Genomic DNA, 115,343 nt, shown 5'->3' with positions numbered 1-115,343 from the left:
CTATCCCCCCCGTCCATAACTAAAGGAATGCTTTTACTAAATCGAGATGGATCGTCATATTTTGTAGGTATAAAAAAGTTAATGTAAACAATTTTTATTTCTTTTGCTTCTAATCCTACATACTGCACTATATATCTATTTAGCTTTTTGTATATCGATGCATTGCGCTCTTTTACGCACTCCATCGCTAATGATTTTGCCTTTTTAGCTTCCAAGGAAGTGATGATCCTTTGGGTGAATTTTATATCTCCAATAAACTCTTCGATTTTCAGATTAGAATTTTGAAATATATAATCATTGGGGCCTAATGTGATATCTTGAAAAGATTGACACTTTGCATAACAGCCCCAAAAAGACAATAGCAATATGAGACTGAGCAATTTCACTTCAATCTTAATATGCCATTCGCAGCTTTTCATTTCTTTCCTTACGAACCATGTTCTCCGTAATCTCAGTCCCCTCAACATATTTTAGCCCCACAGTTCGCAATTCTTCTCTCTTCACCTCATCTGTAACTCGTCTAGTAATTTCATCTATGCCGAAAAGTTTTAAGAACCATGTCTCTTCTTGATGTTTATACACTTGTTCTTCAAGACTGAAGCTGAAGGCGTTGGCCTTCCCACCAAAAAAATGGCCAGAATGAATAAACTCATGGGCAATTTTTATTTCTGCAGTTGGGCTTCGCTTTCGTAACAGACCATCGTCATCTTTCTCTGCTATTGGGATGTCGTTGTCTGGATCGATATAAATGAGAGTATTTACTCCTTTTCCATTATACAAATTTGGATTATACTTAGTATAATCTATTTCATCGAGACGAACTTCATTTAATCCTTCATGATTTATAATTAATTTAGCTGTATGCTTAGTATCTGCAATCAGCCGTCTGACTAGTTCATATCCATTCTTTGTATTTTCTGCTGTTCTCTTTCCAAGTTGCAAATTACCCTTCGAATCAATCGATACTTTTGCCCCTGCCAAGGAGCTTAGATGTTTAATCGCTGTATCTACTTCCGCTTTTTCCTTATTTACAATTTGTAAAATGTGCCCAGTCGGATCCTTATACTTAATCGGATTCCCAGCCACATAAGAAAATCTATTCCATCCTTGTGTACTGCGTGCCCCGTCTATTACACTATCGGCACTTGTAAACCGAGCAATCTGTGGATCATAATACCTTGCATTATAAAAATAGAAATTAGTCTCTCTATCCAACTCTTGTGAATTATACTTCGGAGCAAAATCCAGATTTCCTCTTTGGACAAGAGTCTCTCCATATGGCTCGTACTGCATACGACTCAGAGTATGGGCACCTTCATCTAGTACATGGGCTACCGAATCTACTTGGTCCGTTAAGAAATAAGCGGTAGTACCTTCTTCATTGAGAGCTGCAATTCTCACTCCGTTTAGATAAACGTTATTAATAGAGCTTAGGATATTTGTGTCTTCGGAATATTCTAATCCATAGAATTTGCTTGGATATAGGATCTCTTGGGTTTTGAAAGAAGCTCCGCTTGGAACGAGTGCTTTCTTGCGGACTCGGAAGCCTCCTTCGTCATACCAGTAATTACCGATAGCGTTGCTGAGTGCGTCTTGGACTTGAGTGATTCTATTCTGAGAATCAATAGTAATCGTTTTAGTGAGATCTTTGAAATTATCTCTCTGATAGGTCATATTTCCGACAGCATCATAATTCATGACGAGTCGGTTGTTACCACTTTGAGTAGAATCTATATGAGTGACTTGGTGGTTCGAATATTGGTAATTCCACTCATCGATGACGGTATTATCGTTAAAGTTATGATTCCGTTTAGCGAGTAAGTTTCCATTCTTCGCATAAGCAAAACTTTGGCGGAATGTTTTTGTATAATTGTCTGCGGATTCTTGGTATTGTCCGTCTGCGGCGACAAGCCTACTTAAACCGTCGTAGCTATAGTTATATGCAGTTGTATATTCAGAGGAATTATTTGTAATCCCTGTAATATTATTTTGGCTATTGAATGCATACACTGCATCTTGTAAGGTTTTGGTAGTCCCATCCACATCACCTACGGAGTTGATCCGAACTAACCTCTGCTTAACATCATACGTATAGTTGGTTTGGACGCCGTTTCCGAGTCCAAATCCTAAAGTTTGCCCAAATTCGTTATAGGCAATGTTCTCAACGATGGTTTTGCTGCAAGATCCAGGAAGAATTCCATTCGTATTCACTTGGACTGAAATTCCTGTAATATAACCGGCGGTTCCATAAGTATAGCAAGCCTTCATTCTTGTGTGGCTTACAGGATGTTCCGGATAATCTATAGAAGTAACTCTACCTAATAGATCATATTTATAATCCGTAATATAAGGTCCGTCTGCTAAAGCGATGGTAAGATTCTTAATATTTCTCGTTTCTTTTTTAGTACGCCCTAATTTATCGTAACTGAAAGTTTTGATTTGGGCGGAGTCTTCTACTCTTACCAACTTACCGAGAGCGTTTTCGCTTCCAGAGCCACTATCATAATCAAAATGGACGGTCCCTTCTGGAATATCTTTCGTGATCATTCTTCCAAGAGAATCATATGTGAAACTAGTAGTTATTCCTCTTGCATCGACAGTTTGGGTAGTATCTCCAAACGCATTATAAGAAGCAGTACTGACGCCGAAATCAGGATCGCTGTTCTTTTTCAATCTTCCGAATGCATCATACAACCAATAGGCTTGGTTTTTTCCGGAGGTATCTTTTGCGTTGATCCCGCTCGGGTCACAGGACAAAGCTCCTCCGTCGTTCAGGTCGGACTTTTTCACTAACTTTCCAGCAAGATCGAAACAGAAACCGATCTTTGCATTGGTTCCATCAGAGCCAAAATCTTCTATATAAAGGACTTGGCCCCTTCCGTCTTTTATTGTCCTTTTACTTGTTCCACCACTATGTGTTTCCACAATTTCAAATGGGTCGTTGTAAGTATTCGTTAATGTAGTAGCTTCTGTTTCCCCTTCTGCGATAGGTAAAATGGCTTTTTTGGTCCTGCCGATTGCGTCGTATTCGAAATAGGTAGGGTTTCTTTCTTGAGTAACTACAGTAAACGTTTCTAATTCACTCGCGTTTGCCCAATCCGGTTGCCCCATGCGAGATACCTGTCCATTCCCATTATAGGTAATCTTTCCAGAATGAACATATTGTCCGCTGGATGCAGTTTTTACTGTCTGGACAACACGTCCCATTCCGTCTTTGTAAGATCTAGTTGCGAAATCAGGATCCCCATTGCCCGAAGGAAAGACAGTTTTGGCGCTTAAAGGGAAATCGGCGGAATAGGAATAGTTTGCTAAAGTTTTAATACCTGAATCTGTATCTGCGCTAGATTCTACAAGTCTTCCATAATCATCATAATCGAAGTATGCTTTGTTTCCGTTTGGATCGGTAGAATCATCTGGAGAACCAAATGCTTTTCCATAATTTGTGGTGTATCTGGTTTTAAGCTGAAGAGAACCACCAAAATTGGTTTTCTCTTTTATGAATTGATGAAGTTGATCATCGTACGCGTAGGAAATCCCACGAGCAGAACTTGCGCTTACATTTTTCTCTTCTGTTCTATTTCCATAAGTATCATATTCATACTCTACAATGCTTGCCGTAACAGCTGGGAGTCCACTCCCGGTATATGTTACGGAGTTTCGGATTAAATTCCCCTGAGAATCATAAGTAAGATTACTTGTGGTTTCATGAGAAGAACCGGATAAGGAAACAGCTTTCTTAGGTCTAGTTTGGTTCGTCGTAGAGTCCGTTTCGAAATCTGTTACAGAAGTAAATGTCTGAGAAACATGGGCAGAATCCGCGTAATGATCCGTATTTACATCCGTCTTTTTTGTTAAATTATATCCATTAAAAATTACGGAACTTTCGGATGTCGTAGTCGGCGTTCCACTGATGTAATTCTGAGTCTTGTTTAAGCGAGCTAAATAGCTGATCTTACCGGCTACAGTTTCTATTTGTTGGATTTCATAACTTTTCTTCGAGTAACCGTAATCTTGGTTATCCGAACCTATAATATGAACTTCCTTCTCTGCTCCACCTAAAGCACGATTGTGCATAAAATTAGAATAAGGTTGGCTAAAATAAGAATGTACAGTTCTCGAATGAGTTGCATCTGTTAGTGTAAATTCGGTAAATCCGAAAGCATCTGTTTCTTTTTTGCCATTGATGAATGCGGAGAATGATACCCCGTTCTTATAAGAATACTCTTTGGGGATTTTATTCCCAAGTCCGTCATCTAACGTGATCTTAGTACAAACTCTGTAATTAATGGAAAGATCCGGAATATTATCTCCTCCATTATTATCAAACTTTGTCGAATTATCGTATTCTAAAGTATAAGTTCCGCCGATCCCGTTCTTGATCTCTTCCACTACATCAGGAACACTTCCCGTTGACATCGCAAAATACCAACTGGATTCTTTGAGGTGTATAATACCTATATCTGTAAGTCCATCTCCATTATAATCTCCTTGGATCCAATCAAAAGGATATACCTTACTTATTAGATCAGGGCGAGTCAGAGATAAATTAAAAATAGGAGAAGCAACGGAAACGATCTTATTTTGAGATAGATCGAAAATCTTATTTTCTCCATCGGAAATCACAATCGGATTTCCTCGATGATCAAATTGGTTAGAAAACCCTACAAGCCCAGGACTATAAGTAGTGCGAGTAAAGGAGAAAGTGGAAGTAATTTTTATTTTGGAAAATACGATAGTGGAAACATCAGTTGGATCTTCGAATACTATAGAATTACCAACTGTTTCCGGATATAGAGCATATTGAATTCCTGCAGGATTTATTTTATTATAAACTGCTAAAGTAACAGGAAGGTTTACAGTTCCAGGTATAAGTTTAAAGGAAATGGAAGAAGTTCCTATTGTTCCCAAATACCATTTGTGAGTCGTATTTCTACGATCTACAATCAAGATCTGAGCCTTTCCACTTCCAATAAAGTCTCCCGAGAAAATACTAAAATTGTTTCGGTTACTTCTATTTGGAGAATCTCCTGCCACTTGAAAGAGATTTGGAAAATAAGCATCAGATAAATCGGTAGTTGTAGCTACAGATAAATACTTAGTTGATGTTCCATTTGGACCTGTTAGGAAAAATCTTTGAGCTGAATTGCTTGTTTGATCATTTAGAACTAATAAGGACTTTGCACTTGTTGAATCGAAATTATCAATCGCATATCCGCTGGAATTTATATCAAAATTAACTACCTGAGAATCCGAAACACTTGCAAAATCAGTTCTTTTAAATGCAGTTCCACTGTCTTGGGTCACTACAAAAAACTTACTAGTAGTTCCAAACTCTCCAAAGAATAAAACTTCATCTCTTGAATTTACAGTATATCGATCCGGTTTTCCGTTGTTAATAGTCAAGATTCCATTGGTTTCCGGATTAAAGCCGGTAAGAACAGATTCCGTGAATGTAGAACCCTTCTTAAAATCAAAGACTCCTGTTTTTCTATCATATAACAAAAGTTCTAAGGAAGAAGAACAATCGTTTTGAGTAAAACATCCTGCATACGGAATCTCTCCTTTTCCTGGATTCAAATTTCCGTCATATTGATAATCTAATAAGATTGTCTTTGATTCCGAAGCAGCGGAGAAGACACCAAATCCTTGAGTTAACTTTACTTCTTCCAAAGGAAGAGGAGTTTGCATAACTCTTTCTTGGTCTGGACCGTAGCTCATATCGCTATAGATTTTGTAACGGAATCCTTCTAATGTGGCTTCTCCAATCCAAAACTTCCCGTCACTAGCCGAGAAAAAACCTATATCGGTTCGCCCGTCTCCGTTAAAGTCTCCTTGCAGCCAGCGAGTAATCGTTTTGAATTGAGGAGCCTTAGACCAAATTTTAAAATTAATCGTTTGATTTTGAGTCGCTCCTAATACCCATTCGCCTGAGGAACGATCGAATAATAAAAAGTCAGAAGTTCCGTCTCCGTTAAAGTCACCGCTAAACTCGTCATTAGAGAATAAAGTTTGTTCAGGAGCTGTGAACGTTTTGTAAAGCACCCAATTTGTCTTGAAATAGACCGGATCTGCTTTATCTGGATTTCTTAGATTTTCTCCAACGAACCACTTTCCAGTTCTAGCATCATAGAGGGAAATATCTGTAAGTCCGTCTGAGTTATAGTCGCCGATTAAGAATTTAACCTTACTTCTATCCTTTCCTTCCGAACTAGTATCATTTGTACTCGCGCTATCTAGATTGCCATTTGGAGAATAATCTCCCCTGAAAACATTTTGGAATTTCTTTCCTATTTTTAGGAATTCGAAATTACCTCCCTTGTTTAACATCAGGGTCCAAAGACCAGTAGGTTCGTCAAAGAGCAGGGAATCGGAAAGACCATTCCCATCATAATCACCAGGAAACCATTCCATGCGGAATATATCCGGGATCCCACTCATCAATCTTCCATAATTACGGAATTGGAATACTTGCCCGTTATGCTCTGCAACAATAAGATCTCTTGTTTCCGGAAGATAAAAAGCGATATCAGATCTTCCGTCTCCGTTAAAGTCTCCACTTACGTTTCCCTTAAAAAAACGGATCTTAGAAGGACTATCGTAATTCTTATAACGATTTGCGTAGGTTTTAAAATTATATCCGCCTTCTTTTCTCCCTTCTGCTGCTTTCCAATTCCCAGTTTGCGGGTTAAAAAATACGACATCGGAAATTGCGTCCCCGTTAAAATCCCCTTCAAAGTATTGAGTGGACTCAGGTTGTAGTTCTGGTTCACTTGACGCTTGGTTTGCAATATTTTGCCAAACTAATACTCTCGAAGCAGAGCTATATTTGAATTCCGGTTTAGTCGTATGACGATCCGATTCTACAGTTTTAAGAATAGGTCTCCCGGAATCGAAAGATGTATTATATATAAGCGAATAAGTCCAAAGTTTACCACCTGTCCAACCAACTTCTATCTTATCTAAAAGTCGATCCATGACCATAGTAAAGCCAGGCGCTTTACTAACATAAGAATCTCCTCTGGCCTTCGTAATAAAACGCACATACTGTTTAGCAGGGACTCCGCTTCTACTATTCCCAGTATATTTTATTTCCTGAATATATAAATTCCGCTTTTCAGAGTATTGCGAAGTGTCATAAACCACTTCCATATAGTTGCCGTTTCTATCCTCCATTTTAGAAAGATACCAGCTATATGTTTTAGAAATTTGGCTCGGATCATAAATTCGTTTAGAAGAAATATCTCCGTAGATAGTTTTAGTTCCAGAAGAATCTAAAACTTCCCAAGTTCCACCTGTTTCTATATTCGTTAATTTTAATAATGTAAAATCTTCTTCTGTAATCTCCGGTCTATAAATTCCGTTTTCATTAGAAGTAGATCCCGAAACTTTAATAAGTCTTTTTCCATTCCAATTAAATATATCTCTAGAGTCATAAAACAAAGCACCAAATTCTGGAGTCCTTGTAATTGCCCCAAGTCCAATATTCCAACCCATTCCAGCCCATCCATCCCCTCCAGTAGAAGAATAAGATAATGCCAAACTTGGTTGGATTCCTGCTCTTCCTGGTGGGATTTGAATCGGATAATTTAAAGAAACCGCTCCAAAATGGTTTGCTTCAGGAGGAGCTATGAAAGCAGCTCCAGATAAAGCATCCGCTTTAGTCGCTGGATCATCAATCGCTTGGCTATAGTTAGTTGAAATTGAAAAGAGATCACTTCCTTCAGGGGCTGGCGCTGATCCTGGAGAAGGAAGTGATATACCTTGAGAAAATGTACCGAAAAGACCAATTAATTGAGAGAAAGGATTACTCCCTCCCCCAACACAAGAAGTAAGAAAAAAGAATGTGAAAAGTAGGAGCGTTCCAATTTTCTTTTTCCGATTTTTCTTAATCCCCAAAAGACCTATTGTAAAAGATAAAGTACGCTTACGTTCAACTTGTATATCTGTATACAAAAGTCCCTGAGATTTCATGGTAAATTAATCCTTCGTTTCGGTATCATTGATCACAAAAGAGGAGATCTTTTGAAAAAAGACCTCCTCTAATTCTAAATCTATTAGAATAGGATTTTACCTTTGACTGTGTAATCTCTTTCAATGAGCGGAGCTACAAAGAAGTTGTTCAACCCGTATTGGATAGAACCTGGGCTTGCTAGATTGAATGAATATGATCGAAACTTCGCCCAATTCTCAGTTAAACCTATATCGGGGGAAAGCCAGATTGCTAAAGCATTCCCACTGTAAACTTGAACAATTGGCCCAGTTTGGTTACCAGCGTTAGTTGTGCTTAGGAAAAATTCTCCGCTTCCGACAAGGTCGAAGGAGCTAATATTTGCCACTCTCCCTCGGACCGTCCGGAGTGAAGCCTCATCATGCTCCCAAACAGTAACAACATTATTTCCGTTAATCTCTATAGATCCGATCAATTTAGAAGTTGCTGTGGTAGAAGAATCCATAAGCAGAGTAGCCGCAGTGGTTAAAGCTCCGGAAGCAAAGGAGGCCCGATTCAATTTTACCCGATTCCCAGCCAGATAAGTAATGATTCCTGTATCTCCGGAAGCCGCCATTTTGAAGTTACCAATGGTTTGCCCTGTTGAAAGAGTAACCCTTGAGCCAACCAGAGCTCCGGTAGTGGCGTTATAACATTTTAAATACAGTGATGTATCAGCAAAGCTATAGGCAATGAAAGCGTTTCCATTCGAAGCTTTTACGCTAATCTTCTTTGCTCCAAGTGATCCGTTATCAACCGGAACGAGTGATCCCTTAGTGGCTGTATTCATTTGGTAAGTCATCGTATGAATTCTCGTTCCTTCATTATTTCCGGTCGTTACGGAAGCAATGACCGCGGAATCACCTGTCGCGTCAGCTGCAACTTGCATTCTACCGTATGAACCATTAATCGTATATGAATAAAGAGTAGAAGCGGTGTTTACGTTTGTACCATCACTATTCTGGTATAATTTCCCTCCGACAACATGTAATCCACAACTTGCTCCACAATCAGAGTTACTTGCATTCCAAACTACAAGTGATCGAGTATCACTCACAGCTAAATCGATATTTAAATTGTTTTCATTAAACTCTGTTGTGGCATAGCTGCGAGTTGTCACAAGATTTTCTGTTCCAATCGCCAACTTTGTATTCATATCCCAAAAACGAATATAAATTTGGTTACTATTTTCCCAGGCAATCGTAGCTTTTCCATTCTTAACTTTCGCCACAAAGTCTTGGGCTATTGGTTGCGTATTCAGAGTCAATTCAGAACCAACTAAGCCACCGGTAGACACGGTAAAGAAACGACCTTTTAGAACTGTTCCTTGTTTCCAGATTATAAACCCGTTATCACCTTCCACCAAAGTAACAGGATTAGTTAAGGTCACCGGAGAGCCAGGATTCATAAAAACGGTATCTCCTGTTCCAACAGGTTCAAATCTGTAAAGACGAGAGGTATTCGTCACCTTGGAAGGTAGTCCACTAGCAAGAAAACCTGCAAAATTTCCTCCATCCGACCAAGAGTTCCAAGTAGTGGCTCCCTTATTATAACTGCCCATCCAGTTAATCGCATTATAATCTACTGGCAATCCTAAGCATCCATATGGATGAAAAAGATTAGTAGAACAAGATAGCGAACTACTAGTGACCAAAGGAACAAATTGATCCGTTGTATAGGAAGTTGGGGTTGTTGCATATTGTGCATTCCAATCAGCCACAAAATTATTATCAATTGCCAATTGAATTTCAGGTGCAGAAAGCGAGCCTGGAATATAGACAGTCGTCGTCCTCACAGCAGCCATTGCTACAGCATTGGAAATTGGAACCGTTAAGAACCCATTTGCATCCGGGCCGGTTGCCGGATTGCTTACCGTATATCCGGTGTTATCCCCTTCAATATAGATGGTGTCCCCTTGTTGGATATTTCCGAATGCTTTTGCGATTATCAAACTAGTATCACCAACTTTTGCTGGCACTGCTAATTCTGACCGAAGCTTACGCACATTCTGGTAACCCAAAGGCCATACAGTATTTCTATACGCACTATTGTAAGATGGGCGCATAAATACCTTTAGAGGAGTTTTAGTAATATCGTAAAGAGGGTGGGTAGATGGTAATTGTATACATCTCACAAAAACTTGGTTTTGATAATCCGGGTAACTTCCACAATCTTGTATTTTATCGGTGTTCCCGGGAGTTAAATCCTTTACGATATGAAACCAATCCGTTCTAAGTCCTGAAAACCCGAAACTAATCTCAAAGTCGGTAGCCTCTTCCATAGAGAAACGTTTTGTAGATACAGTCGGACTATATCGAAAATCTGTAAAATATTGAAAATTTCCGGACAAAGCAGGAGATCCGAAAGAAGGATTCAAGAACTGGGTTTTTTTCAAAGAGAGTGTAAGTTCAATTCTTTCTCCGAAGGAAGCTTCTCCTAGATAGATTGAATTTATATCAGGATCGTAAGGACTATTTCCGAGAATCGCCTTGTCCCATTTTGTATTCATCGAAAAGACTTCACCGTTTTCGAGTGGATTCTTTCCGAATGCTTCCATTTGAGCGAGGTAATCGGCGATGGAGTAATATGCTATATCAAAGTAATCTCCTGCCCATATTTTCGAATTTGCCCCTTGTAATACAACTGCACCAATAGGCTCTGTAGGATCGAAAATAATTTTATTGCTACCGTTCTTAACATAAGCAGTCGGATCATAATATTTCCCTTTAGAAAATACTACCCATATCCCAGCATTAGCCTTTTCTGTATCAGACCATTGACTGAGTGGCTTTTGTATACATGCTGTTCTTTGCTGGCCATCCGAACCAATTTTGGTCGAATAATCACAAGGAATAGTCGAAACCTTACCTGCTACAGACTTGACGGTTCGAATAAATACTTTGGAGTCACCGAGCTTTGGAGCTATTTCGGAGAAATCTAAAACATAATTGTCGAAGATGATCTCCATGTTTGAACCATTTACCGGCTGAGCACAATTTAAACGTTTCGTAGCATTTTCGAAGGTGATCCCAGGCGATAAATAACTGATATTTGTAGTGGCACATGGGTCGGAAGATCCTCCCGTAGCTTCAAAAGCAGCAATTCGATACATTTCTCGAATTCCCTGTCCAAAGATTTTTAATAGCGCTGTCCTACTTTTAGCATTTTCTTCGATTATTTTCAAATTAGAACCAGTGAAATTCAATAGACTAGAAGCATAATTTGAATTTGGAACATGCGACATTTCATAATCTACAATGAATATTTTTGGATTGTATCCGGCAGTGATTGCTTGTTCGATTTCAACTCGATTTAAGCCCGTCAATTCTACTACATAAGGACCAAATTCTGATCCTCCATAAACTGAAACTTCAAAAAGACTAAAATCATCATTCCTTAATCGAAAACTTTCAACGGGAATCAAGTCACCCGCCGCATTTTCGAACATCAGAGAGCAAAGAATATTTGTTAATTTAACGGGCATATTTACGGATTCATTCGTAATATATAATGCAGCACGCACGTAACCGGCATTCGGTTTAATAGTGGTAGAGGTAGAAGTCTTTTGCCTCTTATCAGTTCTATAATTTCTGGAATTTTTACCAGTGGAGTCTGATTTTAAACTAGAAGCATCTCGATCTATATTGTTTTTAAAAGGACGAGTAGCCCATTTTGTAACCGTTTGGCCAAGCGCTCCTTGCCAACTATTAGAATTCGTTTGTCCATAATTCAACCCGGAACCTGCAGTAGCAGCTTGAGCCGGTGATCCTCCAATATTAAATCCACTGGAATTACTACTGCCTCCCGATATGGAGTAGGAATCCTGGAATTGAACCGTTCTTAGATTGATTTCTTTTTGGTGAATTTTTTCCGTTCCGATGTTTTTCGTATTTTCAATATCATCTGCATGAATCTCACTTACTACATCACTTACTTCACCTGATGTTTCATTCAAAATCTCGATCTTCATCGTGACAGGAGGGGCAACTTTTGCATTAATTTCCGGATAATCTGCTACCCAAACATTTGTAGTCGTTTCGTTTGAGTTTAATATACCATCTCCATCGAAGTCGTTAACGATCGTTGTTCCTGTTGAATCAATCGCTCCGCTAAAGGCGGAAACAGGGATTTTCGCACCTAGTGGTTGATTGAATAAATTATTCACTGGAGTAACAGTCCCGCCGTTACCTACCGGAACTCCTCCCTTATCCACCACTAAAGGGACCTTCTCTGCAACCAACCATGTAGCCTTTTTAAGATCCACATCTCCGTTGCCAAAGCCCCAGTCGCTTAAACAGCTTACAAAAAAAAGTATAGCTGAAGCTAGAATAACTTTTCTAACAACAATCCTAACGATCAAATCGAACATCGAACGAACCTCCGGTTTCCCATCACTTAAGAGAACCAAATCCAAAATACAAAACATCCCGGACAAATTTTTCGACGTGACTCGACTTTTTTGACTGAGTTCAAATTTTTACTCACAGTTTTGCCAGATTCGTCGCCGAATCAAAACACAACTTGGGTGTTTGAAGGACGTTTCGAAAAAGTTCCCATTTTTGTCCAATTTTTTGCGGTGAACTGAAAAAAAATTTGGGAAACGTTTAGAAAACAGGCAGTTATTAAGCAAAAATGAAACTAACGAAAAAAAATTTGGGAACTTTTTGTCCCAACTGGGATAACGTGGAAAAATTAGAACGTATCCCCTAACGGATATTTTATATTATCCTAATATGGGATATTTAATTCATAAACTTTAGCGAAAAATAGTAACTTTATATTTTCATAATGTTAAAATTCAAATTTTTGGAAATTAATTATTAATAAAATACGTACTTTGACCGTAGATAGTTCGGAGATCAAATTATAAAATCATCCTTCTTCTCTTGGTAGCGATCAAGAAGAGGATCTTTACCTAACCTTCCATGCCCATATGCAAATCATTCCTTGTTGCATAGAGCTATCCCATCTAGGCAAAGGGCATTCTTTCGGAAATCCAAAAGTCAATTCACACATTCTCATCAATAAACTGATTTTTTTATGAAGAATTACTAACGAAGTCCTATCGTTTGAAATTATATTAATTATTAATAATATATAATAAATCGCAATTCTCCTGAATCACCAGTCCACCCCAAAAAATGAGACATATCTCTTCCTCGCAAACCGTTCGAAACCAAATCATTCTCCTGCTATAACTTGCGAACAAATGTTCAACAAAAACGAACACTGTTTCAAGGCCTTATATTCTAATGAATTTTCCTTGTCGGGAATCCGGGTAGAATCCATCTTTTACCAGAACAATCGTTCTACTTTCAACGGATCGAATTCTACCTATACGATCCGCAAGTTCAAAATTCGTTATCTGAGGACATAAGAGGGATCCAAATGGCAAAACAATTCGAAGGCAAAGTTGCATTAGTTACGGGAGCTGCATCTCCAAGAGGTTTAGGCCGCGCTATCGCCAATACTATCGCAAGAGATGGTGGAGATGTAGTCGTAGTAGACTTAAATAAGGAACATATCGAGCAGGCCGCGGCTGATATCGCTAAAGAATTCGGCGTTAAAACCTTAGGTATTCCGGTAAATGTTACTAAGCCGGAAGACTGCGAGGCTGCTATCAATGCTGTTAAAGAGAAATTCGGTAAATTAGATTTCTTAGTAAACAACGCAGGAGTTTTGAAGGACAATCTTTTTATCAGAATGAGCGAGCAAGAGTTTGATTTCGTGATGGATGTGAACGCGAAAGGTGTGTTCTTGATGACCAAGTACGCTTCTAAACTTCTTTTAAAAGCTCCTTCAGGTAGAATTGTAAACATCTCTTCTCTTTCCGGTCTTTCTGGCCAACCTGGACAAGCAAACTATTCTTCTTCAAAAGCTGCTGTGATCGCTCTTACTAAAGTTGCTGCCAGAGAATTTTCAGGTAGGAACGTTTTAGTAAATGCAGTTTGCCCTGGTTATGTGCAGACAGACATGACTGCTTCTCTTCCAGAAGAAGTTCAGAAAAAACTTACCGATCCTATGTTCATTCCTTTGAAGAGACCGGGAACTCAACAAGAGATCGCTAACGCGGTAGAATTCTTCCTTTCTGATAAAGCATCTTATATCACCGGAGTTTTCTTGAGAGTAGACGGCGGCGCCGGCATCGGAATGTAAGGAGTAATTCATGAGAGAAGTAGCAATCATCGGGGCCTATGAAACGGTCCACGGTAATCATAAAGATAGAACTCTTCGTGATCTAGTCACAGAAGCAGGTAACGGAGCCATCAAGGATTCCGGTATAGACAGAAAGGAGATCCAAGCCGTTTATGTAGGAAACTATGCTGGAAATGAGTTTAACGCTCAAAACACCATGGGTTCTTATGCAGCCAACTTACTTGGATTAGGCGATCGTCCTGCAATTCGCACTGAAGGAGCTTGCGCTTCCGGCGGGATCGCAATGAGACAAGGTGTTCTAGCTGTTGCATCCGGTCTATATGATACCGTCTTAGTTCTAGGCGTTGAAAAAATGAACGGATTAGATCCGGAAACTACTATGGAGATCGTGGCAAGAGGCCAAGACCAGGATGTGGAAGGCGGTTATTGTATTTCCGGTCCCTCCGGTTTTGCTTTAAACGCCATCCGTCATATGCATGAGTTCGGCACCACTAAAGAAATGTTGGCAACCGTTGCCGAAAAAAACTATTTCCATGGTAGCCTAAATCCATTTGCTCATAAACAAAAAGAGATTTCCTTCAATAATATTATGAGAGCAAGAATGGTAACTACTCCATTCGGTTTTCATGATGTATCTTTGGTTACCGATGCTTCTGCGGCAGTTGTGATCACTACCAAAGAAAAAGCAAAATCTGTTCGCGAGGACTATGTTGTGGTAAAAGGCTCCGGAATAGGCGGAGATTACTTCAATGTTGCTCTTAAAAAAGATTCAGTAAGCTTCCCCGCATCTGTTCAAGCTGCGACTGAAGCCTTTAAAATGGCAGGCGTGGAAAGAAAGGATATCGATGTTTTAGAATGCCATGACTGTTTCACGATCACTGAGATCATCAATATTGAAGATCTTGGCTTTGTGGAAAAAGGAAAAGGCGGTCAATTTACCAAAGACGGTCATACTCGATTGGGCGGAAAACTTCCTGTAAACACTTCAGGCGGTTTAAAAGCAAAAGGCCATCCGGTAGGTGCTACTGGTGTAGGTCAGGTTGTGGAGATGACTTTTCAACTCAGAGATCAATCTGAAAAACGCCAAGTCGCAAATGCTCGTACTGCTTTGACTCATGTTTTAGGCGGCCCGGGTGCAGTAAGTATCGTGCATATTTTGCAGAGGGGAGAATAATGGCTGAGATTATGGAAGCTCATTCTTTAACCGGAAAAAAATGTAAGTCCTGCGGATTCGAAGCTACTGATCCTGTAGTTTCCTGTACGAACTGTGGATCGGAAGAAGTAGAAGTTAAAACTTTTTCAGGTAAAGGAAAAGTATACACTTACACAGTAGTTCACGTTGGTTTCGGACATTTAGCTCCAAAAGCGCCTTACGTTCTTGCAGTCATCGAGCTGGAAGAAGGTGCTAAAACCATGAGTATTATCGAAGGAGAATACCAAGGCAAACCGGTCACCGAATCTATCGCGATCGATATGCCTGTTCTTTTTGATAGAACAGAAACTTCTACGGGATTTATTTTTAAACCCGCTTGATCTAAAAAAGAAGCGGGGTGGGACTTACCCCGCTTTGTTTTACAAAAAACCAATAAGCCCGATTGTTTTCCATTCTTAGAAATCGATATTAAGAATCAGCTCCGGCTGGTTTGACAAAAATCAATTTTGGGGCCTTCTCCACTTTATCCGAAAACTTTCTGCGGATTTTCTCCCGACAATATCGTGACAAAAAGTTCTTTGCTTTCTCTTTCTAAATAAGAAAGTTGGAATCAATATAAAGGAGTAATCCATGAAAACTCGGGCAATCCTGATTTCCCTTTTTGTTTCCATTCTCTCCCTCACCTTTCTATTGAACTGCGGAGATAAAGAAAAACCGAAAGAAGAAGCTGCACCTGTAGCAAGCGCAGCAACTTTAAGTCCGGAGGTAGAAGAAGGTAAAAAACTTTTTCTTGAAAACGGATGTAACGCATGTCACGGTGATACCGGTGCTGGAGATGGAGCTGCTGCGGCTAGCTTGAATCCAAAACCTAGAAATTACAAGGCACCTGCAAACGAATGGAAAAACGGTCCTACGGAAGCTGGCATTCTGAAAACTTTGAATAACGGAATTCCAAGCAATCCTGTGATGACTTCCTACAAATTCTTAGGCGACGAAAAACTGAAAAAAATCGCTAAGTACGTAATCTACCTGAACCAAAATTAATCCCCATTCTTCGGGAGTCCGAAAGGACTCCCATCTTGATTTTTTCCCACTTTTCTTCTGGAAGTTTTCCACCCCCATTTCAACCTAGCTTTGTGAGCCAATCCTCTTCTTTACCACATTGCGACAGTTGCGGAACGGACAGAAAATCCCCTCTTTCCAGAGAGGTGAAAACCTACGGTAACTGGGCCTGGTTTTTGATCCTTTTCGGGATTTCTTCCAAACCTACTACTGTTTCTTTTCAATGTTCCCAATGCGGCCAGATTTTCGACAGACTTTCTCCAGAGGAGCTAGAGCACTACGTTTAATCGGAGGATGTTCCCCGAGTAGCCGGTTTTCCCCAGGAAACGGGATTGACTGTCTTCGGGAGGGAAGGTCTTTTGTGCTAAATAAGGCAGATGTCTGACGAATTCAAAATAAACGTGGATCTTGAACCCAATGTTCCGGTGATCCATATCTCGGGAGAAATTACCTCCGAGGCGGATGACGAAATTTTAGGGAAATACCAATCCATACCTGAGCAACGTAGAAGCAGGGTAATTTTGAATTTTCATGGAACGTCTTACATCAATTCGGCGGGGCTTGCGACCTTGATCAGTTTGATCACCAAAGCAAGTGAATCTTCTTCCAAAATTGAATTTGCCGGCTTAAACGATCATTTCAGAAAAGTAATGGATATCGTTGGTCTTACGGATTTCGTTTTAATCCATAATACTCTACAAGAAGCTCTCAGTTAAGGGATCAGTCCCTTCTTCTTAAAATCTTCCACAACCAATTCCAGATCTTCAGGTGTGTCGACGCTCAACGCTGCGCCACTTGCTATATACACTCCAATAGAATGCCCTGCTTCCATTGCTCTTAATTGTTCGAGTGATTCCGATTCTTCTAATGCGCTAGGGGGAAGTTCTGGATATCCAAGTAAGAAGTCTCTATCGTATCCGTAGATCCCAAGATGTCTATAAGCCGGGACAGTTTTTTTAAATTGGCTAGGGATGGCAGAGCGAGAGAAGTAGAGCGCCTTTCCGTTTTTGTCGATGACCACTTTGACCCTATTCGGATCTGAAATTTCTTTTTCTTCCAATAGAACCGCTGCTGTGCTCATCGCCCAATCCGGTCTTTCCAGTTTGAGTTTTGCCACTCCGTCGATAAGCTCGGATTCGATCCCAGGTTCATCGCCTTGGATATTGATAATAATTCCGGAGTCCGGGTATTTGAGTGATACTTCTCTGATCCTATCCGTTCCGGATGGATGGCCAGGAGAAGTCATTACCGCCTTACCACCATTATCCGAAACTATTTTCAGGATCCTTTCGTCGTCAGTAGCGACCACCACTTCGTGGAGAAGAGAAGACTTTAGAGAATTCTTATATGTCCAAGCGATCATAGGAAGGTCCCCGATCTTGGCCAATGGTTTGCCGGGAAATCGGGAACTTCCGTATCTTGCGGGTATGACCCCAAGGATTTTCGGTTTGGTCATCAGTTGACGATAAATTCTGTGAAGTAAACTTCTTGGATCTTTCCGTCGGAGAGAATATGGTTGATCTGAGCTTTAATTTCTTCTCTCAGATCCAACTGATCTTCGACATCAATTAGATCGTCCTTGGTCTTTCTTCCTATAATTAGGTTTACCAAGTCTCTCATCTGAGCGATCCTTTCCGCAAGTTCCGCAGTGATCTTTGCGTCGTCCCTTGCCACTCCGAAAGATAATTTCATCTTTACGAAGTGAGTTTCTCCCTTGTCCGCAGTATTGATCCTAAACTCTTCCTGGAATTGGAAAGTCATCAACGGTGGAGGAGGTTTTACCAAAGCCACGTTTTTCATTTCGCGGAAAGTGCTAGTCGCTGCTTGTTTCGCAACAAACATGGAAACAAGTACAACTATGATAATTCCGAATACAGCACCGGCAATATAGATCAGCCATTTGATGAGCGGAGACGAGCCGGCGCCGGCATCCGCCGCGGGTAAACCGCCTTCTTCCTCGTCTATTTCGGGATCGCCCATGGGTATTCTCCTTTTACTCTTCTATAATCCACTTTCAGTGGAAGATTCCGAACCCGGAACTCGGCTTTTCGGTAGGCCGAAGTTAGATTCGTATTCGCTTCGTTTGGTGGATTTTTCCGTTAAAATTACGATATCAATTCTTCTATTGAATGCTTTTGCTTCCGGAGTTCCTTGGTTCTCCACAACCAACGGTCGATAAGATCCGAAACTCACAGCTTGAAACCAACTCGGATCCAACTTTCCTACTCCCACTACATAATCCGTGGAGTTGATCGCTCTTGCTCCAGCAAGGTCCCAGTTGTTTAAATAAGTTCTTTCTTCCCTGTTGGGATTGGCGCCGGGAAGTACTGCATCAGCGTCGCAGTGACCTTCTACCCTTACGAATCTTTCTAATCCTTTGATAAGTCCGCTGGCCTTTTTTAATGTGCTCTTGATCGGTTCCTGCAAAATTGCGGAACCTGGATTAAAATAATCGGCTCCCACTAAGCTGATCACAAGACCTCTTTCGTCTTCAGTTACTCGCACTTTCCCTGCTTCTATCTCAGGTTTGAATAATTCCGTGGCGGTTTTCTTAGATTTAGAAAGCGCCTTTCCTGTAGTCATGGAAGGAAGACTTTCTATATTCATTCCCATCTCTTCCAATTTTCCTTTGGAAAGAGTTTGGCCGCCGTCAAAAAACCCGGTAGTAGTCTTAAACGCGGATAGAATGATCTGCATTTCTATCGCGTTCGTTTTACCTGTACGATATAACATAATGAAGAAGCAAAGAAGAAGCGTAACCATGTCTCCATAAGTAAGCATATACTCTGGAATATTTTGGATACATTCAGGACATTTCTGTTTTGCCATATTCTTCTACCGAAATAATTCTTAATCGTTTTCGTCTTTTAATACGCCGCGTTCGCCAGGTGGCAGATAACTTGCGAGCTTATCCTTCACGATACGAGGGTTGTCTCCCGATTGGATGGAGAGTGTACCTTCTATCATGATCTGTCTTACTAATAGTTCGTCTTCGGATTTACGCATGAGTTTTTTCATGATCGGGATCGCGATCATGTTCGCTCCCATGGATCCGTACAATGTGGTGATCAACGCAGCAGCCATCCCTGTTCCGATCGCACTCGCGTCTCCGGATCCAAGGTTCTTCAACATCTGAACCAGTCCGATCAGAGTTCCGATCATCCCGAACGCGGGAGCAAGCGCTCCCCAGTTTTCCCACCAGGCTTTTCCGGCACTATGTCTGGAAGCGATATTAGTCATTTCGGTTTCCATAATATTCCGAACAAGCTCAGGATCTGTTCCGTCCACAACAAGGGTAATTCCCTTTCTTAAAAATTCTTCCGGAAGTTCGTTCACGTCGTCTTCCAACGCGAGTAGACCTTCTCTTCTTGCTTTCTCCGAGAAGGAAACTAAAGTTTTTATGAGTCCGATGAGGTCGCTTTTTTCTTCTCTAAAAGCCTTACGAGTTACTTTTCCCAATTCCAGAGTATTTTGCCAAGGAACCGCCATTACGGTACAAGCGGTTGCTCCACCGAATGTGATCAAAATGGAAGGTATATCCACGATATCGATCGGATTCAGACCGGCGGAAAGGATCCCGAATGCGAATACTACGACTGCAGAGCCGAAGCCTATGATTGTAGCTATATCCATTGCAGTTTAATCTACCTTCTTAAATTGATCCGGCGCGGAACCTAAAGGAAACACCAGCACTCGTTTCTTGAACTCCAAAATTTTTTCGATTACTTCCGGGATACTTTCCTGGACCACATATTTTCTATCATTAGACAAAGTGATCGTTGTATCCGGATTGGCTTCGATACATTCAATATGAGAGGCGTTCAGAACGAATTCAGTTCCTTTTAATCTATGCAAAGTAATCAAACGCCCCTCCTTTTTCCAGAGTTCTTGTTTATAGTCTCGACCGTCTTTTGGATTTGGATGATGAATTTTTCCTCTGTAAAACGGTTTACCGAGGCCTGAAAGTCCTTAGATTTCCATTCTTTTCGGTCGGATTGCTCTAAGGCGGAGTTCAATGCCTCCACTGTTTGCTCTCGGAAGAATAGCCCCGTCTTTCCGGAGACCACTGTTTCCAATGCCCCACCCTTTCCATACGCCAGAACAGGTGTACAATAGCCTTGAGCTTCTACAGGTGCGATCCCGAAATCTTCCATTCCGGGAAAAATGAATGTCTTTGCCTTGGCCATATACTCTTGCACTTCATTCCTTGGCCGATGAGGTAAGATCTCCACATTAGGTGGAAGTTCTTTTACAAGTTTCTTATATTCTTGGCCGCTTCCTAAAATTTTCAGAGGTCTTCCATTTTTTCTATATGCCTCTATTGCCAAGTCGATACGCTTATATGGTGCGAATGCGGAAACGATCAGGTCGAAGTTTTCCTTCTTCCCCGCCTGAACCCTAAAACCTTTAGGCAAACAAGGAGGATATACTACCTTGGAGTCTCTTCTATAGTATTTTTGGATCCTTCTGGAAACGAACTCCGAGTTGCATAAGAAAGAATCTACTCTGTTAGAAGAAACAGAATCCCAGTTGCGAAGATAATTGGAAACAAGTTGGAATGCGAAAAATTTCAAACCGCTTCTTGCAGGAAAATAATCATAATACAAATCCCATACATATCTCATAGGAGAATGTACATAGCTAATATGGATCGCATCAGGATCAGGGATCACACCTTTTGCAACACAATGAGAAGAAGATACGATCAGATCATATCCTCTTAGATCCAAGGACTCGATCGCAGTGGGGAATAATGGAAGATACCAACGGTACTTGGATTTGAAAGGAAGACTATCTGTAAACGCGGTTACGATCTTTCTATTTTCGATCCTTTCATTTAACTTTCCTTTTTCGTAAAAAAGGGTAAATAGATCGGCGTCCGGAAATACTTTTAGGATGGAATCGAGTACGATCTCTCCTCCTCTCATTCCATTCAGCCAATCATGGATCACTGCGACTTTCATAGATACTAGGATCGGCAAGGTAGCTTAGTTTGTCCCCGCCTTTTCGAAGGTGCTTCTAGCTTAGTTATAGGGAATCGCCACCGGAGTTATAGTTTGTTCAAATAGAAATCGCTGGAAATCCCACCGATGATGGTGGTCCTACGATACAAATTGATGGAGAAAGGGATAGGGGCGCTTCTTTCTATCTTGCGATACCCTTCCACATATCTTCTGGCATCGTCTCCTAAAATTCTCATGTCTGTCAATGTCTCGGCCAGATTGTCGTAAGTATCCGGATCGTTGATGAACCTAGGAACCGAACCGTTACTACTTTTGAGTTTATAGGAGATCTCTTCTAAGTTGCCAAACGTCAAATTAATATCTTCTTTATTCTCTCGGATCACACCTGTGGACGCTGCAAAAAAATCATCATAGTATCTGGCAGAAGGAGCAAAATCAGGACGAAAACCCTCCTCCTCTTTGTACGTAGGTTTGAAGAAAACCCGTTTTGAATCTTCTTCCGCATTTCCTGGATTGATATCGATGGTTCTCCCAGAAAGAACGGTAGCAGTCCTAAAACTGATATCATAGTTTGAATACAATGTGATAGGCTCGGCCAATCGAATCGTGATCTCTACTGCCTTGGTCCTGTTCTTGTCTAAAAATCTTTTGTCTGGAACTTCTTCTATCCCAACCACATCCACATCTCTTACGATCCCTCTCGCCAATCCTAAAATGCTGACTGGAGTTCCGGGACGTATACCTTGGGACTTTGGATAATAGATTTTTAAAGTATAAGGATAGTCTTCTTGAGAGCCGGATCTTTCGATCACGGATTGGTATAAGAGTACGAAAAAAGCACAAAAGAAAACGAAACCTAGATGAATGGGAGAAGGGATCGGGAATTTCATACTTTCTTCTATTAGAAACTTCGGCTTTCCATTCAGATCAACTAAATCCCGACCAAATCAAAAATAGATGGGCGAATTTTTAGAGAATTTCCCGATAATTCTAAGGGAAAGGAAGAAAAAAGGCCCTCGAAACGGCTATGAGACATAATATAATTGACTTTTTGAAAGAATCCGTTCAAAAAAGAACGAGTTGGTGGCTTCTGGCCTTCCTCTTTCTATTGGCGAGCACTCTAGGCTGGGGATTTAGGAGGGGGACCCTTCCCCAGGAGTTGAATAAACTCATACTGACAGGACACGAAACTCTTAGAACGGAAGAAATAGTTCAGATCATGGGTATCCAACCGGGAACCTCTTTCGAAAATTACGACCTCGGCCAAATGGAACACCGACTTACCTCACACCCCAGGATCAAATCCGCTCACTTGGAAAAAAAAACGGACGACCAATTGCTGGTAGAGATCACCGAAAGAAAACCAAATTATCTTGTGAACTCCGACGGTCATCTTTTCGAAATAGATTCCGAACTTAAGATACTTTCCATGGATGATGTTCGAAGCCAAGGACTCACCGTTCTTTCCGGGACATTCCCAAGAGAAAAAGGAGAAGTAGTCGGAGCTGCATTCAAGGATCTTCACACTTCTGTGGAGAATGCATTTCGTTCTTATCCTGCATTAAAGTCCAGGATCTCCGAAGTGTCCTTGCATGAAGATGGAGAAATTTTTGTCTACGCAGACACTCCTCTTCCAGTCCGTGTGCAGATCGGGACCTTATTCCAAACGGAACAGGTCAGAAAGTTATACGCAGTATTAGCATATCTTGAAAAAGAAAAAGTCCGCCCCAAACTCGTGGACATACGAGGAGAAGACGCGGTCTACCATTAAGAATATGGAATCTTCTGAAAGAATCATAGTCTCTCTGGATCTAGGATCAGCACTTACAAAAGTGGTGGTAGGACGTCCTATCTCCGAATATGAAACTGAAATTATCGGGACAGGAATGTTTCCTTCTTCCGGGATCAAAAACGGTTCCATCATCAATATAGAAGCTACCACTCGTTCCATCATTGAAGCAGTGAGTGAAGCGGAACTCATGTGCGGTCAAGAGATCGGTTATGTTGTGGTAAATGTTACCGGCAAATCGGTTCGTGCGGACAATTCCAAGGGAGTGGTTGCCATAACGAATAGAGATAGAGTGGTAACAGAGCCGGATATAGTTAGAGTGATAGAAGCTGCGCAAGCAGTTCGAGTCCCTGCGGACCAAGAAATTTTACATGTTCTTTCCAAAGAATTTTCCGTGGACGATCAAACTTCTATCAAGGACCCGATCGGAATGACCGGCGTTCGTCTAGAGGCAGAAGTTCATATTGTCACGGCAGGTCTAACAGCACTTCATAATTTAGAAAAATGTATTGAAGCAGCCGGTTTGGCAGAAGAGACAAGAGTCCTTTCTAGTTTGGCTTCTTCCGATGCAGTTTTAACTTCCGGAGAGAAGGATCTAGGAACTGCTGTCCTGGACATCGGTGCAGGCATCTGCGATCTGATCGTTTATGTGGATGGAGGGATCGCTTATTCTTCCGTGATCCCATTCGGCGGGTACAATGTTACTTCCGATCTTTCTATCGGTTTAAAAACTACGATAGAGACCGCAGAACTTGTGAAAAAAAGATACGGTCATTGTTCTTTAGAAGAAATCGATCCAACTGAAACAGTGGAGATCCCACCCATTAGCGGAAGACCCGCTCGAGCTGTCCTGAGAGAAGAACTAGTTCATGTAATAGAACCTCGTATGAGGGAAATTTTCGAGATGGTGGATGTGGAACTAGTCAAGTCAGGAAAAAAATCCTTCTTAGCCGGAGGAGTCATCCTCACAGGAGGAGGAAGCCTTTTAGAAGGGATCGAAAGTCTTGCAGAAGATGTATTTCGTCTAACGGTAACTCGCGCGAGACCAGCTGGACTTTCCGGACTTTCAGATAGAGTATCTTCTCCTGAATTCGCTACCGCAGTTGGACTTATCAAATACGCCTCCAGATTAGGGGACATGGAAAGAAAATCCCAGGACAGAAGCGAGACTTGGGGTAAAAAAATTCGGAGATGGATAGAGGAAAACCTCTAAGGGAGTGATACATGTTACGTTTCGAAGAAGAAGAAAGATCAAACCCTGCAGTTATTAAAGTTTTAGGAATAGGCGGCGGCGGAATGAACGCAGTCGCTAGAATGGCAAATTCCAGCCTGAAAGGTGTGGAATATGTCATCATGAATACCGACGAACAGGTATTAAAACGTTCCGAAATAGAAAGTAAGATCGCATTAGGTTCCAAGACGACAAGAGGAATGGGTGCAGGAGGAGATCCTGAACTAGGTGCAAGAGCCGCAGAAGAGGATAGAGAAAAGATCTCATCCGTGATCCAAGGTGCGGACATGGTTTTTGTAACTGCGGGAATGGGAGGCGGAACCGGAACGGGTGCAGCACCTATCGTTGCAAAAATCGCAAAAGAGCAGAAATGCTTAGTAGTCGGAGTGGTCACAATTCCTTTTTCTTTCGAAGGAAAAAGAAGAATGGAGCTCGCCAAAAGAGGTGTAGAACAACTTCGCTCTTACGTAGATACATTAATTTTAGTTAATAATGAATCCATTTTCCAAGTGGTAGAAAGAGATACTCCGATCGACCAAGCATTTAGAGTGATAGATGATATTCTTTTAAATGCAGTGAGAGGAATCAGCGATATCGTTAATAATCCCGGTATCATCAATGTGGACTTTGCAGATGTAAAGGCGATCATGAGGGATACAGGCGATGCGGTCATGGGAGTGGGAGAAGGTTACGGAGAAAACAAAGTCTCCCAAGCGGTTAATTTTGCGATCGATAACGCTCTATTGGATTCTCGCTCTATCGCAGGAGCAACTTCTCTTTTGATCAACGTTACAGGAGGGACTGATCTTACGATTTCCGATTGGAACGAAGTATCCCAGATCATCACTTCCCAAGTAGATCCTAACGCAAATATCATCATCGGTTTAACCGAGGATGCGGATCTGGAAAAAAGAATTCGTATCACCGTGATCGCGACCGGGTTCAATAAAAGAGCGACCGGTATCGGATCCGTTCCTAAATTGCAATCCCAACCTCAAAGGAAAGTAGTAGGACTTCCTGAAATGGAAGAGCCTCGTCAGACTTTCAAAACGGAACCGGAAAGGATCAGCAACGATCCGGAAGCATACAGGGCACTTAAGTCCAAAAATCCTTCCGGAAACATGAAAGAAGATTATGATATTCCGGCTTTCTTAAGAAGAGGAGAAAAAGGAAGAGGGTAATTTACTTTTCTTCGGTCGCCTCTTCCTCTATCGGAGGAGGCGCCATCAATTCTTTCAGCTCTTTTAGATAATCATCTTCCGGGCCTCCCAAACGGATTGCCTCATCGTAAAACTGAATCGCCTTTTGGTAATCCCCTTCCGAAAAATAATATGTAGCTAAATTCGCCTTAGCCGCCCAAGATTTTCCTTTTGCTTTTAGGTCCGCTTTTTCCCAAGCAGCTTTAGCTCTCTGGAAATTCGGATTTTCTCCGGCGATCTCTTCGTAACCTTCTAAAAGAAGCGCTTCTACTTCCGGATTTTCATCTTCAGTAAAAATAGAAATATCTTCCGATTCAACTTTTGGAGAAAGTCTCCTTTGTATTTCAGAAATAGACTCATCTAAAGCTGTGGAAAGAGAAGGGAGTATACTAGGACAGCTAACGTCACCTACTCCATTGAAAATGATAGAAGGTTTGCTAATGACAACCTTCAGAGTCTCTCCTGAATCAATCCGGATCAGATTGGCTTCTATAGGAATATAAACTTTTCGCACACCGGTGGGTTTTACTATAGGATCGTTTACGAGAGAAGAGGCAGCTCTGCTCAATTGTCTGTCCCTATCCTTTCCTGCGGCGGCTACCCTAAGAACAGCCATCCCAAGAGCAAGATAATCCATTTTGCTTTCCACATAACATTGGGACTCGGGTTGTTTGACGGAAACGTATAAAATTGCATCCGCATCCAATAGTGCTCCGATCTTCTTTCTGTTCTTTTGTATTCCTTCGAAAGAAAGTTCTTTTTCTTCCAGAATATCCGCTCTGTCTTTTAGATCCAAAATCTTAAAATAAGAATCTTTTGAAAAACTTTCATAAATTTTTCCGGGGACCATTAATATGAAAGAACGATTACTTTCGTGGCCCCATATTTCGGAATTCATAGGCTCTAACGTAAATGCAACTGTCCTTACCCCATTTAAGAATTGTTTTAAGTCCCTTCCCTCTTTTGTAGAAGGATACTTAGGATATTCTACGGTTACGGATTGGCAGGTTATAAAAACCAAAAGCAAACAAAATAGAAAGACTGACGTAAACCGCATATCGGATCGGACCCTTTCTGAGTAAATTTTAGATCCCGTTTTTCACGGTTTCTTTCGTGGGATTCGCAGGTAGGAGTTCCAACAAAATCAAATGAGGTCTTGCACCGAATCGGATCCTTGGCGCCACATGACCTTCTGCCCCTAAACCTCTACTAACTATAATATCAGTATTTTCGTAAGAGTTCAATCCCCCGGCTGCAATATGACGAGGGACCCTAGAGAGAGTTAAAATTGGACCAAAAAAAGGAACCTGGACTTGTCCACCATGAGTATGTCCCGCTAAGATCAAATCCACTTTTTCATTCGGTTGGTGCAAAACAGAATCAGGATAATGACTGATCAGAATGGAATAAATATCCTCAGGGATCTCCCTTCTCAAATTCCAGATCAAAGTTTTGTTCCTATAATCAGGTAAACCTAATCCGATCAAACCGATCTTATTTTTTCCAATCTGGATGACCTTTGATTTTCGATCCCAAAGAACTGAACCAGTTTTAGAAGAAAAATCAGTATAGCGCAATATATGATCCACATCACCTGTAACAAAAAAGAATCCATTATTACTTTTGAATTCTTTCAAATAAGAAGTTACGATCGGATATAAGGAAGCATGATTCATCACGTCTCCGGTAAATAAGATCAGGTCCGGTTGGAAACGATTTGCTTCTTCCCTAACTTCTAGATGTAGATCTCTTATATCATCGGTTTGTAGATCGGAGATATGCACGATCTTGATGGGAGAAAGTATCTTATCCGATCGGATCTGGATATGTTCTACATCCAGAAAATTCGGCTCCCAAACCTCCGAGTAAAATTTGATACAAAGCAAGAAGATAGAAAGGAACAAGAAAGAAATTCTCTTGGAAAATAGAAAATGAACTAATCCTAATATAGGAAATGCAATTGTAAGAACGGTCCAAGCGATCCTAACACGAATAAAAGAACTCACATCCAAAATCAAAGGCACAGCGCACGCAAGAACCAGATAGATCAGAGTGAGAATTAAAATTCTTTTATAAAAAGAAAGATCCCATTCCTTAGAAAAGATAAACTTTCTCTTATCCAGCAAGAATACAAAAAGAAATAAAGTAAAAGTAATAATTACTATAACATCTATTATGAAATTGGATTTAGAATACGCATTCAAATAAAAATTCATATTTGAACCTTCTTCCTTCCATTCCAAAATTCAGCGACAATAGCACTCAACAAATACATTACGGTTCCGTACATAAGCACAGTAAGCAATGTCTCACTTTGTTTGATATGCAGTTCAGCAAGAAGTAGAGCCAAAGATAAACTTCTGATCGCAGAAACCATGGACAAGGAAGCTCTAACTTCTTGTGTGGAATTGAACATAAAGATGCCAGGGAGAAAAGAAAATCCTACCGCCACAGCGGCACAGGTCCAAGTAATCCAACCTAGACTCAGTGCATATTCTCCATACTGAAAGATCAAAAGTAAGATCGCTAAGACCAAACAGAAAGTGCTGAATCTTTCCACCCAAGGAGCAATTGGATCGAAAATTTTAGGGAAGAAGTATTTACTCAGAAGTCCGAGCAGTAAAGGTAGACCTTGCAAAAATGTCCCGATCAAAAAAAGTTTTAGGAACAGATCGAAATTAAATCCGGAACCGCCTTGGTAGATAGAAAAGATCAAAGGAGTAAGAATAGTATTCGCACCGTTCAATAATGCGATCAACATTCCGCCCAATGCTGGATTTCCTTTTGCTCTTAATACGAACAAACCACCTGAAGCTCCTCCGGGCGAAGCTGCACAAAGAAAAATTGCAGCAAATGCAAGCTCGGATACACCTAAAAATTTTCCTGCAAAGAATACAGATGCAGGAAGAATCCCGAAATTCCAAAAGAATGCAAATACTAAGATCGGAACAAATTTGGACCAAGAGCCCAATTCCTTTTTTTCTATCCTGAGTCCCAAACCGAACATGGAGGAAAGGGACAAAAGAATGAGTACGATCCGTATTAACATTTTCTAATTTTGAGAAAGATTTTTTTTAAGGAAACTTCTCTCCTTAATCGTTTGTGAGATAAAACTGGAGATCGCAAAGAAAAAAGCGAATCCTAAGAAAAAGTAAGGAGCGATAGAGACCCGCTCTTCCGAAATATTATTCTGCACCAGCATTCCATAGAAAACCACTACGAACAATGCGGCAGGAACGGTGAGAACGGAACCTAAGTTGATGAACAATTTATACTTAATAGATCCATTCTCCTCCTCCTTAGCATAACCGAAAGACCATAACCAGTTCCGATGTTTTGCTACTTGAGAAGCATTCTGGAAAAGAAGTTTATCCCCTTCCTTCTGAACGGCATATCCTGCCTTTCCGAATTGAGAAGAAGCAGAGTTTAGATCCGACTTCAATTCTCCTGATAAAATAGCAGGGAAGAAGGAGCCGAAATTTTTCTTGGAAAAAGTTTCCTTTTGTTTTCTATCCCATAGAGCTATAACGAATACAAGAATGAAAATCAAGATAGGAAGTAAGTTTAAAAGTATAGTGATCATCTTTGTTTTATGCCGCTGTTAAAATAATCGGTCCAAGCTCTGTGACAACAACTGAATGTTCGAACTGAGCGGTAAAAGAACCGTCAGGAGTTTTCAAGGTCCATCCATCCGATCCTTCTACAAAGTCTTCTGCTCCAGTCGAAACAAAAGTTTCGACTGCGATGACCTGTCCCGATTTTAGAATCCGCTTATCTCTTGGTTCGTAATAATTACAAATATCGAATGGTTCTTCATGAAGAGATTTACCGACTCCATGTCCGCATAAGGTACGGATCACTTTGTATCCATTCTTCTTAGCCGTATTCTCTATTGCCTTGCCGATAGAATTCAGTTTTTGTCCTGTTCTTACACCTGAAAGGGCAAGCTTCAACGCTTCGGAGGAAACATCTAAAAGTTTGCCTAAACCTTTATCGTCTTTTCCAACGATGAGGGTAAAACCGGTGTCGGCAAAATATCCATTTAACTCCAAAGAAACATCTAGATTCAGAAGGTCACCTTCTTTCAAAATACGGTCGTTTGGAATTCCATGAGCAATCTCAGTATTCAAGCTGATACAAGTATAGCCCGGGAATTTATACATGAGTTGTGGAGCGCTTCTCGCCCCAAATTTTGAAAAATAAGAATGAGCGATACAGTCCAGTTCTTTGGTGCTGATCCCAGGCTTAGCAGCTTCTCTCATCTTGACCAAAGTTTCAGCAGTGATCTTGCCTATCCTTTGTAATGCTTTCAGATCTTCTTGGTTACGGACCGTCATAAATATTAGTTCTACAGAAAGAAATTAGGTGGCAAACGATAAATGTAGGAATTCCAACAAGAACCGAAAGAATCTCAAAGTTTCTGCTTCACTTCCCGGAAAGTATAAAGAAGTTCAGAAGCAATCTGATCGCAGGTTTGCAAATATTTCTCCAAAGGATTTTCGGAATCGTCCGCAGACTTCGGATCTTCAAAAGGAAGAGAAATCCTTGCTTCCGCTCCTGGAACATAGGGACAAGACTCGTCCGCTTGGGAACAAACCAAAACCGCTATGAACTCGGAGGTGGGATTAGGTGCATCTTGGAATTTTTTAGAATAAGCGATCATAGCAGGAGCTCCATCCGCCCACCAAATAGAGTATTTAGGATTACGAGGAGGTCCTTGGTTTTCAAAACGAAATCCGCAGTTCTCCAAAGCATTCACCGCATTCGGATGTAACTCGGTGATACTTGTTCCTCCCGAGAAAGATTTAATCCCAGGAAAATCAAAATAATGAGGAATACTCGCAGCAAATGCCTGAGCGATCTGGCTCCTTCTCGAATTATGAGTACATATAAAAACTAAATTCGCTTTTTGTTTGGTCTCAAAAGATTGGAGAATACTTTCCGCCAAAGAAGAAAGCACCGCCTTTCTTTCCTTAGAGATCTTATCGATCAAAGAAAGTTTTGAATCCAAATATGTTTTTAAAGGTTGGAATAAAGGAGACATTCAGGGAAGTTTAAGTTCCTTTTTCCAAGGAGCAAGCTAGATTTTTTAGGCTTTGACAGATTTCAGATTCTCAAGGATCTATTGCGAAATCGAAAAGGGACTCATAATGTTGTTAAAGAAGAAAAAAATGGATTTGGAAACAAATATACGAAAGGCAAGCGAGCTGCATAATTATATTAGCCGAAAAATTAAAGATCATAAAGCTCTTTATTCAAAGAGCGGTTATGAAAGAGATTTGATGGTTCTTGATAAAATGAAACGTGGGTTTCTATCTAAAGATATTAGCTCTTTAACTTGGCTGAAAGATGAGTCGAAAGGAATCGCAGACACTTTAGGTTCGCATGTTGAAGAACCAAATTTCTTGAATAAGATTTATGATTTATTAACCATACTCGATCAGATTTTAGTTGAAATCAAAAAACCTAATTTTCAAAAAACAGTTCTTATTACCGGAGGGTCTTCCGGGATCGGCAAAGAACTTTCTATCTTATTATACAAACAAGGTTATCAAGTATTAGTAGTCAGTATTTCCAAGGAAGAATTAAAACTTCTTCATAAAGAATGCAAAGAGATAAATCCTTCCGGAAAATTAGAAACCTTAGAAGCAGATCTAACTCAAACGGAAAGTATTTCTAAAATCCTAAAATGGATCTCCAAATTAAATTTGGAAGTGGGTGTGTTAGTCAATAACGCAGGATTCGGACTTTGGGGAAAATCCTGGGAGCTTTCTTCCGAAAAAGTGGATTCTATGCTTTTACTCAATATAGGTGCAGTTACGAGACTTTCTAACGAATTTTCTAAAAGGATGATCGAACGTAAGCATGGCTTTATATTGAATGTTGCATCCACAGCTTCTTTGCAGCCTCTCTCTTATATGGCAGCATATGCAGCAAGTAAATCTTATGTGGTTAGTTTTTCAGAAGCGTTGGCCGCGGAACTTGCTCCTTATGGGGTCAAGCTTGGGATCTTGTATCCAGGAACGACTAAGACAAATTTTCTTTCCGTCGCTGGGATCCATAAAGAAAACAAAAAAGGATCCTTAGGAAATCTTGCTTATTCCATCGCAATGGATCCTAAAGATGTAGCTAAGGTCGCATTCAATGCGATCCAAAACGAAACCAAAAGATCGGTTCCGGGATTTATGAATAAGGCGCATTATTATTCTACTAAAATATTTCCTTCTTGGATCGTAAAAAGGATAGCGGATCGGATCTTTAAAAAAGAATAAACTATACTTTTACATTCACGCCGTAAAATTCAAGAGCATTCGAATATAATACTTTTTGCAACAACTCACCTTCGAATGTATCCGTTACCAGATGCAGATCTTGCTCAGTAAAAGGAGCAGGAGAACGGGTAGATGGAAGATCCGTACCAAACATCAATGCATCCGGATTGATCTCTGCAATTTCCACCAAGGCGGATCTTATATCCATATTGGTCCTGCCGAATCCTGTGGCCTTTACTCTAACTCCCTTTTCTACCAATCTTAAAATGGTAGAAAATCCTTCCTTAGATAGTCCTAAATGGTCTATGGAAACCTTGGGCAGAGACAATAACACTTCTTCCAAAAATTCGTCTACCTCTTTGGCATCGATATAGAGTTCCACATGCCAACCTGCTATATCATAAACCCTGGCACCCAATTCTTTTATTTTAGAGATTTCCTCGGAGCCTCCCCTTCTTACGTTAAACCTTACAGCTCTCACTCCCGATTTATGAAGATCCAAAATTTCGGAGTCTTTAGTATTTGCGGGGAGCTGGGTCACACCTACATAATTTTTTCCTAATACGGAGAGGGCATCCAACAAGTAAGTCTGATCGAAAACCTGGAAGGAACCGGAAACAACAGCGCCTCCTTTGATCCGAAGCCAATCCGCTTGTTTATTATAATCCGAGACCGTAAATGGTTCCGGCAAAAAGCCGTGATTGGGCACCAAAGGAAATCTTGGATCGATAATATGGAAATGAGAATCGAAGATCCGCATTTTTGTAGTATAACATTTACAGAATATGAGTCAAGAGATTGTAGCTAAGAAATTTATTTCCCGAAAAGGCCTAAGAGCCTTATTCGGCTTTATAACGAAGCACTCTGGTTCCTGCAAAAAGATCGTGCAATGCGGTCCTTTTGTGAGAAAAGAAGATATAAACCACTGAAATCCCATAATATAAAATGGAATCCCAGAAGGTGAAATTGTCCAAAGGATTCCATTTGTTCAAGATCCTATGAACACCGGCCAAAGGTAAACCTTCCATTTCAGCCTGGTGTTCCAGAAATATTCTGGAATCGTAGACGGCGCTCATAATAGTTACTAATGATAATGCAAGCTCGGGCAAGATCCTAATAAAAGACCGGCCCCATCCCAAACACCTTTTTCCCGAATCGATAACAATTATCCCGGCGAAAGCCTTACCAAGGGTCCTTCCGAATAACGCATGCATTACGAATCTGTACCCTACATAAAGTAGAGAATGTAAGGCAGTATAGAAGGGGAACACCTCGTATACCATCTTATTGTGATAATAAAAAACCATGATCTGAGGAAGCAAAACAGGGCATAGGATCAAAAAATCCAGAAACTGAGCGTAAACTCTTCTGCTCAAACTCGCATATGCAAAATGTTTTTCTTCAATATTAACTTTCTCGAATATACTCTTCATTTGCCAATAATTATAGGATATTTCTAAAATGAAAAACGAACCATCTTAGTTCTTTGCCGCTTTCGCAGAGATAGAATCCGTCTTTATGAGTTACAACAGAAGGGTCTTTGGAAATTTCCGCCCAAAATCCTTTGGGACAAGGTTCCCACCAGTCTGGTTTACAATTTCCTTGATCGAAATTTTCAGGCCATTCGCTAGGATAAGAATCGAATCTATGGTTCAAGCCGGGATGATTTTTGAATCGTTCCAAAATTGTTTTTCTAAACTCGGCCCCTTCTACCTTATATTTAGAGAAAACCACCCAAGATTCTCTAAACCCGCAACGTTTGATAAAGTAATCCGATACACCATTTGGGACACCAAGGATGCCGAACTTCTCCGCCTGTGCCCTTGTTAGGCCCTTAAATTCAAAACGGTCCGTAAAAACCGGAACCTCCGAGCCATTCCGAAAGAAAAAATATAGAAAGATCCCTAAAACGATAAGAATAACTGCGATACCGCACGTTAGTAAAATCTTGAAAGGAAAATATTTCGCCATTTTTTCGCCGGGATCGGATCGGCCGAATCTTAACGGTAGAATATGGAAACCAAAAGTAAGGAATCAAGGAGAATTTAGAAAAGCATATTTGTGTATTCCTTCCGATGTAAACCTCTCAGTATATCGGAATAAAATCTGGAATCTCTCTTATCCTTCTTATCCAAGAACTCAGATTCGGAAAATCGGAAAGAGGAAAATGACCTTCTTCCGCCACATGTGTATATGCAAAGAGAGAAATATCCGCGATGCTAGGTTGTTTGGAGCCGAAGAACTGATTTTTACTAAGATGATCATCCATGATCCTTAGTGCATCCAATCCTTTGATATGATTTCCAGGGATTTTAGGATCATCCTTTTTATTTTGGAAATGGATCAACCAACGATTCACAGCGATATAAGGTTCATGGCTATATTGTTCGAAGAACATCCATTGTAATACCCTCGACTGGGCCAAAAGATCGGCAGGGAAAAAGGGAGTTTCCTTTGCTAAGAAGTATAAGATCGCGTTGGATTCCGAGAGAAATTCTCCTGAATCCAATTCTAAAAGAGGAACTTTACCTACGGGGTTTTTAACAAGAAATTCCTGGGTCTTGGTTTCACCTTTTCTAGTATCAGTCTCAATCCATTCATAAGGAATTTTCAAAAGATGCAATAACAGTTTAATTTTATAACAATTCCCGGAAACGGAAGTACCGTAAACTTTCATTCTTGGTTGCCTAAATAATTCAAGATCTAACGAACCTAAACGTTAGGTAAAGATCCGCAATGAAAAAAATTATTTAGGGACTTCTAACAACTCTAAGGTACGTTTCAGACTTTCTCTTCCTCCCCAAGCAGTATCCACAAGAACTACACCTTCTTCCGTTTCAACGATAAGCCCGTTAGAAGGAAAATACGCGTCTTTTAAAAGTTTATAAGACGTATGCACATAAATATTTTTTCCAATCACGGAGACCTGGATCTCAGGCTCTTTCCCATAAATGGCAATTGAAAATGAAAATAATAAAAAGATAATATATTTCATTTTAGATTTTTAGCTAAAACCTGGCCGTCGTCTTTCCATTGCCCTTCATAAATCAGATTTCCTTCCGAATCGGTTAATTTACCAAGACCGTTCCTCTTATTCAATTTCCATTCGCCTTCGTAAACAGTCCCGTCGGCGTATTTATAAATTCCTATCCCTTCTTTATTTCCTCGATCCCAATCACCGTCGTAAGACTCCACACCGCCAAGCACGAGTTTTCCTTTACCGTGAGCTAAACCGTTCTGGAAACTACCATCATAACGATACGATCCGGAAAGGACCTTGGTCCCGATCCCGTTCTTACAATCGCCGGAAACACAACTCGGAGAAAAAAAATAATACGCGAAAAATAAGACAACAGGGAGCAAAAGGATAGGATAAAAGTTTTTGTTCATTGCCTTGTCAGAAACCAACTTGAGCTCAAAGACTCCATATTATGGAAAAATAAATGAGTCACTTCCAATCTGCTATTCAGATTTGGAAAATTCTTTGAAGTTCCTTTTACGAACTATGGAGTTCAATCTTTTTAGTAATCTTTTCAGATCGTCTTCTCCCATAGCTTCCGTAACTGCGGCTTGAGCTTCTTCCCAAATCGGATAAGCGATCCTTAAAGCTTCCAAACCTTTTTGAGTTAAGATCACCTTTCTGGCTCTTTTATTCTCGGAAGGGACATCTGCAACGTAACCTAACTCTTGCAAAGGAGTCAAGTTGCGGATCAAAGTAGTTCTATCTAAAACGAGAAGATCGGCTAATTCTGCAAGGCCGAGACCGTCAGTTGCGCCAAGAGTATGCAATAAACTGAATCTTTGAGAAGTAAGCCCCGCCTTCTCCAATTCTCTATCATAAAATTGAGTGACTGCCCTAGACGCCCTGCGCAGATTAAAATTCACACAACTTAAACCTGCGCTAAGCATATCCGCTTTACTCGGAAATTTTTCGGACTTCCGAGTCATAGTGTTTTGAGACTTCTTGGACATAGGATCAAAAAGACTATCAGTCTTGGGAATATTTTCCCTCCGATACTTGTTTTCGCAACTGTTTTACCCTATCTTCGAAAGAGCCTTCTTCCAAACCTGGCTCATCAAATATAAAACTACCTAAAAAGGACATCATCTCCTGGTCATGACGAACAGGACGTCCCTTTTGCAGATCAATAAAAGAAAACTGAGCTCTCAAAACAGCTTTCAGACGAGATCCTTCCTTATCTAAAAGTAAGTACTCATTATGGATCGTTGCAGGGGTCAGTTTGATCAAACGAGTCACAATTTTCACAACATCGTTCTGTTTGACCGGCTCCAAATACTGGGTCTCCACTTTACTCACCACCCAGGATTTGCCCGAACTAGATCCGTATTCATAGAAATCGAAATTAGCAGTTTCTCTCAACTGCTCCGAACGAGCCTCCAAAAAGTAATCCATATACCTTGCATTATTCAAATGACCAAAAGGATCACAATCTTGGAAACGTATCCTGGCAAAACTATGGGGGGAAAGCACCGGTTTATCTATCGTCAATTCCATACCGAATCTCCTAAGAGAAATAATGTGCACTTACATATATGTAATTACACATGTGTAACTACAGGAATTAGACTCCTCCGAATCTCGGTCAAGATAAAAAATCCCTTTTTCGTGCTGTTGGAATTCCTACATGGGTTTTAAAACGATCCCCCACCCTCCTTCGGGATTGGGGGGAGTGGCTCGTGGGAGAGCTGTCATTCGCCTATCATAGAATTTCATTTTGGGCAAACGAATTTTACCTCTCCCTTTGTTGGAATTCCTACAAAGAATTATCAATCAATCTCAAAGATCACTCCAACTTAGAAGGCAAAAGATCTAACAATTCAGACCAGCGTTTTTTGTCTTCCTGCCCTATCTTCCCTCTTCTATCATACCGAATATTGTAAATTCCGAATTCCCCTCGATACAATTTAGAAACTTGAGAAGAAGCGGACTGTTTTCCACAACCTGAATGTTCCCAAGAATAAGAAATTTTTCCTGATCTTTCCGATTCTAGATCCCAAAGAACATTTGCACATTCCTTCTTCTTACCCGACTCTAATAAAGAATAAATTTCGGAAGGAGAAGAGGCCCTCACTTTATAAACATGAATGGAAAGCATTTCATTCCAAAACAATAGAGACTCCGACTTTGGGACGTACTGCAATAATGCTTGGTCCATTCTATCCACATCGGAGACTAACCTCCAGTCTCTTCCATCCAAACGAATGGTCTCACCTTCTGCATCTAAAGAAAGATCCTTTCTAAACTGTCTCTTATCAGACTCATGGATGGTAATTTCAGTTTGCAAATGAGTGATCTGTTCATTATCGTTTCTTAATGCGATCCGGATCCATTTATGAGTTGTCCCTATCTTTCGGATCCAATCCTTGTTTTCGGAAACTTCTACTTTAAATTTTAAAAGAACGGATCCTGCGGGAAGTGCCTTAGCCTGTTGGAATAACAAAACATCGGACGAATTTTCATTTAATTCAAATCCCTCTAAGCCTACTAGAGCCGGATTTTTTACCATCCCTTTCAGGAAGATCTCTATCTTTTTAGGTTCCGTTTTGTAAAAGACCTTCTCTATCTTAAACCAATCGTTCTCGGTTTTCTTTTTGCGGACCATATCCGGAAAACAAAAAGTGAAGATAAATATGCAAAAAAGAAAAATTACTTTTTTAGAATGCGAATTCTTGTTAAAAAGACCCAAATTCAGCTCGCAACAAATCTTTTTCGAATAGAAACAAGATGCGCGAATAGCACAGAAGGAACTATAAAAGAAGGCAGCCATACGTACGGAAATTGGAACACTGCAGTGTTCGGTCTGTCAAAAGATAATTTTTGGAAAGGTCCAGGTGCAGATAAGATCCCCAAGACCACTATATTCAATAAAGATAAAAGGCCTACTATATTCCAAAATAGAATCCAATTTTTAGAAGATGTCGGTTTATTTAAAATGAAATAGGCAGCAATCGGCGCAGTCAGTCCGATCAGAATGTCGAAATTCCAGCCTGCAAACGTCATACTGATTGGGACCCAACCGTACATTGCCAACCAGTACAAAACTAGTTCCACTGGTATCCTTGCCAAATGTAAGTAGGTTAAATTCTCCCCCGGGATCTGGCCCATCCAAGCTCTACTAGAAGGAAATACAAAAAGTAAAACCAAGAACAAGATCGGTGGAACCACCATACACAAAAATCTGGGAGGAAAGGAATCAGTGACTAGATAAAATCCGGTCCCACTTAAAATCCCTTGTAATACAAGCCAGAGCGCTAATGCCAAAAGAATCAGAGAAGAACCAATCCAATTTTTTCTAGAGCCTAAGACCAGAGAGAAAAAATATCCTAAAATAGCAAATACAGTAGAACCGAAAACTATTGGAACAAGTGGTGGGAGATGTGCCGACATTACAATCTCCAAAAGGAGGCCCAAATCATTGGAATTTCATAAAATAAGGCAATCATTTTCCTTGAAATTCTATTCAATTCTTCGTCATCCTTTTTCACCTAAGCGCCGTATTTTGTTGGAATTCCTACAAGATTCCCTTCTAATACTAGGATAGAACTAGTTTTTCCAGGATAAACCATGGCCTTCCAGAATTTCCCTTTTTCGATCTCTCGATCTAAACTTTTTCAATTTTTTGCAATCTTACTCATCTCTGTTTCTTTAATCGGAATACTTGCTGAACCCAAAAAGGGAGTCCATGAAGACGTTTTCGAATACAAGGTAAAAAAGAATGATACCTTATCCAAGATCGCAAAGGAATTCCTTCAAGACCCGAGGAACTGGAAAGAATTATTAAAATATAATGAAATTCCAAACCCTTCTTTGATTAGAGAAGGCACTACACTTTTGATCCCGGGCTTTTTAAGAAAGGATACCATCTCTGCAACCGGAGAAATTATAAAACCAAATGCTGGTCCTGTGGCAGTCGCTGATTTCCAAAAAGGACAGGTACAATTCTCCAGAGATTTTACTCCGACCGGACTTCCTGCAAGTTGGTCCAAACTTTCCAAAGACCAGTTATTGAACATGGACGATTGGGTCCAAACAGGACAAGGCTCTTCTTCTAAGATCATATTCACTAAAAATGGAACCGTTGTAGAGCTAAGAGAGAAGACTTTAACTAGGATTGTAAAAACAACTTCAGAGTCCATTTCAGAATACAAACTCAACAAGGACGGAGGAATTCTTGAACTCAAGTCAGGATATTTGGAAGCTAAGGTTCCTCCTAAAAAACCGGGAGATGAAACCCGCAAATTTATGGTCGTCACCCCCACAGCAGTGGTGGGAGTGAGAGGAACTGAATTATATGTAAGTGCTCCCGATCCTGAAAACACTACAGTAGGATGTTACAAAGGAGAATTAGAAGTTTCCGCAGAAGGAAAAACAGTGGCGGTCCCTGCAGGATTCGGAACTACTGTGGTAAAAGGACAAGCTCCTTCCAAACCGGAGAAACTTCCCGAAAAGGTTGAGTTAGAGTGAGAATTCTGGACCGGAATATTATAAAATTTAAATTTTCATTTTTATTATCTTTCCTGCTTCTACTTTCGGGAGAGGCATTTTCTGAACAACAAAGAGTTAGCCTTCGCTGGAAGCCCAGCCAAGGCGCTGAAAGTTATTTATTAGAACTTTCCGAAGACCGAGATTTTCTAAGAGTTCATCATTTTTATAAGACCAAAAACTTCCGTTACGAATTCAATTCGCAAGATTCCAAATTTTTTGTGCGTGTGGTCGGGATCAATATGGACGGAGTAAGAGGAGTTTCTTCTCCTGTAATTTCTTTGGCGGATAAATTTGCTGCAGCTCCTAAGGTTAAAGTAGAGAGGCCTTCTACAGTAGTCGCTTCTTCCGAAGAGTTGAGGATCTCACTGGGTGATCCTCAGACTAGCGGACCTTCTTCCAACTCCAATTCTCCTGGCTCTCCGAATTCACAAAAGCAAGTCCCTATCTCCACATATTATAGAGTGAATGGAGGAGAATGGCAGAAATACGAAGGGTCCATCTCTCTTTCTCAAGAAGGTTGGAACGAGGTTGAATTTTACTCCGAAGATATATTAGGAAATAAAGAAACACCTAAAAAGACAAAGTATCTAAAAGACACCACTGCACCCCAAGTCCGTCTAATAGGAGAAAAGAAGGGACAGTCAGGCCTGATAGAGATCAAATCCGGAGCAGAACTTACATTACAAGTTACTGAAGAAGGTGCCGGAATGGACGAGATCACGATCAACCTTGCCGCAAGAGATGGAAGTGGAGCAGAAGTGAATCTGACTCTTTCGGGAGAAGAAGCCAAGAAGCCGATCAAAATTTCTTCCTCAGGTATTGATGGGCTTTCTATTCTTCGTTGGGAAGCAAACGACAAAGCAGGAAATTATATCCAGTCGGAGATCCCATTATTAATAGATGCAAAACATCCTACATGTGTATTTGCTCCTACCGAAGGTAAGCTAAGAGAGGATGGGATCTATTATTTAAAGGAAAACGGGCTTATAGCAATACGATGCGAAGACCCAGGCACAGGATCAGGACTTTCCAAATTGGAATATAAGATCGGTAATGGTCCTATTCAACCGTATCAAAATCCGATAGGATTCAACTCCGGAGTTCACTCAGTAACGGTTTATACATCCGATAGAGCCGGAAACCAAGCAGAGTTCAAGATCAAAGTAAATGCATTAAAGCCGGATTGGCAAAAGACCGGATCCGAACTCCAAGAAAAATAGTTTATTAGATTTGTATAAAGAAGAAGGGATCCGTAATTTTCAACGGATCCCCTTTGGCGTTTAATTTTCTGTGCTTGGTGAAGCGGAAGAACTTGCAGGCTTGGCTGCTGGAGCAGGAGAACTCGGCTTATTATCCACTTTTTGAATCTTAGTTTCAGGAGGAGTGGTATCTACTATGAAAGCGATCTTTTTCACTTCACTCTCATTACCTACGGAATCCACCGACTTAGCTTCGATCGTATGATTTCCTTGTGCTTCGACGGAAACAGGATCAGCGTACGATTTCCATTCTCCCGAATCTATTTTGTAAAAGATCTGCTTAATTCCGGACAACGTATCGGAAGCTTTGATGGTGAATGCATTCCCGCTTTTTACGAAAATTCTGTCTTTTACGGTTACAAGAGCTGAACCGAAAAGTTCCACTAACGGTTTTTCTTGGTCTACTGTTACCGCCAAAACGGAATCAGTGGAAGTATTTCCAGACTTATCAGTTGCAGAAAACTTAATAGTATTCACTCCTGCTTTTTCCAATTGGATCGGTTTGCCATCGTACACTTTTAGTTCTGAACCATTGATAGAGATCTTGATATCTTGAACGCCGGCCATATTGTCCTGAGCGGTGATAGAATAAGTCAAATTTTTTGTAGCATAGTTCGTATTCTCATGAACTACAAGTGCGGCGCTCGGAGTGATCTTGGTAGAAGGAGGAGTATTATCCACAAGCACGTTAAAATGTTTTTCAGGTTCTTTGTTTCCCGCCTTATCCACAGCTCTATAAGTGATCTTAGTCAGACCTTCTCTTACCAATGTGATAGAAGAAACATATTTAGTATAGTCTCCAGATCCGATCTTATATTCTATATAATCCACCGTGGATCCTTCGTCCTTGGAGTTAAACTCAAAGGACGATTGCGAGTTGATGTATAGATCCGGTTTTTCTCCGGAAGAGGATTCTCTTTCCGTTGTGGACGGCTTAGTAGTTTCCGCCTTAGGTGTGGTAGATTTCGGAGGAGCAGTTGTGCCTGGCGAAGTTTGAGCGAAAATAGCGCTGGAGACTAGCAAAGTTGCTAGAAGGACCCATAAGGGATTGCGATTCATTCTTTTCTCCAATGGAAAATTAGTGTTATCACTGTTTGACGACAAAAAATCCACAGAATCTTCTCATTCTTCATGAGAAATTCGAAAAAATTCAGAGTAAGTTTCGTCAGCTTCCAGGAAGAACGATCTGCTATTTCTTTTCTATTTTAGAAAAGGACCCAGCCTTCCAAAATTTATAAACTGGCAAGGAACTGCCCAAAACAGGCAATAACATCAAAATAGCATAGGCTCTGGAAAATAAACTCGCAGGCTCATCCTCGACCACATTCGTAGTATTATACAAATTGAGGTCGGAAACGATCACTACACATAAATCGTGATTTTGTAATGTAGAATATACGAAATAAACGGGGATATAGGCGATATAAAAATACAAACAGATCAAAAATGGAAAGGCTACAAGCGCCTGTCCTACCAAACCTCCGGAAGGAGTCCCAAACCATACTAAAGAAAGGCATAATATAGAAACTGCGAAAGAAGCCTGAGAAAATAAGAGAAAAATACTATCATCGCCTTGGGTGCAGGTCCCCGCTTCTGCCAGAACAATACAAATTGGAATGAGTAAGAATAGAAGGTCCCCAAGCCAGAATAGGATTTTTTTGAGTATATTCATTTATTTTGACAAAAATTCCTTTAGAGCAATCGCGTTATTATATTCCAAATTTTTGGAAGAATACAAAAAGGTGATCACTTTTTCATCCAAGGAAGTTTTTAATTTTCCTAATCCTTCCGGATTGGATTTTAATTCTGCCCAATATCTTTTTTTGAATTCGGCCCAATGGTCAGGATCATGACCGTACCATTTTCTGAGTTCGTTACTGGGAGAGACCTCTTTTAACCAAAGATCGATTTTACTTGATTCCTTGCTGATCCCTCTGGGCCAAAGACGGTCCACTAAAATCCTTTTTCCATCCTCTTTGGAAGGAGCTTCGTACACTCTTTTAATCTTTATCTGCATCGAATTACATTATAAGATAAAATCTTTCGGCTCTCTTCTTGGACTATAATAGTGGTAATCACTTTTGCCCAAACGAACCAACATTTGGATCTTTTCTCCGGGTTTTAAAGAAGATTCAAATTCTTTTCTAATAGGATCCATTTCAGGATATTCTTGTAAAATCTGACTCATTGGATGAAGAGAAAATCCGCTTTTAGTCGCAGCCAAATGTAAACGAAGATAATCCCTTCCAGCTTGGACCCAATCGATAATTTCGTTATGATCCGTTTTTAAAAATATAAATCCTTTTGAACTTTCTACCTGAGAAGCAAACATATCCATTCCTGCTTTTTTATTTTCAGGCGAATGCCAACTTTCGATTCCAGGTTTTAAGAAAAAATTTCGAGCAAAAAAATATTTTAAACCGGAAACTCCAGTTGCTCTGAGAGAAAGTCCATCTTTGAATTTTCCGATCTCTTCGTCGTTGTAACGAAACCAAATCCTGGATTCTTCGTACGTATTATAAGTGTCGGTTTCCATCTGCATCGCAGCGACCAATTGTTTTCTTAACTCTTCCGATCCGGCTTTGGGAACAAATTTCAGTTCCGAATACAAAACTGCAGAGTCTTTTCGGATCTTCTCAAAATCTTCTTTGCTGAGATCTTCTCCTTCATAAATACTCCTTCTAGTTACTCTGTCCGAAATAAACTCAGACAAAGGGTTCCGGACTAGATCTTCTTGTTTGATCAAAACAATTTTAGCGATGGGTTTTTTACCGATGTCTGCAACCGAATATTTTCCTTCCGGAAAAAGAGAAACCTCTGTAGAATATCCTAAGACTTGAATTCCTAAACTTAAGTTTTCCAGAAAGGTCCCTTGGCCGATATGGATCTGTCTATAAGTTGGATCTGTATCTTTTAATAAACGTTTTTCATCCACATACAGAAGTGCAGAATGATCATCGATAATTTTGAATTTCCAAGGTTGGACATTATGAGGGTTCGGAGCTGTGATACCGATACGGATCGCTTTCAGGATCGGAGAAATATTTTCGGTAAGAAATTCAGGATCAAATGGACTCTTCCTTTCGTAATCGTATCTATCCTTGGAAGAACCTTTGCAATATTGTAAAACTTGAGAAGTTGAGAGAAAGACACCGAAACTGACGCCGTATTTCAAAAATGTTTTTCGACTGATGGAAACCATGGCCGAAAAATCTAAGGGAAATTAAGTCCTAGTCAATCCAATTCGAAGGAGTTATTCCCAATAATTTATCATCAATTCTTTGGACCAATCCGGTTGAGTGATCCCGGACATAGGCAAGAACTCCCTCATTACGGGTTTAATATCCACAACCGGAGTTCCGTCAATGGCATCCAAATATTTTACCAAAAGTTTTTTGCCGTCTCTTCTCAGAAGTTCTACGATCGTAGAACCAATATGGTTCGGGCGATTTTTCTTTCTTTGGGCAAAGATCCCAACCTTGGGCCACCTTTTATTTTCTCTGGGATGTTCACTGCCTAACACAGGATCCGATCCGACAGATTTATGAAAGATATAGATGATCTCCAAATGCGAGAATGTATCGATCCCATCTAATGACTCAGCGGGAATATTATCTTCTAACTCGATCTCGGAAACGATTTCCGCCCAGTAATCATCCTGGACTTCTGATCTTGAGTTCGAGACCTTTGCGATCGGCCGAATCGTAAATTCCATAAAAGCCTCTTTCATCCGATAAGATGTCTTAAGAGACGAATTAAAATACGGTTAGGCAAGAAATTAATAAGCGAAGTCGTTCAAAATATTGGGAGAAAACGGAAATTGAAAATAATATAGAACAACGTCATTCTTGCTCCATTCCGGGTTTTGCTCTTAGGAATCTTTTCAAATTCTCTAAGTCATCTTCTGCAAATGGAATGGTGATCGGCAGTGCCCCCGAATAGAGTCTAACTGCAAAATATTTAGAATTCAATATTTCCGATTCTTGCTCTTTTGTTAATAAAAATGTCCCTGTGAGTTCCTTATGTGTGCGACTACTTGTATTCATAGATGTTTTCGTTTCTGTAGATTGATTTTTACCGAAAGAACTAGTAGAACTGGAAAGTCCTGAAGAATTACTTTTTGTAGTAGTGGTAGTAGTCACATCGGTGTTGTAAGTAGTTATAGCCTGAGCATCCAAATTTCCTAAAACCAATGTCGAATCTTTAGTTCCGATTCGAACGAATCCGCTTCTTTCCAACGGATAACTATTTGCATCAGCGATAACTCTAAATCTTGCTACTGTCGAATTTGTTTTTGTTTCACCAATTTCTCTAGAAAAATCGAAAATAGTCTCATATCTTACCCAAGTGTCCCCGATCCCCTCTTTAGATATTTGTCTCATCTTCATAGTGACAACATGAGATTTTTTAAAATCATCTTTTATGATGATGACTTTTCCGTAAGTGCTACAACCACCGAGGATCGCGAATAAAAGTAATAAAGATAATTTTCTAAACAATTGTTTCTCCAAAAAAGTATGTAATAGGATTTTGCAAATCGAAACGCCGCGCTCTCTATTCCTTTTTCTCCATTCCTGGTCGAGCAAGTAGAAAGTTTTTTAGATAGTTAGAATTTTTCTCATCGAAAGAGAATGTCAAAGGGTAAGATCCCATATATAATCGAATACTAAAAGGTTTACCCTCTAAAATTGCCTGTTCATCTTCCCTTTTTAGTAAAAACATTCCGGTCTGTTCTTTGGCGGTATGAGTATGGACAGAAGTTCTGGTTTGGGTATTTGTCCCGCCAGATTGTTGTACTTTAGTAAAATCTACGAATCCTCCTTTCGCATTCATGATCGCATTTGCATTCGCAGATCCCGTATTCGCAGAATTGACAGAAGTTGTCGTAGTAACAGAAGTATTCGTGATCAACTGACTATCAGAGTTGCCGATCACAAGTGAGCTAATCTTCTCCCCTATTTTTAAAAAGCCGGTCTTTGCAATAGGAGCATCTCCGGTCTCCCCATGATAGGAGAATCTAACAGAAGTAGGGACCACCTTATTATCCGGCCCGATTTCTCTCGTAAGATCAAAATAGAAGTAATACTTTAAAGACGTCGGTGCACCGAAATAATCCAAATAAGGCTCATTTGATAAAAGTAACAGCTTCATCTTTACGATATGAGTATTCTTAAAATCGTCTTTAATAATATTTACATGCCCGAAACGAAAAGTCAGACAACCTTCTAAAAGAAAGATCAAAACAAGCGACCAAGCCAAACTCGAAATCCTAAACAAATTCACACTCCCGTACCAATATTGATACACATATTAAACTTATCCCCTCGTCAAGAGAAACCGGCCAGCTTTCCCAAACGAAACCAAACCCTCGCTATTTCATTGACAGGGGATCGGTACCGAGATCCACTCTAATTGTGGACCGAAATCGTATCGCATTAGCAGTCACCTTTGTAGTCACCATTCTTTCCTTGTTCGTAGGGCTTATTAATTTAGTCTCCAACGTCTCTTCTTCCAAACTCACGAGAGTTGATGCAGGTTCCGGATTCGGGACCGATAGATTGGGAGCAGCCCTAATTAAAATAGAAGGAGAGATCCACTCCGGACATTCCAGCTATGATTCCGCTGGAGCCCAAACCATATTAGAACAACTTAGATCGATAGAAGACGATACTAATATCGTAGGTATCTTAGTGGAGATCAACTCACCAGGCGGATCCGTCGGCGCTTCTCAAGAGATCTATAAAGAACTAATGTATCTCCGAAAAGAGAAAAACAAAAAGGTTGTGGTATCTATGAAGGATATCGCAGCTTCCGGCGGATATTATATAGCTTCTGCAGCGGATAAAATTTTCGCGTTAGGCGGAACTTTGACCGGTTCCATCGGAGTGATCGCGATCGCGCCGAATATAAAAGGGCTTTTAGAAAGATACGGAGTAAAGGTCCGCACTTTCAAAGAGGGAAAATATAAGGATTCCCTTTCTCTTTTCAGGGACAATACCCCGGAAGAAGACGCTATGATCCAAAAGATGCTCTCCGATACGTACGAAGAGTTTATAGAAGATGTAGCTAAAGGAAGAAACCAGACCGTAAAATTCGTAGAGGCGTTAGCAGAAGGACGGATCTACTCCGGACAAGACGCATTCCGAAACAAACTCGTGGACGATATAGGCGGCAGAAGAGAAGCCTTGGCGGAACTTTCTAAACTTTGCAATTATGACGGGACTCTTCCATTATTCGAAGAAGAAGTAAATCCTTGGGACAGATTCTTCCAACTTATGCAAGCAAAGTCTGGAGGATTCTTCGGCGGAGAAAAAGCCCTTCTTCAGGAACTCAAACGTTCTCCTGTTTTAGTTTTATACCCTCAATCTATGGCATGGTAATCATCCTGTGTTGAAAGAATTATTCAGTAGATTTATTGATCTTTTAGATGCTGTACTATTTGAGCCGTTTCGAGTGGAAAATGTAATTTCTTCTTGGGGAACTTACCCGCTCAAAGTAGTCGGAGCATTAGTTCTGCTACTTGCCTCAGCCAGCGCAGGAGCAGGTTATGTTTTTATCACTCCTCCATTTACTGGCAGAAGTTTTGGGCAATTCCTGATTGCTGCATTAACTCATTTATTATTCTTCATGCTTCTACCGTATGCGATTGCATTCATCGTGGATGGATTGGCTCAGTCCAGTGGGAAGAAGGGAAATGCGAATATCACTCTCAGATTCGTGAATCTTTCTCTTTCTATTTTTATTTCCAATGCTGCTTGGGCTATCCTTCTGGCTCAACTTGGAGTAAAAGGTGGATTCGGAGTGGTAACCCTATACTCGATCCATTACGGATTGTTTATGGCGGTATTAGTCCGAGGGACTTCTTATATTTACGATCTGAAGTTTAAGGATTCCTTTCGTATCAATATTTTTACCTTCATCGTGACATTCTTCCTACCATTGGCGATGTATTCTGCGGTGATCACATCGTTTAATCCTTCTCTTCCGTAAATTATATAATATGAATATTCTAATCACCAACGACGACGGGATCTCTTCCAACGGGATCCTTGCATTGGAAAAAGTTTTAGGAAAAGAACATAATACTTATTTGGTCGCTCCTCTAAAAGAACGTTCTGCAACTTCCATGGCGCTGAGCATACACGATTCTTTGAGAGTTGAAAGAGTGAACGAGAACCATTATATAGTAGACGGATTCCCAGTAGACTGCGTGAACATAGGACTTCATGGAAACATCTTCCCAAAAATAGATTTGGTGCTCTCCGGAATCAACCGAGGAGTGAATATGGGACATGACGTGCATTATTCCGGAACGGTAGGTGCCGCAAGACATGGCGCCATCCATAATAGAAAAAGTGTAGCAGTCAGTTCCGGAAACTTGGGCAAAGACTACGATTATATTAAAGAAGCCGAATTGATCCACGAAATCCTAAACTCATGGGTGGATGAATTTATCTCTGGAATTGTTTATAATATTAATATTCCGGAAAAATTCGAAAACTCGTTATCTTCTATAGAAGTAGCTAAGTTGGGCAGAAGGACCTATGTGGACACTTATGAATCCAAGCCGATCATAGGCGGAATCTCCGACTTCTTCTTAGGAGGCTCTGACCTAGGACATGTTCCTGAAGAAGGTACTGATTTCGATATATTCTTCCGTGGAAAAATACCGATCACTCCTTTGAGTTTGGATCAAACTTCTTCGCTTGAATTGGAAGAATTTAGAAAAAGGATCCGGGTCAAATCGAAGTAAATGGAAAAGAAAACTCCGAGAAAAATCCCAGCCAAACGTAGGATTTTCACTGAAATCCTAAAAGAGAATTATACGATCGCACTCACGTTGATCGATCGGGAAATGTCCGAGACCGGGAAAGATCCGGAACTACTTTATAATTTCGCAATATGTTGTTCTAGGACCGGAAATCACAAAAAATGTGTCTCCGTCATCGAAGACCTATTGGAAGAATTCCCTAAATTCTCCGAAAGAGACAACGCTTTCAGAATGATGATCTATTCTTTGATCCGGACCGGAGATTATAAAACCGCTCTGGCAAAAACGGAAGAGCGTCTCAAACTTTCACTGGATGATATCATCCTTCTTTCCCTAAAAGCATCCGCCTTGGAAAAATCCGGGGACACGAAAGCCGCAATCGAGACTCACCTGAGAATTTTGCGACTGAGACCTGAGCAAAAAAACAGCCTAAATTCGGTGGCATATCTGCTTTTAGAGGGCAAAGAGCCGAATCCGGAAGAGCTCAAACTGGCAATGGAAAATATCAAACGGGCTCTGCAATTGGATCCGGAAAATCCCGCCTATTTGGATTCCTTCGGAGTTTTGCTCAGCAAATTGGGAAAACCGGAAGAAGCCAGAAAGGCCTTCGAAAAAGCCATTACAAAAGCTCCGACCGAAGATATCATTTTGGAGCACCTGAAAAAACTGTCTCAAACAAATAGACAAGCGACTTGACATGGCGCCCTTCCACGAAATCATGGACTTCGATCCGGGATGTAGCGCAGTGGTAGCGCATCTGTTTTGGGTACAGAGGGTCGCAGGTTCAACTCCTGTCATCCCGAATCCCTCTTTTACAAAACAAAAGACTCGGTAGCTCAGTTGGATAGAGCAACTGCCTTCTAAGCAGTGGGTCGGGGGTTCGAATCCCTCTCGGGTCACCAAATATGGTGGACGTAGCTCAGTTGGTAGAGCTCCAGATTGTGGTTCTGGCTGTCGCGGGTTCAAGCCCCGTCGTTCACCCCAATTTTCTTCTAATCCTTAAAAATCAATGTAACTTAATATACGATAGGGCTTGAAGCGAATACTTGAAAGCGTTCATAGCGACCCGTAGGGAGCGTAAATGAACGCGACCGAGACACAGGATGTGTCGAGGAAAGCATGAGACGCCGTGGAGCCAAGTCGAACAGGATGCGAGACTGCGTAACGGCAAGCCCGTCGTTCACCCCAATTTTCTCCCTGCCTTTAAAAATCAAATCGGCTCCAAAATTTTGCTAACGAGCAAAAAACAATACGATCGCAGCTATCGTAATATCCGCAAAAATATGCACTAACACCGGATAATAAATTCCCTTACTCAAAATTCGGATAAGCCCAGTCATTAAACCGTAGATCCCGGCAAGTCCGACTCCCACCCAGCCTCTAGGAAATCCATGCAGATGTAAAATTCCAAAACTGAAAGCTTGGAAAATGAGTGCTCCAAAAATAGAACATCTGGCCGCCAATAACGACTCGAATAAAATCCCTCTGTATAAAAACTCTTCTGCAATCGCATTCAAAATCGCAAAGCCGATCCCAGCCGCAATGAGTATGGGAACTTCGCCCTTTGGAAAATTCTCTTTGATATCGCTTATATCTGGCTTCAGAAGATAAAACCAAAGAAACAAAGCGATACTTGCAGATAGAACAAACAGAACAGAGAGTCCTAAAACCTGTTTGGAAGCTTCTCCTTTAGCCAACCAACGTAATAACCCGGCCCTTCTAATTTTTGAAAAATACAGAAAGTAAAAAATTAAAGCCACGATCAGCGTGCCTGGCCAAAGATTTTTGGAAAAAGGAATTATATTAATAAAAGATAATGCAACTAACGGAACATTCAGGTAGAATAAGGATTTCCACTTAAATTGAGACCCGATTAACAAGAAAAGAAGAAGTAAAATTGGAACTAAAAATAAGGCCCTGACTTCTTCAAAAACTGCTGTACTAAAGACCAAGATGGACAAATAGATAAGAAAGCTTTCCCAGGCACTGGATTTATATTCTGGTAAATCGATTCTGCCGGTTTCTAAAAAGTTCATATCGACACCGGAAAAACTTATTCGAAGAGTTGAATATCCGCAATACAAGAATCCGGGCCAACACTTTGAAAAGTACCCTGCACAGCCCAGATCCAAATCCCACTCGGATATTCTTTTTGAAGGACAGAACCTGCGTCCTTCTTTAGTAAAACAGTAGCAGTTTCCGATTTGGAAAAATCCAAATCGATCGAACCGTATTCTGTGTCATTAGGAAGTCTGGACTCCTTATCCACATTGATCGCTTCTCTTTCTAGAATTTTGAGAGAAAGAAGAGGAGTGTTTTTAGAACAAGCGATTACTTTTAGCCCCTTCCAGTTGGTCGGAACATAAACTCCTGACTTCAGACGATGAGAAAGTCTTAACTCCAAGTCAAAATCCATTTTCATGGAAGAAGGTCTCAACTTTCTCCACTCCGTATTCAAATTTCCGTCCGCCAGATAAGGCGCCTGAGAAGAGCGGTCTACTAGATAAGAGTCAGTGAAATCAAAACGTAAAAAAGGAGGTTCGGATTTATAGGATTCCAACTTGGAATTCGTTGTAGAATATAGATAATAATTGGAAAAAACCAGTCCGGCAACAAAAACGGCTGCCCAAATTTTTGAAACGGCGTTCAATTTTAAAAAATCCACTGCATCCAAAGATGCCGATTTCCTAACTCGGGATCAAGAAGGATTTCCTTTCTTCTTGTCGAAAGAAAACCGATTTCGAATTATGATCTCGGAAAGAAATTTCAGAAAAAGGCGGTTCGCGAAATGCTTATTGGAATTACCGGCGGCACGGGACTCATAGGATCCATGTTAGCGATCCGCTTAAAGGCAGAAGGACATAGAGTCCGCATCTTCAGCCGAAGCGGAAAATTGCCGCCCAGACTCCAAAGAATTTCAGAATGGGACGTTCGGATTGGATCTCTTCCGACCAGAGCGGATCTAGAAGGAGTTAACGTTCTAATCAATCTAGCAGGAGAACCTATCGCAGGAGTTCGCTGGACCCCTGAATACAAACAAAGGATCCGTTCTTCTCGCGTAGACTTCACTCGGGATTTAGTCGCAAGACTCACCTCTTTAGGCGACTTCGCACCTAAAGCATTATTCAATTCTTCCGCGATCGGGATCTACGGATCTTATGATACAGGGACCCCACCCTTTGACGAAGACAGTCCGGCAGCAGACGACGAGTTAGGCAGCCTTTGTAAAGATTGGGAAGAAGAAGCTTTAGAAGCGGAAAAAGCAGGAATCAGAACCGTTCTATTAAGAACGGGAGTCGTACTAACCACCGAAGGCGGAGCGCTCGCCACGATGTTGCCTGCATTCAAATTATTCGCAGGCGGACCGATCGGAAGCGGAAACCAAATCCTCTCCTGGATCCATATCGAAGACCAACTTTCTGCAATTATGTTCCTAATCAGAAAAGAAGAAGCAAGAGGAGCATTCAACCTAGTATCACCTGAACCTCTCTCCAATGAGCAGTTCAGTAAGACCCTGGCAAAAACTCTAGGACGACCTTCGTTCACAAGAATGCCCTCGTTCGCGCTTTCACTTGCACTCGGCGAAGGTGCCATCGTAGCAACGCATGGCCAAAGAGTGGTTCCAAAAAGACTCCAGGAGCTGGGTTATAAATTCAGATACCCGAATCTGGAAGCAGCTCTTCGAAATTTATTAGGTTAACCCACGCTACGCGCGGACTAGAAAGTTTTTCGAAAAATTCTCCAAACCTCCAAAAACGGATTGTCCGATTCGATTTAGAATGGGTCTAATCTTCGTATGGAAAACACAATGCCTGGTTCATTCAACGAACTTCTCAAAACACATGATAAACCTATCCTAGTAGATTTCTGGGCCGAATGGTGCGGTCCTTGTAAAATGGTAGCTCCTGAGCTGGAAAAATTCGCTCAAGCTCACCAAGGACAGGTTACCGTAGTAAAAGTCAATATAGACGAAAAACCTGAATTGGCTCAACAATACGGAGTTCAGTCTATTCCGACTCTAATGTTATTCAAAGGCGGAGAGATCGCTGAAAAAGTGGTGGGAGCAATTCCACAGGCACATATGGAGAAAGTTTTTGCCCCTAAACTGGCTTAACTTTTTACGCGCGATCTGGGCGACTCTTTCGCTTCGCTCAGAACGCGCTACTTCGTACTGCGTATCGCTGTCGTGGTGAAGATCACCAGTTTACAATCTCATCTACTTCTTCTTGATCCAAACGGAAAGAATCGTAATCTCCAGAAGTTTTAGGAAGAGTCCTAAACAAGAAGGCACCGAAACCTTTTGCAAAAGAATCGAATCTGGATCTTTTAGAACCGGATTCTCTATCAAAAACAGCCTGCTCCAAAAACTCGGAAAGAACAAGAGCACCATAAGCCTGATCGGAAAGATCCACTCTATAAGTTTCCTTCCATTCTCTCGGCTTTTCTTCAATGCTCTTATTCCAGTCTAACAGAAGATCTTCTCCTAACTGAGAGATCGCTTTTAGTTCGGGATATTTTTTAGCAGAGTCAAAATTCTTCTTTAATTCCGAAACGAAAGAATCTCTAATCTTTGCACGATTCATCGCACCAAGTGCATGGTCTGTGATGATCAAGTGAGTTCCTTCCCAGGTCTCGTTGATGATACAATCATTATGAAGTCTCGGTAAACAAGTGTAATCGCCGATGATCCCCGAACCACCCAATGCCATAATCGCTCTATGAGTGATCTGAGAGGATAGAGAAGAAGATCTATACTTCATCAGAGGAGTAGAGATCTGTTCGGCCAAAATCCCTTTTTGGGTCCAATCGATCCCACGGAAAATCGGCATTACCAAAGCTGCATACAAGATCCTCATTTCCGCAAGTTCTCTAGAATATGCAGGAAAATCCTGGATCTTCTTTCCGTAAGCTGTCCTGTATCTGGAATATTCTCTAGCTTCCATGAACGCTCTTCTTGACATCCCAGAAGCGGCAAGACCCACATGAACGCGAGAAGTCCTGATCACGTAACGGATGAGGTTTGCAATTCCATGTGCCGGTCTTCCTAAGGCCTCGGCTTCTAGATCCTCGTATACGATCTCTACGGTGAGTTTTCCTTTAGAACCTATAATATCTTTTTTTCTTAATATATGATGACCGTTCAGTTCTCCATTGTCTTTGATCCTTGGGACCAGGAACAATCCTACCGTTTCGGTATCTTCTATCTTAGCTGTTGTGACCCAAAGGTCTCCCGGGTTTGAGCAGAACCATTTTTCTCCGTTCAGGATCCATTTCCCATTCTCACCCTTACGTGCGATCGTACGGTTGGCGCCTACGTTGCTTCCTCCCACTCTTTCGGTCACATATTGTCCCGCCATGAAATGAGAGAAGGAACCCTTTCCTGCCACCAGAGGAAGATATTTCTTTTTTTGTTCTTCTGTTCCGATACCTTGCAGAACTCGGATCATACCTTCAGTCATTGCCAAAGGACAAGTCACTCCGCCCTCTCCATTCTGGTTGGCAAGATAGGTCAAAGCTTGTCTATGAAGATCCGTAAAGGGAAATTTCCATTCATCATGAAAATCTAAATTAACAATTCCGTAATCGTAGGAGATCTTTCTGGAAAGTTTTTGTTCGTGGGAATAAACGATCTGGTCTATACGATTTCCTGTGCGATCGTATTTGACCACTTCTCCGTATTTACCTTCCTTATGAGAAGCCTCGGTGAGTTCGTCTAAAATTCCTCCGACCAATTCTCCATAACCTTTGAGATGGTCCAACATCGCTTTTTTATGATCAGGTTTGTAATCGGAAGAGTATCTTTCTATTACTCTTTGAAGGATCTTGTCCTCTTCGTAAAAGTTTTTACCTCTATTCCCTTTATAACTGGTTAAGTCGTAAGAAGATAAACCTGGGTTTTCGGCTAAACGTAATGGATGATTCATATAATTCTCTAATAATAATCTTACTCAAAACTATATTAGGGTAAATCATACGAACTGCGACTATTTTTTAAATTTTCTAATATGAGTAATATTTGTTAAACGTCGTTCGTTTTAGATAGATTGGATCGGTTTAAATCTACCTTTTTCCAATACATATTTTTTTTTGTTCAATTCGATCGTTTGGCCTTCGTTCAACTCCATCAGGTTTTCTAAATCTTCTTCTATCGTATGAACAGATCCTTTTGTATTTCTAGCTAAATCCAGATATTCCGTATTAATCCCTGCAAAAGAGCCACATAATACAACCCTTACCGGCTTTTGAATCTGGCTCATCAAAGAATAGTCTCTCATCGTAGAAAAATTATCCGCAATTAGGATCAGCTCCTTACACTCGGGACAGACCGCCTGCGCTTTGATCAAAGCCTCGATATCATTTTCAGGACCATCGCCTCCGTATCCTCCGCTGATCGTCGCTTTCGCTAATTTTTCTAGTTCCTCATACGATTTCAATTTCTGGAAGTATATCCCTCCGGTCTTTCCGACTAGTTTCTTCTCATTAGGAGTAAGGTCTCCGTCGTTGAAAAAAACGAAAGATTTCTCGTTCTTCTTAAGAGTCTGCAATTTGAAATAAAGGAATAATTGCTGGGTATAAGGAAACATACTTCCGGTAAGATCTCCTACGATCGCTCCGTCCCATTCCTTTTTTCTTTCCAAGACTTTCGAAACGATCTCATCTTTCTGGAATCGTTGAGGAGGTCCAGATTCGGCAACGCAAGATTCAGAACGACTTTCGGCTGAACTTCCAGGTTTCTTTCCGAATAGGATATCCTTTTCCTTCTTCCATGTTTCTTCCGAAGGTTTTGGTCTATAGTGTATTGCGAAGCCGTGAAATTTATCCGAAGTATTTTCCTTTTCTCCGCAAGAATCGTATTTTGTTTCCTTCCATTCTACTAACAAGTTCTTATCAAGTTTAGGAAATATTCTCAATAACTCCTTTTTTCTTTCCTTATCCAATCTTAGTTGATCATACTGAGAAGTTTTACATATGGAATGAATATACGTAACCGTTATGAAGGTTCCTTCCTTGACTTCAGTCGGAATCTTTATGTTTTTAGTTTTGGATTTCATAAAATCCATTGAGAGTAGGAATTGTTCCTCGTTTTCCCTTCTTAAGATTGGCGAAGCTTCTCTCTTTACCAAAACTTTCGCCGGTTTCGAAGGCGAACTTTCCGGTTCTATACACGGAGATGCAGATTGAGCGTATAGAACAATGTAGGAAGAAAAGAAGAGTAAAACGGCTAAGTATTTCATTCGAAAAACCCCTATTATAAGAGTTATTCCGAAATCATAAAATTAAGACATAAGGGCGATCCGATTTAAGAATAAATAAAATCGGTAGATGGAAAAAAATCCGTAAAAAGAGTAATCTCGTGTTTCTCCGAGATTGCAAACCCTTAATATTCTAAAACCAAACCTTCATAAGGTGCAATCTCGAAGACCACAGGAATTTCCATCTTCTCCGGCTTTCTATGAGTGGAGATGAGTATCTGAGCGGTACGGTTCGCATTTGCTACGATCTTTTTGGATTCGTTCTCAAAGTTCAAAATGATCAGACATTTTTTCTTTTCGAACTCTCTAGTATATTGCAGAACACCTGGAGGAGAATCGTAATCCAGGGCAAGAGTCCCTTTTTTCAAGATCTCGTTCCCTTTTCTGAGCCATATTAGCTTTTTATAAAAATTTAATAAACTGTCGATGGATCTGGACTGGGTTTCTACGTTTACTGATTCGTATCTGGAAAAAACAGGAAGCCAAGGTTCTCCATTGCTGAATCCTCCGTTCACATCTCCGGACCAACACATAGGAAGTCTGCAGTTGTCACGGCTTGGATAAACAGGCCAGTATCTGATACCTACTGGATCTTGGATCCGATTTTTTGGGACTCTTTCGTCCATCATTCCCAGCTCTTCACCATAATATAAGAATGGAGTTCCTCTTAGGGTCAAAAGCATTAGAGCAGCTATCTTTGCTCTAGCGGTTGTCTCTCTCCCTTTGGAATATCTGGTGATATGTCTGCGGAAATCATGATTACTTAATGTATAATTCGGCCAGCCCTTGTCTCGGAGATACTTCTCCCATTCTTTGATCACGTCCCTGAATTTTTCCGCTTTCCAAGGAGTGTAAAAGAAAGCAAAGTTAAACGCCAGATGAAGTTCGTCACCTTTCGTACCGTAATAAGAAGCTGGAAGTGCGCTTGTGCCTGGGGGCTCCATCATCACTTCACCTACGGACATTCTATCTCCATATGAATCCAAAAGTTTTCGGAGATCTTTTAAGATATCATGCATCTCAGGACGATCACGATCATATATATGATTTTGTTGATCGAATGGTCTAGCGATCCATCTTTTGCGAGGGTTACTTCTTAACTCGGAATCTTTAACGAATAGATTCACTACATCTAAACGGAAACCATCCACTCCTAGATCCAGCCAATTTTTGACCATGGAGAAGATCGCTTTTTTAACTTCTGGATTTCTCCAGTTCAAGTCCGGTTGTTCCGCTAAGAAAGAATGATAATAATACTGACCAGTGGTTTTATCTAAGGTCCACGCTCTTCCCCCGAAAGTTCCCATCCAATTATTTGGAGGTTTTCCGTCGATTGGATCCTTCCAAATATACCAATCTCTTTTAGGATTGTCTTTGGAAGATTTAGATTCTAAAAACCAAGGATGTTGGTGAGAAGTATGATTTGCAACCAGGTCCATAATGATCCTGATCTTACGTTTATGAGCTTCTTTTAATAAACGTTTGAATGTATCCAAGTTACCGAATACTGGATCGATACTTTCGTAATCCGATATATCGTATCCGAAATCATACATAGGAGAAGGATAAATAGGAGAAAGCCAAATGGCATCAATGCCGAGAGAGTTCGGAGTCCCGTCATTCAAATAATCTAGTTTTTGAATGATACCTTCTAGGTCACCGATGCCGTCCCCGTTCGTATCTTTAAAACTTCTGGGATAGATCTGGTAAACAACAGCGTTCTTCCACCAGTCCGCATCTATCTTTTTACCGCGACGAGGAGTGTTAGGCTTTTTGATCAGCTTAACAGATGTCGCAGTTTCTTTTTTTCTTTTAGAAGTGACTGTGGAACGACTACCCGAATCCATACTGGGGACCATTTTTAAAAAACGAGTTCGCCTGTCATCCTTTCCACCGGCTGGATTCTTAAGATCTTATCTTCCAGGGATTTTAACAATTCTGCATCTTTGACCTGTTCCCCGTCCTTTGTCTGGAGATAGAATGAGTCATAAGCATAATCCGCAGATGTTGAGACCCTTAAATGAGAAACTTTTAAACCAAAATCGAATACTTTTCTCAAGATCCGATACACTAAACCGACCATATCAGGCATACGGACTTCCATGATGGTTGTATCAGTAACATCTTCGTTAGAAAAACGAACGGAACGATTGATAATACTCTCAGGTATCGTCTTACGTGGATTCCATTCAGTTCTTTCGAAAGCGATACTGTCTCTTTGTAATTCTCCGGAAGCCATTAATCTGAGTTTGCCTTCCATTCTGGAAAGTTTTTCAGAAGAAATGTTACCGCTGCCTTGAGGATCCGTTACTTGAAGAATATGGATCTGGAATTCTTCGAAAGTGTAACTCTGCATTCCAACCAGGCTCAAACCTTCGGAGGAAACAGAACAACATAGATCCAATAAGATCTCAGGAACATTGCGGCTTACTACTTCGACCGTTACGAAAGCAGGGTCTTGTTCCAGATCCAGGAGCAGATCAGAGTTACCATCTTGACTGAGAGAAGTAATCAATTTAAAATATTTTAATATTTTCCGATTGGATACGGTTTTTAAGAAACTTTCCGGGATCACCGAATATGCAAAAGAAGCGATCGTTTTAGAAATTTTAGAATCCTGTCCTTCTTTTTCAGTTAGATAAGCGACCAAGTCTTTCGCAAGAGCGATCCTCTCCTCTTCTCCATGAGGGCCTTCGGAATCTGCTCGATTGGTTTGGAAGAAGTTTATAGAGTTCTTATAAAGTACGTTTAAGATTGCCTTCTTCCAGTTAGTAAGAACGTTTGCACCCACAGACTTGGTATCTATGATAGTCAGAATATATAAAAGTTTGAGTCTGTCAGGATTAGAAACTGTTCTCGCAAAGTTACGTATCAGTCTCTTATCCGAAATATCTCTCTTGGAAGAAAGTTCCGACATCAGGATATGTTTTTCCACTAGAAAACGGAATAGATCCGTATCCTCTTCCGACAACCCCAAACGAGATCCGACAGAAACTGCGAGTTCCGCTCCGTATTCTGAATGGTCCCCTTCTTTTACTTTTCCGGCATCATGAAGAAGAATCGCCAAAGCCAAAATTTCAGTCTTATCACATTCTCCGTAAACTTCTGAGATCTCTCTGTCTTCGAACTCTCCTTTATCTAAACGATCCAATTCATGTAGGATCAAAAGAGTGTGTTCATCAACAGTGAACTCATGATGATAACTGAACAAAGGAAAATTCGTACATGCGCCGAACTCCGGCAGAAGTGCTCCGAGCACCTGGCATTCATGCATTAATTTTAATATTCTTCCTCTATCCTTTTTGTTCTGAAGAATGCGGATAAATTCCCCGTTCACTTCCGCAGAATATCTGAAATCATCGTCCAAAAAGTGAGAAGCGAATCTGATCTCGCTCAATAATCCACCGGAAACCTCGAAGCCTGTTTCTTGGAGCATCCTGAAAGTAAGTAATATGTCTTTGTATAGCGTATGAGGATCCGCGAAAAGATTTCCTTCGCTAGGAGAAAAGATCGTATTTCCTATCTTTAAGAATCGAATTCCTTCGTAGTCGAAATTTTGGGCTTCTCCCTTTTTCTGGGCCGCCAATAAAGAATCCAAATAAATACGAACGATAAAAAATATATTCTTCTGATGACTATAGAGAGTATTCATGAACTTCTCTATAGTTTGCATATCTTCCTTTTTGCCGAAGCCTAGATACTCCGCCACTTCTGGTTGAAGATTCAGATCCAAACGATCGTGCTTTCTTCCCGTAAGAATATGGAGCGCTGTCCTGACTCGGATCAGAAAATCGTAAGCTTCTTCCAAGGCCTGGACTTCTCCATTTTGGAAAAATGGAAGAACTGCCAGTCCACCTAAGGAACGGATAGGGCTTCTGGATTTTTCGGTCCAATATAGATATTGGATATCTCTCAAACCGCAGAGATCCGTTTTTAGATTCGGTTCCGAAAGAAGGATAGGTCTTCCTTCTCTTAGGAACCTTTCCGAAAGTTGATCTTCTTTCGCTTGGTTGTATCTGGTCGCAAACTTAGGAGGAAGTTTTGCTAAAAATTCTTCTTGGTATTTTTTGAATAATTCCTTAGAGCCTGTCAGGAACCGACTGTCCAAGACGGCATGAAAGCTGGACATATCATCCAGATAACGAAAGGATTCCTTGATGGTTCTGCAAGTATGTCCTACTTCTTTTCCGGAATCGTAAAGATATGTATTAATGGAAGAAATGATCTCAGCGAGTTTTGAATCAGGAACTCCATTATGTAAATATAATATATCTACATCGGAATGAGGGGCCATCTCCATACGACCGTATCCGCCTAGAGCGATTACTGCTACTTCTTCTCCCTTTTTTAAGATGCCGGAAGACTTTTCGAACCTGGTCCTTAAAAACGAATCGATGATAAATGTGAGTTGCCTAGAGACCAAGCGGCCGGAAACTACCGCCCTACTCTTTTCCAGAAGCCTTTGAAAACTATAGGAGATGTCTAATTCTAAAGGCAAGTTCGTTCCTACTAGCTGTTAGACTAAGTTTATTTCAATTTATCGCCAGGATTAGCACCTCTATGAGGTACAAAAAGGCTGAGACTCTCGCCTTCGCCCGAAGCCAAAAGCATAGCCTCTGAAACTCCAAACTTCATCTTTCTTGGTTTCAAGTTAGCCACCGCAACGATTGTCAATCCAAGCAGATCCTGAGGTTGATAAGAAGCCTTAATACCAGCAAAAACATTCTTAGTTCCAAGAGGGCCCAGATCCAATTTCACTTGGACCAATTTATCCGCGCCTTCTACAGGACCGGCTTCTATAATTTTACCAACTCTAAGATCCACTTTGCTTAGGTCTTCGATAGAAATTTCCAAAACTCCTTCCGTTTTAGGGGTTACAGCAGGAGTTGTAGGTTGAGCGGATTTAGTTTCCAAAGTGTTTTCTTCTAACATGGTTTGAATCGATTTTTCCTCTACACGTTTGGTGATCATTTCATAAACGGATACTTTTGTTTTTTCCAGATCGGAAGCGAGATCCGCAAACTCGGGCTTTTTGTTTATACCCAAAATTTTATACACCTTCTCCCCTGATTTAGGAAGAACAGGATATAGATAAATAGATAGAATTCTGGCAGCATTCAAAGCGACTGTCACTGTTTTACGAGCAGCTTCCGCATCCGATTTAATCTGGATCCAAGGAGCAAGATCGTTTACATATTTATTCGCTATATCGCCCAAGCGGGAACATTCTTTCATTACCCTGGTATAATTTCGGGTTTCGTACCATTCTCTGATCTTAGGTTCAGAACTTCGGAGTTCGTCCAGGATCTTCTTCCCTTCGGTGTCCAAACTCCCCAGAGTTCTATCAAGTTTATCTAATATAGAAGTGGCCACCCTGGAAACCAGGTTCACGAAGTTCCCTACAAAGTCCGAATTCACTTTTGCAGTATAATCATCGAATGAAAGATCCAGGTCGTCCATTCCAGGCCCAAGTTTTCCGGCTAGATAAAAGCGAAGATGTTCCGGATCTAAATGTTTCAGGTAACCTTCGGCTTTGATGAAGGTTCCTCTGGACTTGGACATCTTCTCCCCATTCACTGTGATAAAACCGTGAACATGAACTTGAGTAGGAGAACGATATCCTCCACCTTCTAAGGTAGCAGGCCAGAACAAAGTATGAAAATATAATATATCTTTTCCGATAAAATGAGAGATCTCGGTTTTTTCATCCTTCCAGAAAGAATCGAATTTTTTACGATCCCCTTTGAAATAATTCAAACTGGACGCCATATAACCTATAGGGGCATCCAACCACACATAAAAATATTTTTCGGTCTCTCCAGGGATCTTAAATCCAAAGTAAGGTCCGTCGCGAGAAATATCCCAGTCTTGGAGCCCTGCTTCGAACCATTCTTTCAGTTTTTTACGAACACCTTCCGCTACATGAGAATCCTTTTCGACCCAATTAGAAAGATATTTCTCAAAATCTCCCAATTTAAAAAAGATATGTTTGGAATTTCGGCTAACGGGAGGGGTACCGCATAAAGAACAATGGGAATCTTTCAGATCTTTGGGAGAATAAGTAGCTCCGCAATTCTCACAGCTGTCTCCGTACTGATCTTGGGTCCCACAATTCGGACAAGTACCTTTTATAAAACGATCCGGAAGGAACATCTTATCCGTATCACAGTAAGCCTGTTCGATCTCTCTTTCCGCAATATGTCCTTTGCCCTTTAAAGAAAGATAAATTTCCTCGGAAAGGATTCGATTTTCTTCCGAGTTAGTAGTATAATAATTATCGTACTCGACCAAAAAGCCAGAGAGGTCCCGGTAATGTTCCGTCCGAACACGGTCGATCAATTCTTCCGGACTGATCCCTTCTTTCCTTGCTGCAAGCATGATGGGCGTGCCATGCGTATCGTCCGCACAGAAAAAATAACACTCATTGCCTAGAGATTTTTGATAACGAACATAAATATCAGTTTGGATCGCTTCCAGAACATGGCCCAAATGAATCGGACCGTTCGCATATGGCAAAGCGGAAGTAACGAGGATCTTTCGTTTTGATTCGGAACTCACATAGTCAGGTTGAGAAAAATTCCCCCAAAATCAACATGGATTTTCATTGCAAAACCGCAGGTTGGGTTAAAATACATCGGAAAAACGGGGAAGCCCTTAGAGGGAAGGAATAAAAATGGAAAGGGTTTCATCCTTGGCTAGCAAAGTTCTACCAGGTCATGAGTTTTACGAAAAATTTCAGAAAAGTCTCGATAGAGAAACCGAGATTTTTCAACTCAAGATGAATTACGCCAAAGTGTTAGTCAGTCTTTGGTCATATTCTTGTCATGCGGACGGAGTCTTTCATACGAAAGAAGGAAACTTAGTCGGACAAATGGTAAAAGCTATGTTCGATAAGGATTGTATCTTCGATCATCACCAAGATCAAAAGGCTGAGATCGTAGAAGAATTATCCGAAGTATTCGAATCACCTCTTCCCGTTAAAATGATCACAGACTTTGCAGAAGGAAATCCTGTCCTAGCTGCGAACTTTTACGAAGATGCAGTATGTATCGTAACGACTGACGGCAAATTCACGGATAGAGAAAAAGAATTTCTGGAAGATCTGGCAAAGGAACTGGAAATTTCTTCCATGGATAAGAAAAACATAGATAATAAATATACGGATGGCGACGAGGACTGACTCGTCGCCCTCTCTCCCATGCCATTTCCGATCCTATTACTATTATTCGGCTACTTAGGCCTTCAATTTATACTGAGTGGCCCGTTTATACAACTTCTAGTAAATATAATATCCTTTAGACTATTCAAGTTCCGTTGGCTGACTCCCGGCGTCTTATTGCCGGGACTTTGGGTTTGGGCCAGACATTTTACGATATTCTTTCCGGGGGAACTCGGAACGGATATAGTGCATGCAAAAGGCAGTTTTGTACACTTCAGGATCTCATTCTCCAATCTATTTAAAGGAAAATTAATATTTAGAGGGGTAAATGTTCGTTCTTTTCATATGGATTATACTAACAGAGTAGAATCCAGAAAGAAGATAGAATATCTTCCCAAAAGAGGACGGATCCAATTCAAATTGGAGAAGGTTTCCCATTCCAGTATAGACATAGAAGACAAGACCTTAACTCCGGTATTTAATATACAGATCCGAGACATCAAAATAGAGAACGGGGTCTTGGACGCAGGTTCTCCATTAGAAATTCTTTTTAGAAGCAGAATGGGTTCTTGCAGGCTCGGAAGAGAAGGTTTACTCAGAACAGGAACACTAAAAGGCGGGGACAGAGGTTATCTCACATTAAGTGGGATCACTTGGGGAGAATTAGCCGGACTGGAAATTATTCCACTACCTTTGTTCAAAAAACAGGTGCACCTTACATTAGAATTCCGTCATATAGACGAACATCATACAGACTTTGAAGGGACATTATTGCATACGGGTATAGGAGAAGAAGAGGAATCAGAATCTTATCCTTTCCGATTCGGAGTGGACTGGAATGATTTTAATCTTCCGTTCGATCTGGCTCTCCGAAAATTAATTATGGAATTATTCCTTCAGACCAAATTAGAAGGTTTGATGGCAAGAACCTTGCAGACGATTGCTAAAGGGATCAGGTTGTTTTTGGGAAAGGATTGAAGCCAGGCTTTTTACCTAACCCTCTGCCCCATACCTTCTACGATCCCGTTCAGTTTGATCAAACCAGAGATCATATCTTTCATAGCGGAACGAAACGCTTTCTTTTGTTCTTCGTCGACTCTTTGGGAAGTAATATCCGCTTTCATAGATTCCAGAGTATCACTAACCAAAGCCAGAATGCCGTACATCGGCTCATCTTTGTTAGTTGAGTTAATGATGAATTCTATATTATTCTTATACATCTTTTTTCCCTTTTCGCATATCGAGAAAAATCTGGGCTCTTCTCTGATACAGTTCTTTGTATAAAATCTATTCCTTTGAGGATACGGATTCAAGTCGAATTTGTAATATTCACAGGTTTTATTAAATTTCCCCAAAGATCAGAAATCTTTTATGGACTCGATTCGTTTGCAATAAAACGACCTGAAGTAAGCTAAGAACGGTTTGAGATACTTCCTTTGGAATTAGATTCCAAGAAATCAGGAGTCATTTCGTCCTTCAGATCCACTCCGGATATACCCCGTTTGAGAGATTCGGAAAGTAAATAAGCCGTTTTTAAGGAGGCCTTATGAAAATCTAAGCCGTCCGGTCGTATATTCGAAATACAATTTCGACTCTCATCTGTTTTGCCTAACTTAGGGTCAAAGGTCAGATACATTCCCAAACTATCCGCAGAAGAAAGTCCCGGCCTTTCTCCTATTAATAGCACAACCGCCTTGGCCCCTAATATTTCTCCGATCTCGTCTCCAATCGCAACTCTTCCTAATTTTCCTAGAACGAATGGTGCAATTTTATAATTTTGTTCGGATAAGATCGGCACTAAAACTTGTAAGAATGGGACCAAATTCGAATCAATTGCTTTTGCGGAAAGCCCATCTACTCCAATCAATACAATATCATATTTTCCTTTTTTAGATTCTAATCGAGATCGGGAAGGTTCCGAGATCCTACGGCCCAAATCCGGTCTCAGTAAATATTCTTCTCTGCTCTTTGCTAAACTTTCTATTCCGAGAATCTCGATCCCTAATGGTTGGAAAATTTTTTCAAGGCCTATATTCAGTGTATCAAAGTCGGGTTCTTCTAATACTGCGTCTCTCGCTCTTGCATGGTCCAATCTGAATTTTAGAAGTTCAGAAGTAGGGATAGAACCTCCGGATCTTCCTATACCGATCCTAGCAGAAGTTAAACTTTTCCAAAATTCTTTAGAATTCATCCGGCCTTATCCTCTAATATTTCTTCGAGTAGAATTTTGCCCGGATTTTCCTTGGGTAGGAATTGTTTTGTGGATTCGAATAATCCTTTTTCCAAAAGCCAGTTCTCAAATTCAGGAGCAGGTCTTAAACCGAAGATCTGACGCAAATACAACGCATCATGAAAAGAAGTACTTTGGTAGGACAACATCACGTCATCCGCTCCCGGGACTCCCATAATATAATTACATCCCGCTGCTCCAAGCAATGTGAGCAATGTATCCATATCGTCTTGGTCCGCATCTGCATGATTTGTATAACATACATCTACTCCCATAGGAAGACCTAAAAGTTTTCCGCAAAAATGATCTTCTAAGCCTGCTCTCAATATTTGTTTTCCGTTATATAGATATTCCGGCCCGATAAAACCTACTACAGTGTTCACAAGTAATGGATCGAATTTTTTTGCGACTGCATACGCTCTTGTCTCTAAGGTTTGTTGGTCCACACCAAAATGAGCGCCTGCTGACAATCCGCTTCCTTGTCCTGTTTCGAAATACATTACATTCTTTCCGACAGTTCCTCTGTTTAATTCCAAAGCCATTTGCCTGGATTCTTCTAGAATACTTAAGTTCACTCCAAAACTTTTGTTCAAAGCTTCGCTCCCGCCTATTGATTGGAATACCAGATCGAGAGGGGCGCCTTCTTCCATTGCTTTCATAGAAGTGGTCACATGACAGAGTACGCAAGATTGAGTCGGGATAGAATATTTTTGGATGATAGAATCCAACATCCTAAGAAGTGCAATTACAGTAGGAACGTTATCAGTTGCCGGGTTGATCCCGATCACTGCATCCCCGCTTCCTAATAAAAGTCCGTCCAAGATGCTGGCAGCAATTCCTTTAGGATCGTCCGTGGGATGATTGGGTTGCAAACGTGCAGACAATCTTCCAGGAAGTCCTATCGTGTTTCGGAACTTTGTCACCACAGGAGATTTTTTCGAAACCAAGATCAGATCCTGATTGGACATTAACTTGGAAACAGCGGCAGCCATCTCGGGAGTGATCCCGTCTCGGATCTCTGAGATCAGTTCCGAATCGGTATTTTCCTTTAAAAGAAAGTCGCGGAATTCGCCCACAGTGAAGGAAGAAATTTTAGAAAAAGCAGATTTGTCATGAGAATCGAAAATCAGTCGAGTGACCTCGTCCTTTTCTCCAGGGATCAATTCTATATTCAAAAATTCTGATAGATGAAGATCTGCCAATGCCATTTGGGCAGCCACTCTTTCTTCTTGAGTAGAAGCAGCGATCCCAGCCAATTGGTCTCCGGAACGAAGCGGACTCGCCTTCGCCAATAGTGTTTTTAAATCAGGAAATACATAGGATTTCCTACCAAGAACGGTCTTATAACCCATATTCATTCCCTATCGTCTTATACAGATCTTTGAGCAAAATTCCTTCTTCTTTAGATCCGACTTACTCTAATTCCGAAAAATCCCAAATCAAGAAAATTGCTTTTCATTTTCCAAAAATAGCAGTCCTGGCCCATATCAAACCGCTTCCTAAGATCAGAACGAAGATCCCGAACAAGATCGGATGTTGCCAGGCGGACACAGTCAATACGATCGCAGACAGAACAAGTGCGATAGAAGGTAGAATTCGACCTCCTGGAACCGTAAACGGTCTTTCTCTTTCGGGTTGTTTTTTCCGAAGCACGAAGAAACTGATCATGGAACAGAAGTATAAGAGTAAAGCTCCAAAAGCGGACAATGTGATCAGCTCTGATGTTTTTCCGGTACATAATGCAGCAATCCCAAAGATCGTATTTGCTATCAATGCATTGGCAGGTGTTTTGAACTTAGGATGGATCTTTCCAAAAACTTTAGGAAGAAATTCCGCTCTTCCGAATTCGAAACTGGCTCTTCCCCCAGCTAAAATAATCCCATGAAAGGAAGCGATGAGCCCGAATAAACCGATTGTGATCAAAAGATGGAATGCCCAACCGGACTCTCCGTATAATTTACGTAATGCGAGAGGTAAAGGATAATCGGAAGCTGAGGCGCCCGATTCTGGATAAACAATCATCTCCCATCCCCCTACTCCGATGGAAGAAAAAAATACCAAACCACAAAGTACTACTAAGGTAGCTAACGCAGATCCGAATCCGATCAGTATATTCTTTTGTGGATCTTTAGTTTCTTCTGCAACATTTGCTACTCCTTCTATCGCTAAAAAAAACCAAACCGCAAATGGTAAAGAAGACAATGCCCCAGTCCAACCGTTAGGCAATGGATTAGAGGAAAACTTCTCCCAAGAAAAACTGGGAAGTGTAAGTCCTGAAAATAAAAGTAATTCAAAAACTGCTAATATAGTAATTCCAAACTCGAATGTGGCGGCAAATTTCACTCCAAGTATGTTCAAGATCGTAAAGAGCAAATAAGCGAATATCGCGATCCAGATCGGATCGATTCCAGGTAAAAACAAAGAGAAATAGGCGCCGATTGCTGCGGCAATTGCAGGAGGTGCAAATAGAAATTCTATCAACTGAGCTGTGCCTACTAAATAGGCCCAAGCATTTCCGAGAGCTTCTCTGCCGTAATCGAATGCTCCTCCCGCTTTCGGGATCATACATGCGAGTTCAGTGTAACTGAAAGAAAAACAAACATACAGCAGAATGATCAGTAAGGTGGCAATTCCCAACCCCAAGGTTCCACCCACCGGTAGACCTAGGTTCCAGCCAAAATACATGCCTGAAATTACGTATCCGACTCCCAAACCCCAGAGGAGCCAAGGCCCCAAAGTTCGACTGAATTCTTCTTTTGATTCCATCTGCGATATAAATAGCAAGAAACGTGCCTGTGTAACTTCGTTTTCTTCCTTAGTAAAAAACTCGACGTCTAACCTTATACCAGGGAGCATTCAATATGCCTCACTTAAGATCTCGTACTTCTACCCACGGACGCAATATGGCCGGAGCCAGAGCACTCTGGAGAGCCACCGGCATGAAAGAAGGTGATTTCGGAAAACCGATCGTCGCCATCGCAAACTCGTTCACTCAATTCGTTCCAGGACATGTTCATTTAAAAGACCTAGGACAAATGGTCGCAAGAGAAGTGGAGAAGGCGGGAGCCGTAGCAAAAGAATTCAATACTATCGCAGTGGATGACGGTATCGCCATGGGGCATGGCGGAATGTTATACTCTTTACCAAGCCGTGACCTAATCGCCGACTCGGTAGAATACATGGTCAACGCACATACTGCGGACGCACTTATTTGTATTTCCAATTGTGATAAGATCACACCCGGAATGCTCATGGCAGCCCTACGATTGAATATACCGACCATTTTTGTTTCCGGCGGACCAATGGAAGCTGGAAAAGTAAATTGGAATGGAGACATCAGAAAATTGGATTTGGTGGACGCAATGGTAGAAGCCGCCAACCAAAATGTCTCCGACGAACTTGTAGAGCAAATAGAACGTTCCGCTTGTCCTACCTGCGGATCTTGTTCAGGAATGTTCACTGCAAACTCGATGAACTGTCTTACAGAAGCATTAGGACTTTCTCTTCCTGGCAACGGTTCCACATTAGCCACTCATGCGGACAGAAAACAACTCTTCTTAACTGCGGGAAGACTGATCGTAGAACTTGCAAAAAGATATTATGAACAAGAAGACGAATCCGTTCTTCCTAGAAACATTGCTACTTACGAAGCATTCCAAAACGCTATGAGTTTGGATGTAGCCATGGGAGGATCCACAAACACTGTGCTCCATATTCTCGCGGCCGCAAACGAAGCTGGGATCAATTTCAAAATGCATGATATAGATCTGATCTCCAGAAAAGTTCCTTGCGTTTGTAAAGTAGCGCCCGCCACCCAAAAGTATCATATGGAAGATGTTCATAGAGCGGGTGGAGTCGTAGGTATACTTTCAGAATTGGACAGAGCAGGACTCATTCACAGAGATGTTCCGACTGTTCATTCTCCTACATTAGGAAAAGCTTTAGAAGAATGGGACATCGTCCGTCAAAAAGCAGATTCCAAGGCATATGCATTATTCTCCGCAGCACCTGGAGGAGTTCCTACAACTGAAGCATTCTCCCAAGACAAACGTTGGCCTGACCTGGACTTGGATAGAGCAAACGGATGTATCCGAGATGTAGAACATGCATACTCCCAAGACGGAGGACTTGCGGTTCTTTATGGAAATATCGCTCCTGAAGGTTGTATCGTTAAAACCGCGGGAGTAGACGAGTCCATCTGGAAATTCAAAGGAAGAGCCAGAGTAATGGAAAGCCAAGAAGAAGCTGTGGCCAAAATCCTAGGCAACGAAGTGGTAGAAGGTGACGTCGTTGTGATCCGCTACGAAGGTCCAAAAGGCGGACCTGGTATGCAGGAAATGTTATATCCTACTTCCTATCTGAAATCCAAAGGTTTAGGAAAAGCATGTGCACTTCTGACTGATGGAAGATTTTCCGGAGGAACTTCCGGACTTTCTATTGGGCATGTTTCTCCGGAAGCGGCCGCAGGCGGAATCATCGGTTTAGTAGAAGAAGGTGATATCATAGAGATAGATATCCCTGACAGATCCATCCACTTAAGAGTGAGTGACGCAGAACTTTCGGACCGCAGAGATAGAATGAATGATAAGGGAAAGGATGCCTGGAAACCTAAATCCAGAAAAAGAACTGTTTCCGCAGCGCTTAGAGCCTATGCAGCGCTGACAACTTCCGCACATACAGGGGCAGTTAGAGATGTTAGCCAGGTAGAACATCAATAATTTAATGCGACAGAAACTATTCCTAGAGTAAGGGAATTAAAAAATCGATGCCACATAAAAAGACTGGAAACCGATCCTAAAAAGGAGTATCTTCCACTTATGTCGAAAATTGCCCTTACTCTCCCTTCTGTACAAACTCCCTCTGAACTGATGGATTTCCTTAAAAAGGAATCAGATAATCCGAGTTTCGATCTTTGGTTGGACCAATTATGTGAAAGAGCAAGATCCGGAGACAAACTGGTTTGGAGTTTTTTATACCAGGCAATCAGAGAGGCGGATTCAGGTAGATTGTCCTGGGGATTTCATAAAAGACTTCTTTCCGGCATCTTTCATATGCTTTCTCGGATCGGAGATTCTCAGTCCTATAGATTGTTCATCAATTATGTAAAGTCGTTAGACAGGACCATTCCGATAGGAGCCCTGGAACTTATCGGAGATCTAATCCCAACATTCAAAGAAATTGATATAGACGAGATCATTTCCATCTCTTCTCTAAACGACCCGTTCAAATCCGCATTCGGGATCTACGCATTGGCGCAGATCGTTCTGGAAGATAGGATCCCCGAAGAAAAGATAGAACAAGTAAAATCGTTCTTAAGAGATTATCACAACCCAAGTTATTACTTGGATCATCTAGTAGAAAGAACTCTTGAGTTTTTGGAAAGGGACAATTCGGACATTCTGGCCTTCGTAGAACAACTCGCGAGCTAATGCAGTTTGTTTGATTACGAATTTGACTTTGCTCCATATGGGTCGCTCAGAAGACCTGCTCGAAAAAAAAGGAAGTCTTTCGACTTCCTTTTTTTATTCTTCAGAGTTTAAGAAGGAACTTAGGCCGAGTATTGGTCCATTAGAGATTTTGCAATTACCCTAAGAGCCATTACTTCTTCTGCACCTTCAAAGATGGAGAATACCCTAGCATCTACGAAATAACGAGAAACTGCGTATTCTTCAGCGTATCCCATTCCTCCGTGGATCTGCATAGCTTCTCTTGTCACCCATTCAGCAACTTTAGAAGCGTAGAACTTGATCAAAGTCGCTTCCATCTGTCCTTTGTGATCGTCTAAAAGTTTTGCTACTGTATTAGTGAACTGGCGAGAAGCCTGAACGATCATAGCCATACGAGCGATCTTATATTTAGTCAGGTTATAATCGAAGATAGGTTTTTGGAAAACTTGTCTTTCTTGAGCGTAACGAAGACCTGCTTCTAAAGCCGCTTGCATCACACCGTTTGCACGGGCTGCCGTTTGGATCCTTCCGCCTGCGAAACCTTCCATTTGGAAATAGAATCCTTTTCCTCTCCCCGCTTCTCCACCGATCAAGTTCTCTTCCGGAACAAAATAATCCTCGAAAGAAACTTCGAAAGAGTGCATACCGCGGTAACCGATAGTTCCGATCGCTTTTCCGGAAATTCTTCCGCCGCCGTCTTGTTTATAATCGAATTCATGACCAGTGAAGCTTGGCTTCTCCGCAAGAACGATAGAAAGACCTTTGTGTTTTAACTCAGGATCACTTTCGGTTCTTACAAGGATAAGAAGAAGGTTTGCATATCCTGCAAAAGTACACCAGGTTTTTACACCGTTGATAGACCAGCCTCCGTCCACTTTTTTAGCGGTTACGGAAACTCCGGCAACGTCTGAACCGTAGTTAGGTTCTGTTACCATGATACCGCCCATCTTCTCTCCGGAAGCGATAAGAGGGAGCCACTTCTCTTTTTGAGCGTCGGTTCCACCTTTTAATAATGCTTTAGAAAGAATTTCAGGACGAGTGATCAAAGATCCTGCGATACCCAAAGATCCTCTGGAAAGTTCTTCGGTTACGACTAGCATAGAAATATTATCCGCTTTATCGTTCGGTTGTAATCCACCGTAAGTTTCAGGGATACAAAGACCGAAACATCCCATGTCTCTTAAGCCTTGGATGATCTCTTCTGGAACGATATCGTCGTGACGATGAACATGCTCCGCTTTAGGAGCCACCACTTCTTCCGCGAACTGTTTGAAAGTCTGGCGGAACATTTCATGATCTTCACTCAGACCATAAGCTCCGAAACTTCCGGAAGAAGCGATCAGGTCGGCAATATGATTGTAGTTTTCGATCGCGCTGGACTCTTCTAAGAACTTGTTAGTAGCCTCATCGAATAATTTGGAAACCAATTCTTGGGTGGAGATTCCGTATTCGGAAGCTCTGGAACTGAACTCGGTGCGAATATGAGAAACAACTTCCGCAGCAAAAACTTGAGCCATCAATTTTTCAAGCTCACCGGTTCCGAGAGAGTCGTTCCAAGCGTATTCTATGAAGTTTTCCGCAATCTTTTGTTCGGAGGTCAACCAAGCGATCTGGTATTGTACGAACTGGTTTTGGTCCATTTTGGAAACGGAAACTTTTCCATTGGAGCTACATTTAGCCGCTAAGGCCTTGGTTACTTGTTCGATTATTGCTGAAGACTTGCTTAAAGCCTGTTTTGCCGCCGAAGAGTCCGTCGGAGCTTTCGTTGCCATCATTTTTTCCTACCGATTATTTGGGAATATTACTCAAAATACTATAACCTGGGGCCGTTTCGGCCTGTCATTTAAGTTTTTGAACCCAAGTCTCTGGAAGAAATGAGACAGAATGTCCGAAAGAAGGTCCTTCTTCCATCCAATGGAAGCTTGTAGGAGGTCCTACATCAGCCTTCCATATTACGAACCAGAGAAGATCTGATCTTTACTAAATTGTTCCGGATCCTTCTCTTTTGGTCCTCAGTCAGAAGGATCTCTTTTTTTTCTGCCCTGTCTAAAACCAAACTCGCCTTTTCCACGAACTCGATAGCTGCGTCGCTTGCAGATTCCCTCTTTTGCTGTTTTTCCTTAAAAAGATCCAAAGCCCTTTGGACCTCTTTTAGTTGTTCTGAAACGGAAACGATTTCTTCTACAGGGGAATTCATTCCTGCACTCCTCTATTCGTAAAGAACATCGATGTACTTTTTCTTAGCTTCGGCATGTTCTTTAAAACTTTTAGAGAAGTAATGAAATCCATCCGGTTTTAATAAGAAGAATAGATACTCTGTCTTAGTAGGCATGAGTGCCGCTTCCAAAGAAGGTTGTCCCGGATTAGAGATCGGACCAGGCGGATATCCTTTATTCATATAAGTATTATAAGGAGAAACTATCTTCAGATCCTTTTCGAAAATACGAGGATGAGGTTTATCAAAAAGATACTGGATGGTAGCACAAGACTCTAAAGGGATATCCTGTTTGAGACGATTTAAGAAAACACCCGCCATCAAAGGTCTTTCCTCATTCTTCTTGGCTTCTCTTTCTACCACGGAAGCAAGTACCACGATCTCATGTAGTTTTTTAGGATCTAATTCCTTAGCGCCCGGGACCTTGTCCAAGCGAACATAAAATCTTTTGATCATCATTCTGGCAATCTTATCCGCCGGAAAATTCACAGGCACGCTGTAAGTCTCAGGGAAGAGATACCCTTCTGCATTATTTGCAGGAATTTTAAATTCTCTCAATAATTCCGTTCTGGAAGCTGCGTTTAAAAAATCAGCCCTAGTCTTAATTAGGTTTTTCTTAACTAATAGGTCTCCGATCTGACGGTTATTATAACCTTCCGGGACCGTAAATGTGACAAGTTTTACTTTTCCTTCCGTGATCACTTGCAAGATCTTACGAGCGTCCATCCCGTCGTTGATCTCATACAGACCAGCTTTGATCTTTCCTGCTGATCTGGTCGCCTTAATTAGAAAAAGGAAATATTTGGAAGACTTTAATAATCCGTTCTTGGAAAGATTTTCCGTGACTTCAACTGGAGAATCGCCCGGTTCTACGATGATGTCTACCTTTACCTGGCCCGCACCTACGGCTCCTCCTTTGATCTCATCCACAACGAAGAAGGCAACAACCCCCGAAAGAACAAGTATGCCTAATAAAACAACGGATCTTCTCACGAATGTATTCTTAAAAATCATAACCGTATCTGCCTCATATTTCTATCGGCGAAAACTCCTTTTTACGGAACCTCTACTTCCCCAAAAAAGGGATCTCTGGAACTAAGTTTTTAATCCCACTTCTATCCTGCTCTCTGAAAAAACAGGAGTAGTACCCTTCGTGACAAGCTGCACCTTCCTGTGCCACTTCGTACACAACAAAACTTCCGTCTTTGGGCGCTAAGATCCTTTTCAGTTTTTGGATATGTCCGGAGGTATCTCCCTTTCTCCAAAGCTGATTTCTGGATCTGCTGAAATAAATTCCTAGGGACTCGTTTTTGCTCAGTTCTAAACTTTCTAAATTGGAGAATGCCTGCATCAAAACCAGACCCTTCTCATCCTTTGTGACTACAGGGATTAGACCGTCTGAGAATTTAAGGCCATCGAAATCGGAGATTTCCACCAATTCCTTTTCCGAAAAGTCGGGATGAGAAATTAGGACAGTATCTTCGTCGCAGTCTATATAAGTTTTCACGTTAGTCGGAAGATCATGGCGGATACGTTCCCATTCTTCCTGGGTCATTCTTCTCAATTCCGAAATTTTTCCGGGTTGTCCCCCGGCCCAAATGATAGTAAGCATTCTTTTCCTACATAAACCAAGGACCGACCCGAACCGTCAAGAAAGGTGAGACCTTGGAAATCCTCCCAAGGCCTCGACCCACAGAAGATATTATGCGGCTTCTTTTTCTCTTCTGTCTCCGAAGCTATCAAATCGGACCTCGTCCGCTATTACTTTGACCTTGGAACGGGATTGGCCTTCCTGATTTTTCCATCTATCCTGTTTTAAATGTCCGATTACAGTTACCTTTTTTCCTTTTTTGAGATACTCGGAACAATTTTCTGCAAGCCTTTCCCAAACTTCCACATCCATGTAAGAAACCTCGGATTCCTCTCCTTCTGCTCTTTTGTAGTTATGGTTAACAGCCAGCGTAAAATTTGTGACCGACTTTCCTGCTTGGGTCTTCCTTAATTCCGGGTCTGCGGTTAAATAACCGTCCAGAACTGTGAGTGATAGATTTTTCATAAACATTCTCCTCCTGGGGAATCTAGGAGCTACATGTAGTAGAATGTTTGTGATACTTGCGATTTTTTGGATTTAGCAGAATATCTCCTGGAATTTTGATTCCATAGCATTCATGCGAATAAGGAGAGAGTGACGGGCCTCGAAATCGAAGCCCGATCCGTTTATTCTTCCAGAGTGGAGAGGTAAGATTCGCCTTCTAAAATTGAAGAAACACCAAGATAATATTCATCTTCTGTGTTGAGTTGTCCGGCAAAAGAATACCATCCGATAGAAATGCCCAAGAGGAGAGCGGCCGCTACCGCTAATACATTTCTGACCGGGAATCGAACTAGTTTTTTAGAACTTTCTTCTTTTGTGTATCTATCGATTACACAAGAAGCTAAATTTTTAGACCAGTTCGGATCCGATTTTCTTTTTTCGATCTCTTCCTTCATTGGCAGACAATCTTTTAATATTTTCCCCATACTTCTCCTCCTTCTCTTTTTTCGGAGTTCTGCATTCTTCGCAACATTTCCTTTCCTCTAGCTGCCCTGGATTTTACTGTTCCCGCAGGAACTCCCAGGACTTCGGCAATCTCTTTTTCGGAATATCCGGAAAGATAATATTGGATCACACTTCTATATGCTTCCGGTAGATTGCCAATCCAAAGTTTTGCTTTTTCCCAAGTAGGAAGATCTTCTCTGTCCTCTGGTTGTTCTTTTTCAAAAGCGAAACTTCTCGAGTCTTCTTCCGATCTTTTTCCGGCCTTCTCAGCCTTGGTCTCTTCTCTTACCAGATTTTCATTCATCCGAATGGATTCATTTCTGGCGATGGTGTACAACCAAGTGGTCAATTTAGAGTCTCCTCTGAATTGACCTTTTTGTAATGCCTTATAAGCACGAAGATATGTTTCTTGTGCGACATCGTCTATCGCATATGCAAAGCGTTCATACAAGTAACGGGAGATCGCCGCTAAGACGATCTCCCTGGTTTCCTCTACGAAGCGGGAAAATTCTGCCTCTCCCATTTTACCTCCGAAGAACTTTGGAAATTAATCCTCGTCTTCCTTATCGAATTTACTTTGGAACTTAAGGATTAGATCCGCCAGTTTCCCTCTTTGTTCGGGAGTTAATACCGCGTGGAATTCCACTGCCTTTTTGGTGAAAAATACTCTAAGAGCGGCTATCTTTTTCTCTCTTTCTTCGCCCAGCTTGTTCCATTTTTCAGGATTCAATTTGTCTGCACGAAGTTCTTCTACTGCTTCCTTAGGAAGGAAGTGTCCGCCCAACTTTAGCTCTTTACGCTTTGCAAGCACGTCCTCTTTGATCTTATCCAGAGCAGCAGCTTGTGTGTCAGTTAAATCCAATTCGGACTTAAGTTTTTTGACGATATAATTGGCTCTTTTCTCATGGGACATCCATTTATGATGGCAACCCTGAGTCAGTAGGGCAGTTGTTCCCAGCACCAACAAAATCGCGGTTATTTTCGTAATTTTGCGAAACATTCATTTCTCCTCTTTATGCACCTGGGACCGGGGGCTAAAAGGTCGGTTCCAAAAAAATTAGGAAGAAAGTATGAGAATATCCTCTTTCTTGATTTCGAATTTAGAGGCCATACGCGTTAAGATTGATGCAAGAAGCTCCTCGGCCCTTTTGTAATAATAAAACTCCTTTCCGACCTGCATAAAAAAAGTGTGCTTACGAGGCAGATCTTTTAGAATAAAGGAAATTTCCTGAACGATCTTTTCGGAATTTTTCATATAAGGACAGCCGATCAATTTTATTCCGATCCCATAAGTTTCATTGTCCACTTTCTGGATAGAAAAAGGAAAATTTTTCTTATCGATCAGAGTCGTTTTCTGAATTTTCAGGACTGAGGTAATCTTCTCTAAAACTTTCTCTTGTTCGAAAGGTTTAAGAATATAACCCACTACTTGTTTGCTATGAGCCGCGGAGATCACATCTTCTTTCTCGTTACTTGCCGTAAGAAATACAATCGGTGTATTCTTGTTCAGTTCCGGGATATTACTAGCTAAACGAACTCCAGAAATGATAGGCATCATATTATCTAAAAGAATAAAATCGTATTTGGATTTTCTTAATTTCAGTTCAGCGTTCATTCCATCCATGACATGATCTACTTCGAAATTAAACCTTTCCAAAAAATGAATGAGTAATTCTGCAGAACTCTCATTGTCTTCGGCAAATAAAACTTTGAAAGACGGTTGGACCATAAATCTGAAACTTTTCCTTATGGATTTTGGTCGGAACTCCTACAAAGACCGACATAAAACTTTTCTTCTTCGTAAATGATCCGTTTTTTATAATGTTCCGTCGACGATAAAATTTTGACAAAATTGGCCCAAAAATAAAAAAACGGGACCTCGAATTCTCGAAGATCCCGTTTTTGCGTCAAAGCAGAAAGTAAGTTAGATTATCTTCCGGCTTCCCAATATCCTTCCGAGTACTGGTCAGTAAGATTTGCCCATACTTCTGAAACTCCCTTAGCCGATTTAGCCTCTTGGAGTTTTTTGTTTTCATATGGAGTTACAGGAGCGGAGAAGTTCCAGCCTCTGGAAGAACATGCACTCTTTCCGTTTGCCCAATTTCCGGATGCGTCAGTGATCGCCCAGTTGCCACTTCCGTCTTTACAAGCGTAACGATAACTATTAGAACATTTGTTGTCGTTCCAACGTCCGCTTCCTACTACCTGTAGACAATCTTCTGCTCCACCGTAATCGTTCGGTTCTGCATAATCCCAAGACCAAAGTCCTTGTTTTGCAAAATCTGGACTGAATTGGTCTATTCCGAATACGCTGATCCCGCAAGCCAACATCTGAGCAATATTATCGTTTGTGAATACTCCACTCTCTTTCACACCGTCGTAGACACCGAAGTAGTTGGTACTATCGTTAAAAACACGGGTCATAGTGTTATCGTATACACTTCTGGACCAGTTACAGCTAGGATAACCTTGGAAAGCTTTCGGGCTGATAGTATTGCTCCCGAAGAAGATCCTTTTTGAGTATTGGTTCCAAGCTCCGTCGTAACAACCGTTGCTCATCATCAGGATCCTTCTGTTAGAAGAAACCAAATCTTTCAGCTTAGGCATGTTTGCAGCGTTCGGAATATCTCCGCAAGAACCGCTACTATATCTATGCAGATAAGGATCCAAATAACTTCTTACTAAGTTTAAGAACTCATCCTGTCTTCCATCCAGATAATCCTCGAAATACAGGACTAAAACTTCGTTCCTGTTTTGAGGAGAAGAAATCCAATTTCGGATTTCTTCCAAACCTTTGCTGGCAGGACGATCGAATACGTTACATCCTAAATCGTTGGATTGAGCGTGACAAAGCAAGAAATCGTTTTTGAAATTCGTGCTCAGATAATAATGAATATCTAATTCTATAAACCTAGCTCCCAATCTCAACTGGTCAGTGATAGAAACCTGTTGGTTCGGAAAAGCATAAGAGAAGAAGGGTCCTGCATACGCCTTGCTATTATAGGAGTTATGTGTGCCATAAAACAAAGCCTTGTGCACGGGCAGGTTGGCCGCTACTTGCACTTGCCTTTGCACAGCGAGTGATTTCGCTTCCGCAGACTTTTCGAATATATCGATCGGACTTTCAGTTACTGCTCCCCTACTCGCAAACAAACTAGTCGAAGACAAGCTTATCAGCAAAACGGTAAGCATGGTTAATTTTCTCTTCATATTTCCATTCACCTTTTTTACTTCTGTGGAAGCATATTATTTTGAGGGCTTAACTTGTAACAAGCTTCTTCTTATAAGCGGCTTATATCTGTTTATTTTTATGAAAAACGGTCGTTATTTAAAATTTACCTATGAATTAGTATGGCCACAAACAAACAGAGTTCAGTGAGTAAGCACTCATACATTATATTTCCATAATATATTTATACAAGACATATGATCCATAACTCACATAGAATTGTACGGTTTCGTTTTTCTCCGAATGGACGCCCTTAAAAACAACTTGTTTCGTTGGAAGAAGGTCCCCAAAATGCGAAACATGCCAGCTAAGAAGAAGACCAAAAAGGTAAACTCTTCCCCTAAACGAGGGATCAAATATGAGGATAAATCCCCCGGACAACCTGAACTAGTTCCGATTTTTGAAGAGATCAAGAAGCTGATGAAACCCTATAAAAAGGGGAGTCTTCAAGAAAGAGAAGACTCTGGGGGCCAGTACGGTCTGGTCAGCGAGATGGAAATCGAAGTAAATGGAAAGAAAAAACCTGAAGTTTATTTTGCAGGCGTACTTGTTCAAAAAGGATATGTAGGATTTTATTTTATGCCTGTATATTCTCAGCCGGAATTGAAAAAGATTTTTCAACCCGAACTTCTGAAATGTTTAAAAGGCAAAAGTTGTTTTTATATAAAGAAGAAGGACCCGGTCCTTCTCTCTCAGATCAAAGACGCCCTAAAATTAGGATATGAAGAATATAAGAAGAAGGGCTGGATCAAATAAAGCCCTTACTTACCTAAGAAGATCTTCATAAAGTATTCTCTCAATTCAGGAGAAGGCATAATCTGATAATGAGATAATCCTTTTAAGATCTTTACTCTAGCATCCGGATTAGACTTCTTACGAAATATAGAATCGCTCAAAAGAGTAAGACTCGGTTTTTCCACGATCCCGTCTCCGATCCATGAGGACCAGTCTCCTTCTTCTTCCGAGACAAAACTATAGATCTGATAGGCATCTATCTCATCCAGCTCCCCGAAATATTTTTCTTTTCCATATCTGCCTAGATGTGTGCCTTCTTTCCAATCTTCTTCTCGGATAATTCCGTGAGAAAGGTCCTTCATTGCTTCACTTCTTTGGTTGCCGATATAACCGACCAACTGCACCGGAAACACAGGTAAAGCTTCCGCTCCCAGACCAAGCCAGAATCCTACTTTTTCAATATAGGAACCTCCGTCAGGAGAACTGATAAATAATACTTTTTGAATATTAGAAGAAAGCGGATTACCTTCTTTTTTCGAGGAATACAATGCACTTCTTAGAATAAGGCCTCCTTGACTAAAAGTGACTACGTCGAATTTTTTACGTTTTAGTTCAGGATCTTCCAGGAGCTTCTTCACTAATTCCAGAAGTTTAGCACCGTTCTCGGAAATATGAGCTCCAGGATTGAATCTAAGATAAAAAGGATAATAATTTTCTTGGATCAGAATTTCAGAGAAGGAGGGTTCCCCATTCTTTGTCCAAAGTCCTTCGTCACAAAATAAACCGGGTACACATAGCATCGGTTTTTTAGATCCGGACTTTTTCCAATCAGCCAACGCCTCTTCCGGACTTACATCTTTTCCATCCAAACGAAAAGACGCTTGGATCTCGGAAGTTGTGATCATTCCTGCAAATGATTCTCCCACTACGCTAGAAACGGAAATATTTTCGAATACCTTTCTTTGGATCAAAGACTCTGTTTCGCTCAATGCTTCCAATGCAGTATGCATTGCTTGTGCCGTGGATTCGAACGCCCTGGATAGACCTTCTTCCGTTTTACTTCCGGCTTCTCCCAAGGATATGCCGGTATTCTTCAGAAATTCTCCGAGGCGAGTTCCGTTTACTGTAGGAGTTTCCGAAATTTGAGATAAACTTTTTGCACACCACTCGAATGAACCGGTGAGAGCTGATTTAACTCCGGATAGAACCCCGAGTGATGTATCTCTTGCGAATGAAACTGCGAATTTTCCCAACTTCATGCTGGGTTCTGTTGGTTTGTATGGCATATTTATAATTCTTAATTGGACGCGACGCTTTACTATACGTAAAAAGCGCAAGCCGTCAAGGGAAAGATAGGCAAAATCGGATATTAAGAAGCCTGAGAAGGCTTCGTAATTTTTAAGATCGGATTAGCAGGCGAGTTGGACGAAGCTGATTGCGTCGGATTTACTGAACTCTTCCTCGTCTTCTATAAAGCCTAAAAAAAGAGCTTGGGCTCTCATTCTTGCAATATGAGCAGAAGGGTAATCCATCACGCAGAGAGTTTGTTTGCCCAAGAAATCTTTCTCTTCTCCAAGAGAAAGTATGGGTTCGCTTGATTTACGGACACCGGCAGCCTCACCGAAATCCAAGATCAATCTATAAGCTTTTTCCCCATGATCGAGAAGTAATTCGAAACCGATTATCTTACCGACTCTTAAGTCTAGATCGGCAAAAGGTTTTTCCGAAGCTAAGTTTATATATTCAGTCGATTCCATCATCTAGTATAACCATCTGTAGATATTTATTTGACAAAAAAATTAAGAAGAAGATCCAAAAATCGCTGTTAGACTGCGGGCAAATCCAAGAAAAATCTAGTGTACTCCATTGGAGCACTTTCGAAAGAAAGAAATCCTCCATGCTCCTTCACGATACCTAAGCTGACAGAAAGTCCGAGACCGGTCCCCTTATCTGCTCCTTTAGTAGTGAAGAAAGTATTGAAGATGGACTTACCGATCTCCGGAGGAATTCCGGAACCAAAATCTTCTACAGTGATCCTTACCCAAGACTTGCCTCCGATCTCTTCCGGTTTTGCGGAGATGATCATTCTCTTATTTTCATCATATTCCGGATAACGTTGGTTCAACGCATCCGTTCCGTTATTGATCAGATTCAAGAGTACCTGAAGTATCTGGCCTTCTTTGCACATTACGGAAGGAAGGTCCGTATGCACATCTAGGTCCAATTGGATGCGGCTCATTTTTAATCTTTGTTCTGATATAGAACGTGCCCTGGATATTAAGGCAAAAACACTTACAGGCTCGAAGGTTCCTTTTTCCTGTCTGGCAAATCTTAATAGATCTTTTACCATTACGGAAATCCTTTCCCCTTCTTGTTTGATCTTAGAAGCGATCTTTTGCGCCTTATCAATATCCATATCTCCTTTGGAGATCAATTGAGCGTAATCTATGATCGCCATGATAGGATTGTTGATCTCATGAGCCATGGCTCCTGCTAAAAATCCCATAGCTTCCACTTTCTGGCTCTGTCTGAGTTGTTCTTCTATTTCAAACTTCTCTTGTTCTGCTCTTCTTAAGGCTTTATGTTCTTCTATTTCTCGGATCGCTCTTCGTAGAGCAGGGACAAGTTTTACTAGCCTATCTTTCAGAACGTAATCAGTTGCGCCTCTTGTCAGAGTTTGGATGGCCGCTTCTTCTCCGTACGTTCCGGAAACGAAAATGAAAGGAGTGGTAGGACATTGCTCTTTTGCGATGGTTAATGCGGATAATCCATCAAAGTTCGGAAGCGAGTAGTCTGAAAAAATAAAATCAGGCTTCTCATCTATGATAGCCTTTAGGTATTCTTCTCTATCTTGGACATGCAATGGAATATACTCCACCCCTGCCCTTTTTAATTCCCTTTGGATGAGCTCTAGATCGGTAGAAGAATCTTCTAAAAAAAGGAATTTTAGCGTCTTCATGTCAATGCACCGATTTATTTAATATACACCAATATTGTCCTATTTCAGATACAGTTATGATCAGCTTTTCAAATTCTACAGGCTTAATAATATAACTGTTCACGCCTAGTTTATAACTTTCTACTATGTCTTTCTCTTCGGCGGAAGAAGTTAACATCACTACGGGAACCGTTCTCAATTTTTCGTCGGACTTGATCTCTCTCAGCACCTCGAGTCCGTCCACTTTAGGCATTTTAAGATCTAATAATACAAACAAGGGTTTCCCGCCGGATTCTCTATCTTTATATCTTCCTCTGCAGAACAAAAACTCTAGAGCTTCCTCTCCATCTTTGACATGAAATACCTGATTTACTAAATTATTTTTTCTGAAACCTCTCAAAGTAAGTTCCGCGTCGTTCGGATTATCTTCCGCATAAAGTATATCATAGTTTCCCGATTGATTCATTCTTCTCTATTCCTTGCTCGGTATTGTAAAATAAAATGTGGCACCCTGTCCCATTTTTCCTTCTGCCCAAACTTTCCCGCCATGCCTCTGCACGATCCTATCCACGATCGCAAGTCCAATCCCTGTTCCATAAAATTCTTCGCTGGAATGTAATCTTTGGAATACCTTAAAAAGTTTATGAGAATACTGATCGTCGAAACCTACTCCGTTATCTTTCACGAAGTATGTTCGGTTCCCTTCTCCATTTAAAAAGCCTATTTCGACGAAAGGATTTTGAGACTTGGAAGAATACTTAAATGCGTTTGATATCAGATTCAGCCAAACCTGTTTTAACATCGAAGCATCGCCTCTGGCAGGAGGAAGTTCGGAAATTTGCACCTTAGGACTTTTGGATCCGTATTCCTGATTGATGATCTCTATCGAATCGGAAACCATATGTTTCATATTTATGGAATCCGATTTTGGTTCCAGCTTGGAAACACGATAGAATGCAAGAAGGTCGTCTATCAACTGCCCCATAAATTTAGAATTTGTAGCGATCACATTCAAAAGCCTAAGAGCTTCCGGTTCCAAAACCATGGAATAATCTTCCAACATGATCTTAGTAAATCCGTCTATCCCTCGAATTGGAGCCCGTAAATCGTGAGAAACGGAATAACTGAACGCTTCTAATTCCTTATTAGCATATTCTAATTTCTGAATATTCTCTTCTAGATCCTTATTCAGTTGATTTATTTGGAATTCTTTCAGATTCCGTTCGGTCACGTCCAGCCATTCGACCACGCTTCCCAATCTTTCTCCTGAAGAATCTATAACAGGGTCTGCGCTTAGGTTAAACTGTCTTCCACCTATAGAAATGGAACTTTTATGAGTATTCGTAAATGTGGAAAGGATATACCTTTGTTTCTCAGGATGAACATGAAAGATATCTATACAGGATCCTAAAAGTGCTTCCGGAGAAAAATGCGGATATTGGTTGCGAATATTATCCTTAGCGGTTTGGAACATATTCACCACGGAACGGTTCGTATATACCACGTTCAGATCGTTGTCCGCAATCATGATATTGCTGGATGCACAATCTAAAGCGGATTTTATCATTAAGATTTCTTTATATACTTTCTCCTTTTCGAAAAGTGTATGTTCCATAAGTTCGTTCTTCTCAGAAAGGACCTTTTCCGCCCCTATCCTTCGATCGAATTCTCTCTTTAAGAACCTGTAAACTACCGCTAGGATCAGAATATTAAATGTAATCGAAAGGAAGAGTATCCAATCCGTGATCCTTTCCTTAGTTTTGGAGTCGGAACTTCTTTCCGCAAGAAGTGTGACCTCTTTTTCCTTCAATTTGTCGATCAGACGATCAATCTCGTTCTCTAAAGTGGCGTTTTTCGTTTCCACTTCTTGGTTCCGAGAAGAATAACCGAATTTCTGGACTAGTTCGTCCCTCTTTGTCATCACCTTTTCCAATTCGGAAAGAACCGTTAGTTGTATCGAGTTATCTCTGGTTATATATTTCAGCTCTCCCAGCTTAAAGAAAAGATTCTGCTTTTCAGTTTTATAATATTCTAGATCCTCTTTTTTGCCTGAAGACAAGAAGAGTAAAAATCGGATCTTGGTTTCCTTTACGGAAGAGGACAAACTTTCTAATCTGGAAAGAACTCCGAATGTATGGGATTCCCAATCCTTAGATTGGGCGAGATTCCGATTGCTGATCCAGGAAGAAACACCGATCAAGAGGCTTAAAAAACCCACACCGATAAGCCCGAACCTTAGTTTAGAATCGTATGAAAGCATGATAGGGAAGAGCATAGATTAAAAGTTTTTAATCTTCTAATTCTATTGCGTATTTGATCCGCGTATTTTAAATATTTTGACCTCCTTTTGCAAGATATTTACACAATTTAGACAAAATTAATTTCCTAAATCTGTTTTTAACTTTAGGCTCCTAATTAAGTCACATTAGGGAGAAAGTCTTATATTCTATCTAAGGCTTGCTTGATCTTTTGGACCTGAGAATTCTCCGGTTCCAGTCTGTAAGCTTCTCTCAAAAGCTGTTTTGCTCTTTCATAATTTCGTAAAGCGATAGAGATCCTAGTTAAATTGATCAAATTTCTAATATGATCAGGTTCCCTTAAGAGTAATCTTTCACCAAAATCCTGGGCTTTTTGGAATTGTTTGGCCCTTCTTGCAACGTAAGAAGCGATGAATAATATCTCTTTATCCACCGGACGAATGTTCAAATATTCTTCAGCAAATTGCGCGGCCTTTGAATAATTCTTCAATCGAATATGATACTTAAGTAATCCTTTTTTCACCTCAGGTAGACGGTTGTCTAGTAAGTCGGCTTCTTCCAATAAAGCTAATGCTTCTTTGATATTCTTATCTTGGGACTTTTCTTTTGCTTTTCGAAGAAGTAGCCTGATCTTCTCCTTCTCTTGGATCCTCTCAATTCCACCTTCTTCTTTGAAAGAGATTCGGACCAAAGATAAGTCGTCCGTTAAAGAACCTACTTTGTGTATGGATTCGTATATATTAGAAAGTTCTCCATTTCCCTCTTCTATCAGTTTTAGGAAAAGTTTTTCGTCGTCGTTGATGATCCTTGTACCTTCTTCATCGTTTCCGATCAAAATATCATCCCTTCCGTCTGAGCCCGCGATAATCACATCACCGGGCAATAGCTGGAATGTTTTGACCGAAATTTTTCCATCCATTCCTGTCGTTCCCAATTTTCTGAACATGAGATCTTGTTCTATAAACCCCGCTTTTCCATCTCTAAAAAGCACGGTCCAAGGATGTTCTGCATTAATATAATATAATGTTCCGGAATTTTCATCTATCAGTCCTATCACGGAGGAAACTAGCATAGAACCTTCGAAACTTTCAAATACCTTATGCAATTCTATAAATGCGTTTTTTAGCCATCTTTCAGGAGACTGCTCTTTCATAGATTCTACCATCCGAGTCCTTTCTATGATAGATTCGCATACTGCTCCTAAAACCAAGGCTCCTCCTGCTCCTTGCATGGATTTTCCCATGGCGTCCGCATTTAAAAAAACTATATAACGTTGTCCTCTGAGAGTGATCTGGTTGGAGATATTCATATCTCCGCCGATCTCGTCGTTAAATCTTCGAAAGCTGAACTTTTTCTTTTGTTCTATTAAGAAGTCTACTTTGATGTTTTCAGATACTGCCTTATTCGCGCCTAAAGGTTTGATCAGAAGTGAGGTAAGGAAATAATCTCCGTCCTGTTGTTGTTTGAGTTCATTCACTTCTTTCAAAGTTTTTTCTAATTCTTTGGTTCTGTCTTTTACCTTTTCTTCCAGCTCGTCCGCATATTCCTGGAGTCTTTTCTTGGCAGTTTGGATACTTATCGCCATCTTATTGAAAGACCTAGCGATAAATCCGATCTCGTCTTCCACTCTAGGAGTCAGTCTATATTCTAGATTTCCCGAATTCACTTCGGTCAATCCCACCACCACTTCGTCCATTGGCACAACGATCGCATTTTGGAAGAAGAACCTGAATCCGAACACAATCACCAAGAATGTGAGGACCATAGAGGCAACTAAGATAAAGCTTGGATCGTGATGAAATATTCGATAATCCTTATATTCGAATCCTACTTCGTAGATCTTTCCGTTCATGCTCGGAACGAAATAGTAAGATAGATACATTACAGGCTTAGGATCGGAAGGAGAATAGATCCTGGTGCCTCGATAGATCCTCTCTCCTGCAAAATGAATAGGAGCCAAAGAACTCAGCACGATCTTAGAAACTTGGTCTGCCGATTTATCCGAATTAACCGCCTGGATTGCAGATTGTTTTACATACGCCAAGGTCTCGGACAATCCGATATCGGGAGAAACGAGCAACCCCTCTATGGATTTTTGTTTTTTACGATCGGGAAGTCTAGAATATTTATTTCGGATAATATTCAGTTTTCCGTATATACCTCTGAAATAATCCTCCATATCGGCATCTTTTACCGTTTCGTTGTTCTTTGATTTCAGAAAGGCACGGATACCGGCGGCATAAGCCTTAAAGTCACTTGGAGAAGCCTCCAGGATCTTTTCTGTTCTTTCCAATCTTTCTTTTGCAGGCAAACTTCCTAGATTAGAGATCTTTTGTTTTTCCCTAAAGAACCGAACCTCTAATTCGTCTTCTTTTTTAGATCGAGGATCCTTATTTCCTCTTTCGGATCGAAACTCATTCTTTTCAGGATCATAAGAAACTATATAAGCCAGGCCCTGTGAATCTTTTCCTTCTTGAACTGAAATGGAGCTGTCTCTTCTTTTCATCTCATCGTAAGATCTTTCGTATCCGTTCAGAATAGAATAACCTACCAATTGATAACATACGAAGAACGTAGCCAAAGAGATCCCGATGATACGATTTAGTATCGTAGTTCTTTCCTTAGTCGCGTTCACATACACGATCATGATCAGGAACATTCCCGTAACCATTCCTAGGTTAAAAGACTGTTGATAGGTAGCGCGTGCAACTGTTCCATTTCGACTGAGTGCGTTCAAAATTCCTGGAACTACTGTGATCACCGCATAGCTAAGAAGAATATAGATTACCGACCTTCTCTCTTTTCCTGTCTCTATGATCGCTTTCCAGATTCCGATCACAAGGTAACATGCTTCGTAGAATAAGATTATATATATAAAATAACTGTAAAATACATGGACCTCATAATCCCAGTAATGACTTCCGGGCACAAAAGATCTAGGAGCATCCCAGCAAATGAAAACATAATATCCTGTGACTACTAATACTCCCAGATAAAGAAGCCAATAGAAGATCAACCCAGGTAAGATCCCTTTCTTCCTAGGCTCAGGGAAATAAATGAAAAATCCCACTAATTGGGTAAAGCTCATCAATGGTCCAGCAACTGCAATGGCCCTATGAAAAATTGTGCTTTCGTCGAAGGAGATAAAGCCCCAGAAATATCCGATATTATGGAAAACTGTAGTTAAACCGCAGACTCCTAAATGGAAGGCGGCCATACTTCTCTCCTTGATTGTAAGAAAGAAGAAGCCAGCATAAAGGAAGTACAGAACGATTAAGATCGAACCGAAAGAGTAAAAATTAAAAAATAAGGGATCCATTGATTGGTGTAGAAAAGTAGTCCGGGAAGCTTAGAGTAACGATACGACTCGGATCAAGCGTAATTTATTTCCAAAATTTTGTGAGACTTCTTAGATTTGTCGGAATTCCAACAGAAATTATTTAAAGCTCCTTATAAGCTTTCCATCTTTGCATAAAGCACGTTCTAAAAAGGAATCTACTTGACCCAGGAATCGAAAAACAGAAGCTTACTGGAAATATCGGCCAACCTATTCTTCTCCGATTCATGCAAACATCTTCCAACAAAAAACTTCCACTTTATCTAGTCTTCCCGATCGTATTCTGCTTAGCGTATCTTCTAGCAAATCCTGGATTCTTTAGCCAACCATACCAAGAGACTGGAGATTATGCCGCTAATGCTCTTCAGATCTGGAAGGCAGGAATGTTAGAAGAGACCCTAGGAGCATACTCTCGCTTCTTAGTGAATCATCCGGGACCGATCGTATTCTACTATCTTGCTCTTGCAGAAAAAATATTCTTCTTTGTGAAGTCTCCTCATGGAGCCCACTCTATCGGGATCGTTCTTTATAATCTTTTTTTCCTTCTGATCGGTTTAAGAATTCTTTACTCAAAATTAGAAGAGAACAGATCTACAGTTCTACTATTCGCATCTTTGGTTTTAGGATTAACTCCTCTTTTACCAAACGCATTCTCAAATATCTGGGGACCTGGAGTGGTTCTTTTACCCACTTTGGTATTGATCCTTTCTTTAGCTGATTTTTCCCAAGGTTCTATCCGAAATTTTTTCTGGTTCGTAGTTTGTTCGAACATCATCGTTCAAAATCAGATCGTCGGGATTTCATTTATCATACCGATGTTCGCAGTTGGATGTTTTTATTTTTATAAGAGCCTGTCCCAAAAGGGCCAGGCTCTCGAAGCCCGGAGTCAGGTATTAAAAGATAACCTAAGTTTTGAAACGGACTATAAGAACAAAGGACTTTCCCAATACAAAACGAAAGAGTTCGGATTAAACATTTTATTTGCGTTAGCTTTCACGATCATCTGCTGGACTCCTCCGCTCATTGAACAATTCACTAATTCTCCCGGGAACTTGAGTAAAATCATTGGATTAGCTCTGAAGAACTCTACCTTTCATAAATTAGGCCCAACATTACAGTATGTTCTATCTTATTACGTTTCTCCACTTAGTATTCCAAAACAGATCCCGGCACTTTTAGCGGTTGGTCTATTATTCGGAATTCCTAGTTTCTGGAAGAATAAATTACAAGAATTTGATAGATCTTTACTCAAAACACTAATCTGGGCTTTCTTCATCACATTATTCGGTGCATTCAAGATGAAAGGGGGCCAGATCTCCCATATTTACTGGTTTACCTATGTTCTAGCGGGACTTCTTTATTATCTGAACTTAAAGATCATTCTATCCAAATTCGAATTCCCGAATACCAGAAGCTTTCAGATCTATTCTATTTCCATAATATTCCTCTGCATCGCCATCTATGGTAAAAACACAGAATTCGAGTACGATGATAGACCTGAAAAATTTGTGACGGCGATCTCTCCTCAAAAAGGAACCAAATACAGAATTCGCTGGAAATCCGATCCAAAAGATTTCGGACAGGGGGATCTAAGTTTAGGAATTCTTCTCAGACTAACTAGAGAAGGGTACAACTCCTGCCTAAATGAAGAATGGCATTTTTTAGTCCCGAAATCCTTCCGATGCAGCGACTCGGAATCTGCAATTACAATCACATTAGAAACACCAGAAAAAGAAAGTGAAGAGTTTCAAATCCTAAACAGGAACTCCTTTCACTATAAATCCACAATAGTAAGGATCATTGAATGAAAGAATATTTCCTAGGAATTTTTAAACCTGACGAAAGGGAGATCGCACCTTTTAACGGGGCAAGAACCTTAGGCTTTTTTATGCTGATCTATGGACATATGTACCGTACAGTTCAGATCTTTATTCCTGATATAGATCCATACTTAAGAAATTTCTTAAATAACGGTTCTGTTTGTTTGGATCTATTCTTTCCGTTAAGTGGGTTCCTGATCGCAAGTCCTTTGTTTGCGGAATTGGAATCCAAAGGTACCATAAACTGGAAGTTTTTCTATCTAAAACGGTCTTTAAGGATTTTTCCTCCGTTTTATATTTTCTTAATATTACAGTATTTCATATTCATCCCCGCAATGCTTAAAAGCGCACCTCCCGAATTTGTAGATCAGATAATTGCCGCTAAAAGTAAGATATGGTTCGATTTTCTTTATCTTTCCGACTATTTTAAAGGAACTATGTTCCACGGTTGGTCCCTCTCTTTAGAGGAACAATTCTATATCGCGTTTCCGATCTTTCTGTTAGGCATTTTCAGATATGTTCCAAAACGTTTTAGGTTGGGATTTTTGATCTTTCTTACCGCACTTCCTTTGATCTATCGTGCGATCTTTATGTATACGGTTGTTTTAAAGACCTCCGGTTCAGATAGTGTAGATCTATACAATGGATATATTTATTATCCCTTCCACGGACATATAGATTCGGTTCTTTATGGTATTATATTCGCGTATATATTCAATTTTCATAAAGGATGGGTCGAAAAGGCTCTCCAACTTGGACCTTGGGCAAATTATCTACATGCAGGACTTTGGATCGGACTATTGACCTACACTGCATTAGCTAACGAATTCGAAATGGGATTTCATCAAGTCATTCGCTACCCAAGTTTTGCTCTGCTATGGATCGGGATTTTTATTCTCTCTATGAGAAAAGGAGATCCGATCGGAAAATTCCTTTCTTGGAAAGGATTCTCTCCTTTTGCAAAATTATCGTACTGCGCATATATCATTCATATTGTGGTGATGACGCCTATTTCTAGAAAGTTGCTTTACGCGGATAAAAAATTAGAACAGCACGAATTTCTGCTCTATACCATCCCAGTCGGACTAACAGTTTTCTTCTTCGCGTATTTCTACCATTTGATCACTGAAAAACCGTTTGCAATTCTCAAAGATAAATTGATTGCAAAATACAAAGTCAAGATGACCTCCGAAGTTTTCAGAGAGCAATTACAGAAGGTTTCCTGATCGGAAAATAGGATAAGACCTCAAAGGAGGCCCAATTGCGGGACATAAACGAAGTTTTTTCGGGAGAAATTCCTGAAAAAAGGCCCATCCCCTTCTTTTTCTAAAATTATTCGAGAAGAAGGGGCAAAGAAGTTCACGAAAGGCTGTTTTTTGCTTGCTATTAAAAAATCGAATATGCACACAAGGTTCGTTACCCACATGGAAATAACGGTTCAAGGCGACATCCACATCATCAAAATTTCCGGATCTATTTTGCAATCCGACAGCGAGGAACTGGACCGCAACCTGAGCGACCATAATTTCGAACCTTCTCCTAAGATCATTATCGATCTTACAGAGGTGAGTCATATTTGCTCAACTGCGTTGGGGATCCTAGTCTCTTACAAAAAAAAGTTCAATTCAGCAGAAGGGGATATCATCATAGTAGTGAATGACGACGATCTTCTCCAACTATTCGAGATCACAATGTTGGACAAAGTGTTTAAAGTTCTTCCTACTATCGAAGATGCTTTTGACGAGTTCAAATTGGGAAATTGAAATCCCTTTCTTTAGCCTCCAACAATTCCCATAAAGTTCGCGAAATTCGAGCCATCCTTTCTCCTTTAGGGTTTAACTTATCCACCCCGAAGGAGTTAGGGATCGATTTCGGTCCGGAAGAAACAGGTAAAACTTTTACAGAGAATGCCCTTCTCAAAGCCCGGGAATTATTCTCTCTTTCCAAACTTCCTTCCTTAGCGGATGATTCCGGAATTTGTGTAGAAGCTCTAGGTGGAGAACCCGGAGTTTATTCCGCTCGTTTCGGCGGAGAAGGTTTAGACGACGAGGGAAGAGCCAGACTTCTTCTGGAAAAAATGAAGGGGGAAAAAAACCGGAACGCAAAGTACGTCTGCGTGATCGCGTTAGTCAGTTCGGAAGGAGAATTTACTTTCGAAGGAGAATGCCCCGGTTTGATATCCGATAGTTATGATACAAGTGGGAACGGATTCGGATACGATCCTATTTTTTATTACCCACCCTTCTCCGCACATTTTTCCCAAGTCTCAGATGAGAAAAAGAATTCGGTTTCTCATCGTAAGAAAGCTTTGGATGAATTAGTAAAATACCTGAAAACATATTCATAAAACTGAATATGTTTTGAATAAAAATATCCGATCTTACTGAGCTTCCGTAAGAACAGGTCCGCCTGCCAGACGTTTGTAAAATTCTTGTCCTTCTCTTTCTAAGAACTCTTCGTAGGTTCCTTTGAAGTCTCGGATACCTTCTGTGGTAACCTCCAGAACTCGGGTTGCAATGGAACTTATGAATTCCCTGTCATGAGAAACAAATAGGATGGTTCCTTCGAACTTGGTCAATGCATAGTTCAAAGACTCGATGGATTCCAAATCCAAGTGGTTTGTTGGTTCGTCCAAGGCCAAAAGGTTATCCTGGGCCATGATCATCTTTCCTAAAATGATCCTGGATTTTTCTCCTCCCGAAAGAACCTGAGTTGGTTTTTTAGCCATGTCCCCGCTGAAAAGCATTCTTCCTAAAACGGCTCGGATCTCTTCCATCTCGGTGCCCGGAGGAGCATATCTATATAGCCATTCTATAATAGAGTCGGCGTCTTCTCCGATCCCTTCCCTATGGTCCTGAGGAAAGATAGAAGCTTCCACGGAATCTCCGAAAGCAACCGTTCCTGAATCAGGATCGATCTGCTTCATCAGAGTTTTTAAGAGAGTAGTTTTTCCTACTCCGTTCGTTCCTATGATTGCAATCTTCTCCCCTTTTGTGATATTGATCGTAAAGTCTTTAAAGATAACTCTGTCTTCGTAAGCCTTGGAAATATTGTCCGCAAGGATTACATCTTTACCGAGTACTCGTTTCATTTTGAAAACGATATAAGGGAATAATCTAGAAGAAGGTCTGATCTCCGCCATATTATCTTTGATCTTCTCTATCATCTTTTGGCGAGAAGTAGCTTGCTTGGATTTTGCAGCGTTGGCGCTGAATCTGCTTACGAACTCTTGTAATTCAGCAATTTTTTCTTTCGATCTTTTATTATCAGACTGAGCTCTTTCTCTAGCAGCCTGAGAAGCTTCCATATACTCGTCATAGTTACCAGGATAAACGGTCATCGTTTGGTAATCTAAGTCGCAAATATGAGAAGCAACCGAGTTGATGAAGTGACGGTCGTGGGAGATAACAATAACAACGCCTTTGTAGTTCAATAAGAAAGATTCTAACCAGTGAATAGTCTTGATATCCAAGTGGTTGGTAGGCTCATCTAAAAGTAAAACATCAGGTTTTTGGAATAGGACCTGAGCGAGTAATACCCTAAGTTTAAATCCGCCTGTTAAAAATGAAAGTGTCTGATTGTGGATGTTTGTTGGAATTCCTAAACCTTCTAATAATTCACCTGCGACGCTTTCTGCTTCATATCCGCCCATCTCTCCGAAAGCTTCCTCTAATTCGGAAACTCGGATACCATCCTCATCGGACATTTCAGGTTTGGAATAAATTTCGTCTCTTTCTTTGGCAATCGTCCAAAGTTCCTTATTCCCCATCATTACAGTATTCAATACTGTTTCGTTTTCGTATTCGTAATGGTCCTGTTTTAAGTAACCTACTTTAATTCCACCGTCAATTGCAACGGAACCCGCGGCAGCTTGTTCCAATCCGGCAAGGATTTTCATAAAAGTGGATTTACCGGAACCGTTGGCTCCGATCAGACCGTATCTGCAGCTTTCTTTAAATTTAACAGTAACGTTTTCAAAAAGAATTTTCTTTCCGAAATTCAGAGACAGACCCGAAACGCTGATCATACAACCTACCTAACACCGAAGGAATTTTATAAAAGAGGGGATAGGACCATAGTTTATAGGGTGCAGTAATTCGCCAAGCGAATCCTAGGCCTGGTCTACTCACTCAGTTTACGTAATTCTTCAATCCCAGGTAGATTAGATAAGTCTGGAACAATTACAATTTCTATCCTTCGATTCGCTGTTCGATTCTCCACACTTGTATTCGGGACAGAAGGACGAGAAGATCCCATAGAAGCCGCACTGATCCTATCTTCCGGCATTCCAGACTTAACCATAGTATGAAGTACATTCAAAGCTCTTGCGGATGCAAGCTCCCAATTTGAGTATCCTTTAATACCGGTGGGCACATCGTCCGTATGACCTTCTACCTGGAATCTTCTTCCATGGAGAGAAGATAAGATCCCTGTGACTTCTTTAATCGCGTCCGTTCCCTTAGAAGATAAACTCGCAGAACCGGGAGCGAATAATATATCGGAAGAAAGTACCACTACCATTCTCCCATCTACGATCCGGATCTTTAGTTTTCCGGAATCGATCATACTTTTAAAACTTTCTAATAAACTTTTATAATCAGCGATCCTTCTTTCCGTTTCTTCTTGGATCCTTTTCATATCTTCTACGGATCTTTGGAGAGAAGACTTATCTTTTTCCAAATTGGAGAGGTCCCTTGCTTTTTCGTCGTACATCGCCTGCAAGGCATCGTATTTAGATTGGGAAACGCAATTAGATAAAAGGGAAACCGAGACCAATGTAAAGGTGAGAATACCCAGATTCGTTTTCATGATTCCTCCGAGTTTTTTCTTAGAACAGGGCGCATAATTCATTTATCGTTTTTTTTGGGCTTTTCCCAAGGGATTCTACTCTATTTTCCGAATTATTTTCGAAAAAACCTGGCGAGAATGTACGATCCAAGTTAGTCTGTTAGTAATCATGCGATCTTTTCTATTAGAACGTCCCCGATATGGATTCTTTCCCTTAATTTTGTTTTTATTCTTAATTATCCAATCTGATCTCTACACCCAAACTGCTCCTTCTAATCCTCCAGCTAACTTCAAAGAGTCCATAGCAGGAGGACCTCCTACATTCAAAAAGTTGGTAGAAGAAGTTAAGGTTTCTCTAAAAGACAGAGGATATGTTGTAGATCGAAAATCCCATTTTACAGGTTCCGTATTCAAAGGAAGCACAGTATCTTTTAAACTTCAATTCCCGGAAGGAAAGGACAGAAAGATCGTCCGCAAATTAGGCGTAGGTCTCGCTCACGAAAATCCGGACCAATCCGTTATGGTACATATCTTCCAATCAGACAGCGAAGATAGAAAATTATCTCCTTTGTTCACAGGATTTGTAGAACCATCTTTCGTATATGAATGGGAAGCAAGATTCGGAGAGAATCATTTCTTAGTAGAGATCAGACTAGATGAATCAGAGTCTAACGTTGCAAACTTTGAACTATTATTCGGAAGCCAATTATACACTCCTGCAGCCGCATTCGGGCGGGAAGAAAAAGACCAAAATCTGAACCAACCCGGTTCTCCCGGCAAAAAACAACCAGGGGCCGAAGGTAGGCTTCCAGGTACGAGTGAGTTAAATAACTACTTCGAAGTTTTTAAAAAGGAGTTCTGAATCTTAAGACTACATCACAAGTCAAGGTAAGACTAGCATTCAGACAAGATTGATCTAAATAACCTTTCCCAATACGTTAATGAATTGCGGAATTCTGGCGTTTGCTATATCTTCGCCTATATAGTGAAATTTCTATCCGAAAGGATAGATCTTCCGGCGATTTCGGGATCTTCGATCTTCAGACAAAAAAAATCATTTCGCCGGATTAATCCTCCTAAAAGAGGTCGGATCGGTGAAAAAGAAGGACGGTAGCCCTGTCTACCCCACAAATGGTGTGTTCAGAAATTCTCGAGAGAGAATTTTAGAAGGCGCTGCGATTGCTTTTGCCCGCAAGGGTTTCCATGGAACTTCCCTGAGAGAGATCAGCAGAGAATGCGGGTTGGAGCAACCTAGTATCTATCATCATTTCCATTCCAAAGAAAACTTGTTCAGAAAAGCGTTGGTCGCCACTCATTTGATGATATTGAACGATATCCGAAGTAGAGTGGTAAAAGATAAAGGTTTAAGAGAAGAAGTTGTGTCCGTGTTCCGGGCAATTTCCGATATCGCAAGACAGTTCCCTGATAGAGCTAAACTTCCATTCAGCTTGGTCTATTCTGCGCCCGAAAACCTAGTCCAAGAATATACGAACCATTACGGAGCCCAGTACAGAAAGTTATTGGATGCGGCCGTGGATCGTAATCCCCCGGCTAAAAACGCGGAACTAAAGCTTTCCCTTCTCGTGGACCTATTGCATAGCCTCATACTTTCCATTTCCTCGGTGAGATTTTTTGAGGATAGGGTCAGAGGTTTGGAAGAAAGGATCGATCATATCCTTCTTACTTAGGCCAGAAAGCCAAGTTTAGGACTCTTTTTTTTCTCGTAAGCCTCGGTCGGTTCTGTTTTCTGGTCCCCATGAGCGCACCTGAAATCGTACCAATTGGCCAACTCCCTCCATTAGGGGTGGTCCCTAAAAAAATGCATGCACAGGTCATCCGACCAGAGCGTTTTGGCGATCCAATCAAATCCATCCAGCCGGAAGAGATAGATGTCCCTGAAATCGCTCCAGATGAAGTGCTGGTTGCAGTTATGGCAGCCGGTATTAATTATAATAACGTTTGGGCCGGACTTGGATTTCCGGTAGATGTGATCGCCGCAAGAAATAAGAAAGGCGAGCCTGAAAAGTTTCATATCGGTGGTTCAGACGCATCCGGGATCGTATATAAAGTAGGTTCCGATGTTAAGAACGTAAAAGTCGGGGACGAAGTAGTCCTTCACTGCGGGATCTGGGACAAGAACGATCCTTGGGTCAAGGCGGGGAATGATCCTATGCTTGCACCTTCCGAATTGATTTGGGCGTATGAAACGAACTGGGGATCCTTTGCTCAGTTCTGTAAAGTCCAAGACCACCAATGTCTTCCTAAACCAAAACATCTTTCTTGGGAAGAAGCAGCTGCTTATATGCTCGTTGGAGCAACCGCATACAGAATGCTTCATCACTGGAAGCCGAACGATGTAAAACCGGGAGACGTGGTATTGATCTGGGGAGGAGCCGGTGGACTCGGAGCGATGGCAATCCAGATCGTAAAGGCAGCCGGTGGAATTCCAATAGCTGTAGTGTCTTCCGACGATAAGATCGATTTCTGTAAGAAACTTGGCGCGGCCGGAGTAATTAACAGAAATAACTTCAAACATTGGGGTGCTCTGACTTCGGATATTAATAAGCCTGAAGTATTTGTAGAATGGACCAAACAAGCCCGCGAATTCGGAAAGGCTATCTGGGACATCGCAGGAAAAGGAAACAATCCTAAGATCGTATTTGAACATCCAGGTGAGACCACCATCCCTACTTCCGTATTCGTATGTGAAACCGGAGGAATGGTAGTCATCTGCGCCGGGACCACAGGTTATAACGCAACCGTAGACTTAAGATATCTGTGGATGCGCCAAAAACGTCTCCAAGGTTCTCACTTTGCAAATGACGAAAACGCAGCCGGTCTGAACCAACTTGTGATCGATAAAAAAGTGGATCCGGTTCTTTCTCAAACCTTCCAGTTTAACGAAACTGCGCAAGCTCACCAGTTGATGAAAGAAAACAAACACCCTGCAGGAAACATGAGTATCCTTGTAGGTGCGGATAAATTAGGACTAGGTAGAAAGTAAACTACCTCAGAAGGGCTCCTGGTCCCAGGAGCCCTTCTACCCTCCGAACTACATTATAAAAGTATAATTAAATGAAAGCGGTCCAACTTTCCTCTTTCGGAAAAGAAAATCTTTCCTTAATCGATCTACCAGACCCGGGCGAGCCAGGCCCTGGAGAAGTTTTAGTCCGTTTTAGAGCGGCATCCTTAAATTTCAGGGACTATCTCGTGGTACAAGGAAAGTACAATCCCAATTTTCCGGTCCCTATGGTTCCTTGCAGCGATGGATCCGGAGAGATATTAGAGATTGGAGAGAATGTCACCGGCATCAAAACCGGAGACAAGATCAATGCAACCTTTGCTCCTTATTGGTTGTCGGGACATGCAACCAAAAAAGAACTCAGGACTACTCTAGGCGGCCCTTTAGACGGGACCCTAAGACAATACGCAATTCTTCCGGCAACTGGTGTGGTCCCAATGCCTTCTCATCTCAGTTTTGAGGAAGCGGCCACACTTCCTTGCGCGGGACTTACCGCTTGGTCTTCCTTCTTCGTGGAGAACCAACTCAAAAAAGGAGAATCCGTAGTCATACAAGGAACAGGGGGAGTCTCCTTATTTGCATTACAATTTGCTAAAGCAGTTGGAGCGACCATTTACTTAACTTCTTCTTCTGACGAAAAATTAGAAAGAGGAAAATCCTTAGGCGCGGACCATCTGATCAACTACAAGAATATTATATCTTGGGGAGAAAAGATCAGAGAATTAACAGGCGGAGAAGGCGCGGACCATATAGTAGAAGTGGGAGGAGCTGGAACTCTAGAGCAATCCATTAAAGCAGTAAAACTATTCGGCACAATCCATCTGATCGGGATCTTAGCAGGCGCCATTAAGGATCTGAACCTTTTACCCTTGGTCATGAACCAGATCAAAGTCCAAGGGATCGTAGTCGGTCATCGAGAAGGTTTCCTTGCTATGAACAAAGCCATAGAAGAATGGAAACTGAGGCCAGTAGTAGATAAAGTCTACGAACTTTCCGAATTCAAAGAAGCATTAGAATATCTGAAAGACGGAAAACATTTCGGAAAGATCGTAGTTCGTATTCCTTGATATCTTCCGCCTTTATTATAACTTTAAGCTACAGATGCAGGTAATCTCTTAGATTCCTTTCTGGAATTATAAAGATAATCCTTTTCTTTATAAGCCATAAATCTTCCAAAACCGGTTTCTTTTCCGATCTCAGGAAGAACTGCCCCATTCTCCACCGCAACTTTTCCGTTAATCAACACAGCGCGGATCGCTTCTTCGTTTCTGCGAACTAAACGAACCATTCCTCCAAACTCCGGCATTGGAGTTTCTTGGATAGTCTCCACTTTTTCGTTTAAACCATTTGGATTCAAAAGAACGATATCAGCCTGTGCACCGATCTTTAATTTTCCAGTGTCCAAACCAAACCAATCCGCGATCTCTCCGGTAACTCTCCAGACAGCTTTTTCAGCCGAGAGAAAAGGTTTTCCTTCCAGTTCTGCATCTCTCACTAATTTCAAAAAACGTAATGGGAAATTATAATGTGCCATTCCCCTTAAGTGAGCGCCCGCATCTGAAAATCCGATCAATACATCCGGATGACTGACTATATATTTTAAAGGCCCTTTTCGATCGTTACCGATCACAGTATACCAACGGATATCGTTACCGTACTCAGCGCATAGATCCAAAAATGTTTCGACCACATGTTGTTTTCTTTCTTTGGCTAATTCTGAAAAAGATCTGCCAACCAGCTTTTGGTCGGGACATTCTACAATCTTGGACTCGTTAAAGTCTCTATGGAATACTCTAGGCAAAAACCAATTTGTCCATTGCCTGCGGAACCATTTTCTATATCCTTTATCCAGGAGAAGTTTTCTTCGTTCAGCAAGATCCGCTAAATGAATGGCCGCAGTTCCAGCACCGAATTCTTCGAATACAACCACATCTACTCCATCCGCATATAGATCGAATACAGCAGGAACAGCTTGCAAACGAACATCTCCTTTTAAGATCGTATTTACGATCCGAGTCAGAAACGCCACCAACTTGTAAATAGAACGATTCGATCTCGGGTCCATGAGAGAAATGATCGTTGTCTTCAGTTTTTTTCTAAAAATCCCAAGACTTTCCTTAAAGAACAATAGAACATTATATTTTGTAGAAACGTTCGGCACTCCTTGGAAGATCCTATCTTCTCTCCGAACGATTTGATTCAACCTGCTGATCTCCGACCATTTAGCAAAGGTAGAAGGAAGAGGCTTACTCCTAAAACGGCTACCATCCATTTTATCCCATGTGAGAGTATTGATAGAAAGTCCTAAGTATCCGCAATCGATCGCCTCCTGCAGAAGTTTTTCCATTTGGACCATTTCTTGCTCGGTGGGTTTTACTCCATAAGATAAAGATCTTTCTAATCCCATCGAATAAGCTCTGATAGCGGAATGTCCCAAGAAGGTAGAAACATTAGGGCCCAAAGGAAGTGAATTCAAATGGTCCGCATACTCTTTCATCGAATTCCAAGTTTTATTTTTTTGTAATAAAGGAAGCACCTGTTCCCTAGGGATTGCTTCTACCCTACTAAACATATCCGCAAGGTCCTCCGGTGTACCGATACAAAGACTGAGAGAACAACTTCCCATTGTGATTGTAGTCACCCCATGCATCACGGACTCTTTGAGGCCAGGAGAAGCTTCGACCTCTGCATCGTAATGTGTATGAAAATCTATAAATCCTGGAGTGACCCAAAGTCCTTTTGCATCGTAGATCTCTTTTGCACCACCGGAAATTGATTTAGAGATCTCAGCAATCTTTCCATCCAAGACCGCGACATCTCCAATAAAAGATTCGTTCCCTTCCCCATCGAATATTCTTCCATTCTTGATCAGAACATCGTACTTCATATGATTCCTCTTCTCTATTCTATCTCTTAGAGCTTCGCAACGAAAGTGTATAATAATCCATAGTCAATCTTTTTCAAATTTTTGGAATATACATGAACGATTGTTCATACAAAAAAGAAGATTATACATTCAATGCAACGAGTAAAGCCAGTTTACTATAGCACTGTTGGGCTTCTCGGAACCTTCGCCCATCTGCCAATACAGAGCAGAAAGCCCCGCCCAAACTAGAACACGATCCACATTAAATCAGCCAAATCCAAAAGATCTCAGAAAAAAATTTCCAAAACAGAGTATCTTATACCCCAAATGCGTTAGTCCGCTTTGAAAATCCGGATTTTCCAAGCGGAGACCTTCTCCTCTCAAATTATCCCTAAAGGAATATTTATAAAAAACCAACTGTTATTAAAAGATATTAGTTTCATATCAAACGTTATTTTATCAGCACTTTTTTCGAACGTTTTATCTTGACAGTTAGGAGTCTTGATTTAATCTTCAAAAGCTCGGGTTTTGTACTGAGTGATACAAATAGAAAAAGCGAACAAGTTAAACTAAGCGAATCTCAAATTGAGACCATATAGACAGCAAGAGAATAGTGAAGAGGTAAACTCAAATGCGTAAATTAGGACTAGCGGTATTGCTCCTATTTTTGTGTAGCGGCACGTTGTTCGCTTCAGGGGGAGGATCTTCCTCCAAACCATTAGCCGGATCGTATCCAATCGTTCTTTCCCACGGACTTTTCGGTTGGGGAAATGATTCTTCCGGCGTTATCAGTATTTTAAGCTACTGGGGAGGAATGGACACATACCTTCAATCCCAAGGAGCTACCGTATATGCACCAGCTAAAACTGCGGCTCAATCCAATGAGACTCGTGGAGTTCAGCTAAAGGACAAAGTTCTTGTCTATATGGCTGCAAACGGATTCAGCAAAGTACATATTCTTGGCCACTCTCAAGGTGGATTGGATAGCCGTTATGCTATTACCAACCTGGGACTTTCTTCCAAAGTTTCTACTTTGACCACTTTGAACACTCCTCACAGAGGATCTCCAATTGCAGACATCGTAAACGCTGTGCTGCCTAGTTGGATTAAACCTTTCGTAAGCACTGTTCTTGGTGTTTTCGTTCAGTTAATCTGGAGCCAAGGAGAGCAAGACGCTCTTGCAGCTTTGGGTTCACTTTCTACCAGTGGAACCGCTGCTTTCAATAGCCGTACTCCTGATGCTTCTTCCGTTAAGTATTTCTCTTACGGATCTTACATCACCATCCCTGACCTAATCCAACACCCTTTAATGGGATTGATCCAACCTGCTTGTATCGCTGGTGGATTGTTCAATGGACAAGGCGGAACTTGCGATGGACTCGTTCCTTACACTTCTTTGAAATGGGGAACCTTCAAAGGTGGACCTGATTACGGACTTCTAGTTACTGGTATAGACCATATCCAGTGCTCTAACACTCTGAATTCCGGAAAACCTTGGTATGATGTGGAAGGTTACTTCCTGAAAATGGCTTCCAACGCGAAATCTAATCAGTAATTTCGAACGTTGTGTCTGAAAAAGCCGGGATTGGATCCCGGCTTTTTTTATGCCCAAACCTAAGCGTAGAATACCGATTTTATAGTTGGTACTTTTCTAATATTCTTCATTCTTTCCGCTTATGAGTTTTTCCCCGAAATTTGCGATCTTGGGTTCCGGAAGTATCGGAACATATATCGGAGCGTACTTGGTAAAAGCAGGGTATCCTGTAGTATTTGTAGGTAGAGAAAGATTAAAACAAGAGATCCAATTATTCGGTTTAGGGATCAGCGACTATAAGGGAAATTCTTTTACCCTCGCTCCAAGCCAAATTCGTTACGTTACTGATATAAAAGAAGCCAAGGACTCGAACGTATTTTTGATCACGGTAAAGAGTAAGGATACTGTAGAAGCTGGAAAATCTATCCGGTCCCTTCTTTCATCTGAAGAACTTTCTAAAATTATCGTAGTGAGTTTTCAGAATGGGGTCCGAAATTCGAAAGAACTTGCTTCCGTATTACCTGAGTTAGGCGACAGGAACTTGGCGGGTATGGTCCCATTCAATGTGGTGGCAAAAGGAAAAGGGCAATTTCACCAAGGAACAAGCGGGGAACTTGTAATTAAATCGAACGAATTTGGGAATAAGGTCCATTCTTATTTAAGAAAAGCAGGATTACCTTCTATCATTCATAAAAACATGGAAGGAGTGCTTTGGGGAAAACTACTTTTCAATTTGAATAATAGCCTGAACGCTCTCGCAGGTATTCCTCTTAGAGAAGAATTATCCCAAAGAACTTATAGAAAAATTTTGGCCTCTATGATCTTAGAAGGTTTAGAAATACTCAAACTCTCCGGGATCCAACCCGCAAGCGCAGGAAAAATGATCCCCTGGCTTGCGCCTATCATTCTTAAACTGCCTGATTTCTTATTTTTTAAAGTGGCTTCTTCCATGGTCAAAATTGATCCGGAAGCAAGATCTTCGATGTGGGAAGACCTCCATCACGGAAGGACGACTGAGATCACTTATCTGAATGGTGAAATTGTACGTTTAGCGGATGAGATCGGGCATAAGGCCCCAATCAATCGTAAGATAGCTTCTTTGATCGCAGAAGCGGAAAGCGGTTCCGGTAAATCTCAATATGATGCGGAAACGCTTTCCAATCTTTTAGGAATTATTTAGGCTTCTTTGTCGCCTGGTCCGGAAGCAGTATCTTCCGGTTTTCCTTTTCCGAAAACCAATCTCCTGATTGCGTAAAAGAGACCGATCGCAGCTGGGATCAATAGTTTTGCTCCCTTGAGTAGGAATCCGCCGATCACCGCAAACAATCCTGCTTTTTTCAGAAGTCCTCCTGCGATCAGACCTCCGATCCCGTATGCTGCTAAATTATCTATTTTAGAATCATAGTCCGCGTAACGGTTTCCTTCCGAGAATTCCACACTCTTGAGAATTCTGCCCACATCATTCTCTACTCTTTTTAAGACGGTAATATCTCCTAACACATTGAGTAGAAGATAACCGCTTCTTCCTAAAATCCGAATATTATAATTGAGGGTATTTGTTTCAGTGCCTTCGAATTTATATTCTTTCGCCCAATGCAATTTTTTGGCGGTAGAATCATAATAAGGAGAAGAAGCCCAGCCGACTAATTCCAGTCCTGAGTATCCGTCTTTCTTTCTCTGCTCACTTTCTTCCTTAGAGGCATCTTTCAGATCGGATAATAGTTCGTCGTATTTGATCTCTTTGGAATCCTCATCATCCACATGTCCTTCGTCCACATAATCGATAGTGATCGCATAAGATCCTAGATCCAATGGTGTTTCATTAGCGATGAATAAAATCCCTAATCCAGGTTCACTGGTAGGAGGATTTCCCCAAACATCTTCCAATACGGTCTTACTATCTTTCGGATTTAGATATTTGTAACCTTTGGGGACTTGGATGTTTGCTATCAACTTTCCATCCTTATTAGAAAGAGGCACTAGGTTGGTTTCATACTTTAAGGATTTGATCCATTTCATTAGGTCCGCATCTGTTTCAAATTTTTGAGCAGAAACAGGGAGGCTCCATAAGATGGCCGTAAAAAAGAAGGCGGCCAAGAATCGACGAGTCATATATTCTCTCCGGATTGAATTCGAGTAACAGATAATATGCAGATCCGAAAGAAATTCAGACAACTAATAATGTTTAAATTAGAAAAAATATATTGAAAAGAACGAACGTTATACGATGGACCTACTGCGTTTTGGTAGCGAATAATCCCACATCTTTTCTAACATGTTTTAGTTCCCATTCCTGCAGGCTGATACCTTCTTCTTGGGCCCTTCTGGCTCTATAGGTATTTAATAAACGATAAGTGATCGGATAACCGAGTAATGCCAGAGGGATCCCAAAAGCAAAACCGCCTATGAACATGGGAAGTCCCATCTTATCGAATAAGAAAATTGTCCAATGATACAATCCGCTGATCAGATCCATTGATTCCGATTCTTTAGAGATGGCCAATAACGTGTCAAAACTGATCTGTTGATAAGGAACGCCAAACAAAAGTAAAACATGTTTTCCTAGCCAATAAAATAGAGAGTAAAAAAACGGGACAGTAACAGGATTTGTGATCCAGATCATTGCAATCGCGATCGGAAGATAAAAACGGATACGGAACAATCGAAGTATCAACCAAGTCCCTAATCCTAAATACATCTGCACTCCTACTAAAGGAGTCATAGACCAAAGTAAACCTACAGTGGTCCCCAAACAAACTTCGTGGATAGGGGCATAAGATTCTTGGAAAGGTAAAATGATTTGTTTATGGATAATACGCCAGATCGTTCTGAGAAAATTCATTGGGTCCTGTTTTATTTAGAACTGGAAAGTTTGGAATATTGTTCCCAAGATTTTGAGTATTTCTCCATTGCTGGAAATAATTCGAAGGCTTTTTTTGCGGACTCGCTTGCTGCCTTCGGATTTTTTTCGAAATCGTTTTGTAACTTTGCCAGAAGATAATAGGTTTCCGCTTTAATGATCAGGTCTCTGTATTCAGTTCCTAATCCTTTTTTTAAGGATTGGATAGAAGCCACTTTATCTCGATCCAATAAATGTACAAAGCCAATCCCATAATAAGCGGAACCTTCCGGTTTTACTTGGATGGACTTATTGTACCAGTCCATAGCCTCTTCTCTTTCATCTTGAGAAAGAGCCAGATTTCCCAGATCCGTAAGCAACATAGAACTGTATTCTTGATCTTTGGTGGCTTGTGCAATCACCAAGGCTTGTTTGTACCTTGTTTCTGCCTTTTCAAAATTCTGTTTATGTTTTTCTATTTGAGCGAGTCCCCTTAGGCAATCGATGGAGTTTTTATTCTCCTTTAAACAAAGTTTATATTCTTTTTCTGCCGAAGGATCCTCTTTGCGTAAATAATGGATCCAGCCTCTTAAATAATGGACCTGATCCATTTTTCCCATGATAAGTGCCTTATCTTTTGCCTTCTGAACGGATTCCGTTAAATGACCGGAGTCCAATAAATCTCTGATTTCCAGGATAGAAGGCTCATCCTTTTCCCCTGAACACGCAGAATAGAAAGCCAATACAAGTGTAACGGTAATTAAAATAGAATAGTTTCTAGAAAAATAAAAACGGCTCATATCTGTGATTCGGTATCGGTCTTTTTCATGCTCTTCCCGAGGACCAACATGGCAACAGGAATTTCCGGCTTTTGGAGTCGATTTGTCAAAATACTTCTTTTTTCCAAAAAACGTCGTATTCGACGTATAATTTCTTCGTTTTTTTTCCTCTAATCATCTTTGAAGTTCCCCAAATTAATCTTTAGGGCGCTTCTTTCGTATTTACGGAATCCAAGCAAAAAGTAGAAGGTCCAATGTTCTAGAGTTAAGCTTGGAAATTATTATTTTCCAATATTTTCTCGAATACTCTTGTTAGTCGGAGAAAGATTGACGAGAAAATATAACCCGATGGAGGATGGTCCAACCTTCCTGCTCAATGCACACGGCAAAATACTTATTCTTTTTATTAGGACCCATCGGCTTCCTCATTTTCCTTTTGTCCCTGACCCCCTGGCATAAGGAGGAAAATTTACGCGCTTACAAAGGTGTAATTGACCTTAGAGGGATCCAAAGTACAAGTTCCGGACCGGTTGATCTATCCGGCGAATGGGAATTTTTCTGGAGCCAAGAGCCCGGAAAAATCCTAGAATCTTTTCATGGGAATATGACAGTCCCGGGTTCTTGGAATAGAGAGACTGAATTACATCCGTCGTACGAAAGATTAGGTTACGCAACCTATAGATTAAAAATCCTTTTACCAGATGTTTGGGTGGGGAAGGTACTCACTTTAGGTTTTGGCACTGTTTGGAGTTCCTACAGATTGTACTTGGACGGAGAGTTCTTAGGAGAATCGGGAGGCCCGTCTACTTCTCCTAAAGCCAGTGTCGCGAGAGTACAACCTCGATCTTTCTCTTTCGTTCCTAGTTCCAGTCAGATAGAAGTTTCACTTTTCGTTACGAATAATTTCGCAAGGCAAGGAGGCATCAGCTCTCCAGTCAAATTAGGTCCTTCTGAAGTGATGTTATCCACGAGAACTAGGACCATCTTTACGGATATTTTTGCGTTCTCCAGTCTAGTGATCATGGGACTCTATCATATTTCTCTGTATTTATACTTAAGATCCAGCAAGGCCCCTTTGTATTTCGGATTCATGAGTATGGCGATCGGTATGAGGACTCTTGTTACGAACACAAGACTTCTCATGGAATTTTTTCCTTCGATCAACCAAAACGGGATCCAGATTATAGAACAGATCTCCATGATGTGTGCTACTGGACTGTATCTTCTTTTCTTCTATGAAACCTTCAAAGCTTACGCATCTAAACTATACGTACAGATTTCCTTAGCAATTATCTCTCTATTCATTCTAATGACCCTATTCGGATCTTTGGAATTCAATAGCAGCAAGGTCCCCTATTTCCATTTGTTTATAGGGATCACGATCGGTTACGTGATCTATGTAATCTTCGGGATAGATTTTGAGAAAGAAAGTAATTCTTCTTATATCTTATACGGATCGGGAATATTATTCTTAGGAGTGGCGATCGATCTATTCTATACTTATATTCTAAAAGTTTCTTCTCTTCAGGTTTCTCATATTGCACTAGTACTATTCGTATTCTTGCAGTCTTTGGTAATCGCTTCGGATCGTTCATCCAAATATAAAGAAGCAAAACTTCTCACAGAAGATCTGCAAACCATGAACCTAGAACTTTTCGAAATGAAAGAAAAGTTAGTACAAAAGGTAGAAGATAGGACAAGAGTTCTAAACGACACTCTGCAGCAGATCAATAGAGAATTAGAGATCGCTCAGAACGTACAAAGAAAGATACTCACTCCTCCTGAAAGAGAGATCAAAGGAATTCGTTTCGACTATGTATACAAACCTTTGGAAAAAGTGGGTGGGGACTTCTTAGATATCTCCGAGATCAACCCAGGCCAAGTAAGGGTACTCTTAGCAGATGCAGTAGGACACGGAGTACAGGCAAGTCTTATGACCATGGCCTTAAAGACAGAATACGAAGAGTTAAAAAAACTACCCTGCCCTACTCATGTATTAAAAGAATTGAATGGAAGATTTTTAAGAAAGTTTGATACTTTGGAAAGTATCTTCCCTTGTTTTGTGGCCGATATCTATTTAGAAAAAAAAGAAGTTCTATATGCTTCTGCGGGACATCCCGATCAGGTATTACTTTCCGGCGGTACATTCGAATTACTTCACAAAACAGGTCCGATACTAGGACTATTCGATGATTTAGAGATCGAGTTCTCCACCCATAAATTCCCCTTAGGAAGCCGTTTATTACTTTTCTCCGATGGACTCATAGAGAACAGAAGAAAGGAAAATAGATGGAGCACTGTGGAGACAATCGCATCCAGGGCCTCCACACTTTCCAATGTCAGTCTCCAAAAACTATTGGAAGAATTGGTCGTAATGGAAGAAAAATCCAGAGGGGACGAACAAAGATACGACGATATCACGATCATCGCGATCGAATCCAGAGAAACTCCGGAATATCCAGCATAAAAAAGCCCCCGAGATCGGAGGCCTTTTAAAATTCAGAGAAACAAAAAGATTAGCAGATAACTACTAATTCTCCGGATGCTTTTACTTCTCCCGATTCGTCAGAAGCCTCAACAGCTACTGTAAGGAGTTTTTCTCCGTTTTCTTCTTTCTTACGTTTGATCTTACCGGAACAAGTTAACTTTTGTCCAGGCTTGGTCATCGCTTTGAAAGTTACTCCGAATTCTTTGATCTGTTTTTGGTCCGCCCAAGAAGTGCAAAGTCTTCCGATCTGAGCCATTACGAACATACCATGTGCGATAGTTCCGTCCAATCCGGTCTTACGAGCGAAATCCGGATCGTTATGGATTGGGTTAAAATCACCACTCGCTCCCGCATAACGCACTAAATGCGCATGTGTAATGGTATCCACTTTTAAAGGAGGGAGTTCTTGTCCTACTTCGTACTTGTCGAATTCAATCTTACTCATCTTAATCCTCCTATCACTGTTCCGGTTTACGGATGAAAATGGACATCTCAGCTTCAATCACTGTTTCACCTTTCGCATTACGAATGGTGGTACGGAAAGTCATAGTATCCATTTTACCTACAGTCACGTTAACACATTCTCCCTGAGAAGAAACTCTGCCAGGATAAAGAGTTTTAACATAATTATATTTTTCTTTTAGATGAAGGATCCTGGAAGTATCCACTCCCATGTTTTCCATATCTTTCCAAATTTTTGGATATCCCCAAAATTGGATCACTGTGGGAAATGTAGGAGGAGCTGGAATGTCCTCGTATCCCGCTTTTTTTGCCGCTTCTAGATCGAAGTATATCGGATTGGTTTCGCCGATCGCTAGACAAAACTCTTTTATCTTTCCTCTTTCCACGTCGAATTCGTAGGAGTCGAGTTTTGTGCCGATCAGGTCTTTTGAAATGCCTTTTTCTGCCATAATCCTTTTCCTTGGGATTGGTTTAAAAATCTTCGAAGGATCGAAGATCGTTTCTATGGCCCTATTTTTTAGACACCGATCCCACAGGTCCATTGAATTTTTAGTAACGAACGTTCTGTTCGCTCAAACGACCGTTCACTGAATGGTGTTCATCCGGATGATAGTCGCTTCGCTCCTGAAGCCCGCGTTGCGGACTATAAGGGTTGTAAGCGGACCCCTCAAGTAAAATTCTGTCCTTGTCCCTTATGATTTCTTTTGGTTCCAAACTTTCTAGGACATTGATCCCGATCCTGCTTTGTTACCTTCTACAGGATTGTAGGCAAATTTTTCCAGGATCATTTCCAAATGAAGAAGAGACCATAATTCCCGTTTGGGATGGACTTCGTTCTTTAAGAAAAACAGGAAGTGTTTGCAGAGGAAATTCAGAAGAAGCTATCAGAAAGATCTCCTATCATTATAAAAAGAATCCATCCCGTTATTCGGAACTTCCTCTTCACGAAAAATGGAGAAACACTCAACTTACTATATTAAAAGATAAACAAACTTTGCTGAACGAATCCAGAGATAGTTTGCTACTTTTTCAAAATGGCGGCTGTGATATTTCCTCCGAGTTTATCATCCCCGGGGCAAAACTTTACGATCTACAAAATGTTATTTTGGATTTTTCCACGACTGCGCTTTCTTCCTCTGGGGAGTATATTCCAAGCTCCGGAAAATTGATCGTTAAACTAGGAGATTCTATTGTATTCTCCGAGGAACTACAAAGCCAAGGAAAAGAATGGATCGATCATAAGATCAAGATCCCGGAATCACTTTCCAAGTCTTTGGAGGAGAATCCTTCTACTACTTGGAACTTTGAATGGGTTCCTAAGAATCAAAATGATCTTTTATTTGTAGGACAACCCACATTGTATGCTTCGGTGGCGGATCCGAAACTTTGGGGACCTAAAGAAAACGTAATATTGATCGTGGTAGATGCTCTTCGCCCGGATCGTTTGGGATTCGGCGGTTCTCCAGTCCCTACAAGTCCTTATTTGGACGAACTCGCTTCCGATTCTATAATTTTCGAGAATGCATACTCCAACGGAAATTGGACTAAACCTAGTATGATCTCCTTTTTTACTTCTAAGATCGCATCCGAATTAGGTCTTGGAAATGCTTGGTTCTATTCCAGTAATCTTCATAGAAAAATATTCTATTCTAAAAAGCCTGAAACACTTCCGAACCATCTCAGATCCAAAGGTTATCTGACCGCAAGTCTTATGAACAATGTCTTTCTATTGGATTATACAGGAGTGGGAGTGGATCTAGGATTTCATAAATTATTCCAGCCAGGAAAAGACAAAGATGATACGGAACTGATACTTGCAGAATCCGTCCAGTTCCTAAAAGAGAACAAAAACAGAAGATTTTTCCTCCATATAAATATCAACACTCCTCATTATCCGTATCTGCCGGAAAGAAAGTACATGGACATTCTGGCAAAGAAAACCGATCCCAAGATCTGGAATAGTTACGATCCTTACGTAAGAAAGTATATGGCAGAGATCTTATATACCGACGAAGTTATCGGTAAAATTCTTGAAGAAGCTAAAAAGACTGGAGCTTTCGATAAATCCTGGATCGCTATAGTCGCAGACCATGGTGAATTACAATCCATGGAACATTATTACCATCACCATTTCGTGGCGGAAAATCTGCATGCCCACGGGGAAACTCACTACGACGAAGAGATAAAGGTACCTTGGATCATTCATCCTCCTGCATCAGCAAAATCGAATATTGAAAAAAGAATCTTTTCCGAACAGGTTTCCTTACTTTCCCTTTTTCCCACCTTAGCGGGAGCATTGGGCTTACCTTGTGATCGGAACCTCTGCGGTGGAAATGATTACTCTAAAGCAATCTATGGAGAAGAAGGTCCGCAATCCGAAAACTTTGTATATACTGAAGGCAGATTTTCAGAATCCATTCGTACCAAAGAATACAAACTCATTCGCAGATATCCAGGCTACGATTTTGTAAGAAGGACCAAAGAGGGAGAACCACATAAGATGTCCGAGGAATTCTATTCCTTGGTTTCAGATCCAGGAGAACTACAAAATCTTTCTTCTTCCAATTCGCCGCTTCTGACAAAAGCAAGACAGGAATTGGATTCGCACAGCTTGAAAAAGAATGTTTTCAAACTCAGATTACCTGCCTGTGAAAAAGAATGTATACGTAAGATAGAGATCGGAATCCAAGCGGGAATTTATAAAATACAATCGGATACTCCGTTTACCGAAAACAAAATAGAAACAAAGTCAGCGTCTCTCACAGTCAAACAAACACCAGGAAAAGAAAGTATTCTCTCCTTCTACACAGTTGAGCCTGTTTTCGGATTTCGTTTGTCCATTTCCAAAGATGGAAAACCGGAAGATTATAAATCCGGAAAATGGGGAATTCTATCGGAAGCGAGTTCTAAAATTTACAGGGACTCTCCCGAATCAGTGGCTTCTGCAAAACTTCCTTACGAATTCAAAACTTCTAAAATACCTTATTTTTATAACGATGCCGGACTTTCAGGAAATTCGGAATCTTCTGAGCAGGCTGCCTTAGGAAAAGAAGTTCGAAAAGTGTTAGAAAGCTGGGGCTATATCCACGAATAGAATCCGTTTTACGTCAAAGTTTCTCCGCCTATTTTGGCAAAACTCCTTGCTTTTTTTATATCCTTCGTTATGTTATCCGCTTGCTAATCCAAACAGAAATAGGTGAAAAGAATGAAAGTTAGAAGCCTTGTATTTTGTCTTATTCTAATATTCGGTTTTATATCCTGCGGAATCGATCCTGTTGAACGCTGCCAAGACAGAAGAAAAGTAATGAGGGATGCGGTTTGCCAAGCAGTGGGCGCTCATGAACCCGGAACGGAATCCTATAATAGCATCCTTCTTTCTTGTTTAATGGAAAATAATCATTACAACGAATGTAAAAGTGAAGATTATTTTTAATCCGAACATTTTTACAAAAGGATAAAAGCCGAAGATTATTCTAAAACGATGGTGATATCCACTCTTCGGTTTTTAGCCCTGCCTGATTCTGTGGAATTTTCCGCAACAGGTTGAGACTTTCCATAACCTCTATAAGACATTCTGGTTTCTTCGAGTCCATGAGAATCTCTTAATTCTTGGAGAACCGACAATGCTCTGTCTTGGGAAAGTTTGAGATTATATTCTTGGCTCCCTTTATCGTCCGTATGTCCGCCGATCCGGATCTCTCTGTCAGGATATTTTTTCAGAACGTCTGCGATCCTTTCTAAAACCTTTTTGGCTTCAGGCTTTAATTCGGATTTATTATAATCAAAAAGAAGATTATCTAAGGATAGTACGACACCCTCGTTCGATTTTCTGATCTCAACAGGCGCGCGGTCGGCAACTTCTTCTTCAGGGTTTCCTTCCCATTCAGGCCATTCTAACCCGTTGCCTTTTTTACCAGTCGGTTTCTTTTTAGGATAAGTGCTTCCCTCTGGAAAAGGCCCTAGGATCCTTTTGACTTCTTCCGCAATTTTGTCCTTATCGTTCTCCGTAACAGAGTTTTGTTTAGAATAAAGTCCATGGATCTCAAAAGACATTTCTTGCGCGATACCGTTCGGAAAAACAAATGTATAAGCAAGCTGTACATATTTGTATTGAGGAACACCTTGCTCTGAATCGAAAAATACTTTCCCTTTTGCAAAACCGTAAATTTTGTAAGGAATATTCTGAGCAATAGGATCGGATTCTTTCATTAAATTATAATTATATTCGATCAGATCTGCGTTCCCTTTTTTTCCTGCGTATTCCCAGTCTCCCCTTCCTTGGTAGACGTATTTTGCTTGGACTGGGATCTCTACCCTAGTGGCGGAGAACTGAAAACTTTCAGAAGCAGGTTTGGTCCATTCTTCTCCTACACTTACTTCTTTAGAAGAAAAGCTAGGTAGCGATCTTAGGTTTGGCATACTGTATTCCGGAGGAACCGTATACTGCCCGGTTTCTGAAATATGGAATTTACTCTTGAAAGTTTTATCTTTATAGAAGGCGGGATCTAATTCAGGAAATTTAATATAGGTATCGAATATAGCGGAAAGATCGCAGCCTTCCTTTTTACAGGAAGTCGCCTTAAGTAAAATCCGATTCTTATCCTCTCTATGGATGACTCTAACACCTTGTCTGGCTTTTACTCGATGGTATTCGTTCAATTCCAGATCGTCTCCGGATTTCATTTTCCATCGAAACAATACTGGAGTTTCGGAAAATAGATAAGAGGGTATTAAGAAGAATAGTATGAGGAACCCTCTGAATGCCATACTTATAGTTTCGAAAATTTTCACCAAAAACTTAGAAGGATTCCCAAAAAACGGACCCTTTCCAGGTTATTTAGACTAAAAACGACCCAAGTTTTGGCCCTGAAAAGCGATTTGCAAACTTCTATTCTGAATGTAAGAACTTGACAACTAGGGGATAAAATTTCATCCAATTAGTTCGTGGTTCCACATTTCCATGAGATCGTGTTTTTCGGAGTGCTTTTTTGCATGTTACTTTCTGTGGCATGCCTACTCCGGCCGGAAAAATCTGCCGGCCTAAAGATCTTATCTTTATTATCTTTTTGTGTTTCTATCCAGTTCTTGTACGTTTATTTTCTTTTAAAGGGGATTTATTTCGAACCTTCGTTTTTAAATCATCTTCATATTCCATTCGCTTGGTTTTTAGGACCAGGGATGTATAGTCTGTATTCTGTTACGGTTCGAGAGGAGAAGTTCACAGCCTTCGAAAGGAGTTTTTATCTTCCAGGAATACTTCTTCTTATCTTATTTCCTATCTTGTATTTAGTTTTACCTCAAATCTTTTTAAGTCGTCCTGTGGATTATTTTGAAAAAGGTTCCACGAGTTGGTCGGATATCCTACTGTTAGGCGCTTATTCAGCTAATTTGGTATTTTATTCTTCGATCGTATGGCAGACAAGAGCCGCATTCCGATTGGAGAGACTTAAAAAAGATGCAGGAGCAAGGATACTTCTGTTCGTTGTGATCGGAAGCGGAAGTGTAACTTCTATCCTTGTCATCTCTTATTTAATCAGAGACATTAACTTATTATTCATATCCGTCTTAAGCACTGTGATCTACGCAGTCGCAGGCTATCTGGCACAGATCTATGCTCCGGAAGTTTTCAGCGAGATGGGACCTTCTATGAGAGATGCGTATCGTAATTCCAGATTAGAAGGTGTGGATACGACAGATCTAGAAAATCGTCTAGAAAGTTTGATGATAAAAGAAAAATTGTATCTTCAAGAAGACCTTTCTCTTTCCACACTCTCCAATCAGTTAGATATCAAACCATATCAACTTTCAGAATTTCTAAATCAGAGGAAAGGAACCAACTTTTCAAAGTTCGTAAACGGTTACAGAGTCGCGGAAGCGGTTCGTATATTAAAAAAAGAAGAAGGAGCCAATATTCTTTCCGTCGCTTACAGATCCGGTTTCAATTCCAAGGCGACTTTCAATCTTGCATTCAAATCTATACAAGGTGTTTCTCCGAGAGAGTATCTCCGAAAATCCAAAGTTTCTTAATTTGAACGAACGTTTTCTTTCGAATTAGTTTAAATAAAAAATTAGGACCTTTTAATTTGTCCAAAATTCGAATCCAAGACGACCCCTACTGATAACTGTCTTATACTCCCTCTCCATAAATTAGCTAAAAAGTCAAAGACTGAAAAAGCGTATGGAGAATAGTGATGAGAAAAATATATCGAACGTTAGTTATGCGATTTTGCATACTAATGATGGTCGTGGGAGGATCATTTTACTCTTGTAAAAGTGATTCTTCTCAAAATGCGGAAGCTGCAGCCCTCTTAGCCTCTGTAGATCTAAGCCTGGCTCAAGCTGCCGGAAACAAAGGAGTTTCCGAACTAGAGGATTCCAGTGGAGAGATCCAAAATGTATTCGCGCAAGAGAGCGACGGAAGTTTCACTTTCGATAATACAATTAAGGTAACTGCAAACGACGGGGTAGTGTTAGAGGCTAGCCTTTTCACACCTAGTACACCTTCTCCCACTGGAAAATACCCTACAGTAATTTTCGTAAACAGTTGGGCCTTGAACAAATACGAGTATCTGGTTCCTGCCGCGAAACTCGCTAAAAAGGGATATATCGTTCTATCTTATAGCACCAGAGGTTTCGGAGCTTCCGGAGGACTCATCGATACTGCAGGTCCGAAAGACAGAGCTGACTTAAGCAAAATTATCGATTGGTTACTTGCGAATACACAAACCGATTCCGCAAATATCGGTATTTCAGGTATCTCTTATGGTGCCGGAATTTCCTTAGCTGGTGTAAGCACCGAACCAAGGATCAAAACTGCAGTTGCAATGAGCGGTTGGGGAAATCTCAAACGTTCTCTTTATGGGAATGATACTCCTAGATTGATCTGGGGACTGATACTAGTTGCTTCCGGTTACATCACAGGAAGACCTGATCCGATCATCGCAGAGAATTTCGGAAAACTTCTACAACATACGGATATCGATTTTGTAACTGCATGGGCGGCAGATCGTTCTCCTGAAACTTTTGTAGGACAATTGAATGCTTCCGCAGGTAAA

The 115,343-nt window shown here is 40.9% G+C and carries 107 protein-coding genes and 3 tRNA genes (2 of these 110 running past the window's edge); 41 read left to right on the top strand and 69 right to left on the bottom strand.

Annotation, left to right across the window (positions count from 1 at the left end; all coding sequences use genetic code 11):
- The 3 genes from LPTSP_RS16160 to LPTSP_RS16150 all read right to left on the bottom strand — a co-directional run.
- Positions 1–419, bottom strand: the 5' portion of a protein-coding gene (locus tag LPTSP_RS16160; protein ID WP_108929680.1) for a hypothetical protein. 70 nt of this gene lie to the left of the window's left edge; the window shows 419 of its 489 coding nt (coding positions 1–419); it begins with the start codon at positions 417–419; its stop codon lies off the left edge, out of view.
- Positions 394–7,971 carry a SpvB/TcaC N-terminal domain-containing protein gene (locus tag LPTSP_RS16155; RefSeq protein WP_167396447.1) on the bottom strand — a complete coding sequence of 2,526 codons (7,578 nt, stop codon included), beginning with the start codon at positions 7,969–7,971 and terminating at the stop codon, positions 394–396. The genes LPTSP_RS16160 and LPTSP_RS16155 overlap by 26 nt, the downstream gene beginning before the upstream one ends.
- Before the next feature lie 83 nt (positions 7,972–8,054).
- Entirely contained in the window at positions 8,055–12,356 is a 4,302-nt protein-coding gene (locus LPTSP_RS16150; RefSeq protein ID WP_135354760.1) for an LIC12048 family lipoprotein, read from the bottom strand.
- A 1,019-nt stretch (positions 12,357–13,375) separates the two neighbouring features.
- Between LPTSP_RS16150 and LPTSP_RS16145 the strand changes: the two genes are divergently transcribed.
- The 6 genes from LPTSP_RS16145 (at position 13,376) to LPTSP_RS16120 (ending at position 17,074) form a co-directional block, all read left to right on the top strand.
- Complete coding sequence (locus tag LPTSP_RS16145; protein ID WP_108929678.1) at positions 13,376–14,143, top strand: glucose 1-dehydrogenase; 768 nt, start codon at positions 13,376–13,378, stop codon at positions 14,141–14,143.
- Positions 14,144–14,153: 10 nt separating this feature from the next.
- On the top strand, positions 14,154–15,317 hold the full coding sequence (locus LPTSP_RS16140; RefSeq protein ID WP_108929677.1) for a thiolase domain-containing protein: 1,164 nt from the start codon (positions 14,154–14,156) through the stop codon (positions 15,315–15,317).
- Positions 15,317–15,676: a Zn-ribbon domain-containing OB-fold protein gene (locus LPTSP_RS16135; protein WP_108929676.1), complete on the top strand. Its 360-nt coding sequence runs from the start codon at positions 15,317–15,319 to the stop codon at positions 15,674–15,676. The genes LPTSP_RS16140 and LPTSP_RS16135 overlap by 1 nt, the downstream gene beginning before the upstream one ends.
- A 250-nt stretch (positions 15,677–15,926) precedes the next feature.
- Positions 15,927–16,340: a c-type cytochrome gene (locus LPTSP_RS16130; RefSeq protein WP_108929675.1), complete on the top strand. Its 414-nt coding sequence runs from the start codon at positions 15,927–15,929 to the stop codon at positions 16,338–16,340.
- Between the two features lie 92 nt (positions 16,341–16,432).
- Positions 16,433–16,645 carry a hypothetical protein gene (locus LPTSP_RS16125; RefSeq protein WP_086447183.1) on the top strand — a complete coding sequence of 71 codons (213 nt, stop codon included), beginning with the start codon at positions 16,433–16,435 and terminating at the stop codon, positions 16,643–16,645.
- A gap of 90 nt (positions 16,646–16,735) precedes the next feature.
- Complete coding sequence (locus tag LPTSP_RS16120) at positions 16,736–17,074, top strand: STAS domain-containing protein (protein WP_108929674.1); 339 nt, start codon at positions 16,736–16,738, stop codon at positions 17,072–17,074.
- On the opposite strand, the gene kdsB is transcribed toward LPTSP_RS16120, so the two are convergent.
- The 7 genes from kdsB to LPTSP_RS16085 all read right to left on the bottom strand — a co-directional run bounded on the left by kdsB (position 17,071) and on the right by LPTSP_RS16085 (position 22,212).
- Positions 17,071–17,814, bottom strand: coding sequence for a 3-deoxy-manno-octulosonate cytidylyltransferase (gene kdsB, locus LPTSP_RS16115; protein ID WP_108929673.1), 744 nt, complete (start codon positions 17,812–17,814; stop codon positions 17,071–17,073). The two genes, LPTSP_RS16120 and kdsB, sit on opposite strands and share 4 nt — an antisense overlap.
- Entirely contained in the window at positions 17,814–18,338 is a 525-nt protein-coding gene (locus LPTSP_RS16110; protein WP_008591739.1) for a flagellar basal body-associated FliL family protein, read from the bottom strand. Before LPTSP_RS16110 ends, kdsB begins: the two co-directional genes overlap by 1 nt.
- A gap of 21 nt (positions 18,339–18,359) precedes the next feature.
- Positions 18,360–19,187: a flagellar motor protein MotB gene (gene motB / locus LPTSP_RS16105; RefSeq protein ID WP_108929672.1), complete on the bottom strand. Its 828-nt coding sequence runs from the start codon at positions 19,185–19,187 to the stop codon at positions 18,360–18,362.
- 21 nt (positions 19,188–19,208) lie between these two features.
- Positions 19,209–19,991, bottom strand: coding sequence for a motility protein A (locus LPTSP_RS16100; protein WP_108929671.1), 783 nt, complete (start codon positions 19,989–19,991; stop codon positions 19,209–19,211).
- Between the two features lie 6 nt (positions 19,992–19,997).
- Entirely contained in the window at positions 19,998–20,222 is a 225-nt protein-coding gene (locus LPTSP_RS16095; RefSeq protein WP_108929670.1) for a flagellar FlbD family protein, read from the bottom strand.
- On the bottom strand, positions 20,219–21,322 hold the full coding sequence (locus LPTSP_RS16090) for a glycosyltransferase (protein ID WP_167396465.1): 1,104 nt from the start codon (positions 21,320–21,322) through the stop codon (positions 20,219–20,221). Before LPTSP_RS16090 ends, LPTSP_RS16095 begins: the two co-directional genes overlap by 4 nt.
- A gap of 86 nt (positions 21,323–21,408) precedes the next feature.
- A complete protein-coding gene (locus LPTSP_RS16085) occupies positions 21,409–22,212 on the bottom strand; it encodes an MlaD family protein (RefSeq protein WP_108929668.1) in 804 nt (267 codons plus the stop codon).
- 137 nt (positions 22,213–22,349) lie between these two features.
- Here LPTSP_RS16085 and LPTSP_RS16080 point away from each other — a divergent pair, with 137 nt between their 5' ends.
- The 3 genes from LPTSP_RS16080 to ftsZ are packed head-to-tail and all read left to right on the top strand — an operon-like array spanning position 22,350 to position 25,523.
- Entirely contained in the window at positions 22,350–23,093 is a 744-nt protein-coding gene (locus LPTSP_RS16080) for a cell division protein FtsQ/DivIB (protein WP_108929667.1), read from the top strand.
- Between the two features lie 4 nt (positions 23,094–23,097).
- On the top strand, positions 23,098–24,324 hold the full coding sequence (ftsA, locus tag LPTSP_RS16075) for a cell division protein FtsA (RefSeq protein WP_108929666.1): 1,227 nt from the start codon (positions 23,098–23,100) through the stop codon (positions 24,322–24,324).
- An 11-nt stretch (positions 24,325–24,335) separates the two neighbouring features.
- On the top strand, positions 24,336–25,523 hold the full coding sequence (gene ftsZ, locus LPTSP_RS16070; RefSeq protein ID WP_108929665.1) for a cell division protein FtsZ: 1,188 nt from the start codon (positions 24,336–24,338) through the stop codon (positions 25,521–25,523).
- A gap of 1 nt (position 25,524) precedes the next feature.
- Here the strand turns inward: ftsZ and LPTSP_RS16065 are convergent, their stop codons facing one another.
- The 6 genes from LPTSP_RS16065 to LPTSP_RS16040 form a co-directional block, all read right to left on the bottom strand.
- A complete protein-coding gene (locus LPTSP_RS16065; protein ID WP_108929664.1) occupies positions 25,525–26,598 on the bottom strand; it encodes a lipoprotein LipL41 in 1,074 nt (357 codons plus the stop codon).
- Positions 26,599–26,626: 28 nt separating this feature from the next.
- Positions 26,627–27,757, bottom strand: a complete 1,131-nt coding sequence (locus LPTSP_RS16060) for a metallophosphoesterase (RefSeq protein ID WP_108929663.1) — start codon at positions 27,755–27,757, stop codon at positions 26,627–26,629.
- Positions 27,754–28,590 carry a bile acid:sodium symporter gene (locus LPTSP_RS16055; RefSeq protein WP_108929662.1) on the bottom strand — a complete coding sequence of 279 codons (837 nt, stop codon included), beginning with the start codon at positions 28,588–28,590 and terminating at the stop codon, positions 27,754–27,756. The genes LPTSP_RS16060 and LPTSP_RS16055 overlap by 4 nt, the downstream gene beginning before the upstream one ends.
- A 3-nt stretch (positions 28,591–28,593) precedes the next feature.
- Positions 28,594–29,124, bottom strand: a complete 531-nt coding sequence (locus LPTSP_RS16050) for a hypothetical protein (RefSeq protein ID WP_108929661.1) — start codon at positions 29,122–29,124, stop codon at positions 28,594–28,596.
- A gap of 7 nt (positions 29,125–29,131) precedes the next feature.
- Positions 29,132–29,878 carry a type I methionyl aminopeptidase gene (gene map, locus LPTSP_RS16045; protein WP_108929660.1) on the bottom strand — a complete coding sequence of 249 codons (747 nt, stop codon included), beginning with the start codon at positions 29,876–29,878 and terminating at the stop codon, positions 29,132–29,134.
- Positions 29,879–29,952: 74 nt separating this feature from the next.
- Positions 29,953–30,585 carry a low molecular weight phosphatase family protein gene (locus LPTSP_RS16040; protein ID WP_108929659.1) on the bottom strand — a complete coding sequence of 211 codons (633 nt, stop codon included), beginning with the start codon at positions 30,583–30,585 and terminating at the stop codon, positions 29,953–29,955.
- A 238-nt stretch (positions 30,586–30,823) separates the two neighbouring features.
- On the opposite strand from LPTSP_RS16040, the gene LPTSP_RS16035 reads away from it, so the two are divergent.
- Positions 30,824–31,813, top strand: a complete 990-nt coding sequence (locus tag LPTSP_RS16035) for an SDR family NAD(P)-dependent oxidoreductase (RefSeq protein WP_245915599.1) — start codon at positions 30,824–30,826, stop codon at positions 31,811–31,813.
- Between the two features lies 1 nt (position 31,814).
- Here LPTSP_RS16035 and LPTSP_RS16030 read toward each other — a convergent pair whose 3' ends face one another.
- The 10 genes from LPTSP_RS16030 to LPTSP_RS15985 all read right to left on the bottom strand — a co-directional run bounded on the left by LPTSP_RS16030 (position 31,815) and on the right by LPTSP_RS15985 (position 38,222).
- Positions 31,815–32,573, bottom strand: coding sequence for an amidohydrolase family protein (locus tag LPTSP_RS16030; protein WP_108929658.1), 759 nt, complete (start codon positions 32,571–32,573; stop codon positions 31,815–31,817).
- A gap of 79 nt (positions 32,574–32,652) precedes the next feature.
- Positions 32,653–33,246 carry an RDD family protein gene (locus tag LPTSP_RS16025; protein WP_108929657.1) on the bottom strand — a complete coding sequence of 198 codons (594 nt, stop codon included), beginning with the start codon at positions 33,244–33,246 and terminating at the stop codon, positions 32,653–32,655.
- 10 nt (positions 33,247–33,256) lie between these two features.
- A complete protein-coding gene (locus tag LPTSP_RS16020; protein WP_108929656.1) occupies positions 33,257–33,784 on the bottom strand; it encodes a hypothetical protein in 528 nt (175 codons plus the stop codon).
- A 115-nt stretch (positions 33,785–33,899) separates the two neighbouring features.
- Positions 33,900–34,490 (bottom strand): glutathione S-transferase family protein, encoded by a 591-nt coding sequence (locus LPTSP_RS16015; protein ID WP_108929655.1) that lies wholly within the window; start codon positions 34,488–34,490, stop codon positions 33,900–33,902.
- A gap of 69 nt (positions 34,491–34,559) precedes the next feature.
- On the bottom strand, positions 34,560–34,808 hold the full coding sequence (locus LPTSP_RS16010; RefSeq protein ID WP_108929654.1) for an MBL fold metallo-hydrolase: 249 nt from the start codon (positions 34,806–34,808) through the stop codon (positions 34,560–34,562).
- Entirely contained in the window at positions 34,805–35,203 is a 399-nt protein-coding gene (locus LPTSP_RS16005) for an MORN repeat-containing protein (RefSeq protein WP_108929653.1), read from the bottom strand. The genes LPTSP_RS16010 and LPTSP_RS16005 overlap by 4 nt, the downstream gene beginning before the upstream one ends.
- 72 nt (positions 35,204–35,275) lie before the next feature.
- Positions 35,276–35,761, bottom strand: coding sequence for a MarR family winged helix-turn-helix transcriptional regulator (locus tag LPTSP_RS16000; RefSeq protein ID WP_245915598.1), 486 nt, complete (start codon positions 35,759–35,761; stop codon positions 35,276–35,278).
- 40 nt (positions 35,762–35,801) lie between these two features.
- Entirely contained in the window at positions 35,802–36,329 is a 528-nt protein-coding gene (locus LPTSP_RS15995) for an acyl-CoA thioesterase (RefSeq protein ID WP_108929651.1), read from the bottom strand.
- A 289-nt stretch (positions 36,330–36,618) separates the two neighbouring features.
- Positions 36,619–37,437, bottom strand: a complete 819-nt coding sequence (locus tag LPTSP_RS15990; RefSeq protein WP_245915597.1) for a hypothetical protein — start codon at positions 37,435–37,437, stop codon at positions 36,619–36,621.
- 86 nt (positions 37,438–37,523) lie between these two features.
- On the bottom strand, positions 37,524–38,222 hold the full coding sequence (locus LPTSP_RS15985) for a hypothetical protein (RefSeq protein ID WP_108929649.1): 699 nt from the start codon (positions 38,220–38,222) through the stop codon (positions 37,524–37,526).
- A 177-nt stretch (positions 38,223–38,399) separates the two neighbouring features.
- On the opposite strand from LPTSP_RS15985, the gene LPTSP_RS15980 reads away from it, so the two are divergent.
- Positions 38,400–39,299: a FecR family protein gene (locus LPTSP_RS15980; RefSeq protein WP_108929648.1), complete on the top strand. Its 900-nt coding sequence runs from the start codon at positions 38,400–38,402 to the stop codon at positions 39,297–39,299.
- Positions 39,296–40,540, top strand: coding sequence for a hypothetical protein (locus LPTSP_RS15975; RefSeq protein ID WP_108929647.1), 1,245 nt, complete (start codon positions 39,296–39,298; stop codon positions 40,538–40,540). Before LPTSP_RS15980 ends, LPTSP_RS15975 begins: the two co-directional genes overlap by 4 nt.
- A gap of 60 nt (positions 40,541–40,600) precedes the next feature.
- Here the strand turns inward: LPTSP_RS15975 and ompL47 are convergent, their stop codons facing one another.
- The 7 genes from ompL47 to LPTSP_RS15940 all read right to left on the bottom strand — a co-directional run bounded on the left by ompL47 (position 40,601) and on the right by LPTSP_RS15940 (position 45,838).
- Positions 40,601–41,638, bottom strand: a complete 1,038-nt coding sequence (ompL47, locus tag LPTSP_RS15970) for a multi-beta-barrel domain surface protein OmpL47 (protein WP_108929646.1) — start codon at positions 41,636–41,638, stop codon at positions 40,601–40,603.
- Positions 41,639–41,768: 130 nt separating this feature from the next.
- Positions 41,769–42,251, bottom strand: a complete 483-nt coding sequence (locus LPTSP_RS15965; protein WP_108929645.1) for a hypothetical protein — start codon at positions 42,249–42,251, stop codon at positions 41,769–41,771.
- Entirely contained in the window at positions 42,252–42,596 is a 345-nt protein-coding gene (locus LPTSP_RS15960) for a DUF488 domain-containing protein (protein ID WP_108929644.1), read from the bottom strand. It lies immediately after the preceding gene.
- A 9-nt stretch (positions 42,597–42,605) separates the two neighbouring features.
- Positions 42,606–43,754 (bottom strand): Acg family FMN-binding oxidoreductase, encoded by a 1,149-nt coding sequence (locus tag LPTSP_RS15955; RefSeq protein WP_245915596.1) that lies wholly within the window; start codon positions 43,752–43,754, stop codon positions 42,606–42,608.
- Positions 43,755–43,832: 78 nt separating this feature from the next.
- The gene (locus LPTSP_RS15950; RefSeq protein WP_108929642.1) at positions 43,833–44,294 is read right to left on the bottom strand and encodes an SAM-dependent methyltransferase; all 462 of its coding nucleotides are present in this window, start codon (positions 44,292–44,294) and stop codon (positions 43,833–43,835) included.
- A 127-nt stretch (positions 44,295–44,421) separates the two neighbouring features.
- Positions 44,422–45,078, bottom strand: coding sequence for a hypothetical protein (locus LPTSP_RS15945; RefSeq protein WP_135354759.1), 657 nt, complete (start codon positions 45,076–45,078; stop codon positions 44,422–44,424).
- Positions 45,079–45,133: 55 nt separating this feature from the next.
- A complete protein-coding gene (locus LPTSP_RS15940; protein ID WP_108929640.1) occupies positions 45,134–45,838 on the bottom strand; it encodes a hypothetical protein in 705 nt (234 codons plus the stop codon).
- A 155-nt stretch (positions 45,839–45,993) separates the two neighbouring features.
- Between LPTSP_RS15940 and sppA the strand changes: the two genes are divergently transcribed.
- The 7 genes from sppA to LPTSP_RS15905 all read left to right on the top strand — a co-directional run bounded on the left by sppA (position 45,994) and on the right by LPTSP_RS15905 (position 49,334).
- Positions 45,994–46,959: a signal peptide peptidase SppA gene (gene sppA, locus LPTSP_RS15935; RefSeq protein WP_108929639.1), complete on the top strand. Its 966-nt coding sequence runs from the start codon at positions 45,994–45,996 to the stop codon at positions 46,957–46,959.
- 7 nt (positions 46,960–46,966) lie between these two features.
- On the top strand, positions 46,967–47,569 hold the full coding sequence (locus LPTSP_RS15930) for a hypothetical protein (RefSeq protein ID WP_108929638.1): 603 nt from the start codon (positions 46,967–46,969) through the stop codon (positions 47,567–47,569).
- A 10-nt stretch (positions 47,570–47,579) separates the two neighbouring features.
- Positions 47,580–48,332 carry a 5'/3'-nucleotidase SurE gene (gene surE / locus LPTSP_RS15925; RefSeq protein WP_108929637.1) on the top strand — a complete coding sequence of 251 codons (753 nt, stop codon included), beginning with the start codon at positions 47,580–47,582 and terminating at the stop codon, positions 48,330–48,332.
- The gene (locus LPTSP_RS15920) at positions 48,333–49,046 is read left to right on the top strand and encodes a tetratricopeptide repeat protein (RefSeq protein ID WP_108929636.1); all 714 of its coding nucleotides are present in this window, start codon (positions 48,333–48,335) and stop codon (positions 49,044–49,046) included. It begins immediately after the preceding gene.
- 35 nt (positions 49,047–49,081) lie between these two features.
- A tRNA-Pro gene (locus LPTSP_RS15915) sits at positions 49,082–49,153 on the top strand.
- A 22-nt stretch (positions 49,154–49,175) separates the two neighbouring features.
- Positions 49,176–49,252, top strand: a tRNA-Arg gene (locus LPTSP_RS15910).
- 6 nt (positions 49,253–49,258) lie between these two features.
- Positions 49,259–49,334 (top strand) — tRNA-His (locus LPTSP_RS15905).
- A gap of 248 nt (positions 49,335–49,582) precedes the next feature.
- On the opposite strand, the gene LPTSP_RS15900 is transcribed toward LPTSP_RS15905, so the two are convergent.
- Complete coding sequence (locus LPTSP_RS15900) at positions 49,583–50,386, bottom strand: CPBP family intramembrane glutamic endopeptidase (protein ID WP_108929635.1); 804 nt, start codon at positions 50,384–50,386, stop codon at positions 49,583–49,585.
- A 17-nt stretch (positions 50,387–50,403) separates the two neighbouring features.
- Positions 50,404–51,000 (bottom strand): hypothetical protein, encoded by a 597-nt coding sequence (locus LPTSP_RS15895; RefSeq protein ID WP_245915595.1) that lies wholly within the window; start codon positions 50,998–51,000, stop codon positions 50,404–50,406.
- Positions 51,001–51,138: 138 nt separating this feature from the next.
- On the opposite strand from LPTSP_RS15895, the gene LPTSP_RS15890 reads away from it, so the two are divergent.
- A complete protein-coding gene (locus LPTSP_RS15890; RefSeq protein ID WP_108929634.1) occupies positions 51,139–52,050 on the top strand; it encodes a TIGR01777 family oxidoreductase in 912 nt (303 codons plus the stop codon).
- A 108-nt stretch (positions 52,051–52,158) separates the two neighbouring features.
- Positions 52,159–52,464: a thioredoxin gene (gene trxA / locus LPTSP_RS15885; protein WP_008591489.1), complete on the top strand. Its 306-nt coding sequence runs from the start codon at positions 52,159–52,161 to the stop codon at positions 52,462–52,464.
- Between the two features lie 82 nt (positions 52,465–52,546).
- Here trxA and LPTSP_RS15880 read toward each other — a convergent pair whose 3' ends face one another.
- The 5 genes from LPTSP_RS15880 to metG all read right to left on the bottom strand — a co-directional run bounded on the left by LPTSP_RS15880 (position 52,547) and on the right by metG (position 62,161).
- A complete protein-coding gene (locus LPTSP_RS15880; RefSeq protein ID WP_108929633.1) occupies positions 52,547–54,274 on the bottom strand; it encodes an acyl-CoA dehydrogenase family protein in 1,728 nt (575 codons plus the stop codon).
- Positions 54,275–54,385: 111 nt separating this feature from the next.
- On the bottom strand, positions 54,386–55,585 hold the full coding sequence (locus LPTSP_RS15875) for a hypothetical protein (protein WP_108929632.1): 1,200 nt from the start codon (positions 55,583–55,585) through the stop codon (positions 54,386–54,388).
- Between the two features lie 143 nt (positions 55,586–55,728).
- Positions 55,729–57,450 carry an alpha-glucosidase gene (locus LPTSP_RS15870; RefSeq protein ID WP_108929954.1) on the bottom strand — a complete coding sequence of 574 codons (1,722 nt, stop codon included), beginning with the start codon at positions 57,448–57,450 and terminating at the stop codon, positions 55,729–55,731.
- A gap of 14 nt (positions 57,451–57,464) precedes the next feature.
- Entirely contained in the window at positions 57,465–60,101 is a 2,637-nt protein-coding gene (locus LPTSP_RS15865) for a [protein-PII] uridylyltransferase family protein (protein WP_108929631.1), read from the bottom strand.
- A 29-nt stretch (positions 60,102–60,130) separates the two neighbouring features.
- Positions 60,131–62,161: a methionine--tRNA ligase gene (gene metG / locus LPTSP_RS15860; protein ID WP_108929630.1), complete on the bottom strand. Its 2,031-nt coding sequence runs from the start codon at positions 62,159–62,161 to the stop codon at positions 60,131–60,133.
- A gap of 115 nt (positions 62,162–62,276) precedes the next feature.
- On the opposite strand from metG, the gene LPTSP_RS15855 reads away from it, so the two are divergent.
- Together LPTSP_RS15855 and LPTSP_RS15850 are read left to right on the top strand one after the other, a co-directional pair.
- Positions 62,277–62,783: a tellurite resistance TerB family protein gene (locus tag LPTSP_RS15855; RefSeq protein ID WP_108929629.1), complete on the top strand. Its 507-nt coding sequence runs from the start codon at positions 62,277–62,279 to the stop codon at positions 62,781–62,783.
- A gap of 18 nt (positions 62,784–62,801) precedes the next feature.
- A complete protein-coding gene (locus LPTSP_RS15850; protein ID WP_108929628.1) occupies positions 62,802–63,740 on the top strand; it encodes a hypothetical protein in 939 nt (312 codons plus the stop codon).
- Between the two features lie 11 nt (positions 63,741–63,751).
- On the opposite strand, the gene LPTSP_RS15845 is transcribed toward LPTSP_RS15850, so the two are convergent.
- The 4 genes from LPTSP_RS15845 to eat all read right to left on the bottom strand — a co-directional run bounded on the left by LPTSP_RS15845 (position 63,752) and on the right by eat (position 67,758).
- Positions 63,752–63,982, bottom strand: a complete 231-nt coding sequence (locus LPTSP_RS15845) for a hypothetical protein (protein WP_108929953.1) — start codon at positions 63,980–63,982, stop codon at positions 63,752–63,754.
- A gap of 191 nt (positions 63,983–64,173) precedes the next feature.
- A complete protein-coding gene (eutC, locus tag LPTSP_RS15840) occupies positions 64,174–64,953 on the bottom strand; it encodes an ethanolamine ammonia-lyase subunit EutC (protein ID WP_108929627.1) in 780 nt (259 codons plus the stop codon).
- Positions 64,950–66,344: an ethanolamine ammonia-lyase subunit EutB gene (locus LPTSP_RS15835; RefSeq protein WP_108929626.1), complete on the bottom strand. Its 1,395-nt coding sequence runs from the start codon at positions 66,342–66,344 to the stop codon at positions 64,950–64,952. Before LPTSP_RS15835 ends, eutC begins: the two co-directional genes overlap by 4 nt.
- 103 nt (positions 66,345–66,447) lie before the next feature.
- Positions 66,448–67,758: an ethanolamine permease gene (gene eat / locus LPTSP_RS15830; RefSeq protein WP_108929952.1), complete on the bottom strand. Its 1,311-nt coding sequence runs from the start codon at positions 67,756–67,758 to the stop codon at positions 66,448–66,450.
- A 95-nt stretch (positions 67,759–67,853) separates the two neighbouring features.
- Here eat and ilvD point away from each other — a divergent pair, with 95 nt between their 5' ends.
- Positions 67,854–69,710: a dihydroxy-acid dehydratase gene (ilvD, locus tag LPTSP_RS15825; protein WP_108929625.1), complete on the top strand. Its 1,857-nt coding sequence runs from the start codon at positions 67,854–67,856 to the stop codon at positions 69,708–69,710.
- A 99-nt stretch (positions 69,711–69,809) separates the two neighbouring features.
- Positions 69,810–70,421 carry a hypothetical protein gene (locus LPTSP_RS15820; RefSeq protein WP_167396446.1) on the top strand — a complete coding sequence of 204 codons (612 nt, stop codon included), beginning with the start codon at positions 69,810–69,812 and terminating at the stop codon, positions 70,419–70,421.
- Between the two features lie 119 nt (positions 70,422–70,540).
- Here the strand turns inward: LPTSP_RS15820 and LPTSP_RS15815 are convergent, their stop codons facing one another.
- The 10 genes from LPTSP_RS15815 to LPTSP_RS15770 all read right to left on the bottom strand — a co-directional run bounded on the left by LPTSP_RS15815 (position 70,541) and on the right by LPTSP_RS15770 (position 78,403).
- Positions 70,541–72,211 (bottom strand): acyl-CoA dehydrogenase family protein, encoded by a 1,671-nt coding sequence (locus LPTSP_RS15815; RefSeq protein WP_108929624.1) that lies wholly within the window; start codon positions 72,209–72,211, stop codon positions 70,541–70,543.
- 167 nt (positions 72,212–72,378) lie between these two features.
- Positions 72,379–72,636 (bottom strand): hypothetical protein, encoded by a 258-nt coding sequence (locus LPTSP_RS15810; RefSeq protein WP_108929623.1) that lies wholly within the window; start codon positions 72,634–72,636, stop codon positions 72,379–72,381.
- A 12-nt stretch (positions 72,637–72,648) separates the two neighbouring features.
- On the bottom strand, positions 72,649–73,668 hold the full coding sequence (mltG, locus tag LPTSP_RS15805) for an endolytic transglycosylase MltG (protein WP_108929622.1): 1,020 nt from the start codon (positions 73,666–73,668) through the stop codon (positions 72,649–72,651).
- Positions 73,669–73,720: 52 nt separating this feature from the next.
- Positions 73,721–74,266, bottom strand: a complete 546-nt coding sequence (locus tag LPTSP_RS15800; protein WP_108929621.1) for a phosphoribosyl-AMP cyclohydrolase — start codon at positions 74,264–74,266, stop codon at positions 73,721–73,723.
- A 90-nt stretch (positions 74,267–74,356) separates the two neighbouring features.
- Positions 74,357–74,710 carry a single-stranded DNA-binding protein gene (locus tag LPTSP_RS15795; protein WP_108929620.1) on the bottom strand — a complete coding sequence of 118 codons (354 nt, stop codon included), beginning with the start codon at positions 74,708–74,710 and terminating at the stop codon, positions 74,357–74,359.
- A 161-nt stretch (positions 74,711–74,871) separates the two neighbouring features.
- Complete coding sequence (locus LPTSP_RS15790) at positions 74,872–75,174, bottom strand: hypothetical protein (RefSeq protein ID WP_108929619.1); 303 nt, start codon at positions 75,172–75,174, stop codon at positions 74,872–74,874.
- Complete coding sequence (locus tag LPTSP_RS15785) at positions 75,159–75,716, bottom strand: RNA polymerase sigma factor (RefSeq protein ID WP_108929618.1); 558 nt, start codon at positions 75,714–75,716, stop codon at positions 75,159–75,161. Before LPTSP_RS15785 ends, LPTSP_RS15790 begins: the two co-directional genes overlap by 16 nt.
- A gap of 24 nt (positions 75,717–75,740) precedes the next feature.
- On the bottom strand, positions 75,741–76,193 hold the full coding sequence (locus tag LPTSP_RS15780) for a Spy/CpxP family protein refolding chaperone (protein ID WP_174704471.1): 453 nt from the start codon (positions 76,191–76,193) through the stop codon (positions 75,741–75,743).
- A gap of 57 nt (positions 76,194–76,250) precedes the next feature.
- Positions 76,251–76,922 (bottom strand): response regulator transcription factor, encoded by a 672-nt coding sequence (locus tag LPTSP_RS15775; RefSeq protein ID WP_108929617.1) that lies wholly within the window; start codon positions 76,920–76,922, stop codon positions 76,251–76,253.
- A 200-nt stretch (positions 76,923–77,122) separates the two neighbouring features.
- Entirely contained in the window at positions 77,123–78,403 is a 1,281-nt protein-coding gene (locus LPTSP_RS15770) for a phosphoinositide-specific phospholipase C-related protein (RefSeq protein ID WP_245915594.1), read from the bottom strand.
- A gap of 310 nt (positions 78,404–78,713) precedes the next feature.
- Here LPTSP_RS15770 and LPTSP_RS15765 point away from each other — a divergent pair, with 310 nt between their 5' ends.
- A complete protein-coding gene (locus LPTSP_RS15765) occupies positions 78,714–79,178 on the top strand; it encodes a DUF1801 domain-containing protein (protein WP_245915593.1) in 465 nt (154 codons plus the stop codon).
- A gap of 5 nt (positions 79,179–79,183) precedes the next feature.
- On the opposite strand, the gene LPTSP_RS15760 is transcribed toward LPTSP_RS15765, so the two are convergent.
- The 6 genes from LPTSP_RS15760 to LPTSP_RS15735 all read right to left on the bottom strand — a co-directional run bounded on the left by LPTSP_RS15760 (position 79,184) and on the right by LPTSP_RS15735 (position 87,672).
- Positions 79,184–80,443, bottom strand: a complete 1,260-nt coding sequence (locus tag LPTSP_RS15760) for an esterase/lipase family protein (RefSeq protein WP_174704470.1) — start codon at positions 80,441–80,443, stop codon at positions 79,184–79,186.
- Between the two features lie 123 nt (positions 80,444–80,566).
- A complete protein-coding gene (locus LPTSP_RS15755) occupies positions 80,567–80,917 on the bottom strand; it encodes a CsaA family protein (RefSeq protein ID WP_108929615.1) in 351 nt (116 codons plus the stop codon).
- A gap of 65 nt (positions 80,918–80,982) precedes the next feature.
- Positions 80,983–82,116: a hybrid histidine kinase/response regulator LvrB gene (lvrB, locus tag LPTSP_RS15750; protein WP_108929614.1), complete on the bottom strand. Its 1,134-nt coding sequence runs from the start codon at positions 82,114–82,116 to the stop codon at positions 80,983–80,985.
- 1 nt (position 82,117) lies between these two features.
- The gene (locus LPTSP_RS15745) at positions 82,118–82,561 is read right to left on the bottom strand and encodes a response regulator (RefSeq protein ID WP_108929613.1); all 444 of its coding nucleotides are present in this window, start codon (positions 82,559–82,561) and stop codon (positions 82,118–82,120) included.
- Between the two features lie 6 nt (positions 82,562–82,567).
- A complete protein-coding gene (locus tag LPTSP_RS15740) occupies positions 82,568–84,370 on the bottom strand; it encodes a sensor histidine kinase (RefSeq protein ID WP_245915592.1) in 1,803 nt (600 codons plus the stop codon).
- A gap of 164 nt (positions 84,371–84,534) precedes the next feature.
- The gene (locus LPTSP_RS15735) at positions 84,535–87,672 is read right to left on the bottom strand and encodes a SpoIIE family protein phosphatase (protein WP_108929612.1); all 3,138 of its coding nucleotides are present in this window, start codon (positions 87,670–87,672) and stop codon (positions 84,535–84,537) included.
- Between the two features lie 245 nt (positions 87,673–87,917).
- Between LPTSP_RS15735 and LPTSP_RS15730 the strand changes: the two genes are divergently transcribed.
- The 4 genes from LPTSP_RS15730 (at position 87,918) to rdgB (ending at position 91,857) form a co-directional block, all read left to right on the top strand.
- Positions 87,918–89,498 carry a hypothetical protein gene (locus LPTSP_RS15730; protein ID WP_108929611.1) on the top strand — a complete coding sequence of 527 codons (1,581 nt, stop codon included), beginning with the start codon at positions 87,918–87,920 and terminating at the stop codon, positions 89,496–89,498.
- Positions 89,495–90,736 (top strand): acyltransferase family protein, encoded by a 1,242-nt coding sequence (locus tag LPTSP_RS15725; protein WP_108929610.1) that lies wholly within the window; start codon positions 89,495–89,497, stop codon positions 90,734–90,736. The genes LPTSP_RS15730 and LPTSP_RS15725 overlap by 4 nt, the downstream gene beginning before the upstream one ends.
- A 198-nt stretch (positions 90,737–90,934) precedes the next feature.
- Entirely contained in the window at positions 90,935–91,273 is a 339-nt protein-coding gene (locus LPTSP_RS15720) for an STAS domain-containing protein (RefSeq protein ID WP_010514772.1), read from the top strand.
- Positions 91,270–91,857 (top strand): RdgB/HAM1 family non-canonical purine NTP pyrophosphatase, encoded by a 588-nt coding sequence (gene rdgB / locus LPTSP_RS15715; RefSeq protein ID WP_108929609.1) that lies wholly within the window; start codon positions 91,270–91,272, stop codon positions 91,855–91,857. Before LPTSP_RS15720 ends, rdgB begins: the two co-directional genes overlap by 4 nt.
- Positions 91,858–91,890: 33 nt before the next feature.
- Here the strand turns inward: rdgB and LPTSP_RS15710 are convergent, their stop codons facing one another.
- Together LPTSP_RS15710 and LPTSP_RS15705 are read right to left on the bottom strand one after the other, a co-directional pair.
- The gene (locus tag LPTSP_RS15710) at positions 91,891–93,537 is read right to left on the bottom strand and encodes an ATP-binding cassette domain-containing protein (protein ID WP_108929608.1); all 1,647 of its coding nucleotides are present in this window, start codon (positions 93,535–93,537) and stop codon (positions 91,891–91,893) included.
- Between the two features lie 95 nt (positions 93,538–93,632).
- On the bottom strand, positions 93,633–94,319 hold the full coding sequence (locus LPTSP_RS15705) for an OmpA/MotB family protein (RefSeq protein WP_167396445.1): 687 nt from the start codon (positions 94,317–94,319) through the stop codon (positions 93,633–93,635).
- 148 nt (positions 94,320–94,467) lie between these two features.
- Between LPTSP_RS15705 and LPTSP_RS15700 the strand changes: the two genes are divergently transcribed.
- The 4 genes from LPTSP_RS15700 to LPTSP_RS15685 all read left to right on the top strand — a co-directional run bounded on the left by LPTSP_RS15700 (position 94,468) and on the right by LPTSP_RS15685 (position 98,387).
- On the top strand, positions 94,468–95,160 hold the full coding sequence (locus tag LPTSP_RS15700; protein WP_108929606.1) for a hypothetical protein: 693 nt from the start codon (positions 94,468–94,470) through the stop codon (positions 95,158–95,160).
- A gap of 232 nt (positions 95,161–95,392) precedes the next feature.
- Entirely contained in the window at positions 95,393–95,986 is a 594-nt protein-coding gene (locus tag LPTSP_RS15695) for a TetR/AcrR family transcriptional regulator (RefSeq protein ID WP_108929605.1), read from the top strand.
- Positions 95,987–96,054: 68 nt separating this feature from the next.
- A complete protein-coding gene (gene ccrA, locus LPTSP_RS15690) occupies positions 96,055–97,302 on the top strand; it encodes a crotonyl-CoA carboxylase/reductase (protein WP_108929604.1) in 1,248 nt (415 codons plus the stop codon).
- A 71-nt stretch (positions 97,303–97,373) separates the two neighbouring features.
- A complete protein-coding gene (locus LPTSP_RS15685) occupies positions 97,374–98,387 on the top strand; it encodes a zinc-dependent alcohol dehydrogenase family protein (RefSeq protein ID WP_108929603.1) in 1,014 nt (337 codons plus the stop codon).
- 23 nt (positions 98,388–98,410) lie between these two features.
- Here LPTSP_RS15685 and LPTSP_RS15680 read toward each other — a convergent pair whose 3' ends face one another.
- Positions 98,411–100,207, bottom strand: coding sequence for an N-acyl-D-amino-acid deacylase family protein (locus LPTSP_RS15680; protein ID WP_108929602.1), 1,797 nt, complete (start codon positions 100,205–100,207; stop codon positions 98,411–98,413).
- Between the two features lie 610 nt (positions 100,208–100,817).
- Here LPTSP_RS15680 and LPTSP_RS15675 point away from each other — a divergent pair.
- Both LPTSP_RS15675 and LPTSP_RS15670 read left to right on the top strand, forming a co-directional pair.
- Positions 100,818–101,741 carry a lipase family alpha/beta hydrolase gene (locus LPTSP_RS15675; protein WP_108929601.1) on the top strand — a complete coding sequence of 308 codons (924 nt, stop codon included), beginning with the start codon at positions 100,818–100,820 and terminating at the stop codon, positions 101,739–101,741.
- A gap of 121 nt (positions 101,742–101,862) precedes the next feature.
- Positions 101,863–102,900 (top strand): 2-dehydropantoate 2-reductase, encoded by a 1,038-nt coding sequence (locus LPTSP_RS15670; RefSeq protein WP_108929600.1) that lies wholly within the window; start codon positions 101,863–101,865, stop codon positions 102,898–102,900.
- Here the strand turns inward: LPTSP_RS15670 and LPTSP_RS15665 are convergent.
- The 3 genes from LPTSP_RS15665 to LPTSP_RS15655 all read right to left on the bottom strand — a co-directional run bounded on the left by LPTSP_RS15665 (position 102,897) and on the right by LPTSP_RS15655 (position 105,359).
- Complete coding sequence (locus LPTSP_RS15665; RefSeq protein ID WP_108929599.1) at positions 102,897–103,832, bottom strand: DUF2167 domain-containing protein; 936 nt, start codon at positions 103,830–103,832, stop codon at positions 102,897–102,899. The genes LPTSP_RS15670 and LPTSP_RS15665 overlap by 4 nt on opposite strands.
- A gap of 121 nt (positions 103,833–103,953) precedes the next feature.
- Positions 103,954–104,562, bottom strand: a complete 609-nt coding sequence (locus LPTSP_RS15660; RefSeq protein ID WP_108929598.1) for a DUF2062 domain-containing protein — start codon at positions 104,560–104,562, stop codon at positions 103,954–103,956.
- 11 nt (positions 104,563–104,573) lie between these two features.
- Positions 104,574–105,359 (bottom strand): tetratricopeptide repeat protein, encoded by a 786-nt coding sequence (locus LPTSP_RS15655; RefSeq protein WP_108929597.1) that lies wholly within the window; start codon positions 105,357–105,359, stop codon positions 104,574–104,576.
- Positions 105,360–105,714: 355 nt separating this feature from the next.
- Between LPTSP_RS15655 and LPTSP_RS15650 the strand changes: the two genes are divergently transcribed.
- Positions 105,715–107,805, top strand: coding sequence for a SpoIIE family protein phosphatase (locus LPTSP_RS15650; protein ID WP_108929947.1), 2,091 nt, complete (start codon positions 105,715–105,717; stop codon positions 107,803–107,805).
- A 49-nt stretch (positions 107,806–107,854) separates the two neighbouring features.
- Here LPTSP_RS15650 and LPTSP_RS15645 read toward each other — a convergent pair whose 3' ends face one another.
- A complete protein-coding gene (locus LPTSP_RS15645) occupies positions 107,855–108,271 on the bottom strand; it encodes a MaoC family dehydratase (RefSeq protein ID WP_100708332.1) in 417 nt (138 codons plus the stop codon).
- A 13-nt stretch (positions 108,272–108,284) separates the two neighbouring features.
- On the bottom strand, positions 108,285–108,737 hold the full coding sequence (locus LPTSP_RS15640; protein WP_020769844.1) for an FAS1-like dehydratase domain-containing protein: 453 nt from the start codon (positions 108,735–108,737) through the stop codon (positions 108,285–108,287).
- Between the two features lie 245 nt (positions 108,738–108,982).
- Here LPTSP_RS15640 and LPTSP_RS15635 point away from each other — a divergent pair, with 245 nt between their 5' ends.
- Together LPTSP_RS15635 and LPTSP_RS15630 are read left to right on the top strand one after the other, a co-directional pair.
- Positions 108,983–111,382 (top strand): sulfatase family protein, encoded by a 2,400-nt coding sequence (locus LPTSP_RS15635; protein WP_108929596.1) that lies wholly within the window; start codon positions 108,983–108,985, stop codon positions 111,380–111,382.
- Between the two features lie 111 nt (positions 111,383–111,493).
- The gene (locus tag LPTSP_RS15630; RefSeq protein WP_108929595.1) at positions 111,494–111,721 is read left to right on the top strand and encodes a hypothetical protein; all 228 of its coding nucleotides are present in this window, start codon (positions 111,494–111,496) and stop codon (positions 111,719–111,721) included.
- A gap of 35 nt (positions 111,722–111,756) precedes the next feature.
- Here the strand turns inward: LPTSP_RS15630 and LPTSP_RS15625 are convergent, their stop codons facing one another.
- A complete protein-coding gene (locus LPTSP_RS15625) occupies positions 111,757–113,055 on the bottom strand; it encodes an OmpA family protein (protein ID WP_167396444.1) in 1,299 nt (432 codons plus the stop codon).
- 225 nt (positions 113,056–113,280) lie between these two features.
- Here LPTSP_RS15625 and LPTSP_RS15620 point away from each other — a divergent pair, with 225 nt between their 5' ends.
- Together LPTSP_RS15620 and LPTSP_RS15615 are read left to right on the top strand one after the other, a co-directional pair.
- The gene (locus LPTSP_RS15620; RefSeq protein ID WP_108929594.1) at positions 113,281–114,315 is read left to right on the top strand and encodes a helix-turn-helix domain-containing protein; all 1,035 of its coding nucleotides are present in this window, start codon (positions 113,281–113,283) and stop codon (positions 114,313–114,315) included.
- A gap of 209 nt (positions 114,316–114,524) precedes the next feature.
- Positions 114,525–115,343: the beginning of an alpha/beta fold hydrolase gene (locus tag LPTSP_RS15615; RefSeq protein WP_108929593.1), read on the top strand. 879 nt of this gene lie beyond the right edge of the window; only the first 819 of its 1,698 coding nucleotides appear in the window; its start codon is at positions 114,525–114,527; the stop codon falls past the right edge of the window.

This window comes from Leptospira johnsonii, from assembly GCF_003112675.1.
GTDB classification, from domain to species: Bacteria; Spirochaetota; Leptospiria; order Leptospirales; family Leptospiraceae; genus Leptospira_B; species Leptospira_B johnsonii.
Note: the sequence above shows the minus strand (reverse complement) of the source record. Positions and strands in the feature narration are given on the sequence as shown.

What these genes read in the sequence shown, in the direction of transcription:
- LPTSP_RS16155 (WP_167396447.1), bottom strand. Translation starts at nt 7,971, where the DNA reads ATGAAATCTCAGGGACTTTTGTATACAGATATACAAGTTGAACGTAAG.
- LPTSP_RS16150 (WP_135354760.1), bottom strand. Translation starts at nt 12,356, where the DNA reads ATGTTCGATTTGATCGTTAGGATTGTTGTTAGAAAAGTTATTCTAGCT.
- LPTSP_RS16145 (WP_108929678.1), top strand. Translation starts at nt 13,376, where the DNA reads ATGGCAAAACAATTCGAAGGCAAAGTTGCATTAGTTACGGGAGCTGCA.
- LPTSP_RS16140 (WP_108929677.1), top strand. Translation starts at nt 14,154, where the DNA reads ATGAGAGAAGTAGCAATCATCGGGGCCTATGAAACGGTCCACGGTAAT.
- LPTSP_RS16135 (WP_108929676.1), top strand. Translation starts at nt 15,317, where the DNA reads ATGGCTGAGATTATGGAAGCTCATTCTTTAACCGGAAAAAAATGTAAG.
- LPTSP_RS16130 (WP_108929675.1), top strand. Translation starts at nt 15,927, where the DNA reads ATGAAAACTCGGGCAATCCTGATTTCCCTTTTTGTTTCCATTCTCTCC.
- LPTSP_RS16120 (WP_108929674.1), top strand. Translation starts at nt 16,736, where the DNA reads ATGTCTGACGAATTCAAAATAAACGTGGATCTTGAACCCAATGTTCCG.
- kdsB (WP_108929673.1), bottom strand. Translation starts at nt 17,814, where the DNA reads ATGACCAAACCGAAAATCCTTGGGGTCATACCCGCAAGATACGGAAGT.
- LPTSP_RS16110 (WP_008591739.1), bottom strand. Translation starts at nt 18,338, where the DNA reads ATGGGCGATCCCGAAATAGACGAGGAAGAAGGCGGTTTACCCGCGGCG.
- motB (WP_108929672.1), bottom strand. Translation starts at nt 19,187, where the DNA reads ATGGCAAAACAGAAATGTCCTGAATGTATCCAAAATATTCCAGAGTAT.
- LPTSP_RS16100 (WP_108929671.1), bottom strand. Translation starts at nt 19,991, where the DNA reads ATGGATATAGCTACAATCATAGGCTTCGGCTCTGCAGTCGTAGTATTC.
- LPTSP_RS16090 (WP_167396465.1), bottom strand. Translation starts at nt 21,322, where the DNA reads ATGAAAGTCGCAGTGATCCATGATTGGCTGAATGGAATGAGAGGAGGA.
- LPTSP_RS16085 (WP_108929668.1), bottom strand. Translation starts at nt 22,212, where the DNA reads ATGAAATTCCCGATCCCTTCTCCCATTCATCTAGGTTTCGTTTTCTTT.
- LPTSP_RS16080 (WP_108929667.1), top strand. Translation starts at nt 22,350, where the DNA reads ATGAGACATAATATAATTGACTTTTTGAAAGAATCCGTTCAAAAAAGA.
- ftsA (WP_108929666.1), top strand. Translation starts at nt 23,098, where the DNA reads ATGGAATCTTCTGAAAGAATCATAGTCTCTCTGGATCTAGGATCAGCA.
- ftsZ (WP_108929665.1), top strand. Translation starts at nt 24,336, where the DNA reads ATGTTACGTTTCGAAGAAGAAGAAAGATCAAACCCTGCAGTTATTAAA.
- LPTSP_RS16065 (WP_108929664.1), bottom strand. Translation starts at nt 26,598, where the DNA reads ATGCGGTTTACGTCAGTCTTTCTATTTTGTTTGCTTTTGGTTTTTATA.
- LPTSP_RS16060 (WP_108929663.1), bottom strand. Translation starts at nt 27,757, where the DNA reads ATGAATTTTTATTTGAATGCGTATTCTAAATCCAATTTCATAATAGAT.
- LPTSP_RS16055 (WP_108929662.1), bottom strand. Translation starts at nt 28,590, where the DNA reads ATGTTAATACGGATCGTACTCATTCTTTTGTCCCTTTCCTCCATGTTC.
- LPTSP_RS16050 (WP_108929661.1), bottom strand. Translation starts at nt 29,124, where the DNA reads ATGATCACTATACTTTTAAACTTACTTCCTATCTTGATTTTCATTCTT.
- map (WP_108929660.1), bottom strand. Translation starts at nt 29,878, where the DNA reads ATGACGGTCCGTAACCAAGAAGATCTGAAAGCATTACAAAGGATAGGC.
- LPTSP_RS16040 (WP_108929659.1), bottom strand. Translation starts at nt 30,585, where the DNA reads ATGTCTCCTTTATTCCAACCTTTAAAAACATATTTGGATTCAAAACTT.
- LPTSP_RS16035 (WP_245915599.1), top strand. Translation starts at nt 30,824, where the DNA reads ATGGTTCTTGATAAAATGAAACGTGGGTTTCTATCTAAAGATATTAGC.
- LPTSP_RS16030 (WP_108929658.1), bottom strand. Translation starts at nt 32,573, where the DNA reads ATGCGGATCTTCGATTCTCATTTCCATATTATCGATCCAAGATTTCCT.
- LPTSP_RS16025 (WP_108929657.1), bottom strand. Translation starts at nt 33,246, where the DNA reads ATGAAGAGTATATTCGAGAAAGTTAATATTGAAGAAAAACATTTTGCA.
- LPTSP_RS16020 (WP_108929656.1), bottom strand. Translation starts at nt 33,784, where the DNA reads ATGGCGAAATATTTTCCTTTCAAGATTTTACTAACGTGCGGTATCGCA.
- LPTSP_RS16015 (WP_108929655.1), bottom strand. Translation starts at nt 34,490, where the DNA reads ATGAAAGTTTACGGTACTTCCGTTTCCGGGAATTGTTATAAAATTAAA.
- LPTSP_RS16010 (WP_108929654.1), bottom strand. Translation starts at nt 34,808, where the DNA reads ATGAAATATATTATCTTTTTATTATTTTCATTTTCAATTGCCATTTAT.
- LPTSP_RS16005 (WP_108929653.1), bottom strand. Translation starts at nt 35,203, where the DNA reads ATGAACAAAAACTTTTATCCTATCCTTTTGCTCCCTGTTGTCTTATTT.
- LPTSP_RS16000 (WP_245915598.1), bottom strand. Translation starts at nt 35,761, where the DNA reads ATGACTCGGAAGTCCGAAAAATTTCCGAGTAAAGCGGATATGCTTAGC.
- LPTSP_RS15995 (WP_108929651.1), bottom strand. Translation starts at nt 36,329, where the DNA reads ATGGAATTGACGATAGATAAACCGGTGCTTTCCCCCCATAGTTTTGCC.
- LPTSP_RS15990 (WP_245915597.1), bottom strand. Translation starts at nt 37,437, where the DNA reads ATGGTCCGCAAAAAGAAAACCGAGAACGATTGGTTTAAGATAGAGAAG.
- LPTSP_RS15985 (WP_108929649.1), bottom strand. Translation starts at nt 38,222, where the DNA reads ATGTCGGCACATCTCCCACCACTTGTTCCAATAGTTTTCGGTTCTACT.
- LPTSP_RS15980 (WP_108929648.1), top strand. Translation starts at nt 38,400, where the DNA reads ATGGCCTTCCAGAATTTCCCTTTTTCGATCTCTCGATCTAAACTTTTT.
- ompL47 (WP_108929646.1), bottom strand. Translation starts at nt 41,638, where the DNA reads ATGAATCGCAATCCCTTATGGGTCCTTCTAGCAACTTTGCTAGTCTCC.
- LPTSP_RS15965 (WP_108929645.1), bottom strand. Translation starts at nt 42,251, where the DNA reads ATGAATATACTCAAAAAAATCCTATTCTGGCTTGGGGACCTTCTATTC.
- LPTSP_RS15960 (WP_108929644.1), bottom strand. Translation starts at nt 42,596, where the DNA reads ATGCAGATAAAGATTAAAAGAGTGTACGAAGCTCCTTCCAAAGAGGAT.
- LPTSP_RS15950 (WP_108929642.1), bottom strand. Translation starts at nt 44,294, where the DNA reads ATGGAATTTACGATTCGGCCGATCGCAAAGGTCTCGAACTCAAGATCA.
- surE (WP_108929637.1), top strand. Translation starts at nt 47,580, where the DNA reads ATGAATATTCTAATCACCAACGACGACGGGATCTCTTCCAACGGGATC.
- LPTSP_RS15920 (WP_108929636.1), top strand. Translation starts at nt 48,333, where the DNA reads ATGGAAAAGAAAACTCCGAGAAAAATCCCAGCCAAACGTAGGATTTTC.
- LPTSP_RS15900 (WP_108929635.1), bottom strand. Translation starts at nt 50,386, where the DNA reads ATGAACTTTTTAGAAACCGGCAGAATCGATTTACCAGAATATAAATCC.
- LPTSP_RS15890 (WP_108929634.1), top strand. Translation starts at nt 51,139, where the DNA reads ATGCTTATTGGAATTACCGGCGGCACGGGACTCATAGGATCCATGTTA.
- trxA (WP_008591489.1), top strand. Translation starts at nt 52,159, where the DNA reads ATGCCTGGTTCATTCAACGAACTTCTCAAAACACATGATAAACCTATC.
- LPTSP_RS15880 (WP_108929633.1), bottom strand. Translation starts at nt 54,274, where the DNA reads ATGAATCATCCATTACGTTTAGCCGAAAACCCAGGTTTATCTTCTTAC.
- LPTSP_RS15875 (WP_108929632.1), bottom strand. Translation starts at nt 55,585, where the DNA reads ATGAAATACTTAGCCGTTTTACTCTTCTTTTCTTCCTACATTGTTCTA.
- LPTSP_RS15870 (WP_108929954.1), bottom strand. Translation starts at nt 57,450, where the DNA reads ATGGATTCGGGTAGTCGTTCCACAGTCACTTCTAAAAGAAAAAAAGAA.
- LPTSP_RS15855 (WP_108929629.1), top strand. Translation starts at nt 62,277, where the DNA reads ATGGAAAGGGTTTCATCCTTGGCTAGCAAAGTTCTACCAGGTCATGAG.
- LPTSP_RS15850 (WP_108929628.1), top strand. Translation starts at nt 62,802, where the DNA reads ATGCCATTTCCGATCCTATTACTATTATTCGGCTACTTAGGCCTTCAA.
- LPTSP_RS15845 (WP_108929953.1), bottom strand. Translation starts at nt 63,982, where the DNA reads ATGTATAAGAATAATATAGAATTCATCATTAACTCAACTAACAAAGAT.
- eutC (WP_108929627.1), bottom strand. Translation starts at nt 64,953, where the DNA reads ATGAATTCTAAAGAATTTTGGAAAAGTTTAACTTCTGCTAGGATCGGT.
- LPTSP_RS15835 (WP_108929626.1), bottom strand. Translation starts at nt 66,344, where the DNA reads ATGGGTTATAAGACCGTTCTTGGTAGGAAATCCTATGTATTTCCTGAT.
- eat (WP_108929952.1), bottom strand. Translation starts at nt 67,758, where the DNA reads ATGGAATCAAAAGAAGAATTCAGTCGAACTTTGGGGCCTTGGCTCCTC.
- ilvD (WP_108929625.1), top strand. Translation starts at nt 67,854, where the DNA reads ATGCCTCACTTAAGATCTCGTACTTCTACCCACGGACGCAATATGGCC.
- LPTSP_RS15820 (WP_167396446.1), top strand. Translation starts at nt 69,810, where the DNA reads ATGTCGAAAATTGCCCTTACTCTCCCTTCTGTACAAACTCCCTCTGAA.
- LPTSP_RS15815 (WP_108929624.1), bottom strand. Translation starts at nt 72,211, where the DNA reads ATGGCAACGAAAGCTCCGACGGACTCTTCGGCGGCAAAACAGGCTTTA.
- LPTSP_RS15810 (WP_108929623.1), bottom strand. Translation starts at nt 72,636, where the DNA reads ATGAATTCCCCTGTAGAAGAAATCGTTTCCGTTTCAGAACAACTAAAA.
- mltG (WP_108929622.1), bottom strand. Translation starts at nt 73,668, where the DNA reads ATGATTTTTAAGAATACATTCGTGAGAAGATCCGTTGTTTTATTAGGC.
- LPTSP_RS15800 (WP_108929621.1), bottom strand. Translation starts at nt 74,266, where the DNA reads ATGCTTACTATCATTTGGGCCGGGGGACAACCCGGAAAAATTTCGGAA.
- LPTSP_RS15795 (WP_108929620.1), bottom strand. Translation starts at nt 74,710, where the DNA reads ATGAAAAATCTATCACTCACAGTTCTGGACGGTTATTTAACCGCAGAC.
- LPTSP_RS15790 (WP_108929619.1), bottom strand. Translation starts at nt 75,174, where the DNA reads ATGGGGAAAATATTAAAAGATTGTCTGCCAATGAAGGAAGAGATCGAA.
- LPTSP_RS15785 (WP_108929618.1), bottom strand. Translation starts at nt 75,716, where the DNA reads ATGGGAGAGGCAGAATTTTCCCGCTTCGTAGAGGAAACCAGGGAGATC.
- LPTSP_RS15780 (WP_174704471.1), bottom strand. Translation starts at nt 76,193, where the DNA reads ATGTTTCGCAAAATTACGAAAATAACCGCGATTTTGTTGGTGCTGGGA.
- LPTSP_RS15775 (WP_108929617.1), bottom strand. Translation starts at nt 76,922, where the DNA reads ATGGTCCAACCGTCTTTCAAAGTTTTATTTGCCGAAGACAATGAGAGT.
- LPTSP_RS15770 (WP_245915594.1), bottom strand. Translation starts at nt 78,403, where the DNA reads ATGAAGAGAAAATTAACCATGCTTACCGTTTTGCTGATAAGCTTGTCT.
- LPTSP_RS15765 (WP_245915593.1), top strand. Translation starts at nt 78,714, where the DNA reads ATGCGAAACATGCCAGCTAAGAAGAAGACCAAAAAGGTAAACTCTTCC.
- LPTSP_RS15760 (WP_174704470.1), bottom strand. Translation starts at nt 80,443, where the DNA reads ATGCCATACAAACCAACAGAACCCAGCATGAAGTTGGGAAAATTCGCA.
- LPTSP_RS15755 (WP_108929615.1), bottom strand. Translation starts at nt 80,917, where the DNA reads ATGATGGAATCGACTGAATATATAAACTTAGCTTCGGAAAAACCTTTT.
- lvrB (WP_108929614.1), bottom strand. Translation starts at nt 82,116, where the DNA reads ATGAAGACGCTAAAATTCCTTTTTTTAGAAGATTCTTCTACCGATCTA.
- LPTSP_RS15745 (WP_108929613.1), bottom strand. Translation starts at nt 82,561, where the DNA reads ATGAATCAATCGGGAAACTATGATATACTTTATGCGGAAGATAATCCG.
- LPTSP_RS15740 (WP_245915592.1), bottom strand. Translation starts at nt 84,370, where the DNA reads ATGCTCTTCCCTATCATGCTTTCATACGATTCTAAACTAAGGTTCGGG.
- LPTSP_RS15735 (WP_108929612.1), bottom strand. Translation starts at nt 87,672, where the DNA reads ATGGATCCCTTATTTTTTAATTTTTACTCTTTCGGTTCGATCTTAATC.
- LPTSP_RS15730 (WP_108929611.1), top strand. Translation starts at nt 87,918, where the DNA reads ATGCAAACATCTTCCAACAAAAAACTTCCACTTTATCTAGTCTTCCCG.
- LPTSP_RS15725 (WP_108929610.1), top strand. Translation starts at nt 89,495, where the DNA reads ATGAAAGAATATTTCCTAGGAATTTTTAAACCTGACGAAAGGGAGATC.
- LPTSP_RS15720 (WP_010514772.1), top strand. Translation starts at nt 90,935, where the DNA reads ATGGAAATAACGGTTCAAGGCGACATCCACATCATCAAAATTTCCGGA.
- LPTSP_RS15710 (WP_108929608.1), bottom strand. Translation starts at nt 93,537, where the DNA reads ATGATCAGCGTTTCGGGTCTGTCTCTGAATTTCGGAAAGAAAATTCTT.
- LPTSP_RS15705 (WP_167396445.1), bottom strand. Translation starts at nt 94,319, where the DNA reads ATGAAAACGAATCTGGGTATTCTCACCTTTACATTGGTCTCGGTTTCC.
- LPTSP_RS15700 (WP_108929606.1), top strand. Translation starts at nt 94,468, where the DNA reads ATGCGATCTTTTCTATTAGAACGTCCCCGATATGGATTCTTTCCCTTA.
- ccrA (WP_108929604.1), top strand. Translation starts at nt 96,055, where the DNA reads ATGAGCGCACCTGAAATCGTACCAATTGGCCAACTCCCTCCATTAGGG.
- LPTSP_RS15685 (WP_108929603.1), top strand. Translation starts at nt 97,374, where the DNA reads ATGAAAGCGGTCCAACTTTCCTCTTTCGGAAAAGAAAATCTTTCCTTA.
- LPTSP_RS15680 (WP_108929602.1), bottom strand. Translation starts at nt 100,207, where the DNA reads ATGAAGTACGATGTTCTGATCAAGAATGGAAGAATATTCGATGGGGAA.
- LPTSP_RS15675 (WP_108929601.1), top strand. Translation starts at nt 100,818, where the DNA reads ATGCGTAAATTAGGACTAGCGGTATTGCTCCTATTTTTGTGTAGCGGC.
- LPTSP_RS15670 (WP_108929600.1), top strand. Translation starts at nt 101,863, where the DNA reads ATGAGTTTTTCCCCGAAATTTGCGATCTTGGGTTCCGGAAGTATCGGA.
- LPTSP_RS15665 (WP_108929599.1), bottom strand. Translation starts at nt 103,832, where the DNA reads ATGACTCGTCGATTCTTGGCCGCCTTCTTTTTTACGGCCATCTTATGG.
- LPTSP_RS15660 (WP_108929598.1), bottom strand. Translation starts at nt 104,562, where the DNA reads ATGAATTTTCTCAGAACGATCTGGCGTATTATCCATAAACAAATCATT.
- LPTSP_RS15655 (WP_108929597.1), bottom strand. Translation starts at nt 105,359, where the DNA reads ATGAGCCGTTTTTATTTTTCTAGAAACTATTCTATTTTAATTACCGTT.
- LPTSP_RS15650 (WP_108929947.1), top strand. Translation starts at nt 105,715, where the DNA reads ATGCACACGGCAAAATACTTATTCTTTTTATTAGGACCCATCGGCTTC.
- LPTSP_RS15645 (WP_100708332.1), bottom strand. Translation starts at nt 108,271, where the DNA reads ATGAGTAAGATTGAATTCGACAAGTACGAAGTAGGACAAGAACTCCCT.
- LPTSP_RS15640 (WP_020769844.1), bottom strand. Translation starts at nt 108,737, where the DNA reads ATGGCAGAAAAAGGCATTTCAAAAGACCTGATCGGCACAAAACTCGAC.
- LPTSP_RS15635 (WP_108929596.1), top strand. Translation starts at nt 108,983, where the DNA reads ATGATTTCTTTTGGTTCCAAACTTTCTAGGACATTGATCCCGATCCTG.
- LPTSP_RS15630 (WP_108929595.1), top strand. Translation starts at nt 111,494, where the DNA reads ATGAAAGTTAGAAGCCTTGTATTTTGTCTTATTCTAATATTCGGTTTT.
- LPTSP_RS15625 (WP_167396444.1), bottom strand. Translation starts at nt 113,055, where the DNA reads ATGGCATTCAGAGGGTTCCTCATACTATTCTTCTTAATACCCTCTTAT.
- LPTSP_RS15620 (WP_108929594.1), top strand. Translation starts at nt 113,281, where the DNA reads ATGTTACTTTCTGTGGCATGCCTACTCCGGCCGGAAAAATCTGCCGGC.